Genomic DNA, 109,705 nt, shown 5'->3' with positions numbered 1-109,705 from the left:
ATCAATCTGAACATCTATCTGCGCGACGTGAAGACCGGCAACGTGATCACGGTCGCCAGCGCCGACATGCGCGGCAACAGCGACGAAGCCTGGACGCGCACGATGAGCTATCTGATCCGCAACCGGTTGCTGGCACCGAATTACGGCAAGCCGGAGTAGGGGCTCTTACCCTCCCCTGGGAGGGGAGGGTCGATCGCGCGGAGCGCGAGCGGGGTGGGGTGACAGTCTCTCCCTTGAGGCGGTGCCCGAGTGGAGAGATCACCCCACCCCGCTTCACCTCTCGCTTCGCTCGACGCGAGGCGACCCTCCCCTCCAGGGGAGGGCAAGAAGGATCACGCCGTCAATCTTTCCGCGTGCCAGTGCAGATGATCGCTCATGAAGGTCGAGATGAAATAATAGCTGTGGTCATAGCCTGCCTGACGCCGCAGCGTCAGCGGGATACTCGCCTTGGTGCAGGCGGCTTCGAGCAGTTCCGGCTTGAGCTGTTCTTTCAGGAAATTGTCGGCCTCGCCGATATCGACCAGAAAGCCCGAAAACTTCGCGCCGTCCTCGATCAGCGCAACCGTGTCGTGGCTGCGCCAGGCGTCCTTGTTCAGCCCGAGATAACCGGTCAACGCCTTGATGCCCCAGGGCACGAGCGAGGGCGCCACGATCGGGGCGAAAGCGCTTGCCGCGCGAAAACGGTGCGGATTGCGCAGGGCCACCGTCAGCGCACCGTGGCCGCCCATCGAATGGCCCATCACCGATTGTCGCTTGGCGTCGACCGGAAAATTCGCCGCCACCAGCTTCGGCAGCTCGTCCGTCACGTAGCTCCACATGCGATAGTTGCGGGAGAACGGCTCTTGCGTCGCGTCGACGTAGAAGCCGGCGCCCAGGCCGAAATCGTAGGCGTTGTTGGCATCACCCGGCACGTCGGTCCCGCGCGGACTGGTATCGGGCGCGACGAAGATCAGGCCGAGCTCGGCGCAGGCTTTGCGGAATTCGCCCTTTTCGGTGACGTTGGCATGCGTGCAGGTGAGCCCGGAGAGATACCAGACCACGGGCAGCTTGGCGCCGTCCGCGTGCGGTGGAATATAGACCGAGAACGTCATGTCCGTTCCGGTCGTCTGGCTCGCGTGTCGATAGACACCCTGGACGCCGCCATAGGATTTGTTCGTCGAGACAGTCTGAATCGTCATGCCCAAAGCTCCGTGGCATCTCGCCACATCAAGATTGCAACGCTTGTGTGACCGAAATTTGTGGCGATGTCAGGCAACGCCGCTGTCGATCGCCAGCCGCACCAGCTCGACCGAGGTCTTCACGCCCAGCTTCTGGCGCATGATCGAGGACGTATTGGCCACCGTCTTGTAGGACGATTGCACCAGCCAGGCGATCTCGGACAGACTTTTTCCGGCGCTGAGCAGCCGCAGGATCTCCATCTCGCGTGCGTTCAGCTTCGACAGCGGGCTTTGCGCCAGCGCCGGTCCCGCAAAGGCAATGCTGCGCGCGATCGCGCTCGGGAGGTACGTGCCGCCGCTCCCGACGGCGCGGATCGCCTCGACGAGGTCGTCGGGGTCGCCGGTTTTGGAGACGTAGCCCTTGGCGCCGCATTCGATCGCGCGCGCCGCAAAGGCGGGATCGTCGTTCATGCTGAACATGATGATGCGGGCCTCAGGCGCGCGCTCGAGGATGCGGCGCGCGAGCTCGAAGCCGGAGACGGTCGGCAGGTTGATGTCGATGATGCAGAGGTCGGGGCGTTCGACGATGAACACGCACTCGCCGTCTTCGGCGTCGGCAGCCTCCAAAATCTCGATCTCGCCCGCGTCGGCCAGCACGGCACGGCAGCCGGAGGCGACGATGGGATGATCGTCGACGATCAGAATGCGCATAGGCGTTCCCCGCGACAGCGCGTTCTCCCTGATAGAAACTGCCTGTTCTGCGCCGCATGAGGCCGACCAGGCTAGACGCGCGCGTCTCATGTCGCCTCATGCAACCCGGCCGGGATTGCTGTACGCTTCCGATTAGATATCCGCCGCTTCGCCTCTGTCAACGTCATCGGAGAGGCGGGGCAGAACCTTCGCGGGGCACGAGCGATACCAATGTGGCAAAATCTTTCCTTGCGCGGGCGCATCAACCTGTTGCTGGCGCTGCTGCTGGCGCTGGGGCTGGCCGTCAATATCGGCCGCCAGGTCGCGGAGGCGGGGCCGCGCGTGCAGGCCGAGGACCAGAGCGTGATCCGGCTCGCACGCGAGTTCATCGAGATGATCGTGGCGGACCTGAACGAGGCGCCCGATCCGGACGCCCGGCTGAACCAGATTGCGCGTGATCTCAGTCGCCTGCGCCATGTCAGCATCGCGCTCCATGACGCCGGCGGAAATCCGCTGACGCCGCCCCGGGCCGATGCCGACGCCGACACGCGCGGGCCGCCGGCTTGGTTCGTCAGCCTGGTTCATCCCGAGCAGACCGCCGTCAGCGTGCCCGTCTCGATCCATGGCAAGCCCGGCTCGCTCGTGATCACCTCGCATCCGAACGACGAAATTGCCGAGATCTGGGACAGCATCGTGACCCAGCTCGAGGTCGGCTCGGTCATCGCGGTGGTGGTGTTCCTGGTGATGATGAATGTGGTCGGCCGGGCTCTGGCGCCGCTCCAGTCGTTGGCCGAGACGATGTCCGAGATCGAGGGCGGGCATTATGACGCGCGGGTCACCCCAGGCGGTGCGCCCGAGCTCGGCGCCATCTGCGGCAAGCTCAATCATCTCGCAGCAGCGCTCGGCGAGGCGGTCGAGGACAAGCGGCGCCTTGCCGAGCGTGCGGTGTCGCTCCAGGACGTCGAGCGCAAGGAGATCGCGCGCGAGCTGCATGACGAGTTCGGACCGTATCTGTTCTCGCTGCGCGCTCATGCCAGCGCGCTGGCGAAGCTGGCGGACGGACGGGCGCCGAGTGCGGAGGCGGTGCGAAAGCACGGCAGCGCCTTGCTGGAGCAGATCAACGCGCTCCAGCAGTTCACCCGCCGCGTGCTGGAGCGCCTCCGGCCCGTCGGCCTCGCCGAGCTTGGCCTGCGCCAGGCGCTCGAATCGCTATCGCGGCTATGGCGGGAGTCGCATCCCGAGGTCACCATCGAGACCTCGATCTCGCCGGCGCTGGGCGCGACCGGCGAGACTGCCGACCTCACCATCTACCGCATCGTGCAAGAGGCGCTCACCAACGTGTTCCGCCATGCCGGCGCGACCGCGGTCAACGTTGTCATCGAGCCGGCCGGGCAGCACGGGCGCGACGGCCGCGTCTGCGCCCGGGTACGGGTCAGCGATAATGGCCGCGGCATGGAGCCGGGTCAGAAGCTCGGCTTCGGTCTCGTGGGCATGCGCGAGCGGATCCTGGCACTGGGCGGTACCCTCAATGTCGTCTCTGGCGAGAACGGTTTGACCGTGGAAGCGCTGGTTCCGACGGCGGCGGCCTGATCGTGCCCGAAACGATCGGGAAAAATTCCCGATTTTATCGGGAAAACGAGCGCGGATATCGCCCGATCTTTTGTGGCTGGCGCGCTCATTGCGGCCGAATACACTCATCTCGACCGAACGGCGGAAAATCACAACAGCCGGTCGTCACGGATGGGAAGGCGGGATGGGCAAGGGTCTCTGGTTCAAGCGTCGTTTATTGATGGCTTCGATCTCGACGGGGCTGGTGTCCGGGTTGTTCGCGCACCCTGCCGCGGCCGCGCAGGATGAGGAGACCAACGTTCAGAACCTGCCACCGGTCGAAGTGACCGCGCCACCGTCGGCGACGAGGCGCACGACGCCGTCGCGACCGGTCGCACGCGTCGGAACGCCGGGGTCCGCCAGCCCCAGGACGCGCATTTACGTCTATCCGACCGCGCCGGGCACCGGCAGAGGTCTTGATGTTGACAAGGTCCCGTCGGCGATCAACGCCGTTGATGCCAGCCAGATCAAGCGCACCGGCTCCCTGAACGTCACCGACGCGCTGCGCGACAACATCGCCGGCGTCAACATCAGCGAAGTCACCGGCAATCCGTTTCAGCCCGACGTCGAATTCCGCGGCTTCGTCGCTTCGCCCGTGACCGGCACGCCGCAAGGCCTTGCGGTGTACCAGAACGGCGTCCGCATCAACGAAGCCTTCTCCGACGCCGTCAATTGGGACCTGATCCCCACCGCCGCGATCAGGTCGGTGACGCTGGTGACCAACAATCCCGCCTTCGGTCTCAATGCGCTGGGCGGTGCCATCAACCTGCAAATGAAGGACGGCTTCACCTATCAGGGTGCGGAGCTCGATGTCATGGGAGGCTCGTTCGGTCGCATCCAGGGCTCGGCGCAATGGGGCAAGCAGGTCGACAAGAATTACGCCGTCTACGGCGCGCTCGAAGGGCTGCACGACAACGGCTTTCGCAACTTCTCCCGATCGGACGTGCGGCGCTTCTACGGCGATGTCGGCTACAAGGCGGGCGACAGCGAATTCCACGCCAACATGGGAGTGGCCAAAAACGATTTCGGCGCCAGCGCCACCGTTCCCGCCGAGCTGCTCGAAAAATATTGGGGCGCGACCTACACCACACCGCAGATCACCTCGAACCGCGTTGGCTATCTCAACCTGACCGGAAAGGTCGATGCGACGCCGACCTGGACGCTCGAAGGCACCGCGCATGTGCGCCGCTACGAGCAGAAGATCGTCGACGGAAACCCGACCGATGCGCAGGCGTGCGGTGCAGATCCGACGCTGCTGTGCTTCGGCGATGACACCACGCCCGCAAACGGCGTGAACGGCGTGCAGCTTGCCAATCCGTTTGCGCCGGGAACGATCCTCGGCGAGATCGACCGGGGCACGATCCGTTCGACCACCTTCGGCGTTTCGGGACAGGCCACCAACACCGATCAGCTGTTCGGGCACGACAACCGCTTCGTGATGGGCGCAACCTATGACACCGGTGTCACGCGCTACAACGCCACCGCCGAGATCGGCTCGATTGCAGAAAACTACGTCGTCAGCGGCAGCGGTGTCTTCCTGGGGCCGACCGGCTTACCAGATCCCGTTGCCGGTCCTGTCTCGCTGCGGACCGTCAACCAATATAACGGCCTCTACGCGATGGACACGTTCAACGTCACGGATGCCTTCGCCATCACCGGCGGCGGTCGCTTCAACGTGGCGCGCATCACGCTGGAAGATCAGCTCGGCACTGCGCTCAACGGCGATCACACCTTCGCCCGCTTCAACCCGGTGATCGGCGGCACCTACAAGATCACTCCCGAGCTGACCGCCTACGCCGGCTATTCCGAAGCCAACCGCGTGCCGACGCCGCTCGAGCTCGGCTGCTCCGATCCAGCCCGTCCCTGCCTGATCGCAGCGTTTCTCGTCTCCGATCCGCCGCTGAAGCAGGTCGTGTCGAAGACCGTGGAAGCGGGCCTGCGCGGCACCAAGGAGCTGAACATCGGCACGCTCGGATGGAAGATCGGCGGCTTCCGCGCCACCAATCACGACGACATCCTTGCGGTACCCGCCGTCGGGCGCACAGGCTTCGGTTATTTTTCCAATGTCGGCCGGACGCGGCGGCAGGGGCTCGAAGCCGAAGTCAACATCAAGTCTCCGGCGCTCCAGTTCCAGGCGAGCTACGCCTTCGTCGACGCGCGCTTCCTTGACCCGCTCGAACTCGGCTCGGAAAGCCCGTTTGCCGATCCGGCCACCGAGACCATCCGGGTTTTGCCCGGCAACCAGATCCCCGCGGTCCCGCGCCATCGCGTCAAGGTCGGCGTCGATTACTCTGTGACCGACGTCTGGAAGGTCGGCGGCAACGCGCTGTTCGTCTCCAACCAGTATCTGGTCGGCGATGAGTCCAACCAATACGCGAAGCTGCCGTCCTATACGGTCTTTAACCTCCACACCTCCTATCAGGTCGCAAAGAACGTCCAGCTCTACGGCCGCATCGACAACGTCTTCGACAAGCGTTACGCGACCTACGGACAGTTCTTCGACCGCGAGGCCGTGCCCAATTTCACCAATGGCGGCGCAGAATTCACCGACCCGCGCTCGCTCAGCCCGGCAAGGCCCCGGGCGTTCTATGCGGGCATGCGGGTGACGTTCTAGGCGTGCTCGATGCACTGCCTTCCGCTACGGCCTGAGGCGGACTCGCACCTGCATTGCGGGAATTGGCGGAGGAGTACCGGCGCTGTGCGGACAGCCAAGAGGAGAGAGGCCAAGCTCTGCAGCCTGAAAAAGGCGAGCGGACAAACTAAATCGGACGCGTTCCGATATCGGTGCTAGACACGGGGATGATAAAATTCATTATGATTGCGCTGGTCACCACAGTTCCGGTCCTTGCTCAAGTCAGTTCCACTCAAAACCCGCCCTTTACCGATCGCGAACAGGTTAAGCATGACCGCGCGAAAGCGGCCGAGGCCGAAAAGAGTGCACCCACAGCGCGGCCCTGGGATCGAGACGCGGACGGCAAGCGCCCGTGGGATCAAAAGCCCTCGAAGCCCTGACAGAACGATGTCGCGTCCGGCGCCATGCGCTCGAACTCCGTTCGATGCTTCTGGAGATAGCTGATGGCCTGCTTCCGCGTGTTGAATGTCGTCGCGAGCCGGCACATCTGCCGATTTGCGCCGGAAGCGAGAAAGAAAGTGATGGTTCCGTGATCTGGCGGGATTCTAGGCACGACCTGCACTTTCCGGCATGTGATCGGCCCCTTTAAGTTTCGGCGGTGGCGTTGAAGGCGACTATCGCGCCGGCTTCCTCGAACGCTTCTTGGGTGCCGGCAAAGCTATTCGAACAGCTTCATCGGCCGCTTCCTTGGCCTCGCGCACCTCGCGGAGCCGCGCCATGTTCTTGCGAATCTCGATAGCCTGTCTTTCGGCATCCGCCAATGCGCGCGCTCCCTCTTCGGCGGCCAGCTGCTTACGATTTAGACGCGCGATGCCTTCGGGTGACAGGTCTGCCGATTTCTTGGGGCTCATTGCTCACCCGGCCTGGCAACAGACAAAACCCGCTCAATCCGAAGATCGAGCGGGCAGGGGGGCCGTTTCAGTACATCCGTGAAACGGCGCCACGATATCAAGCCAGCGAGAGGTTCTCAGCGCTGACTTTGCCTCGCATCTTGTCGGTCTTGACCTCGAAATTGACCTTTTGGCCTTCTCCGAGGCCCGCCAGACCGGCGCGTTCGACGGCGCTGATGTGAACGAACACATCGTTGCTACCATCGTTCGGCTGAATGAAACCGAAGCCCTTTTGGCCGTTGAACCACTTCACAGTACCTGTCGTCATTTTCTTCTCCAAAGCGCGCGAACGCGTTCCGCGCGACAATCACGCGGTTATCTTCAACTTCGTCGATGTCTTTGGAAAAGGAGCCCGCGGGGCGCATTCAACAAGGCACAGCGGCTAATCGAACAAGGTCAATATACATCACATTCGCGATTTCGCAAGGACGCAAGCCAATTTGTTTCTGCGAGGCTCCTCGGGTGTTCCGATCGCAGCACTTCGCGTCTGTCTGCCGGCCTGCAAGCAAGACGTTAGCGATTGACAGCACAGCACGACAGTGGTCACGTTGGTGTCACCAAGCTGCATCGCTGTGACAAGCAGATCGGCTCGTCCGAAGCCGCGATGAATGTCGCCGCCGCTATCCTCAAAAATCGCAATGAAGCTCCTGCGCAATTGGCTGCCCTGCAGGACGTGTCGCATTCGCAGCCCCCAGCGAGGATGATCAATTGCACGTACTTGTCAGAGACAACAACGTCGACCAGGCGCTCCGCGTTCTCAAGAAGAAGATGCAACGCGAGGGCGTCTTCCGGGAAATGAAACAGCGGCGTTCCTACGAAAAGCCGTCGGAGCGAAAGACCCGCGAGAAATCCGAGGCCATCCGCCGGGCCCGCAAGCTCGCTCGCAAGCAGGCGATCAGGGAGGGCTTGCTGCCCGCGCCGCCCAAGAAGAAGCCCTTCGAGCGCAAGGCGCCACTGCCGGAGATCAAGGCGCGCGCGGAGTAGAAAGAATCCTCGTTCCGGAGACTCCGCAGCAACGGCATGTCGGTCTCATAACATGATGGTGGCGTCACTTGTGACGCCGCAAGAAGGCCGGTCGCGGTGCTGTCGTTGCTTATGACCTGAAATCGATGCCTCGCAGCACAATGCCTGGCGGCGTGCCCTCGAACTCCGTCGCACGATATTTGCTCGCAGCGCATGCTTCGATGCGATCCCGCAATCGGCTGAACTGGGCCTCCCGCTGCTCGGGTTTGACTTGCGGGCCGCGCTCGAGGTCGTCCATCGCAGAGGTCGAGATCGCGCAAGGAATCTCCCGGGCACCGTCATGCATCGAGAACCGGACGATCATTCGGTCGTATTCGTGGCCGATAAAGCGGCCGCTGGTCAATGTCATGGCTTGCTCCGTTAACCTAATTGCGGCATGTCGAGAATGCGGGGCGGCCGTCGTTCGCCTCAGACCTCGCCCGACAGCCGGGCGAAATCGTCGAACAGTGCTGCCACTAGCGCGCGATGGCGCGTATCCTCGGAAGGCAGACTCGCAGCATAGAGGTTGAGCAGATGGCGCGCCTTCACTGCCGCCTCCGGCCAGGACGCGGCTGGCACCGTCATCATGCGGTTTTCGAGATCGGCTTCACGCTCGCGGAGCTCGCGGAGATGCGCCTCCACGTCAGCCAACGCACGGCGCAGGTCGGTTGCCTTCTGCGCGGCCATGCCGCGACGCTTGTCGAGATCGACCGGCCGGTCAGTCATTGGTGATGCTCGCGTCCGCGGCTTGTGCGTTCGCAAGATCGATCGAGCCGATCGACAGCATCTCCGTGGCGCCGCAAGCGCCTTCGGCGGGCACCGTGATCATTGTGGCAATGCGGCGATAGGCCGAGAAGGTCAGGCCCTCGATCGTCTCCTCGTCTGTGACGACCTCATAGGCGCCGGCCGGCAAGGTTCGCTCGATGCCGCGGATGCGGAACGGATGCTTGAACTTGACGGTTTCTCGCCGCGAACGGATGGTCATGCACGCCTGCCTTTCGCAAGTGAAGGCTGTCGCGACCATGCGCCCTTCGCATGGCAATAGCCAGCATTATCGTGACTAGCCGGCAAATGAAGATGTCGCGGCGGAGCCGTCGCCCGCGCGGCATTTAACGCTCGCTATTGGCTCGGCGCGGGCGTAGCCTCGCCACCATCACCGCACATCTCAACGGCTTCGACCGGTGACTGAGGGTCACGTGTGCTCCCGCCGAAGGCCTCGCAGGAGCATTCGATGTCGCGTGTTCGCATCTCGGAATGGATCGTGCCGCCGGTGATCGTTCCGTTGTTTTTGCTGCTTCTCGTATGCGGAGCCCCCGTCCTCAATGGCTAGGACAACCCGCGTGCCATATCTGGTCAGCGGAACCAACGAATACGGCAGCTCCAATCTCGGCCGCGGCAGTGCAACGGTCGCGCTGCGGCTTGCGCGAAGACTGCTGCGCGAAGGCTACATGGACGTTAGGGTCTGCACTCCGCGCGGACGGGTGCTGCAGTCGAACGAACTCGACGAACTCAAACCACCAAAGGAGAGCGACATGGCGAAGGGCCAGCAACGCGGCAATCGCGAAGCCAAGAAGCCGAAGAAGGAAAAGGCCAAGGTGATCGCTGCGGCGCCGAACCGCAAGGAAGCCGCTTGGCAGCCGGATTTCGGGACGGTGAAAAAGAAGTAGCGAGGAACGAGGCCGAAGGGACGGGCGAGCTCGAGGCGCCGCTCGAATTGACTCTCCTAATTAACTCGCAACTTCTGATGTCGCCTGTTCGTCCGTAGCGGGCGGCGCGTCGGGGTTCCCATGTCCGCTTTTCCCAAGCGACCTGGCTTGAACAAGATCGGCACCCTGAATTCCTCGCCGCGTATTGTCTTTAACCAAACAGAAACCATCGCGAATGATCCGAAAATTTTAACGAAACTCCCCGGCCGGTTCTGCGTCGGTTTGTCGGAGGGCCCGGCTGATGACAGAGCACCAGTTGCGAGAGCAGGAATTCAAGATCGCACGCTATCGGCGCCTGGAGCGGGAAGTGACAGATCCGCTCGCCGCATGTCTGCTTCACAGCATCATCGAGGAGCTCGAGGCCGAGCTGCGGAGGGACCAACCGGATTGGCACGGGCCGCGCGATTAACGCTTTCTTAGCACTGATGCTGCGGACTATCCGCTCAGGAGTACCAGGCGGAGATGGCTCCCATGCTGAAGGACGGCACCTACGCGGCTTGGTACAAGACGCCGCTCGACCAGGGCACCGGGATCGTCCATGTCGCAGACGGACAAATCTGGGGCCGCGACAGCCTGATGACGTATCATGGCTCCTGTCACGTCGATGGCGATCGCTTCACCGCCACGGTATCGACCAAGCGCCATACCGACGGCCGCGCAACGGTGTTCGGCAACGACGATGAGCTCACGCTGCACATCGAAGGAAGCTGCCCCGGCAAGATCGCGAGTTACACGGCGACAGCGATACAAGTCCCGGGAATGATCCTCCAGGGCACGCTCATCCTGACTGAACAGCAGCCACCGGCACCTGAACGAGCCGGGCAGATGCCGGAGTTCAATCCCGACAAGCTGCCGAAGTTGCCGAAGCGCTCGCGCTGAGCGCGTGCGCCATCGCGACGAAACCGCTCGTCGAAGCCTTGCCACCTAACGCCCTGCAAACTTCAGGCATGGCGACGCAGAATCCCCCCGCGCGCGCCAACCAGCAGGGGGACGTTTCACGCGGAATACGGCGACGTTCTGAGTCAGTTGGCTGCTCCAGCGAGGCGAGGGAGATCATTTTTCCTCCCTCCAACCCCGGGCGAGTATCGCCGCTTGTTGCAAGGTGATGCTTCGGACCAGCGGATCCGCATGACGGTGCACGAGTTGCCAATCCGTGCCATCCTTGCGGTAGACTTCAGTCACGCGCAGCGACCAGTCTTGAGCCGCCAACCCGCCCACCTCGGCCCGCTGGTGTTCGACCATAACGAGAACGACGAGCTCGCTCGATGCATAGGTTTGCAAAACCTCGAGTTCGGTTTCGCCTTCCCTGAAATATCGCGATAGGTCAGCCAAGCGCTTCGGGCTGGCGTCGAATCCGCGACTTGCAGGACCGCCGAAGGGCTGCATCAGCGTGAAATCCGGCGCAATGCGGACAAGCTGGAACCAGCGATCCATGTCGCCACGCATGAAGGCGGCATTCTTCTCGCGGGCGCGTTCGATGAGGCTGGCTATCACGTCGTTCCCGGCGGCCGCATCGGCCGAAAGCTGGGCGGACAGAGGAAGCGCAGCCGTAGCGGCAATCATCGAGCGCCGCGACATCGCCTCCGGCGAGCCTGGCGATTTGTTCACCCCGGGCGGTCTCTTGGTCATTTCAGGACTCCTGATCAAACGGCGAGCGAGCCCGATCCATGCGGCCTTGATCTTGATGAATCCAGCGATATGATTTCAGCAATATGCTGAAGAAAATTGATCTATCCAGGATTGATCTGAATCTGCTCGTGCTCTTCCGCGTCGTTCTGGAAGAACGTCATGTCGCGCGCGCAGCCGCTCGGCTGAGCCTGACGCCGTCGGCTGTCAGCCATGCGCTTGGCCGGCTCCGGCTTCTGCTGAACGATCCGCTGTTCCTGCGGACACCGAAGGGCGTCGTTCCAACGGCGCGGGCGTTGGAGCTTGGGGAGCCGGTGGCCGAGATCATCGCGCGTGTCGAACAGCTGATCGGGTCGGCTGCGCCGTTCGACCCTGTGAAAAGCAGCCGTCGGTTCACGATTGGCGCCCCCGACGCCGTCCTGGTCTCCACAACCGTTCCGCTCTTGCGTTCGATCGCGACTGCGGCACCTCACATTGACATCGGGCTGATCCATCTGATGCCTGCGCCGCGCGGCGGCGCGATCGGAGAGCCCTGGCACCAAAGTCTCGACATGCTCGAAACACGCGAGCTCGATATCGCAATGCTGCCGCTGCCGGCGGTATCATCGCGTTTCGAGGCACGCAGGCTCTATGAGGAGGAGTTCGTGCTGGCCATGCGCAGGGGACATCCCTTGGCAACAGCGCCACCCCGTGCTGCATTCTCGCAATCACAGCACCTGCTGGTGTCTCTCAGCGGTGAACCGCGTGGTTTCGTCGACGAGATGTTGGCAAAGCGTGGCCTCGAACGCCGCATCGCCCTAACGGTCCCGAATTTCATGATGGCGCTTGTCCAGCTTTCTGGGTCTGATCTGATCGCAGCGTTGCCGCGCCGACTGGTGGAGCACCATGCCGGCCGCTTCGGCTTGGTGTTTGTCGAGCTGCCTTTCGCCCGCAAACCGGATACGATCCGGGCCATCGCAACCAAGGCAGCGATGAGAGACGCCGGCATCGCCTGGCTGATGCAGGTTGTGGTCGGTTCAGTCGGAACAACCCGGCCCTAAGATCGCCGGCCCTGAAAACACGAGAGGTGTTCAGCCGACGCAGGAAAATGGACGACATCGTGCCTGCTGCGTCACCAACGCTTGCCGGATCTGGGTCCTCCTGCATGCGCTTCTCAAACGGCCCGGAACTGTTCATTGTGCCGGGCCCAAATGAAGAAAGCGGAGCAGCATCAATGTCGGACCCCGTCTCGCGTCGCCAGTTTGCCAAGCTGGCGGGATTGTCCGCAGCCGGAGTTGCGAGTCCGCTTCAAGCCCTCGAGGTCAAGCCGGTATCGCCGCCGCGCAGCGGAAACGGCTTCCCCGCAGGCTTCCTCTGGGGCACGGCGACCTCGTCCTATCAGGTCGAGGGTGCGGTCAACGAGGATGGGCGAGGGGCCTCGATCTGGGACAAGTTTGTCCGCATCCCCGGCAAGATTGAGGACGGCACCAATGGCGACCGCGCCAACGAGCATTATCAACGCTACAAGGAGGATGTCGCGCTCATCAAGGAGCTCGGCTGCAAGGCCTATCGCTTCTCGGTGGCCTGGCCGCGGGTGTTTCCGGACGGCGACGGCAAGCCCAATCTGAAGGGGCTCGACTTCTACAACCGCCTGATCGACGAGCTCCTCAAGAACGGCATCGAGCCGTGGCTGACACTGTATCATTGGGACCTGCCGCAATCGCTCCAGGACCGTTTTGGCGGCTGGCGCTCGACCGAGACTTGCAAGATCTTCGGCGACTATGCGGCCTATGTCGCCAAGCATCTGACCGACCGGGTCAAGAACGTGTTCACGCTGAACGAGAGCGGCCGCTTCGTCTATTTTGGCTATGGCATCGGCATCGACGCGCCGGGCTTGACGCTGCCGCAGGCCGAGGTCAACCAGATCAGGCACAACAGTGCGCTCGCGCACGGGCTCGCCGTGCAGGCGGTGCGCGCCCATGGCCGCCGCGGCACCCGCGTAGGGCCGGCCGAGAACATCGACGCCTGTGCGCCCGCGATCGACACGCCGGAGAACGTCCGCGCCGCGGGAATCGCGCTGCGCGAGATGAATGCCGGCTATCTCAACGTCATCATGACGGGCAAGTATACCGACGCCTTCCTGAAATTCGCCGGGCCCAACGCGCCGAAATATACCGATGCGGAGCTGAAGATCATCTCCTCGCCGGTCGATTTCCTCGGCCTCAACATCTACGCGCCGCAGAACTATGTGGTGGCTTCCGACCAGGGTGCCGGCTTCATGCCGCTGCCGATCCCGAAATCGTTCCCGCACATGAACTCGGACTGGTTGCGCGTCGGTCCCGAGACGATCTACTGGGTCCCGAAGCTGGCTGCGAAGATCTGGAAGACCGACGCGATCTATATCAGCGAGAACGGCACCTCCAGCGATGACGTCGTCACGGCCGACGGCAAGATCTACGACACCGATCGCATCATGTATCTGCGCAACTATCTCGCCCAGCTCCAGCGCGCCACCACTGAGGGTGTGCCGGTGCGCGGCTACTTCCTCTGGAGCCTGATGGATAATTTCGAATGGGTGTACGGGCTGAACAAGCGCTTCGGCCTCTACCACGTCAATTTCGACACCCAGGTCCGCACCCCAAAGCTCAGCGCCAGCTTCTACCGCAACGTGATCGCGAACAACGCGGCGGGTGTGTGAGCGCCTTCTTCCCGTGTAGATCCATGACGTCGCTGAGGCTTTCGCGCCCGATCGCTCAGATCGCATGCCCCTAGCCCGATTTTACGCGTAGCGGAAAATCCGGGTGAGGGGTGCACACGCCACGCATTGACTCACCTGTCTCCCTAATTCACAACGCCTCTCAACACCCATAAACAAGAGGACAACGCCAATGGTTGACGCGCTCATCATCGATGCCTGCCGCACCCCGCGGGGCGTCGGCAAGGCCGGCAAGGGAGCACTCTCGGGCATTCATCCGCAGCAACTGGGTGCAACCGTGCTGCGCGCGCTTGCCGACCGCACCGGCATCGATACCGCCGATGTCGACGACATCGTCTGGGGCTGCAGCGCGCAGGTCGCGACGCAAGGCGGCGATCTCGGGCGGATGTCGGCGCTGGATGCCGGCTATGACGTGCGCGCGAGCGCGGTGACGCTCGACCGCTTCTGCGGCTCCGGCATCACCAGCGTCAACATGGCCGCCAGTTCGATCATGGCGGGCGCCGAAGACCTCGTCATCGCCGGCGGCTGCGAGATGATGTCGATGGAGGGGCGGCGCGGCTCTGGTCCGATGATGATGGACAGCGGCAATCTTCGCCTGCGCGCGCGGCACCCGCAGTCGCACCAGGGCGTCTGCGCCGATGCCATCGCGACGCTGGAGGGTATCACGCGGCAGGACGTCGACGCGCTCGGGCTGGAGAGCCAGAAACGGGCAGCGCATGCGATCGCGAACGGCCACTTCAAGAAGAGCCTCGTGCCCGTCCACCGCGAGGACGGCAGCCTTGCGCTCGACCATGAAGAATATCCGCGCCCGCAGACCACGATGGAGGGGCTGAGCAGCCTGAAGCCCGCGTTCTCCGCCGTCGCCGACTATGCGCTCGACGATAAGGGCACGACCTATCGCGGCTTGATCCTGCAAAAGTATCCCGACCTCGAGATCGACTTCGTGCACCACGCCGGCAACTCGTCTGGCGTCGTCGACGGCGCCGCCGCAATCCTGCTGGCCTCGCCGGCCTACGCCAAGGCACATGGCCTCAAACCGCGCGCCCGCGTCGTGGCGATGGCCAACATGGGGGACTCGCCGACCCTGATGCTGAACGCGCCGGTCCCGGCGACGCGCAAGGTGCTGGCGAAGGCGGGGCTGACCGTTGATGACATTGACCTGTTCGAGATCAACGAGGCCTTTGCGGTGGTTGCGGAAAAATACATCCGCGATCTCAGGCTCGATCGCGCCAAGGTCAACGTCAATGGCGGCTCGATCGCGCTCGGCCATCCCATCGGCGCGACGGGCTCCATCCTGATCGGCACCGTACTCGACGAGCTCGAACGGCGCGACCTGAAGCGCGGTCTCGTCACCATGTGCGCCGCCGGCGGCATGGCGCCCGCGGTCATCATCGAGCGCGTCTAGCCCTTATATTTCAGGGTGAATCGCGACCGGCCTCCGGCAAAGAGGCCGGTCGTCGCTTGTCGAAAGCATCGAATCAGCTTTAGCAAGGTGGCTTGCGGGCCTTTGAAACAAGGCAAAAAGCGCTGCCTGAGGCTCCTTTCGCTCCGGAAGCAGCTAAAATGCAGGGTTTTTTGTCACAGAGGGCCAAAAAAGCCCGTAAAAACCGCGACAAAACTGTGCAGAAGGCTATAGGCCTTCGCCGGTTGGTCTAATATGCAACCGGCAACGAATCAGAGGAGACACGATGCCAACCCAAATGTCGAAATCGCAGCTGATCGAAAAGATTGCGACCGCCACCGAGCTTTCCAAGCGTGACGTCAAGAGCGTGATGGAGACGCTGACCGACGTCGGTCACAAGGAGCTCAAAAAGAACGGCCTGTTCCTGGTGCCGGGCTTCGCCAAGTTCGTGGTCATCAAGAAGCCCGCGACCAAGGCGCGCAAGGGTACCAACCCGTTCACGGGTGAAGAGATGATGTTCAAGGCCAAGCCGGCCCGAAAGATCGTCCGCGCCCGCCCGGTCAAGGCTGCCAAGGACGCCGTGGCCTGACAACGCAAAGGCCCCCTCGATCGGAGGGGGCCTTTTATTTGGGGCTGCCGCGAGGGCTTGAGACGGAGGGCTCAACCCTTGCGGCGCTTCACCCGTACCGGGACTGGCTCAAGCCGCGGTCCTGGCGCCACCAGCGCATCGCGCACCCGGTCGATGGCGCGATCGAGCAGCTGGCGCAGCCGCTGCGTTTTCTGCGATCGCTTCGCTCTTTCCAGCAATCCGCTCATCACCGTTACTCCGCAGCTTCGACCTTGGCGTCAGCCGGCTCGAGCGCCGCGGCGATGGCTTCGTCCACGCGCTCCAGCCAGATGAATTCGAGGTTGTCCCGCGCGCTCTTTGGGATCTCGTCGTAGTCCCGTTTGTTGCGCGCCGGTAGCATCACCAGCTTCAATCCGGCAGCGGCGGCGGCCACCACCTTCTCCTTGATGCCGCCGACAGGCAGCACCAGGCCGCGCAGCGAGATCTCGCCGGTCATCGCGGTGTCGCTGCGCACCGTGCGATTGGTGAGCAGGGACGTTAGCGCCGTGAACATCGCAACGCCCGCGCTCGGTCCGTCCTTCGGGGTCGCGCCCGCGGGAACGTGAACATGGATGTCGCTCTTCTCGAACAGCTGCGGATCGATGCCGAGCTGGGTGGCTTTGCTCTTCACCAGCGTCAGCGCAGCCTGCACGCTCTCGCGCATGACGTCGCCGAGCTGACCGGTCAGGATCAGGCCGCCCTTGCCGGGCACGCGCGTCGCCTCGATGAACAGGATGTCACCGCCGACCGGCGTCCACGCAAGGCCGGTGGCGACGCCCGGAACGCTGGTGCGCAGCGCGATCTCGCCTTCGAAGCGCGGCTGGCCGAGTACGATGGCGATGTCCTTCGGGCCCACCACGACCTTTGCGGCCGTGCCCTCGGCGACCTGCACCGCGGCATGCCGGAACACCTTGCCGATCTCGCGCTCGAGGTTACGCACGCCGGCCTCGCGGGTGTAGCCCTTGACGATCAGCTTCAGCGCCTCCGGCTCGATCTCGGCCTGTTCGGCCGAGAGGCCGTTGGCCTCCAGCTGTCGCCGCACCAGGTAGCGCCGCGCGATCTCCAGCTTCTCGTCCTCGGTGTAGCCGGCGAGGCTGATCAACTCCATGCGGTCCAGGAGCGGACCCGGGATCTGATCCAGCATGTTGGCGGTCGCGATGAACACCACGCGCGACAGGTCGAAGGGCACGCCCAGGTAATTGTCCCGGAACGTCCCGTTCTGCTCGGGGTCGAGCACCTCCAGCATGGCGGCGGAAGGATCGCCCTGCACACCGCGGCCCATCTTGTCGATCTCGTCGAGCATCATCACGCAGTTGCGGGCGCCCGCCTTCTTGATGCCCTGGATGATGTTGCCGGGCAGCGCGCCGATATAGGTGCGCCGGTGGCCGCGGATCTCCGCCTCGTCATGCACGCCGCCTAAGCTGACGCGCACGAAGGGGCGATCCATCGCGCGTGCGATGGATTGGCCGAGCGAGGTCTTGCCGACGCCGGGCGGGCCGACGAAGCACAGGATCGGGGCCTTGCCCTGCGGGGCGAGCTTGCGCACCGCCAGATATTCGATGATCCGGCTCTTGATCTTCTCCAGGCCGAAATGATCGGCATCGAGGATGCGGCGCGCCTCCTTGATGTCGATCGGCTTCTCCGCGGGCAGGGCCCAGGGCAGCTCGATCAGCCAGTCGAGATAGGTGCGGACCATGCCGGCTTCGCCGGCGGCCTCCGGCATGCGCTCGTAGCGGCGCAGCTCCTTCTTGGCGTGCGCGTCCGCCTCGGGCGGCATGTTAGCCTTGGCGATGGCAGCCGTCAGCTCGGCGACCTCAGCCTGCTTGCCGTCGCCTTCGCCGAGCTGGCGCTGGATGGTCGCCATCTGCTCGCGCAGGATCGCCTCGCGCTGCCGCTCGTCGAAGCTGGCCCGGGTCTTCTGGCCGATCTCGTTGCTGATGCGCAGCACCTCCAGCCGCTCGGCGAGGTGCTTCGACACCTTCTCGACCCGCAAGGCGAGGTCAATGGTCTCCAGCACCTCCTGCTTGTCCTGCGGCTTGATGTCCATGAACGAGGTCGCGAGGTCCGCCAGCGCGCCGGGCGCGCTGGTGCCCTGGAACATCGCGGCCAGCTCGGGCGGGGCCTGCGGCAGCAGCTCGATCGCCTCGATGGCCTGGCGCTGCAGGTTGAGCGCGCGCGCCTCGATCTCAGGCGAGGTCGTGGTCGGCTCGGGGATCTGCTGGATGCGCGCAGCCAGGAAAGGTGTGCCCGGCAGGAAGTCGAGGATGCGGGCGCGCTGCACGCCCTGGCAGACGATGTGGTGGCTGCCGTCGGGCGCGGTGATGTAGCGCACGATATTGGCGATGGTCGCGACCCGGTAGAGGTCGTCCGGGCCGGGCTCGTCGATCTCGGGGCTGCGTTGCAGGACGATGCCGACCGGCCGCTGCTCGCGCAGCGCCTGCTGCGCGGCGGCGATGGACTTTGCGCGGCCGATCGAAATCGGCGCGATGGCACCGGGAAACAGCACCATCTCGCGCACGGGGATGATGATCAATGCGTCCTCGGGAATCTTCACGTCGGAACCGTTTTGCTGGGTATTCATCTGTTCGGGAGCCATGATCAATCTCAGGATTTGGCGAGGCGCAGCGCGACGCAGCCGTCCATCACGAAGCGGCTGATGGCATAGCGGCCAAGCGGAAGCGCGATGCGCCGCTCGAAGCGGCCCTGCGGCAGCTCGAGCCGGTGGATGCGGGCGTTGCGAAGCTCCGGGGGAAGGGTGCGCTGGCCGGAGATCACGAGCACGCCGTCATGGATCGCCGTCTCGACATTGCTCGGATTGACGCCGGGAAGCGCGATCAGGATCAGGAGCTCATGCTCGGTTTCGAGCACGTCGATCGGTGGCTCCCAGCAAACTTCCTGGCGGCCGAACTGCTGCCGCAGCCGTTCGGCGCGGGTCAGCGAGTCCAGGGCTTCGGACAGCATCCAGTCGAGGGGATTTTTGGGTTGCATGATGCGGACTCGGCGATGGGAAAGGCTGCATATGGGACTGGTTCCCCAGAATTCCAGCCCGCCGGCGCGGACGTGCCATGCGGATCCTGCGATCCAGAAAAGGAAAACGCCGCGGCTCGCACCGCGGCGTTCCGTTATCGGCCACGCACGGCGTCAGGCCGCTGCGCGGTACTCCTCTTCCGCTTCGAGGTTGATCACGGAGGTGGCGAGCTCGGTCAGCGCGCGGTCGGTCGCCTCTTCCTCGTCCAAGGTCTCCTGAAGCAGCCTTGCCGCATCCTGCATGCCGAGCTCCTCGGCCCAGGTCCGCAGCGTGCCGTAGCGGGAGATTTCGTAATGTTCGACCGCCTGTGCCGAGGCGAGCAGGCCCGCATCGAGGGCGGGGGCGTTCTTGAACTCTTTCATGATTTCGGCGCCCTCGTCCGCGATGCCGTTGATGGCCTCGCAGGGCTTGCCGCGCGCCGGCTTGCCCAGCATTTTGAAGACTTGGTCGAGACGTTTGACCTGGCCCTGGGTCTCGCGCAGATGCTTGTTGAACGCCGCCGCAAGCTCCTTCGAGTTTGCGGCCTTTGCCATTTTGGGCAGCGTCTTGATGATCTTGTTCTCGGCGAAATAGATGTCCTTCAGCGTCTCCAGGAACAGGTCGCTGAGCATCTTCGGCGCCTGACGCGGTCGCCGCGCCGCGGTCTTCTTGGTTGTGCGTTTCTTCGCTCGTTTAGCCATACGTCCTCCTCTTGAGGTGACACGGGAAGGCGTCGCCTTCCTCAATCCTCAGGCGATCAAAACCCTTTCGAGAACGAAAGTTCCAAACTGGCAACCGGGGTTCGTGGCGATCGCTCAGGTCGGGCGCTTATAGGGGTCTTCCTGGCGCTGTCGCTCTTCGGTCGCGCGATCGAGCCGCGCACGCTCGCTGCGGCGCAGGCGGCCGGCCTTCATCACTCCGTAGACGAGGACGCCGCCGAGCACGAACGCGCCGATGAACCAGAGCCAAAGCATCTGGGCCGAGGCGTGACCCAGCAGCATGCTAACTCCGCTGTCGCTCATAGTTAGTCTCCACCGATGTCCATTGCGGTTATGCTGAGCTAAGTCGGCTGCCGAAACGTCGTTCCATGCGGCCGCGCTCGGGGGATGTCAGACGAGATGCGCCAGAGGCTGCCGCACCGGCGTGCCCTTCGGCTCACTGCCGCGCGCCGTGAAGTCGCCGGCCTCGGTCGAAGTCCGCAGCCATTTCGTCACGTCGGCAATGGCCTCCCGCGGCGAGCGACCGAATTTCCGCAAACTACGGAAATATTCGAGCTGAAGATGCGCCGAAGTGCCGCGCTTCGGGATCATCTTCAAATGCTGGATATCGCCTTCGATGCCGAGATGCGCGATGTCGGGCGCCAGCATGGCAATCACCGCCTCGAGCCAGCTCCTGAATGAGATCGGCTCAAAGGACGCCAGATCGATATATGTGCCGTCGGTTCCATAGCGCTGGGCTCGCCAGCGGTTTTCCTCGATCAGCGCGCGGTGCACAGGCGAATAGGTGGCATTCAGATCGGGATGGTGCACGACACGCCGGACCAGCGCGCGAAACAGGGCTGCGATTGCTACCGAGTCTGCAATTGCCGTGCAACAGTCGGTGATGCGCAGCTCCAGGGTCGGATGCTGAAGCGACGGCCGCAGCGCCCACCAGACATAGGTGGCATTGGGGACGATGCCCGCGTCGACCAATGTCTTCACATAGGTCTCGTATTCGGCGAGGTTGCGAAACATCTCCGGGAAACCGGTCCGGGGCAGGGCATCGTTTGCGGCATTGCGGTAGCCCAGCAGTCCCGTTGGACAGCCGCACCAGAACGGCGACGAGGTCGAGAGCGCCAGCAGCAGCGGCAGGAACGGCACCAGGCGGTGCATGATCTCGACGCGCTGGTCCGGCTCAGGCACCTCGACGTGAACGTGCAGGCCGCTGATAGGATTGCCGAGGCCGACCATTCCGAGATCGTTGATGACCTTGCTGTAGCGGCGCTTGCGCGTCATGCGCTGCTGCTGCGGTTGAGCCAGTGGATGCGTCCCCGCGGCAATGATGCCGACCCCGTGGTCCTTGCCGACCTCGGCGAGAACCGAGCGGTAGCGCGTGAGCTCGGCGATCGCATCGGCCGAAGACGCCAGCGGCGGCGTCGCCACCTCGATCTGCGATTGCAGGATTTCGGTGGTCAGCCGTTCGCCGAGGCGCTTCTGGGCCGCCGCCATATAGGGCTTGGGCAGCTCGGATCTAGGCGCCGCCGATTGCCGATTGACCAGAAAATACTCTTCCTCGATGCCGAAGCGGTAACGGTGCATGGCCTACGCTGCCCCTTGCGGCTTGGCATGCTTGCGAACCGCGTCTCCGAACGCCGAGAGGATGCGGGCCGAGGCATGATCCGTGCTGGCCCAATAGTCCGGATGAAAGAGTGTGCCGAGCGCAAACGCGCTCGCGCCCTTGACGCTGACGGCCTCGATCGAGCCGTCCTCGGCCACCGCTTCCGCGACGAGGCCCGGGGCCAGATCGGCGATCAAGAAACTATGCAGCGAATTCACCGGAATGGCCTCTGCGCTACAGATCTGCTGCAGGACGCCACCCTTACGCAGCGTCACCTTCTGCCGCAACCGATAGCGCGCATCCTCATTGTCCGCCTCGGGCGTGCCATGACGCTGGTCCTCGGGCATATCGTCCGGCTCCTTTGCCAGCGTGCCGCCGAGAGCAACGTTCAGCTCCTGCATTCCGCGGCAGATGAAAAGAGCGGGGATGCCCCGCGCCAATGCACGCGGGATCAGGCGAAGCGCAATCTCGTCGCGGAATTCATCGAACGGACCGTCGCGCGCCTCGTCGGCCATTTGCCCATACCGGGAGGGATGGACGTTGGTCTGTCCGCCGCCGATGAAAATGCCGTCGAGGCCGTCGAGGTAAGCATCGATGTCTGCTTCGGGCGCTGCCGGAAGGATCCGTGGCACCGCGCCCGCGACGAGCCCGACGGCGTTGACGCAGATCAAGGCGACCGAGGCGAGTTGCTCGCCGCGCGTGACCATGGAATCGGAGAGAATACCGACCTGCGGCGCGCCGCTGCGGGCTTGCCAATGGCCACGCGATGCGCTGTGCCTCCATTGCTGAAGACCATAGGCCACCGCATCCGCAGCGCTACCGAATTGATGAATGGCAGCCTTGAGCTCTCTGACGTTTGTCCCTAATCGAAGCGCCCAGTGACTGCAGGCAACGGGATCGTGCGGGTCAATTGTGGAACGGTGCTCGTGCAATTGTCGCGGCTGCTTCTATTCGTGTGTCGATGCTGAGTGAAACGGCAATCGTGCAGAATGGTTGCTGTCCGATCGAGCTGCCCGATCGTTTTACAGAGCACGCGGGTTAACTTTTGTTATGGCTCGGTACTTGAAGAAGCCGGGCTGGAAGAGACGCCAACGATTGACATCTCCCTGTCCGCCTTCGTGATGCTGCGAAGCTCGCGATCATCATCGTGGTCGTGCTCTCGGGCCTGCTTCTGCTGCTGTGCTTCGCCTCCGCTCATCTGATCGCCCGCATCCTCGAGCGCACCGCAGATGCCGTGCGCTCGCGCATGCTCGGCATGCTGCTCGCAGGCCGCCCGGCTCCATTCGCGACGACGGGATTGCAGCAGCCAGCCGGGCGTTCGGTGAGACTGCGACAATCTGCTAATTCTTTGATTTTGCGATGTATTTCCAGACGTTGCGGCCGTGCCGGCAAGACATGGGCCGGTCCGGGTCGCTTTCTCTTGCGCTGCCTTATTGCTTTGACGTACTTCCGGTCTAGCAAACGCCCATCGCCGACAAACCGCCAAGAAGCCGAGAAGAAATCGAGATGTCGATGACAGCGGACGAGCTCGCCAAGAGACAGGCCATCATCGACGCCTGCCGCCGCATGAATGCGCTCGGTATCAACCAGGGCACCTCGGGTAATATCAGCATCCGGCATGTGGATGGGCTTCTGGTCACCCCGACCAGCGTGCCCTATGACGCTATGACGCCGGACCAGATCGTGTTCATGGCGATGGACGGCTCGCATGCTCCTGGGCAGAAGCCGTCCAGCGAGTGGCGCTTCCATCGCGACATCCTGAAGTCCCGGCCCGACGTCAACGCCGTCGTGCACGCCCATCCGACCTATTGCACCATCCTGGCGATCATGGGCATGGAGATCCCGCCGGTGCACTACATGATCGCGGCCGCCGGTGGCGACAGCATCCGCTGCGCGCCCTATGCCACTTTCGGCACCGTGGAGCTGTCCGAACATGCGGTGCGGGCGCTGGAGGGCCGGCTTGCCTGCCTGCTCGACCATCACGGAATGATCGCGATCGGCAAGACGCTGGACAAGGCGATGTGGCTCGCCGTCGAGGTCGAGACACTGGCGCGGCAATATCACGGCTGTCTCCAGATCGGACAACCGCCGCTGCTGCCGAGCGCCGAGATCGAACGGGTCCGCCAGCGCATGGCAGGCTACGGCCTGTCGGAAGGGTAGGGCGGGCAGAAAGTGTTCGTGCGGATCAGACATCTCGTCGATCGCAAGGGGACGAACCGTACCATGGTTCGGCTGCGTGCCCTGCTGCGCAGCAACGAGTTCTACCTGATCCCGCTCGCGCTGGTGATCGGCACGCTCGCGGGCGCGATCGTGACGCTGATGGCCGAGATCGCCCAGATCGCGCACGTCGTGATCTACGGCATCCCTGTCGATGTCCGCCTCTCGTCCAATGCGAGCGTCAGTCCCTGGGCGGCGCTGATCGCGCCTGCACTCGGCGGGTTCGCGCTCGGCATCATGGAATGGTCGCGGCGGCGCATGAAGATCTCGAATGCGGTCGACCCGATCGAGGCAAACGCACTGCGCGGCGGTAATCTGTCGATGCGGGACAGCTTGGTGGTGTCGAGCCAGACCCTGATCTCCAACGGCTGCGGCGCCTCGGTCGGCCTCGAAGCCGGCTATACCCAGATCGGCTCCGGCATCGCCTCGCTGCTCGGCAAGTTCTTCAATCTCCGCCGCAACGATCTGCGCCTGATGGTCGGTTGCGGCGCTGCCGCTGCAATCGCGGCGGCGTTCGGCGCGCCGATCACCGGCGCCTTCTACGCCTGCGAGCTGATCGTCGGCGTGTATTCGGTCGGTAGCGCCGCTCCGATCCTGGCGGCCTCGCTCGCCGGCGCCCTCACCGCGCAATGGCTGGGGGGCGCGCCGTACTCGCTGGAGATACCGAAAGTCAGCGCCGTCGGCGTCGAGCAATACCTCGCCCTGATCGGACTTGCGCTCGTCACCAGCGGCGTCGGCATCGCCGTGATGCGCTCCTCGCCGACGTTCGAGCGCCTGTTCGCCTGGATGCCGGTCTGGCTGCGTCCGGTGATCGGCGGCCTCATCGTCGGCGGCTTCGCGATTGTCACGCCGCAGGTGCTCGCAGCCGGCCACGGCGCCATGGTGCTCGATCTCTTTCATGACATGACGATCGGCCTGATCGCACTGATCATCGCCCTGAAGGTGACGGCCTGCCTGATCTCGCTCGCCTCGGGCTTCCGTGGCGGCCTGTTCTTCGCCTCGCTGTTCGTCGGCAGCTTGATCGGCAAGTTTTTTGCCGCGGTGCTGCTCTTGATCAGTCCGAACTTCGTGATCGATCCGCTGGTCGCGATGCTGACCGGCATGGCGACGCTCGGCGTCGCCATCGTCGGCGGTCCCTTGACGATGTCGTTCCTGGTGCTGGAGATGACCCGCAATGTCGACGTCACCGCCGTGGTGCTGGCCGGCTGCATCGTCACCTCAATCTGCGTCCGCTTCATGTTCGGCCATTCCTTCTCGACCTGGCGCCTGCATCTGCGTGGCGAGACCATCCGCAGCGCCAACGACGTCGGCTGGCTGCGCAACCTCACCGTCGAGCGCTTGATGCGTTCAGACGTCGGCAAGGTGCCGTCGACCACGACGATCGCGGCCGTGCGCCGCGAATTCGCGCTGGGGTCGCGGCCCGGAATCGTCGTCGTCAACAATGCCGACGAATATGTCGGCCTGGTCATGCTGCCAGACCTGTTCTCCAACGACCTCGACACCATCGCCGACGACATCCAGGTGGTCGAGCTGGCGCGCCTGACCGATATCGTGCTGATCCCGGAAATGAACGTGAAGTCGGCGATGGCGGTGTTCGACGAGGCGGAAGCCGAGATGCTGGCGGTGGTTGATTCCACCGACAGCCGCAAGGTGGTCGGCTTCCTCACCGAGACCTTTGCCCGTCGCCGCTATGTCGAGGAAATCGACAAGGCGACGCGCGGGGTTTTGGGGGCGCTGTCGTAGTCTATTGGCCTTGTCGAGGTGGCGAGGCGACGAGGCAGGCTACGATCCGGCGGACCAGTGGCAGCACCACGAGCAGCGTCGGAAACGCGACGAGCCATGACAGCGCCCAGGCGCCGGGCCAGGTTGCCAGGAACGCCGGCGTTGCGCCGAGGCTCCGCAGCGTCGAAATGACCGACACCACCGCGGTCATGAGGACGGACAGCACAAAGGGCATTACGATCGGCGCATAGCGCGCCGGCAGTTTGCGAACCGCAATCATCTGATTTCTTTCAAGGAAAAGGACGCGTCGATCACGTTGAACCCTTAAATGGCATCGATCCCGACGGCGTCGGTTGATGCGTTGGTTCACGTCAAACGCTTACGGCGACCGAAAAACGGCGCGGCTGTTCATTATCCGCTCAGGTTGGATGGTTCAAGCTGGACCTAGTCGTTCGGTTTACAATCGTTCAAAGCGTGGCAGATCGCCGCGATCAGGAAACCATTTCAGTGGTTTGCGCGTTACGTGTCGTTTGCTGATGGGCTCTTTGGGCGAGAACAGAGGAACGTCAAATGAGCATTAGACCCATGATTCCCGCGGCCGGCCGCAGCACGCTCGTCGCCGCGTTCGCAAGTCTCGCCCTGATCGCAGTCTCCGCCTCGCCCTCCGTGGCCGCTTCGCCCGGGACACCATCCGCCAGGGCAGACGTCGCTGGCCAGGCCGTGTCGGGCGCCACCGATTTCAGCGCCGCTCGCCGTCATCGCTATTACCGGCGCGGCCCGAACGCAGCGGGCCTCGCCTTCATGGGCGCCGCGGCAGGCCTGATCGGAGGAGCAATCGCCGAGAGCCAACGCCGCGAATACTATGAGAACCGCTATTATTATGGCCCGCGTCCTTACTACGGCGGCCCGGGTTATTACGGCGGCGGTCCTTATTACGGTCCGCGCTACTATTCCCAGCCATATTAAGCGATCGTTTTCGCCGTAGGCCGCGGGTGCGATCCGGCACGTCGTCGGTCAAACTGCGGCAACCTCCGGAATGCGCGAAGAAGGGGGCGGTGCTTTGCACCGCCCTTGCTGTTTCCGGTTTCGGCTCTCCCTGCCGTCTCATGTGTGTCGCCTGCCTGTCAATCCTCCTGTGCGAAAATTCTGCTTTACCGAAATTCGGAAATGACGTATGTGTCGGCCTCCCGGCTCATCCGAGAGGGGCGATCATGTGTCGTGATGATCGCGGAGCCGGGCTTGCGGTGGACGCGGCAGCGTCGGGCGCGAGAGGCCAAGGGCAGGGCGGATTGCTCTCCGTGAGTCCTTAAGCTTCGCGCAGACGGACGGCGCTGTCAGGTTCGTCGCGCCAGCATGTCGATGGCAAGGTGCACAATGCGAACCCTGTGGCGCAGGCGAGCCGCGCGTACGGCAAAACCGCGTGGTCCTGGCCGTCGTTGCTACGGTCAAGCTCTTGCGGATGCGGCATTGGCGTCAACCGGCGCGGTGTCCGTGACTTCTACGAGGGCGAGGGAGGCCAGAACGAACTCGGCTCCCGGGAGAGCGCGGCATAAGCCGTCAAACCACTGCGCAGGGCTTCGCAAACAAGTCGTTTAACCCTCGAAGGCACTTCCGCGCTTTCAGCAACCACGAAAGGCACCTTAGCGTGACCACTCCTGTCACACAAGACAACACCCCGCGTAAGACCAAATTCACCTTCGAAGAAGCTGTGGACGTTTGGCTCCGTCGTTGGGCCGGTCAGTTCCAGCACGAGATCGCCGCAGCATACGTGATCAACGTGCGTGCGATTAATCACGTGCTGAAGGAAGTCAGCCACGTCGGCAGCAAGGAAGAGGCCGCGCGGCGCATGGGGCGTACTGCATAACTTGCGCTCATTGCATAAACGGACGCGGGGTCACTGGTGCCCCGCGTCGGTCCCCGAGAGATTCCAATGGCACCATGAATTACAAGCTCAACCCACTCCGCCTTTGGTACACATTACTTGATAGTCGCCCACTATCGCACATTTCTTGGTCGTCTATTCGCAGAATTGGTCAGTCACGACTCCTTAGCTTGACTATCATCGTGCCATTTCTGGGCTCAGTCATTCTGTTCAATCAAGCCGTTGTGGACTTGCTGAGCATTTCGCCCGAGGTGGTGCACCGCTGGTTCCATCTTGCGAATGAGCGCTCAGACGAAGCAAAAGTCACAGCGCACACCCTTACCCTGTCGCGATTATACTTCGTGTACTTCGGACTGAGCTTCCTTGGGTTCGGGTCCGCCCTCTTTGCTCTTTTCTGCCCTGAATCGATAAGTGTTTCCGTTCGTTAAAGCGGGAGATATGCGAGGTGATTTGAATTGGGCCGATTTCCTTCGGTGTGCACGAGAATTTGCGCCGCCGCAAATCGACATCGTTAAGCCCTTAATGGTTATCTGCTTGGGACGTTCGACTCCCTTCCGTGCAATCTCCGAAGTAGTGACCGGCCGAATGCTATCTGGCACAGGGGATGATGCCTTGGGGCCTGTTCGATTCAATGGGGGTCGAAATCTACGGCGTCACTCATACCGGTGGTCGCGGAAACGGCTGGCTCAACAGAATAGAGACCGAATGGGGAGGTCTAGCCGAAAGACTGAAGCGATTGATGCCCCCCAATTCGTCCTCCTTGTAAAAAACTCTCGGAAATGTGCAGCCTGGACAGCACAACCGCCAACTAGCCGCCATCCTCGCGCTCTTCCGCATGGTCAATCGCTACGTCGGCAACTTGCAGCCGATGCCCGGCGCATTCCCCGACTATCCAATGCCCGCGCTCAGCAACACGGAAGCCGCGATCGAGACGACGATGATGCGTCGGGACATCAGTTATCACCGCGCGGTAGCTTCGCGACAGCTCGACGTAGCTTGATTTCGATGCACGGAGCGCAGATCACCTCGCCATCCCCGGCCGGTGGCGCAAGAACGGTCAGCTCTTCGGGCGCAAACTCTTCTTCGCAATGATCGCAGCGGCGTGGAATTTCGAGCATCCGCGCATTTGCTCACGTAGTTGTGGTGGAATTCGGCAAAGGGCGCCGGAATGAACTCGCCCAAGAATCGCTGGTCAGTTGGTGTCTGGAGAACACAAAAAGTCGCGCCGACAGGAATGGGCGCGACTTTTCTCGAACAGCCCAAAGATGATCAGGAATGATGCCCTCGACTATTTCTCTTTGATCACAGTCGTGCTGCTGCTGCTACCAACTGTCCCTTCCTCGCAGACTTTGGTTTGCTTGATGCGATCTTCGGCTTCCACGCGGCTCTTGAAAGCCAGCGGACCGATCTGTGTTACGACCTCCTTGTCCGCCGGACGTGTCGTGGTAACGGTGCATTGGCGGTTCGGACCCTGCACGACATAATACTCGTCGGCCAGTGCCGGGGCGGCGCATCCGATGATTAATGCGCCAGCAAGAAGAAGTGGTGCCTTCATTGTCGCCTCTCTCTGTTCAAGTGCTGCCGACCGGCGCGATCGAGAAACCATCACGTGCTATCGCGCACGCGACGGCTCATGCTCGCTTCTGTCGGCGGCTCTGTAACTCATTGCGGACTGCAAGAGTTCCGAAAGGCCACGTCCTCAGAACGAAGCCTTGGAACGACGCGAAGGTGCCGCAACGGCCAGTTGCGGGATGATGTGCTCAGGCTCTGATGGCCATGGCGCGGGCTTTCTTTCGAAAAGCACAAACAAAACGCCGCCCGGAGAGAGCGGCGAGTACGAAACGTTCATGTGAGCGGAACTCATTTCTTCATGGCATCTGCTGCGTCTCTCGCCGGATCCGTCGCGCTCTTCCGCGTGGTTAAGCACTACGTGGAGGGATTTGCCCGGCAAGCGCTGAGCCAGCAAAGGCGCTCTTTCAGGCGGCCGCTCGCTGCATCCGCCGCTCCCATGGCAGGCTGGGCACCTGGGACGGCGAAAGCTCCATCTCCAAGCAGAGCTTGCACAACCAGCATGATTGCCCATGCGAACGGCATTTCCCATCCGCCCTCGACGAACCAGAAACTCTTACGAACCATCCAGAAATGAGTTGCGCCGAGCATCATAGGCAGGGTGTAGAGGCTGATCCATCGAGTATAGATGCCGAGCAGTAGCAAGATTGCGGCCGCGAACTCTGCGCTGAGTGTATAGGCGAGCACCCATTCCGGATACCCCGCCTTAAGAAGCCCGTTCCACCAAAGGCTAATCGGCTTTAGAACGAACTTACCATAGAGTGCCGCAACAAACAGGCCAGCAATCGTAAGTCGCAATATCAACGCCGCGTAAGGCGCAGTTCTCTGGTCAACCATCGAACGCTCCTCAAAGGATCGAAGGCACCGTCAGTGTGACGCCGCGCGGCAATCAATTGCAATCTTTAGCAGGCTCACTCCGGGCCAGTAAAACTACGGAGGAGACCGTATGATGCGCATCTTTGCTCCCGGCCAACCATGCGTCGGTGGTCGCGCTCGCCCGCCTTGGTCAATCGCTAAATCGGCAACTTGCAGCCATGTTCGAATTGTTTGCTGACTCTCCCGCCCACTGACCCGCAACACACGAGTGCGGGTAGCGGATGACGTCACGCCTGCGGGCACTACCATGGCCTCGCGGTCCCACGTCAACTCTTCACCGGAGAAGTTTGCAAACCAAACCTTTGCTTCACCACGCAAAGCTAAGCCACGCGGCTTCTTACTCGGCAGGACGAGAATGGGACTGCGATCTGAACGGCCAAGACCGCTACGGCCGCTCTCTTGCAACGTGCTTCATTGAAGGCGAGGACGTTGCTGGCTGGATGGTGCGCCAAGGCTGGGCTCTCTCATTTACGAAGTACTCACATTCCTATGATTCCAACGAGATGACGGCTCGCGAGGCGCGCTTAGGCTTATGGCAAGGAGCGTTCATTGCGCCTTGGGACTGGCGGCATCGAAACAAAAAAACCGAGGTCTTAGGCGCCGCATCGGTCCCGGTGAACGCTCAATCAATACTGCTGGGCGCAGTTTCGGCTGCTGCCGCTCCCGATCCAAATTGCGTCATTAAGGGAAACGTAAACCGTAAGGGAGAACACATCTTTCACTCGCCTGGTCAGTTGAACTACTCAAAGATCGCCATGGACAAGGGCCTCGGCGAACGCTGGTTCTGCACTGAAGCGGAGGCCGAAGCAGCGGGTTGGCGCAAAGCTGCTCGCTGAAAAAAGAAAAAGGAACCCGACTTTGAAACTAACTTCAATGGTGCTCGCGCTTTTGATCGCGCTTTCAACTCCTGCCATTTCAGTGATTTCCGCTTCGGATGCCGCTGCGTGGGGGCGACGGAGCTATCATAAACATTCATACAAACATCGCGGCGAAACTTGTTGGCGGACCAATCGGCATACCGGGGCGCGTTTCCGGATCTGCTGAGCCTTGGCCCGCGTGAGCTTGTGTTGTCGGTCGTAGTTCAGAATGCGCAGTAACCTGACGTCGCTGGACTGGGTTGAGCTTGGAAGGTCAATTGCCGAGCTCGCAGGCGCTCGTCTTATTTCGACGGCTGTCGCGATTGTGGTTGGAAGTTGGCTTCCGTGCCATGCCGCCGAACTAGCCATCCACCCGCTAGGCGAATTCACCTTCATAGACGTGTCAGGAAACTTCGAGAAGGGTGATGCTAGTCTGTTCGCGGAAAGGACGGCGAATGTACCAAAAGCCATTGTAGCGCTACGAAGCGACGGTGGAAGCCTTTTAGCCGGGATCAGCATCGGTGAAACAATCCGCTCAAGGGGCTTCGCGACGCTAGTGCCTGCAAATAGCCGTTGTGCATCGGCTTGCGCTCTTGCTTGGCTTGGCGGGACTCCACGATATATGGCGGCAAGTGCTCAAGTTGGGTTTCATGCGGCCTATGATAGCTCATCGGGCAATGAGACCGGCGTGGGAAATGCCATCTTGGGAGCTTACGTCAACAAACTTGGCCTGTCGTACTCCGCAGTAATATACATAACGCAAGCATCGCCTGCATCGATGACTTGGTTGAGCGCAGAAGATGCCAAGAAGAACGATATTGAGGTGAAACTCCTTGAACCATTCAAAACGGGTTCAGCCCTAGCCCCCTCGCAGGCAGACCCGTCACATTCACCTTCCTCGCTCCGCGCGAAGGTCAGTGAATTCGTAAGGCTCTTGTTCACCGTATGGTCCGGCCCTAACGATAAAGTCGCGGCAGTTCTTCCGCGTCTGTACAGCGTACATGTCCTCTTCTACGGTCGCGATCTCTCGGATAACGAGGTCGTCGCGGATAAGATGAAATCGATAAATCGGTGGCCTCAGCGCCTGTATAAGATGCGTGAAGGTTCACTTACTGTAGAATGCAACGAGGCGGTCGGCTCGTGTAAAGCAAGTGGCATAGTGGATTGGATGGTTCGTAGTCCTGCACGGAATGCGCAAGGCAGCGGCTCAAGCAGCTTTGAATACACTTTTGAAATGCGCGATGGACCGTTGCGGATTACGGCGGAAGGCGGAAGCGTGATCAGCAGACTGCCCACCACCGCAATCCGCTAAGTCAGAAGTCCTGTTTCATTCCATCCCGACGAAGTCGTTTGCCGAGCCAACTCTTCTCGCGGTTCGGACACATTCCCGTAGATCTACGGCCATTGCCTACGCGCGATGCTTAGCATCTACTTGACATTGATTTCTGTGACGATCTTATTTCTCGGAAAAGCGCGCATGAGCATTAAAGCCATGATGGCGACGATCCTCCAGAACCAATTGGAGTTGCGCGGCGTACACTCACTGACGCCATCCGACTATGAAGCGATCATAGAGCAGTTGGTCGAGCAGCTTAGAGAGCTGGAGCTTAGCTTGGCGGCTCGCGAATTAGCTGGCAAGCACGAGCCGAAGTAACTTCATATCGAAGGCTGGCGCGCGCATTTGGTTGGTCAGGTATGGCGACTCAATGTATCGGTCGCTACCATGAAATACGCTTCTGCTCGCCCCTTGGCCGACCCGGAAAACGCCGCTCGCAAGCTGGTTGAGATCGCCTCCGGCATCCAGCCCGTGCAGGATGGGCGCATCTTCATCGAGCTGATCAATGTCCCCTTCCTGAAGCAAGGCGGGATCGGCGAACAATTCCGCGCTGCAGTCGCGCTGGCGCAGGAGCGAGGCTGGCTAGAGCTGCATGAGAGCGGCACGTATGTGCGGCTAACGGGGCAGACCACAGAAGTTCGGTGAAGAACTAGAACATTCTGCGCAGTTGATCGCGATGGAACGTTCGCAAGAAAAGAGGGCCGAAAGCCCCCTTTTCAAGATCAGTACCGACGATAACCCCGATGGTAGCCGTAGCCGCGACGCACATAGGGGCGGCGGACGACGTAGGCCCCACGCCGATACACGGGCCTTGTGCGGACGCAACCGCGCGGACCGCAGACCACTGCAACACTCTCGACGTTCGAAGACTGGAACTGTCCCACAGGGGCGAGCGGCAACGCTGAAGCGGCTCCGGTCGAAATTGCAGCGCCACCTAAAGTGGCCAATGCGAGAAGTGCGAATTTAATTCTCATCTCGTTTCTCCCGTTGGGTGTAGTCGCCCCAGGCAGCGTAGGGGTCCTTCTGAATGGAGTGTGAGCGCGAAGTAAGATTGAATCGCCGTAATAAAGCGGCGACTAAGGAGTCCGCTCTTGCTTCGACCGCGAACATCTATCTCTGCGACAATTGGTCTTTAGTTCTTCGTCAGCGGCTTCTTTGGCTCCTCGGCGACTGCCTCAACATCAACCGGGGGAAGCTCGCCCGTGCGGTCCTTTAGGTCGGCCGCTCGCTGGATCAATCCCGACGCAACCTGCGGGTCCTTTGTCGTTTTTGCCATTCGCAGCAGCGTTGCTGCGGCCTCTCGGGCGAAGGAGGTGTAACGCGGCACGTCTTTTTTATCCCATCGAAGTGTCCCCGTGGGATGAGTCAGAAACCCGGACTGCGTTCCGGTGCTTTGTACAAAATGTACACAGGCGACAAAAAGGCCTCAGCTCCGGGGCTGGTGCCAAGCTGAGGCCTCGTGTCGGCATCACGTTATTACGGCGTGATTTGGAAGGACCAACTAAGTTCTTGCCATTTGGTTCCCGCTGCTTGGTCAGCTGGATCGGTGGCTGAACCAACCCGCTGTGGCACCTTGACTTGCAGCGGCGTCAGCGCCCAGAGCGTCGCAGCGCGAGCAAAAGAGGATGCCATCGCCGCGAGCTGCCGCGAACGCCTCAGCATGACCGATCCCCCAGCACATGCCTTCAGACCCACGGACGGGGTCAGGCTCGCCTTCGGGGCTGCCGCAGCGAGCAAGCCCTCCACCAGCACTGCAAACCAATCGCCACATTGACGCAGGCGATAGAACAACGCCACGCTACTGAGGTCGGCAAGGCCAACAGAAGCGGCCCACGCGGCTGTCGATCTCAACCCTCTTTCACCCAGACAATAGGCCAGCATCAGCCGAAGTAACGACACCGCATCTGGAATTTGGCGCCGCCGCACGAAAGCCTTCGTCTGGCGCGCACTTATCTCAAGCTGCGCAGCCCCGCCGAGTTGCGTAAGCACTCTCGTCCAGTCCTCGTTCAGAAGCGATTCGTCTGCCATCCCGGCTAGGAATCACGTGTGATTCCAACACTCAAGAATAAACTTAACGCCTATGCGGCCTTCCCTGCGCCCTCTCGGCTTTGAGGGTGGAGCGACGAAGCAAAGCTCGGGCGAAACGCGCCGCGAGGACGCGAAGGCGTGTGTGCGCATTCGGCTAAATATTCCGCAATCGCACCCGCGGCGCCGGTGGACTTGCCCGCCGCAATCCGGTTCAATGGTCGCGTTGAGTTTTCAGAGCGACAACGATGTCGAGATATCTGCTGGTTCTGCTGCTGATCGCCTCGCCGGCGGCTGCGCAAGTCAAGATGAAGCCGCAGACCACGGCGGCGCATCCGGACCCCTGTGCCCCGATCGGGCGTACGGCGGATGGCAAGCTGGTCTACTCCATGACATGCGAGACCCTGCCGGCGCCGCCCCCGTCGCCGCACACGGAACTGAAGGAGGCGCCGCTGCCTGCCGCGGAGCCGGAGGTCCGGCGGAGCGGCATTTTCGGCTGGTCCTACGACCGCCGGTGATGCGGCTACGCCCCTTGCGCGAGGCCCGACGGAATGCTCTTTGCCGAGGAGTCCACGGTGGGCTACGCCCCCGACCCAGAGAGATGAGATGAGCAAACTCGTTATCCGCGCCGGCGATTTCACCTTCGATGCCCGCTTCGAGGAGCAGCTGGCACCCAAGACTGTCGCCGCCTTCCGCAAGGCGCTGCCGTTCGAAAGTCACATCATCCATGTGCGCTGGAGTGGCGAAGGGGTGTGGATGCCGCTCGGCGATTTCGATTTCGGCGTCGGCTACGAGAACCATACGAGCTATCCCGCGCCCGGCCAGATCATCCTCTATCCCGGCGGTATCAGCGAGACCGAGATCCTGCTCGCCTATGGTGGCGTGCATTTCGCGAGCAAGATGGGCCAGCTCGCCGGCAACCATTTCATCACGCTGACTTCGGGCCTGGAGAATCTGGCGACGCTCGGCAAGAGCGTGCTGTGGAAGGGCGCTCTACCGATCCGCTTCGAGGAAGTCTGAGTGACCGACGCAAGCTACCCGCGCGATCTTCGCGGTTACGGCCGCAATCCGCCGCATCCCGAGTGGCCCGGCAACGCGCGGGTCGCGGTGCAGTTCGTCGTCAATTTCGAGGAAGGCGGCGAGAACAATATTCTGCACGGCGACCGCGCCTCGGAAGCCTTTCTGTCCGACGTGCTCGGGGCCCAGCCCTGGCCGGGCCAGCGCCACGCCAACATCGAATCGATGTTCGAATATGGCTCGCGCGCAGGCTTCTGGCGGCTGTGGCGGATGTTCGGCGAACGCAACTGGCCGGCCACCGTGTTCGGAGTCGCGACCGCGCTGAAACGCAATCCGGAAATCGTAGCTGCCATGAAGGAGGCGGGCTGGGACATCGCCAGCCACAGCCTGAAGTGGATCGAGCACAAGGACATGACCGAGGCGCAGGAGCGCGCCGAGATCGCCGAAGCCATCCGCGTCCACATCGAGGCGACCGGATCGCGGCCGCTCGGCTGGTACACCGGGCGCTCCTCCATCAATACCAACCGTCTCCTGATGGAGGAGGGCGGCTTCCTCTATCTCTGCGACTCCTATGCCGACGATCTGCCCTATTGGGTCAAGCGCGCAGGCGGCAAGCAGCTCATCATTCCCTACACGTTAGATGCCAACGACATGCGCTTCATCAACCCGCAAGGGTTTGCCGACGGCGAGCAGTTCTTCACCTATCTGAAAGATGCCTTCGACGTGCTCTATGCGGAAGGGCTGACCGCGCCGAAGATGATGTCGGTCGGTCTGCACTGCCGCCTTGCCGGCCGGCCTGGCCGCGCTGCGGGGCTGATGCGCTTCCTGGACTATATCGGCAGGCACGAGCGCGTCTGGGTGCCGACGCGATTGCAGATCGCGCAGCACTGGCACGACAAGCACGCGCACTTTGCGGCCGACGCATTCGAGATCGAGTGAGAGGATGATGTCGCAGATCTCGCTGGCCGACGTCAACGCCGCAAGCAAAGCCGATTTCGTCGCGGCACTCGCCAACGTCGTCGAATATTCGCCATGGATCGCCGAACAGCTCGCCGGCAAGCGGCCGTTCGCGGGCATCAACCAATTGCACGCCGCGCTGCTGGCGGCGATCCAGAGCGCTGAACCGGACGTGCAATTGGCGCTGATCCGGGCGCATCCCGATCTCGCCAACAAGACGCAGCGCGCCGCCGGTCTCACGGCGGAATCAATCGACGAGCAAAACAGCGCCGGCCTCGACCGGCTGTCGGACGCCGAATTCGCGGCATTCGAGCGTGTCAACAACGCCTATCGGGAGAAGTTCGGCTTCCCCTATATCGTCTGTGTGCGCCGTTACACCAGGGATTCCATCCTGCGTGACTTCGAGATGCGGCTGCTCAACATCGTCAAGACCGAGACAAGGCGTGCGATCGAGGAGATCGGCCGCATCTCCGCGTTGCGGCTGGATCAGCTCATCGTCGCCGACGACAAGCTGAAGGTGCACGGCCGGCTGTCGACGCATGTGCTCGACAATCACACGGGCAAGCCCGCGCCCGGCATCCCGGTCGAGCTGGTCGAGCTTGCGAGCCTCGGCGACAGCCGTGTCATTGCGCGCACAGTAACCAACTCGGACGGCCGCACGGATCAGCCGCTGATCGGCGGTCGCCCCGTGCCGATCGGCCGCTACGAGCTCAGGTTCAGCGTTGCCAGATATTACGCCGAACGTAACGTGCCGTTGTCCGACCCGCCATTCCTCGACGAGATTCCGCTGCGCTTTGCTCTCAGCGAGCCGGAGGGGCACTATCACGTGCCGCTCCTGGTCACGCCGTGGAGCTATTCGACCTATCGCGGCAGTTAAAGCATGTAATTTCGACGGGCTGTCGGTGGTTCACCTCTCCCCGACGGGGAGAGGTCGGATTGCGCAGCAATCCGGGTGAGGGGCGGTGGGACTCAGTGAGACCCCTCACCCGGATCGCATCTTCGATGCCCTCCGACCTCTCCCTACGGGAGAGGTGAAGCGAACCATCCCGCTCTGGCCGCCAAACTTCTCGAGCAGCGCCGGAAACAGCCGGTCCGGCTTGAAAGGCGGCGCGGTGAAGCGGATGCCGGTGGCATCGGCAATCGCGTTGCCGAGCGCGGCCGCAACCGGATTGTACGGACTCTCGCTCATCGACTTCGCGCCCAGCGGTCCGATCGTGTCGGACGTCTCGGCGAAGAACACCTCGGTGCGCGGCACGTCGGCGAAGGAGGGCAGGTGGTAGTCGCGGAACTTCGGGTTGGTGACGCGGCCGCCTGCGTCGATCACCATCTCCTCGTAGAGCGCGGCGCCGAGCGCCTGCGCAACACCGCCTTCGACCTGCCCGCGGCATTGCATGGGATTGGCGACGACGCCGGCGTCGGCCGCGTGCACACTCCTGAGAATCTTGAGCTCGCCGGTGCCCTTGTTCACGGCGACGCGAAAACCCTGCACGTTGAAGCCGACCGAGCGGGGCGTGCCGTCCGAATTGCCGACGCCTGCCAATCGCTGTCCCCGTTCGCGCGCGAGCTTCGCCAGCTCCGTAAAAGGCATGCGCCGGACGCCGCTAACGACGCCGTCAGCTTCGAGCGCGCAGCTCCCGGCATCGCACAGCCAGGCGTCTGCGGCCGTCGCCTTCAGCTCGGTTGCAAGCTGGATGGCCGCCGCATGCGTCGCCTTGCCGGCAACGAACATGCCCGCGCTGCCATAGGCGCCGGTGTCGTGCCCGCCATGGGCGGTGTCGGACTGGCGCAGGCGGATCCTGTCGGCGGTGGTCGCAAGCGTCGTTGCCGCGATCTGCCGGTGCACGGTGCTGGTGCCGTTGCCGAACTCGGCAGTGCCGACGGTCAGGTCGAAACCGCCGTCGTCGTTGAGCGCGATCATGGCGTCGGCGATATGGCCCGCCGGGGGCACCGTGTCGATCATGGTCAGCGCGACGCCGTCGCCGATCAGCCATTCCGGCGACAGGTCCGGTTGCGGGCCATCGGCCTGCATCGCGCGCTCGACGAGGTCGAGGCACTGGTCGAGCCCGTAGGAGCCATAGACGACGTCGTGATATTCGGACGGCGGCGGCGACAGCATGGGGTCGCCGGGCCTGACGATGTTGCGCCGGCGCATCTCGTAGGGACTGATGCCGAGCTGCTTCGCCAACTCGTCGATCGCTGCCTCCACCGCGATCAATGTCTGCGGCAGGCCGTAGCCACGAAACGCGCCCGCCGGCACCGTGTTGGTGTAGACGGCGGCGCCGTCGACGCGCTTGTTCGGGCAATTATAGACGCTGATGGACTCGGCCAGCGCGTGGAACATCACGGGGCCGGCGTGATTGCCATAGGCGCCCGTGTTGGAGAGCACGTCGAGCTGGAGCGCGGTGAGCTTGCCGCCGGCATCTGCGCCGGCCTTGATGTGGACCCGCATCGGGTGGCGCGTCGAGGTCGCGATGAACTGCTCCTCGCGGGTCAGCTCGAGTTTCACCGGCCGCCCGGTCTTGAGCGTAGCGAGCGCCAGGACGTCCTCGACGAACATCTCCTGCTTGCCGCCAAAACCGCCGCCGACGCGCTCGCAGAACACGCGGACCTTGTCCATGGGAAGCTTGAAGATATCGGCCAACGCACGCCGGGTCAGGAACGGGACCTGCGTCGAGGTGCGGACGTTGAGCACGCCCGCGTCGTCGAGCCAGGCCAGGCCCCCATGGGTCTCCAATGCGGCGTGCTGCACACGATGACTGTGAAAGGTGCCCTCGAAGGTGACGGCGGAGGTCGCGAGCGCAGCGGCGACGTCGCCGAATTCGCCATGCGTCTCCGCGACGAGATTGCGCTGGGCGTCAGCGACGCGGTTCGCGATGGCGCGGGCAGGATGAATGACGGGCGCGCCCGGCGCCATCGCCTGCTCCGGATCGATCAGCGCGGGCAGGATCTCGTAATCGACCTTCAGCCGACGGCACGCCTCCTCGGCGGCCGCTTCGCTCTCGGCAACGACGGCGGCAACCTTCTGGCCGACGAAGCGGACGACGTCGTCGAGAATGCGGGTGTCCTCGGGATCCATCCACTCCTTCTCATGCCGCGCGGTCGAAATCAGGACAGGCGGCGCATCCTCATGCGTCAGCACGGCGTGGACGCCGGGGACGCCAAGGGCGTCCGACTTGTCGATCGCAACGATCCTGGCGTGGGCATGAGGCGCGCGCAGCAGCTTGATGTGCAGCAGTCCGTCGATGGCGCTGTCGAAGGTGTAGCGCGCCTTGCCGCGCACGATGTCGGGACCTGCAGGGGCCGGCAGGCTGCGGCCGAATGCGGCGCCGGCCTCGACGCTCGCCTCGACATTGGTCTTGCCGAGGATCGCATCCTCGATCGAACGATAACCGGTGCAGCGGCAGATATTGCCCTTCAACGCTATGCCGAGATCGGTGCGCTGCGCCTGGTTCAGCGAGGCGCAGGTCAGGATCATGCCGGCGGTGCAGAAGCCGCATTGAAACCCTTGCGCATCGAGGAACGCCTGCTGCATCGGATGGACGCCGTGGTCCCCGCCAAGACCTTCGATCGTGGTGACGGTGCGCCCCTGGACGCGGAACGCCGGGATCAGGCAGCTATGTACCGGCTCGCCATCCAGCAGCACCGTGCAGGCTCCGCAATCACCGGCATCGCAGCCCTTTTTCACGCCGAAATGGCCAAGCTCGCGCAGGAACGTGCGCAAGCACTGGCCGGCGCGCGGCTCCTGCGCAAACGCCTTGCCGTTGACTTCGAAGCTCATGATTGCGCTCCCCCCAGGAGCTCGCCGCGGATCTCCTCTGCGAGCCGCAGCGTCATGTGCTTGCGCCAGAGCGGCTTGCCATGGATGTCGGTATGGTACAGGTCGTCCGTGATCTGCTGCGCGATCACATCGCGAAGCGCACTCGGGTTTGGGGCCTTGCGAAAGGTCAGCTGGATCGGCCGCACCGTCGATGCGGTAACCGTCAAAGTCAGCGTGCCGTCCGGATCGAGGCTGCCGATCAGAAGCGCCGCTGAGCGGCCGACAGGCGCCAGCGAGATCTGGCGAAAGGCGGTACGGCGCCTCAACGCGGCAATCGGGATATCGATCTGCCGGACCAGGTCGCCTGACGTCAGGCGGTTGCGCTGGTTGCCGGTGACGAAGTCGGCGACGGAGATCCTCTGTTCGCCGCCGTGAGCCTTCCAGATGGTGCAGACGCCCTCGAGCGCTGATGTGAGCGAGATCATCGGTCCCGCAGGCAGCGACATGCAGAGATTGCCGCCGACCGTTGCCGTCTTCCAGATCTTGAACGAAGCAAGGAAAGCCCGACAGCACTGGCCGATCAGCGGCGCCGCGAGCCAGTCGGAGGGGCAGGCGAGACCATCGAGCTCTGCGATGGTGCAGGTGGCGGCGATGCTGAGATGGCTCTCAGTGATCGTCAGCGCCGGCCATTTCAGGTCGGTGAGATCGATCAGCCGCGTCAGGTGGACCTGCGGCTCCGAGAACAGCCAGGTGCCGCCTGCGAGCCACGCGTCGCCCGCCGTCCAAACCGGCAGCTGCGCCCGCGTTTGCGGATGGACGACGGCTGTGATGGTATTCAAATCCATGGCTGCGCCAACGCTTCCGCCGGGTGAATCGGACAAGAGAAAGTCTTGCAAGACCGGAGCCAAGTCGCAACAACAAGTCGCAGCCGGAACGCAATCGGGCTGGCTCGCCTTGCAGGCCTGCCATCAGCGGATGTGAGGAGAAGCGGCAATCATGACCGACGCAAGTGCGATCTGGATCAGGGACCCCCTGGCCGTCCTCGCCGACGGGGCGGAGCGCGGGATCGTCGTGAAGGATGGCCGGATTGTCGAACTGGTGCCGGCCGGCGGGACGCCTGCGACCGCGGATGTCGCGGTGTTCGATGCCGGTGAACACGTCGTGCTGCCCGGTCTCATCAATACCCATCACCATTTCTACCAGACGCTGACGCGGGCGCTGCCGGCGGCGATGGATCGCGAGCTGTTTCCCTGGCTCCAGGCGCTTTATCCCGTGTGGGCGAAGTTGACGCCGGAGGCGCTGGAGCTCGGCGTCACCGTCGCGATGTCGGAACTGCTGTTGTCGGGCTGCACGACGACGACCGATCACCATTACGTATTCCCGGCAGGGCTCGAAGACGCTGTCGATATCGAGGTGGCGGTGGCGAAGCGGCTCGGTGTGCGCGTGTTGCTCACGCGCGGCTCGATGAACCTGTCGCAACGCGACGGCGGCCTGCCGCCCGACAGCATCGTGCAGGACGAGGACACCATCCTCGCCGACAGCGCGCGCGTGGTCGCCAAGCATCACCAGCGCGGCGCGGATGCGATGGTGCAGATCGCGCTCGCGCCGTGCTCGCCATTCTCGGTGACGACATCCTTGATGCGCGCCACTGCCGAGCTCGCCGACAAGCTCGATGTGCGCCTGCACACCCATCTCGCCGAGACCGAGGACGAGAACAAGTTCTGCGAGCAGATGTATGGCTGCCGCCCGCTCGACTATCTCGAACAATGCGGCTGGCTCCATGCGCGGACCTGGCTCGCTCACGGAATCTTCTTCAACCCCGACGAGATCAAGCGGCTCGGTAAGGCCAGGACGACCATCAGCCATTGCGCGTGCAGCAACCAGCTGCTGGCGTCCGGCTGCTGTCCCGTCTGCGAGATGGAGGAGGCCGGCGTCGGCATCGGCATCGGCGTCGACGGCTCGGCCTCCAACGACGGGTCGAACCTGATGCAGGAAGTGCGCGCCGCATTCCTGCTGCAACGGGCCCGCTACGGGGTGACAAAGGTCAGCCACAAGGACGCGCTGCGCTGGGCCACCAGGGGCTCGGCGGCTTGCGTGGGCCGTCCGGAACTCGGCGAGATCGCGGTCGGCAAGGCCGCCGATCTCGCGCTGTTCAAGCTCAACGAGCTGCGCTTCTCCGGCCATGGCGATCCGCTGGCGGCATTGGTGCTGTGCGGGGCGCATCGGGCCGATCGGGTGATGGTTGCGGGACAATGGGCCGTGGTTGATGGCGCCATCCCGGGCCTCGACGTGGCGGACCTCATCCGCCGCCACAGTTCGGCAGCGCGGAGCATGCAGCGGGGATAAAAGAGGGGGCGACCACAAGTGCCGGGTGCTTCTGGCCACCCCCTCCCGAACCTCCTCCGGGAGGAGCAGGTGATCTGGTCAAAGCAAGAAGCGTGCTACTTGCCCGGAAGCTTGTCGTCGATGCCCTTCACGTAGAAATTCATGCCGAGAATCTGGCCGTCATCGAGGTGATCGCCGCCCTTGCACTCGACCGGCTTGCCGTCCTGCCCAATGATAGGGCATTTGAACGGGTGCAGCTTGCCGGCTGTGATCGCGGCCTGGGCATCCTCGGCCATTTTCTTCACGTCATCAGGCATGTTGGTATAGGGCGCCATCGCGAACATGTGGCTGTCGAGGCCGCCCCAGGTGTCCTCGGATTTCCAGGTGCCGGCGAGCTCGGCCTTGACGCGCTCGATGTAGTAGGGGCCCCAGGTGTCGAGGATTGAGGTCAGCTGAGTCTTGGGTCCGAACTTGATCATCTCGGAATCCTGGCCGAAGGCGAGCTTGCCGCGCTCGCTCGCGATCTGCATCGCGGCCGGGGAATCCGTGTGCTGCATGATGACGTCGGCGCCCTGATCGATCAACGCCTTGGCGGCGTCGGCCTCCTTGCCCGGATCGAACCAGGTGTTGGCCCAGATGATCTTGACCTTGATGTTCGGGTTGATGGTCTGCGCCGCCAGCATCGTCGCGTTGATGCCGGAGACGACCTCCGGAATCGGGAACGAGCCGATATAGCCCAGCACGCCGGACTTCGACATCTTGGCCGCGATCAGGCCTTGAATGTAGCGGCCCTGATACCATTTGGCCGAATAGGTCGACATGTTCGGGTTGCGCTTGTAGCCGGTGGCGTGCTCGAAATGCACGTTCGGATATTTCTTGGCGACCTTCAGCGTCGGATCCATGTAGCCGAACGACGTGGTGAAGATCAGCTTGTTGCCGGCGCGGACGAGCTGCTCGATGGAGCGCTCGGCATCGGGACCTTCGGGCACGTTCTCGAGATAGGTGGTCTCGATCTTGTCGCCCAATTCCTTCACCAGCGCCTGGCGGGCGAGATCATGCTGATAGGTCCAGCCGAGGTCTCCGATCGGACCCAGATAGATGAAGCCGACCTTCAGCTTGTCGGCGGCGGAGGTTGCACCGACGCTCCCGGCAAGCAAAAGCCCGGCAGCCAGCGCAAGAAGTGATTTCCTCATCATCAGTCTCCAAACATCAGGGGAAAGCCACGATCCGCAACGCGCGCGCCCCATCGCGCACGCTGCGGAAATGAAAACTCAGCGGTCAGGCACGAACACGGTGCCGAGCGCGGCCGGTGCGCTCGAGCCGCCGGTGCGCGCGCGGGAGAGCAGGACCAGGACGATAACGGTTGCGAGGTAGGGCAGCGCGGACATGAACTGCGAGGGAATGCCGACGCCCCAGCCTTGGGCGTGCAATTGCAGGATCGTCACGGCGCCGAAGAGATAAGCACCAACGACGAGCCGGCCCGGCCGCCAGGACGAGAATACGACCAGCGCCAGTGCGATCCAGCCGCGGCCTGCTGTCATGCCGGGAATGAAGAACGGAGTATAGGCCAGCGGCAGATAAGCGCCCGCAAGCCCTGCGCAGGCGCCACCGAACATGACGGCAAAGGTGCGGATGCGCAGCACGGGATAGCCGAGCGCATGCGCGGAGACATGATTGTCGCCACAAGCGCGCAGGATCAATCCCGCTCGCGTGCGGTGCAAGAACCACCAGACGCCGACTATCAGTGCGACCGAGAAGTAGACGAAACCGTCCTCGCCGAACAGCACGCGCCCGATCAGCGGGATCTCGGTGAGGCCGGGAATGGCGAGGTGCACTGCCGGCGTGATGCGCTCTCCGACGAAGCCGGCGCCGATCAGGCCGGAGAGCCCGATGCCGAGGATGGTCAGCGCGAGACCCGTTGCAACTTGGTTGACGGCGAGCCCGAGCGTCATCAGCGCGAAGATCAGTGACACCAACGTGCCCGCGACGATGCCGAACAGCGCACCAATGAAGGTGGACCCGGTGAGCCACGCGCCGGCAAAGCCGCAGGCCGCACCGACGATCATCATGCCCTCAACACCGAGATTGAGCACGCCGGAGCGCTCGGTCACGAGCTCACCGGTCGCAGCAATCAGCAGCGGCGTCGACGCCGCGAGCACCGCGAGGATGATGGCCTCAACCAGCTCCACGGGTCACCTGTCGGTTCGGGAAGACCAGCTTGAAACGGTAGAGAATGAGGGAATCGCAGGCGAGCACGTAGAACAGCAGAATGCCCTGGAAAACCTTGGTGACATCCAACGGAATCTTCATCGCGATCTGCGCCTGCTCGCCGCCGATAAAGGTCAATGCGACGAACAGGCCTGCAATTAATATTCCAAGCGGGTTCAGGCGGCCGAGGAAGGCCACGATGATCGCAGTAAAGCCGTAACCAGGCGAAATGCCGGGCTGGAGATGCCCGACGGGGCCCGCGACCTCGATGATGCCGGCGAAGCCCGCCAGCGCACCGGAGATGGCGAAGGTGAGGATGACGAGCTGGTTGGCATTGAAGCCGCCGAACCGCGCGGCACGCGGCGCTGCGCCAACCACGCGGATCTCAAAGCCCTTGATGGTGCGCCCCAGCAGGATCGCCACGGCTGCGACGACGAGCAGGGCAATCATCGCGCCGAGATGCAGCCTGCCGCCTTCGATCAGCAGCGGCACCGTCGCTATCGGATCGAACTCGGCCGTGGTCGGGAAGTTGAAGCCGTGCGGATCGCGCCAGGGCCCGCGCACGAGATAGTCGAGGAAGAGGTCGGCGACATAGACCAGCATCAGGCTGGTCAGGATTTCGCTGGCGCCGAACTTCACCTTGCAGATCGCCGGAATCAGCGCATAGAGCGCGCCCGCGGCGGCGGCGAGCACGAGCATGGCCGGCAAAACCCAAGGGCCGACGTCAGTACCTTGCGTCTTCACCGCGATCCAGCTTCCGGCGACGGCGCCGATCAGGAATTGTCCCTCGGCGCCGATATTCCAGGCATTGGCGAGATAGCAGAGCGAGAGCCCGATCGCGATCATCACCAACGGTGTCGCCTTCACGGCGATCTCCTGGAGCGAATAGCCGTCGGTCAGGGGCGCGATAAAATAGGCATGCAAGGCGAGCAGCGGATTCTTGCCGAGGATCGCGAACAGGATGACCATCGTCACGATCGTCAGGCCGATCGCGATCAGCGGCGAGATCAGCGCGATCGTGTTGGAGCGCTCGGCGCGCTTCTCAAGCACCAACTGCATGCGTGGCTTCCTTCGGCTCCAGGCTGCTGCCTCCCATCAGAAGGCCGAGCTTTTCGCGGCTCGCCTCGCTGGCGGCGAGTGGGGCCGACAGCCGGCCGTGAAACATCACGGCGATGCGGTCGGCGATCTCCGCGAGCTCGTCGAGGTCCTGGCTGGTTACGAGCACCGCTGCGCCTGCGGTTGCGAGATCGAGCAGCGCCTGGCGGATGATCGCGGCGGCGCCGGCGTCGACGCCCCAGGTCGGCTGGCTCACCACCAGCACCGCGGGGTTGCGCAGGATCTCGCGTCCGACGATGAATTTCTGCAGATTGCCGCCGGAAAGCGATGCTGCTTCCGGATCGCGCTTGGCCTTGCGCACGTCAAACGTTTCGGTCGCGCGGTCGACGGTCTTGAGCGTGGCCGCCGTATCGATGAAGCCGTGACGAACCATGCCGCTGGCGGCATGCCCGGTGAGCAGCGCATTCTCGGACAGCTTCATGCGCGGTGCAGTGCCGTGACCGAGCCGCTCCTCGGGAACGAAGGCGGCGCCAAGCTTGCGCCGCTGCGTGATCGAGAGGTGGCCGGCGGCGATACCCTCGATCACGACGGTGCCGGAGTGCTTCGACAGGCGCTCGCCGGAGAGTGCGGCGAACAGCTCATCCTGGCCGTTGCCGGCGACGCCGGCGATGCCTAGGATCTCGCCGCCCTTCAACTCGAAGGAAATGTGCTCGAGCCGCACGCCATGCGCCTCGGCAGGGGCCAGCGAGAGATCGTTGACGACGAGCCGCGGCACAGTGGTCTTGCGACCGGATGCGGCCCTCACTTGCTTGATCTCGCCGCCGACCATCATGCGCGCGAGCGAGGCGGCGGTCTCGCGCTGGGGATTGCAGGTCTCGATCTTCCTGCCGCCGCGCAGGATCGTTGCGGTGTCGCACAGCCGCTTCACTTCGTCTAACTTGTGGCTGATATAGAGGATGGCGCGGCCTTCGGCCTTGAGCCGCTCCAGCACGATGAAGAGCTGGTCGGCCTCCTGCGGCGTCAGCACCGCGGTGGGCTCGTCCAGGATCAGAAATTTCGGATCCTGCATCAGCGCGCGGACGATCTCGATACGTTGGCGCTCGCCGACCGACAATTGCCAGACCTCTCGCCGGGGATCGAGCGGCAGTCCGTAGGTCTTCGACACCTGCTCCAGCCGCGCCGACATGTCCTTGAAGGGTTCCTTGCCATCGAGGCCGAGCGCGACGTTCTCGGCGACGGTGAGATTGTCGAACAGCGAGAAATGCTGGAACACCATGCCGATGCCGCGGCTGCGCGCGTCGGAGGGACCGGACAGCACGATTGGTTCGCCGTGCCAGCGGATCTCGCCCGCGCTCGGCTGGATCAATCCGTAGATTGCCTTGACCAGCGTCGACTTGCCGGCGCCGTTCTCGCCGAGCAACGCGTGGATTTCCCTCGGCCGGATCTCGATGTCGATGGAATCGTTGGCGATGAAGTCCCCATAGCGTTTGGTGAGCTCAACCGTTTGAAGCAGCGGGGGCTCGCTGGAGTGCAGGCGTTGAGGCGTCGGATCGAACATTCGCTGATGCATCGGCATGGATGAAGTGCTTCAATACTGAGCTAGTTTGGCCCGCCGCGTAAGATGCGAAAAAGCGTCATGCCTTGCTCAACGCCGCGGCAGGCGTGGCAGTGCCGGTGTGCCGGTCCATGGGTGTGACGATCGCTGGGTGCCTGTTGCAAATTTGTGACGGTTCAAGCCAAATCGGAACCCTGTGGGCTGGCTTGACGCCATGTTGAGCAATCGTAGGTCCGTCCATCCATCGCTCAGAGCACAGCGCTCGCGACGTCTGCTTCAACTCGGCTTCGCATCGGGGCGCGATCAGAAAATCCGAATAAAAACAATCGGGAATGTTCGGCAATAGCGATCCTCGCCGCTCGTGCTCACCGCGTCCGGCCACTTTGCAATCTCCTCCTTGATACGTCGCGTGCTGCCGCAACAAGCGGCACGCCATGTGAAAAGTTGAGGCTTCGCACTCCGGGAGATCGGCGCAAGTGTCGCACCCAGGGACGTTCATTTTTGAACGTCCAAACTTGGGGGTATTCAGGATGTCGTTTCGTTACACGGCAATGGCAGCAGCGGCGCTGTCACTTGCTACGCTGGCCACCGGTGGTCTAGCTCAGGCGGCGGATCTGCCAGTGAAGGCGGCCAAGAAGGCGCCGGACCTTCCATTCTTCCTGGTCATCGATAACCGCGTCACCTTCTCGTACATCTTCAACGCTTCGCAGCCGGGCGCGTGGTCGTTCCGGCCGGATGGGTCGATCAACAGCAAGACCACAAAGCAGGTCTACTCGTTCACCCATTTCGACGCCTGGGCGTACGGCACGAACTTCTTCACCATCTCGATGTACAAGTCGGATCACAATGACCCGGCGGGGCCCTGCACCAATGCGGGCACGATCTTCGGCACGCCGGCATCCTGCGCCGGTGCGACCGAAATCTATGGCCTGTTCCGTTCGACCTTCGGCTGGAACGAGCTCTTCGACACCAAGGCTTTCAGCGCGGGGCCGCTGCACAACATCTCGTTCGAAGTCGGCATGGACGCCAATACCGAGAACAGGTATTTCGGCGCTGCCAAGCGCGACGTCGTTGGCGGTCTGCAGTTTGCGTTCGACCTGCCCTACAAGGGCTACATCAACGTCGCGCCGCTGGTCTATTGGGAGTTCGCCAACCACAATTCCTTCAGCCAGTGTGGCCTGTTCGGTCCGGGCGTTCCCGGAGTCACGTGTCTGGCGGACGGCAACACGTCATTCAAGCCAACCTGGGCTGTCGAAGTCAATTACTACATGGACCTCGGCTTCCTGCCGCCGAACATGCAGTACTTCTCGATCAGCGGCCGTGCCGGCTGGTACGGCAAGAAGGGCACCGACACCGAGCCGCTGCCCTACAGCCCAGCGAATGGCGTCTACAACACCGCTGTTGAGCTTAACTCGGAACCGATCCGTCTAACCTTCGATGCCTCGAAGGCAGCCTGGGGTGACAAGTACTCCCACTTCGTGGATGTCTGGGTGGCTTACCGCTATTGGCAGAACAAATTCGGCCTCGATCACAATCTTGCCGTCGGCTGTACCACGGCCGTCGGTGGCCGGACGGTGAGCACCGGCTCCTGCACCGAGTCCTCGCTTTACTCCGGTATCACCGTAAAGTTCTAGTCATCTGACGCTCTCCAGGTGAAAAACGATGGCGCCGCGTCAAACCTCCGCGGCGTCATTCCCTTTTGGATGTGCTGCTACTTCGTCCACACCCCCTCGTGCAGCGCCTCGGCCTCATCCTCCAGCAAAGGCCCGACCACCTCGGTCGGGCGCTGTCCGCTGGCAAAGACCTCGCGGCAGGGCAGGTCGAGCGTCGGATTCTCCGGACGGTTGCCGGTAAGGCCGCGCAGGCGGTGCTCGCTGAGACCGTAGACCACGCGGCCGATGCTGGCCCAGTAGATCGCGCCTGAACACATCGCGCAGGGTTCTGCGGAGGAATAGAGCGTCGCCATCGCCAACACCTCCCGACTGAGCGTGCGGCAGGCCTGCGTCGCCGCCAGGCGCTCGGCATGCGCGGTGCCGTCATGATCCGGTAGGTAGCCGTTCTCGGCCTCGATCAGCACGTTGCCGTCGGCATCGACGACGATGCAGCCGAAGGGATGATTGCCATGGGTGAGGGAACGGCGGGCGACCGCGAAGGCTAGACGCAGAAAGTGCTCGTCCCGCTCGGATGCGCCGCTCATCGCTACTCCCTGGTCAGTGTCCCGCCATGTGCCGGCCGATCACGGTGAGTTCGGCCTCGCTGGTCCGTGCTTCATACACGAATTCGCCGCGGAACATCACCACCAGCCGGTCGGACAGTTCGAGCAGCTCATCAAGGTCCTCGCTGACGAGCAGCACGGCGGCGCCGCGGTTGCGCGCGGCCATGATCTCGGCGTGGATCTGCGCCACCGCGGCGAAGTCCAGGCCGAAACAGGGATTGGCCGCGATCAGCACCTCGACGTCGCCGCCTAGCTCGCGGGCGAGCACGGCGCGTTGCACGTTGCCGCCCGACAGGGCCGAGATCGGCGTGTCCGGCGTGCGGGTCTTGATCTTGTACTGCGCGATCTTCGTCCTTGCCTCCTCGCGAAAGGCGCCGCGATTGAGCCACCAGCCGCCACGGGCGAAGGGCGCACGGTCGAATTCGCGGAAGGCGATGTTGTCGGCGACGCTCATGCCGCCGACGCAGGCGTTCTTCAGCGGCTCCTCGGGCAGAAGCGACATCTTGTGCCGCCGCATCTCCTCACGGCTGGCGCGGTACAGATCGCCGGCAACACGGATATCGCCGCTTTCGGCCTCGCGCTGGCCCGCCAGCACCTCGACCAGCTGGCGTTGGCCGTTGCCGGAAACACCTGCAATGCCGACGATCTCGCCGGCGCGGACGGTGAGCGAGACGTCATGCACGGCGACTGCGCCGGCATCGTCGAGTGCGCGAAGCTTTTGCAGTTCGAGCCTGGTTTGGCCAGCCGCGCCGGTGCGCGCCGGCTGCACCGCCAATTGCTCGGCGCCGATCATGGCGCGTGCCATCGCGTCCGGCGTGAGCTCGGCGACCTTGCCGGCTCCGGCGAGCTTTCCGCGGCGCAGGATCGTGACGTCATCGGCGAAGGCCATGACCTCGCGGAACTTGTGCGTGATCATCAGGATGGTCAGCTCGCCCCTGACGACCATATCGCGGAGCATGCCGAGCACCTCGTCGGCCTCTGCCGGCGTCAGCACCGAGGTCGGCTCGTCCAGGATCAGGAAGCGACGCTTGAGGTAGAGCTGCTTGAGGATCTCGCACTTCTGCCGTTCGCCGGCAGAGATGTCCGCGACTTTCGCGCCGAGCGGCACCTTGAAGGGCATGCGGCTCAAGAACGCTTCGAGCTCCTTCATCTCCTTCGGCCAGTTCACCACGGCCGGCACGTCGTCGCGGGCCAGCACGAGGTTTTCCGCGACGGTCATGGCGGGCACCAGCGTAAAATGCTGATAGACCATGCCGAGCCCGAGCGCGTGGGCGTCCTTCGGATTGCCGATCGCCTGCTCGCGCCCGCCGACGAGGATGTCGCCTTCGGTCGCGTGGTAATAGCCCATGATGCATTTGACGAGGGTCGATTTGCCGGCGCCGTTTTCGCCGAGCAGCGCGTGGAAGGAGCCCGGCCGCACTTTCAGCTCGACATTGTCCAGCGCCAGGAAATCGCCGAAGCGCATCGTCATGGCGACGGCGTCGACGCCGAAGGCGCCGGAGGGCGGCGGCGTTTCGCCGATGATCACGAAATCGCTCCGATGACGGCGTCGGAGGTTGAGACCGCGCCGAACACGCCGCCCTGCATCTTGATCATCTTCAGCGCGTGGTCATGGTTGCTCTTGTCGGTCGCGCCGCAACAATCGTGCAGCAGCACGCATTCGAAGCCGCGATCGTTGGCCTCGCGCATCGTAGTGTGAACGCAGACGTCGGTCGTGATCCCGGTCAGCACGATATTATCGATGCCGCGCACGCGCAGGATCAGCTCCAAGTCGGTGGCGCAGAACGAGCCCTTGCCCGGCTTGTCGATGATCGGCTCGCCCGGCAGCGGTGCCAACTCCGGGATAATGTCCCAGCCGGGCTCGCCACGCACCAGGATGCGGCCGCAGGGGCCGGGATCGCCGATGCCGGCGCCGATCTGGCGCGAGCGCCAGCGCTTGTTAACGGGAAGATCGGAGAGATCGGGGCGGTGGCCTTCACGGGTGTGGATGATATGGAAGCCTTGGCTGCGCATCACTGCGAGCAGCTTCCTGATCGGCTCGATCGGTGCCCGCGTCAGCGAGAGGTCGTAGCCCATCTTGTCGACATAGCCGCCGACGCCGCAGAAATCGGTCTGCATGTCGATGATGATGAGCGCCGTGTTCTCGGGACGAAGATCGCCGTTGTAGGGCCAGGCATAGGGTTCGGATTTGATGTGGCGCTCGGGCATAATCTTGCTCTCTAGCGGGTGATCGACAATTCGGCCGGGGCGCCGGTCAGTGTGCGTTTGGGCGAGCAGGTGACGATCATGATCGCCAGCGTCAGGATGTAGGGCGCGGCATTGAAGAGGTGATAGCCGGAGGTGACGCCGACAGATTGCAGCGCCGGCCCCAGCGCCGCGGCGCCGCCGAAGGCGAGCGAGGCCCATAGGCACAGCAGGGGATCCCAGCGTGCGAAGATCACGAGCGCGACCGCTGTGATGCCCTGGCCCGAGGAGAGACCCTCGTTCCAGCTGCCGGGATAGAACAGCGAGAGGAACGAGCCGCCGATGCCGGCGAGGAAGCCGCCGACCATGGTGGCGCGCAGGCGGATCAGCTGCACGGAGTGGCCCATCGCGCGGGCGGCGTCCGAACTCTCGCCGGCGGTGCGGATGAGCAAGCCCCAGCGCGTGGTGCGGAAGGCCCAGTACAGGATCGGCGCAAGCGCGAGGCCGATCAGGAAAAGGACGTTGACCCGCAGCGCAGCGCGGACCTGCGGGACGTCGCTCCACCAGCCGAAATCGATCGCGGGCAGCCGCGGCGCGGTGGGCTCGATGAGCGGCTTTCCAAGGTAGAAGGCAAGCCCGGTGCCGAACAGCATCAGCGCAATGCCGACCGCAACGTCGTTGACGCGCGGCAGCGAGCAGATGCCGGCGTGCAGCGCGCCCAAAAGCGCGCCGGTGATGCCGGCGGCAAGCACGCCAAGCCACGGTGAGCCCGTGACATAGGAGATGCCATAGGCGCTCATCGCGCCCATCACCAGCGTGCCTTCAAGGCCGAGATTGATGCGGCCGGAGCGCTCGGTGATGCATTCCCCTAAGCTCACGAACAGGAACGGCGTGGAGACGCGAATGGCGCCGCCGAGCACGGCAAGCGGGACGGTCCAGAGTCCGATCGATCCGTCTGCCATCTCAGGATTTTCCCTTCAGCAACCCGATGCGGCCGTAGAGCGCATCGCTGGCTAGCACGAAGACGAAGATGATGCCCTGGAGCACCAGCACGGACGCATCGGGCAGTCCCAGGCGCCGTTGCAGCAGGCCGCCGCTGGCGCTGATGCCGCCGAGCAGGATGGCGACGGGGATGATGGCGAGCGGATTTTGCCGCGCGAGGAAGGCGACGAGAATGCCGGTGAAGCCGTAGCCGGCCGCGAGGTTGGCATTGGTGCGTCCCTGCACGGCGGCCACCTCGACCATGCCGGCAAGGCCAGCGGCGCCGCCGGCAAGGAAGCAAACGGTCAGTATCAGCTTGTCGACGCCGAGGCCGACGATCTTCGCGGCGCGGATGTTGCCGCCAGCAATCCGCGCGGCGAAGCCGAACACCGTGTGATAGACCAGGATGTAGGCGGCGATCGCGGCGATGAGGCCGAACACCAGGCCCCAATGTACATCCGTGCCGGGAATGGTTCCGATCATGTTGGCGGCGCCGATCTCGCGCGTCGAGGGCTTGTTGAGGCTCGCGGGATCGCGCATCGCGCCTTCGACGAGATGGTTGAGGATTGCGAGCGCGATGTAGACGAGCAGCAGGCTCGATATGGTCTCGTTGACGCCGCGATACTGTCGCAAGCCGCCCGACAACATGATCCACGAGCCTCCGCCGATTACGCCGGCGACGACCATGGCGATCTGGACGACAAGCGGCGGCAGGCCCTGGAGCGCCAATGCGACGCTGGTTGCCGACAATGCGCCGATCAGGAGCGCGCCTTCGCCGCCGATGATGACCATGCCGAGCTGCGCGGGCAGCGCCGTGCAGAGTGCTGTTAGGATCAAGGGAGCAGCGCGCGTGAGCGTGTTCTGCCAGGAGAACCAGGTGCCGAACGCGCCGTAATACATGTAGAAATAAAGGTCGAGCGGATTCTTGCCGAACATCGCGACGAAGATGCCGAAGACCACGAGCGCGCCGACGAGCGCCGCGCCCGGGATCAGGACATATTCGATCGTGCCGCCGTGTCGTCGGAGAAAGCCGGGATCGGCGGCCGGGGCTATTGTCCCGACCGCCTCGGCAGAATCCGCAGCTTCCGTTGTCACGAAGTTGCTCCGATCACACCCTCGACGAGATAGTCCATCTTCTCGAGCTCGGGATCCTTCTGACCGCGATCGGTGCCGGCCGCTATCACGGTCTTGCCCCTGTTGTCGACCAGCCCTCCTTTGAAGATGGCGTAGCCTTCAGCCGACAGGAATTTGGCTTTTACGTCGTCGGCGTGCTTACGGGCCTCTGCGGAAACCGCTTCGCCATAGGGCGATGTCTTGACGATCTCTTCCTTGAGGCCGCCGCGGTAGAAGTTCGGGATGCTCTCGCCGGCGGCAATCATCTTCACGAACTTCGGATAGAGCGCTTCCCAATTCCACTCCGCGCCGGTGAGATACGCCTTCGGCGCGAGCGGCGACTGGTTGGTGTGATAGCCGCTGACGAAGGCGCCGCGTCGTGCCGCGTTCTCGACCATGGTCTTGGGACCGTCGACATGGCAGGTGAGCACGTCAACGCCCTGGTCGATCAGGCTGTTGGTGGCTTCGGCTTCCTTGACCGGCATGGACCAGTCACCGGTGAAGATGACCTGCGTGGTCGCCTTCGGATTGGCGAGCCTGGCCCCGAGCGTGAAAGCATTGATATTGCGCAGCACCTGCGGGATGGGCTTGGCCGCAACGAAGCCGAGCTTGCCGCTCTTCGAGGTGTAGCCGGCGACGATCCCGCAGATGTATTGAGCTTCGTCGATATAGCCGAAATAGCTGCCGGCGTTCTTCGGATCCTTGTCGCTCCACAGGCCGCCGCAATGCTCGAAGCGGAGCTTCGGGTACTTGTTAGCCATCTTGATCATGTGCGGATTGTAGTAGCCGAACGAGGTCGGGAAGAGCAGGCTGGCGCCGTCGAGATTGATCATGGACTCGATCGTCTTCTCGACCGCGTCGGTCTCCGGCACCTTCTCTTCCTCGACGACCTTGAGGCCGGGAATCTTCTTCAGCGCCGCTGCCCCCTGCGCGTGCGCCTGGTTGTAGCCGTAGTCGTCACGCGAGCCGACATAGATGAAGCCGATGGTCGTCTCCGCTGCGAAGGCCGGGCGGAGGCCAGCCGCGGCGCCGAGGGTCAGGGCCGTACCGCCTTGCAACAAATGCCGTCGTGAAATCCTGCCAAAATCCATTGCTTGCTCCCCTTGGCGGATGCCCCGCCTCGATCTCGCGGCTGCCGCCGGTCTGGCGGAGCTCGGGACAAGTGTCGCAAGCTTCGTGCCACAGGCTGCGGAGCGTTCAATTAGCGATAAGGTCTTGAAAATATGGAATTCTCTATGCTGCCCGAATCCTGATCAGGAAATCGACAGATTAATTTATGGGCAGTAACTCCCAATTGTATGCAATGGAGTTAAGCAGCTTTAACCTGTCCGAGCGTGTGCATGCCGGGAGACCGTCGGCGAGCTGCTCGCGTTCATGCTAACGATACCCGGATCGGGACATCGCCAGTGCGCGATTTTCGCTCGCATTCAACTTGTATCGATTGTGATCAGGACCGCCGCTGCTGCGGTCCCCGAAAGATGGAAAGCCCGCCGAGATGGTTGCTGGGAACGCCGTTCAGACGACATCGCTCGGCGAAGAAATCGTGCGTCGCATCAACCTGCTCGGTGCGATCTCGGAAGAGGCCGGCAAGCTCACCCGCATCTATCTGAGCAAGGAGTTGCGCGAAGCCGCGGACCTCATCCTGGGCTGGATGCGCGAGGCCGGCATGAGCGCGCATCTCGATGCGATCGGCAATGTCTGTGGCCGCTACGAAGGCGAGGGGCCGGGTGCGCCCTGCCTGATGCTCGGCTCGCACTACGACACCGTGCGCGATGCCGGCAAATGGGACGGGCCGCTCGGCGTGATCACCGCGATCGCCTGTGTCGCAGATCTCAACCGCCGCGGCAGGCGCTTGCCGTTCGCGATCGAGGTCGTCGGCTTTGCCGATGAAGAGGGGGTACGTTTCGCCTCGACCCTGCTGGGCAGCCGTGCGTTGGCCGGCACATTCGACAAGAGCGTCCTGAACACGCGCGACCGTGACGGCGTGTCGATGCGCGATGCGCTCATCACGTTCGGCCTTGACCCCGATCATATCGGCGCGGCTGCACGGACGCGGCGCGAGCTAATTGCCTACCTTGAATTGCACATCGAGCAGGGTCCGGTGCTGGAAACACAGAACCTGCCTGTCGGCGTCGTCACCGCGATTGCCGGCGCGACGCGACTTGCCGCGCGGCTGACCGGCATGGCCGGGCACGCCGGCACGGTGCCGATGGCGCTTCGGCGTGATGCGCTCGCCGGCGCGGCCGAATGCATTGGCGCGATCGAGCAGTTTTGCCGGACCGATGAGGGCGGGCTGGTCGGGACCGTCGGATACATCCAGGCAAAGCCCGGCGCGACCAACGTCATCCCGGGCGAGGTGTCTTTCACCATCGACATGCGCGCGCCAATCGACATGCATCGCAAGCGTGCAGTCGCCGAAATCGTCCCCCAGATCGAGGCGATCGCGGAGCGCCGGCAATTGGTGCTTCAGCTCGACGTCACGCACGAGAACGGCACGGCACCCTGTGCGCCCTGGCTCAAGGAGCAGATCGCTCAGGCGATCGGAGTGGAAGGCTTTTCAGTATTCGAGCTGCCGAGCGGAGCAGGCCACGACGGCATGGCGATGATCGACATTGCCGATGTCGGCATGATCTTCGTGCGCTGCCGCGGCGGCATCAGCCATCACCCGGACGAGCATGTCGAGCTGGCGGATGCCGAAGCTGGCGCCCGCGTGCTGCTGCGGGTGATCGAGAATTTCAGGCCCTGGGAAGGTAAGTCGAGCCCGCAAGTCACCGGATAGAGATACGAATCAGACAGCTCTAGAAAGTGGCGGCGTATTGCCGGGACCACGAGACACAATCGACGACACCTATGAACAGCGGCACCTCTTTTCCATCACGTCGTGAGAACCGGTTTTATCAGGGCCCGACAGCGACCTTCGTTGCCAACGCGCTTCAGGCGGTGAATTTTCTCGGCGATCGATTTCTGAGGCAGTCACCTCATCCACTCTCGGCTATCGCGGAGCTTTACCGGCACTCGATGGACAGCGCCTTCTCGGCGACCGAGACTTTCCTCGTCACGGGGGCGCCGCACGCCTGCGCGTACTATCCGCGCGACTTCGCCTGGTTCTATCCCGACATTCTCGATCCTGAAACCATCATGGATTCGCATGACGCGGTGCGACGGGCCAATCGGCTCGAAAAGAGCGTGCATCTGTTGCTGGAGGCGGTTCGCGCCGACGTCGTCACCACGACCATCGTGCCGGCGGGACGCGGCCGGCATCTCGGCGTGAACTATTTCTCGCGTCCTTCGGATACGCTGCTCGGTATCCTGGCCGGTCTCCGGCAGATGATTTCCGCGGAGGACAGGGCGTCGTCCTATGTGGCGATGTCGCAATGCGCGCATGCCGGCCGTCTGCTGCTAGCCGAATACGGAGCCGACCTGAAGCGGGCTATCCTGCAGCTCGCAAGCGAGCTCGAGTCATTCGACGATGGCGGCACCAGATATTTGTTGTGCGATGCCCGCGCCCCGCGCTCTGCAGCCACCGACACCCGCGCCGAGCGCCGGCGGTTCGTCACAAATGCCTGCGTGTACACGACCTTCCTGTGGGGTGTTCAGCTTGGAGTCGTCGACGAGAACGAGCTAAAGCGGCTGCTGGGACGTCACCTCGGGCAGTATAAGAAGGACCTGCTCCGGCTGTTCGGCAAGGACGGCTATATCAGACATTCGCTGGACGGCCCGGCGGCTCCGCCGGCGTCCTCGGTTGCGCTGGATTTCGTCAGCGTGCATCGCGGCTTCTGGGACCTGAACGAGGACTGCGAGCGCGCGCTGTTCGCGGCGACGGCGGATCTAATCATTGCGGAGCCGCGCTTCCGCGTCCCTAACACGTTCCACTTCCTGGTGTCGGCGGATAATCCGCACACCAAGATGATTCACAAGATCGCGGCTCCCGCCTACCAGGGACGCTCATCCTGGCCGACATTCAACGTCGAGTTTGCGGATCGCATGCTGGACTACGACGAATTCTCGGGGGGCGACACCTACCGAGCCTGCGCCCAGGGAATATTGAAGGACATTCGGACCGCAACCGAGGTCCATGGCGGCTATCAGGAATTGCTGTCCGAGCAAGGCCTCAAATATCGCACCTGGCCTACAAGGGTGCTGTGGCGCACTCCTGGTTCCCACGTTTCCTGTCGGTCTGGAGGAGGGCGTATGGAACGCCGCTCCTCCAATGGGAATGACCGATCCGCAACGTCGGTTAAGCAGTCGGCGGGGCCACCCTCGAGCACTCTTGCTGCCAAGGTCATCTGATCCGATTTCGGCGAGAATTGATGTTCGGGTGAGGGCGGCCAACCGTCGTTCGCACTACGCTGCGAGATCCAGCAGCCGGCATGATCCGCGGACCAGCACCTTGCGTCCGGTGGGCGTCATCTCAGGCACGCCGCCATTCACGACAACAAGGCCGAGCTTGATGAGGCTTTCGACCAGATAGGCCTTCGAGAGGCGACCGTTCGATGCCGGATTGCGAAGCGTGCGTAGCGCTTCCCATTGATCCGGCGAAAGATCGAAGTCGACGTCGTTGCTCATGCTGCCTCAAGCGATAGGGACGTTTGCGCGCCTCTGTTAGCGGCGCTGCATGAACACCATGCGACGACAATGAGTCGGGAATTCGGTGAGTTGTTTAGAACGTCTCTTCACAAATGGTCGCACTTCATTGCGTCTTAGGAGTTAAGATCGTTTGAGCGCAAATATTGTCCGAGAGCTCGATCACATATTGATGATTAGGCTTGTGTTGCGGCGCGAACTGCCGCGCTGCACGGGAACAGTTACTGTCCCATTCTGCGTCGCAATATGCACAGAAATGATGAGACGGAGCGTTCGGGACCCTGTTAGGTTAATTCGCGGGGAATGGCTTCACAGGCAGGAGTGGAGTGCGTGAACAGGCTGGTGGAAATTCGCAGTCAGGAATCTCTGTGCCGCGAGCGTGCCGCGCTCGATTTTGAGCGGCGGGTTTTCTGGCTCGTGCAAGCCCGGGAATGGGAGCAGCGCGCCCTCGACGAAATTGCCTATCACTTCCGGGAGTGCAATATCGCCCGGGCCGAGTTGACCGCCGCCTGACCTCAGAGAGGGGTGTGATCGGCCTTCATTGATAAGTGGCCACGATATCGGACACCGCGCGCTCGAGCTGCTGCGCGGTGGCGCATTGGCGCACGACACTGCAAAAGGTCGCATAGCGCGGCATCTCGGAATCGCCAAAGCCCCAGGCGAGCCGGCCTTCGGGATTGAGCCAGACCAGCCGCTTTGAGCGTTCGGAGATACGGCGCAGGATGTCGGCGCGCGGGTCGAGGTTATTGCTGCGGGCGTCGCCGAGCACGATCACCGTGGTCTGCGGCGTCAGCGTGCTCATGAAGTCCTTCTCGAAATCGACCAGCGAGGAGCCGTAGTCGGACGAGCCGAAACCGACCTTGGACATGATCTCGGCCATGGCTTCTTCCGGGGAGTTGTTCTCCAGGATCTCGCTGACCTCGATCAGATGCGAGGAGAAGGCAAAGGAGCGGACGTCGTCGACCACCTCATGCAGCGAGTGGATCAACAGCAGGAAGAAGTCGGAGACCTGGGCGACCGAGCCGGAGACGTCGCAGAGCGCCACGATCTTGGGCCGGTCGCGATGTTTGCGTTTCCAGGCGGTGAGGAACGGCACCCCGCCCCAGGCCGCGTTGCGGCGGAGCGTACGGCGAACGTCGAGATGGCCGCGGCGCTGGCGCTTGCGCGGCTTCGAGGAGCGCTCGCGCAGCCGGCGCGCGATCTGGCGAATGAGGGCGCGCATCTCGGCGACCTGGCGCCGCTCGATGCGCGCGAGCGGCGCGTTGCGCAGGATCTCGTTGCGGAGGCTTTCGGCCTCCTCGCGGGCGTAGAGCGCAAGCCCCTGCGAAACCGTGTCGCGCACCGCTTCGCGCAAGGCATCGAGCGCAGCGCGCAGACGCTCGGCCAGTGACGGGTTGGTCGAGGTCAGTTGGTCCAGATCGTCCCGCAGGCGCTGGAGGCCCATGGCATCGAGGATGCGGCTGGAGAAGATGCCGCGCTGGGTGGAATAGCGGATATCGGACAGCGAGGCGGCACCGGAGGCACTGGCGATCGCCGCCGCGATCGCATTGCGATCCTGCGACAGCAGCATCTGCGCAAGAGCGCCCAGTTCCTGGGGACGCTGACCTTCACCGGCTTCGCTGGCCGCGTCCGATGAGGGCGACTGATCTAGGTCCTGCGAAGCGTCATCGCTGCTGGCTTCAGGCTGATCCTGCCGCGGTTCCGGCTGACTGAAGAAGAGATCAAAACAATCGCCGAGTGCGAGCTTCTCGTCCTGCGACTTGGCGAGCGTCAGCAGCAGGGCGTCGCGCAAGATGGCGCGGTCCGAGAAACCGACCTGCTTGACCGCGCGCATCGCATCGATGCTTTCGGCGGGCGAGACATGAACGCCGGCGCCGCGCGCCGCCCGAAAAAAACGATGGAGGTTCTCGCGCATCGGTCTCAACCGAAGACGTTGGACCGCGCCGCTTTGGCAATGAAGGTCGTAACTTGCGGCGCCGCGGCTTCAATATCGGATTCGTATTTCAGGAGCACGTTGAGCGTGTCCTTGACGATCTCGGTATCGAGTTCGGTGGCCTGAAGCAGCACCAGCACGCGCGCCCAATCGATGGTCTCGCTGACCGAGGGCAGCTTCTTCAGATCGAGTGAGCGGGTCTCGTGGATGAAACCGACCATCTGCCGGCGCAGCGTCTGCGAGATGCCGGGCACGCGGCTCTCGACGATGCGCTCTTCCAGTCTCTGCTCGGGAAAGCCGATGTGCAGATGCAGGCAGCGTCGCTTCAAGGCATCGCCGAGGTCGCGCTCGCTGTTGGAGGTGAGGATCACGGTCGGCGGCGTGATCGCCGAGACGGTGCCGAGCTCGGGGATGGTGACCTGGAAGTCGGACAGGATCTCCAGCAGCAGCGATTCGAACTCCGCATCTGACTTGTCGATCTCGTCGATCAGGAGCACGCAGCCGCCCGGCTGCTCCAGCGCCTGGAGCAGCGGTCGCGGCTCGACGAATTCCTTCGAGAAGAACACGTCGCCGAAATCGTGGAGCTGGTCGAGCGCCGCATGCAGTGTCTGCGCGCCCCCCAGGACTTCGCCGAGCTTGTCCTTCAGGATCTGGGTATAGAGAAGCTGCTTGGCGTATTTCCATTCGTAGAGCGCCTTGGCCTCGTCCAGGCCCTCATAGCATTGCAGGCGGATCATCTTCATGCCGCGCCAAGCGGCAATCGCCTTGGCAAGCTCGGTCTTGCCGACGCCGGCGGGGCCCTCGACCAGGATCGGCTTCTCGATGTGTTGCGACAGATAGACGGCGGTCGCGATCTGCCGGCTCGCGATATAGCCTTGCGCGGCGAGGCCGCTCTCCACTGCCTCGATCGAGGTCGAGGCCTTCTGATCAGCCACGAAAGGGCGCTCCCAAAGGTCTTGCTTGAGGCTTGTTCTGCCTGCGTTCCGGGCAAAGAACAAGCCTCGTTTGGGAGCGACCAGACCCGCGGGAGCGGCGTTTTTTCCGCTTAGCGCAAATAGTTGAACCGTGCGCCGGCGCGCGATCAGTGCCGCAGCAGCTCCGGTTTGCGGATGGTCTGTCTGACCTCGGCGCCGCAATCGGCGCATTCATAGACAAGGTCGATCTTGGCAAGGCTCCAATGCGGTTCGACCTCGCGGACATACATCGGCAGGAACCCCATGCAGGTGGGGCAAGTCACTGGCGCGATCTCGACATCCTGATGATGCTGAACATAAGCTGGCATCTCGGCTCTCCTTCGCAGGCGACCACCAAACCCCGCGTGAAGGCTACTGCCACTCGCCCCCGCGCCCGTCATCAACTCTTCCGAACAGAGACGGAACGGCGGACATTTGTCGGCCGCTGTGACATTCTTGTTACGCGTCGGTACTGTAACGGCCGGACCAAATGCCTACTTCCCAGTGCGATCAGGTTCTCTAAACTTCACTGTAACGATAAGGGAGTAACGCCCATGACGCATGCCATTCGCTTTCACAAGACCGGCGGCCCCGAAGTCCTGGTCTGGGAGGAGGTCAGCGTCGGCAAGCCCGGACCGGGCGAGGCACGCATCCGCCACACCGCCGTTGGTCTCAATTTCGTCGACATCTACAACCGCTCGGGCCTGTATCCGGCGCAGCTGCCGAGCGGGCTCGGCAGCGAGGCGGCCGGCGTCATCGAGGAAGTCGGCCCAGGCGTCACCGATCTGAAGCCAGGCGATCGTGTTGCCTACGGCGCCTCGCCGCTCGGCGCCTATTCCGAGGCCCGGCTGATCCCCGCCGACCGCTTGTTGAAGCTGCCTGACGGTGTCGAGGACAAGACTGCGGCGGCGATGATGCTCAAGGGGCTGACGACGCAGTATCTGATCCGGCAGACCTATCGGGTGAAGTCCGGCGACACCATCCTGCTCCACGCCGCAGCCGGCGGCGTCGGTCTGATCCTGAGCCAGTGGGCCAAGCACCTCGGCGCAACCGTGATTGGCACCGTCAGCAACGACGAGAAGGCGAAGCTCGCCAAGGCGCATGGCTGCGACCATGTCATCGTCTACACGCGGGAGGATTTCGTGAAGCGCGTCGACGAAATCACCGGCGGCAAGAAGGTGCCTGTCGTCTATGATTCCGTCGGCAAGGACACGTTCCTGAAATCGCTGGACTGCCTCGCGCCGCTCGGCGTTGCCGCGCTGTTCGGTCAGTCCTCCGGCGCCGTCGATCCGCTCAATCTCGGCCTGCTGGCCCAGAAGGGCTCGCTCTACGTCACGCGGCCGACGCTGTTCACTTATGCCGCCAAGCGTGAAAGTTTGGTCGCGATGGCAGGCGAGCTGTTCGAGGTCGTCAAGTCCGGTGCAGTCAAGATTGAGGTGCACCAAACCTATCCGCTTAAGGACGCCGCCAGGGCGCATGCCGATCTCGCCGCGCGCAAGACCACGGGATCGACCGTGCTTACCGTGTGACGTTCATTCGAGACGGCGCGATGCAGGCTGCCGGCTTCCGTCACGTCCGCTCGTGCTTGCGCAGATCGCGGGCGTGATCGAGGCGGCATGCCTGGAGGTCGATATCTTCGCGGGATCTGGGGCAGGGCGGCCTCGGACAGGATGGCCTCGGTCACGTCCTCGACCGAATTGTCGGCGATTCGTGGATGAACGAGACGTTCCGGTATTCGCCCGAAAGGATGCGGGAGATGATCTCACGCCTCGTGATTTCGGGGTCGACGACCGCCTCGCGGCCGCGCCGCCCATAGTCGATCATCACGACGAAATATTGCACAGAAGAACCTGCCGCACCCGGAGTCGAGAGTGCGGCAGAGTTATTTCCGGAAATCAGAAATAAACGTCAAGAGCGACTTCCAAAAAATGGAAATCGGCGGCTACCTGCCCTTCTTGCGGGGGCGGGCCGACTTGGCGCGCAGCCGCTCGAGCTGTCCCTTGGGCATGGACAGGCAGATCTCTCCGACCCATTCGAGCTTCACGCCGACGATCGGCTTGGCGTTGAAGCTGGTGAGGTTGACCACGGAGGGGCTTTTGCCACGCTCGATGGTCTTCAAATAGCGCTCGCCGGTCTTGAGCCGGACCACGGCCTCCTCGCCATAGAAGCTCGACAGCGGATGACGCTGGTCCTTGTAGACCACGATCACGTCGCCGCTCTCGTACTTGGGCAGCATCGAATCGCCCACGATCTCGAAGGCGACCGTCTCTTCCATGATCGGGAAGGGCAGCGTGATGTCACCGAGTCCCTCCGGCGGAACTTGTTCATAATCGGGCTCGATCACGGCGCCGGCGCCGACGCGGCCCATGATCGGCGCGAGGTTGAGTTCGAGATATTCCATGATCGGAATGATCTCCGAAGCCTTCACTAGGCGCTCGCCGCCGAGAATCTCCGAGACCGCGCCGGGTCGCACGCCCATGGCCGCCGCCAGGCCACCCTTGCTCTTGCCGGTCTTTTCCAGGCCCCGCTCGATCATTGCAACGTCCAACATGGTGATTCCCTCGATTGCGCATGGTCTTGCCTCTTATAATGCGAAATTCGGAATTGATGCAATTATGAATATCAGAATTGTCGCTTGACTTTCGATTCGGAATACCGGAATGTATCTTCCGCCTCGCGATCGTGCGGTCGGAGGGGCGCATCACAGGACAGCAGCATGGAACCGGGCCATTGGCCGTCGGAGCACTCCGACGCGCTTCGCGACTATTTTCTGAAGGGGATGTCTTATGCGGCCATCGGCCGAGAGATTAATGCAAGGTTTGGAACGGCTTACACACGTAGCGCGGTGGTCGGCCGCGCCAAGCGGCTCGGTCTCGTCATGCCGGCTTGGATAACGAGTCCATCGGTCGTGCCGTCGCTGCCCGGGGAGGCTTGCCCGCCGTCGCCGCGCCGGTCGGCGTTGCCGAACCTGAATGTGCCGCCGAAATCCGCCATGAAGCCTGCTGCGCGCGCCAAATTGCGCTGCGTCGGCATCCAGCCGCGGTTGGTCCCACTGGTCGACCTTGCCGACGACGACTGCCGCTATCCCTATGGCGGCGACAAGGACGGGGAGGAAATCACTTTCTGTGGCCATCCGCGCCAGCCGGGTTCCAGCTATTGCACGCCGCATGCGCGTCTGACGCGCCGTTCTGCAGCTGAGTCCGCCCGTGCCACCCGTCCTGTCGTGCTCAGGCTGATCTGCGCTGCCTGAACCGGCGGCCAGCCGTTCATCGTCGATTTTGCAAAGGAGTATCCGAGTGGCACGTGCCCGACGCAACAAATCTTACAAATTGGCTGGAATCTACGATCGGCGCTCCCGCGACGTGCCGTTCAATGCTGAAGTGGCAGAAGTCGAGGTCGACAATCCGCTGGCGGTCGACCCCGGCGAGAAGATCGTGGCCATCCGGTCGGTTCGGAGCGATCCGCTCGGCCGGCTGCACGCGCATCATCAGATCGACGAGGCACAATACCGCGGCGGGCGCGCCTTCCAGAGCGATTGGGAGAGGGCAGAGCGGGGGCCCCAGGCCATGGACCCGACCCGGGAATATGTCGATGGCGCTCGCACGCGCGAGCCAATTACCGAGAGCCAGCGCCAGGCGGTGCTGCGGCTGAATCAGGTCGAGCGCGAACTCGGCACCGACGGCGCAGCGCTGGTGCACGACGTGCTCGTGGTGGGCTTGACCATGGATCAGATCGGGCAGCGCCGCGCCGTTCGTACGCAGCGCTGGAACGACTATTTTGCGCGGCGTTTCCGTGAATGCCTGGACCGGCTGGCGCAGATCTACGGCTTCGTCACGACAACGGGGGCACCACGAGCAGGGCAGCGCAAATGACGATCGCATGCCCGCGGCTTCGCCCGCGGGCGATGCGATCGGCTGCTCATAGATGCGGTACGGGCCACTGGCTTTCCTATCGCCAACGATACAACCGGTGAGACGCGACTCAACAATTGCGTGTATATGCTGCCGAAGCGCCAGTTCGTGTCAGCCCATCTCTGTTCAAGTCGAAATGCAGGGCCGATTGACAGCGATCTCGGCTGTGTGCGTGAGCGATGCCGCTTCTTGACGCAGGTAGGTGACGGCGGTCGATATTCGTGTTATCCGGAATTGCCGTGGCGCGATCCGGGCGCATTGCTACAGCGGCTCTTGGGCTTGCCGGATGAGTTGTTCCTTGGCATAATTGCAACCTGTTCGGTTGGGCCACGCTAGACCGCCGGCCCTGCGGCCGAGAGCTGATCCCCATAGAATCGGGTTGTGGCGTTCGGTCCCTCGCGTGCGACTTCGACGCAAGAACGTGAAGGCCGATGCTTGTCATAGGTGCGAGATGAAGAACCTTAATTTCGCGGCTGAACTGCACCTCAAGCTCGGCGCGCCCGCGGGCGGCACCGTCGAAAGCCTGCGCCTGCTCCGTGCGTTCCTGAAGCTCGAGCCTCGGCAGCGTTTCGAGGTAATCAAGCTCGTCGAAGACCTCGCCACCGAAGAAGCTCTTCCCGAACATCCCCTGTCCTGAGGAAGACCGCACCGGCCTTACGCCTTCTCCTTCGTTTCCTGCCAGATTCGGCCCACCAGGCAGCTCTCGTCAGGGGCCGCCCCGCTGGAAGGCGATCCGGCAAGTGTGGTATTCAGTCAGGAAAAGGGAGGAGTGCGACCATGATCGAACCGAAGCTTGAAGTTCCGGCCGAACTGCGCGACCTGGCTGAGAAGACGATTGACCAGGCGGAAAAGGCATTCGGCATGTTTTTCGAAGCCGCGACCAAATCGATGACGACCGTTCCGGGCGCGGGGACGGAGGTGTCGAAGCAGGCGCTCGCTTTCACCGAACAGAACATGAAGTCGGCGTTCGAGCATGCGCGCAAGCTCGTTCACGCCACAGACCTTCAGGAAGCGATGCGAATTCAGTCCGACTTCCTGCGCAGTCAGTTCACCAACGCAGGTGACCACATGCGCCAGATGACCGGCAGCTTCATGCAACCGGGCAAGGACAAGTCCTGATTCTGTTGGTGCGGCGCTGCATGCCCACAAATTGATTTTGCGCGGCGGCGAGATGCTCATTCTAATGCCGGTGCAGGTGGTCCACCGAATGGATTCGTTCGATCTGCTTGCCGGCATAACGCTGCCGGCGCACACCTCGACGGTAGCGCATGTGGCAGGCACGGTTTGGCTCGGCGACGAAAGGGGCCGTGAGTAGCGATCACGTAATCCGTCGACACCCTCTGCGCGAAAACGCTTGGCCCATTTGGCCAACGTCCTTGCTGAAACATTTGAACCGGAGCGCGGCTGCGGCCTTGGTCGGGCCCGCCTCAATCACGCTCCGCACCATGGCCTCTCGACCGTTCGGCGTCAGAGGCGCATTCTTGTGGGTGTCCATTCTGTCCTCCGGGGATTGGCTAAAGCTTCGACAACTTCAGCTTCCTCGTTCAGGACCGGATGGACAACCTCCTGAAAGCTCAAATCTAGCGCCGACGCGCAATCGCGACGCCGAACAGAAAAGCAACGAACAGGCTGGCGAGCGGCGCTTCGCGCGTGATCGCCGCAACCGTCGAGAGCGGCCGGCCCGGCTTTCGCGCTTCCTCGATCGCAGAGGTAAGACGATCGACCGCTGCATGCAGGCCTCCCGCGACTTCACCGATCGTGCGGGATACATCCGTCGCTGCATCGATGGCGCGTTCGGCCATGCCGGGCTGGGGATTGGACTGCGGTATCTCCGTGCTCAAGCGCAACCTCCAGGCCCGATGATGGAGGCCGGCACCTTTGGCTATCCGCGCGAGCGCTCGTTTTGAACAGCGGGTCTGACGACCTTTGGCTATCCGCGACAGGCGCCGTGGTTTTACGGCGGGTGCCGGCCTTAGAATGGGCAATTCAGCGTGCGGGATTTTGTTCCGGGACAATACGCCCGCGGCGGACCTCCCCGGGAAACGACGGGTGCGAATCTCTGTTAGGCTGGCGGTAGCCATGCTGATATCAGGAGATTGCCGTGACCGATCGGACCGTGGCGGATCGAACCCGGCGCATCGCCTTGCTCGGCGCTCCCATCGACATGGGAGCTTCGCAGCGCGGCACCTTGATGGGCCCTGCTGCGCTGCGCACCGCAGGCCTTGCGACACTGCTCGATAGCCTCGATTTTGAGGTCGTCGACTACGGCGATCTTTCCGTGGCCGAGGTGCGTGACCTCGCCGACAGGCCGCCCGCGAAAGCCAATCATTACCGCGAAATCCAGCGCTGGACGCGCGTGCTGAGTCGCAGAGGCTATGAGATCGCGAAAAGCGGCGCAGTGCCGATCTTCCTCGGCGGCGATCACACGCTGTCGATGGGCTCGGTCAATGCGATGGCGCGTCATTGGAAGGAGCGCGGCCGCGACCTGTTCGTGCTCTGGCTCGATGCCCATGCCGACTACAACACGCCGGAAACGACGATCACGGCCAATATGCACGGTATGTCGGCCGCGTTCCTGTGCGGGGAGCCCGGCCTCGATGGATTGTTGGGTGACGATCCGCGCGCTTCGATCACCCCTGACAGGCTAGACCTGTTCGGCGCGCGTTCGATCGACAAGCTCGAGAAGGAGTTGATGCGCGCGCGCCGGATCAGGGTTGTCGACATGCGGCAGATCGACGAATTCGGTGTCGCTGTCTTGATCCGGCGCGTCATCGAGCGGGTCAAGGCAAGCAATGGCGTGTTGCATGTCAGCTTCGATGTCGATTTTCTCGACCCTTGCGTGGCGCCAGGCGTCGGCACCACCGTGCCCGGTGGCGCCACCTATCGCGAGGCGCATCTCATCATGGAGCTGCTGCACGATTCCGGCGTGGTCGGATCGGTCGACATCGTCGAACTCAACCCCTTCTTGGACGAGCGTGGCCGGACGGCACGTACAGCGGTCGAGCTGATCGGCAGTCTGTTCGGTCAGCAGATCACGGACCGGCCTACGCCGAGCAATGCCATCGCGCCGGGCGAGTGAATCGGTAAACCATGAAGAGGGGTGTTCCCGCGCTGGCCGGGAACTTACCGGCGCCAGAGCGGGAACCCCGGGGGCGCAATAGAATTAACCTGCGACAGGATAATTGCGGACCCTTCTGATGACGGCTGATCGTTTCGCGAATTCCATCTCTGCGGCGCTGCGTCATCCCGGCGTGATCGCGCTGATCGTGGCGGGCGTGACCATTGCAGCGATGCTGATCGTCGACCACGGACCTTGGAACCGAGCCAAGACCCAGCCGGCCCACGTCGCGATGTATGCGACTACCGGGGAAGCTGCGCGCGCCGCGGGCGCTGCCGTGCTTCCGACCGAACCGAAGTCGCCGGTCGAGCCGGCACGGCCAGGGCCGAAGACGTCGCCGACCGTCAATCCCGTCATACCGTAGCCTTATCGACGTTATCTCCGGCGCGGGTGGGCGGCGGGGAGCGCTCTTCCGGCTCGCCTTCGTTTCTCATCAGCCGATCACGGACGAGCCGAGCAGAGCGAGGACGGCGAGTGCCATCAGTGCAGTGCCGAGCCAGCCCAGCGCGATCAGCCATGAGCGGGCCCTGAAGTGGCCCATGATCGCGCGGCTCGAGACGATCAGCATCATCATCGTCATAATGGGGACGGCGACGATACCGTTGAGCACCGCGCTCCACACCAGCATGTGTATCGAGTCGATCCCCGTGAAGCCGAGGCCGAAGCCGATGATGGTTGCGGCCGCAATGATCGTATAGAAGCCGACCGCTTTTTCGGGCTTCGCCTCCAGCGTGGCGTGCCAGCCGAAGATCTCGGCGACGCCGTAAGCCGCCGAGCCCGCCAGCACCGGGATGGCCAACAGACCCGTGCCGATGATGCCGAGCGCGAACAGCGCGAACGTGAAGTCGCCGGCGAGCGGCCGCAGCGCTTCGGCGGCCTCCGTCGCCGAATTGATCTTGGTCACGCCGTTCGCATTCAGCACCGATGCGGTGGTCAGGATGATGAAGAAGGCGATCCCGTTGGACAGCAACATGCCGGAGATGGTATCGGCCCTGATGCGTGCGAGCTCCGGATTGCCGCCGCTCGGAACATCGCGCAGCGGCTTGTCGCGCTTGCCCTGGTTCATCTCTTCGACCTCCTGCGAGGCCTGCCAGAAGAACAGGTAAGGGCTGATGGTGGTGCCGAGCACGGCGACGACCATCAGGAAATAGTCGGCGCTGACATTCGCCTTGGGCCACACTGCGGCGAGCAGCGCCGTGCTCCACGGAATCTGCACGGTGAAGGCGGTGGCGACATAGGCGAACAGCGCAAGAGTGAGGAATTTCAGCACCGGCGAATAGCGGCGATAGGGCAGGAAGATCTGGAGCAGGGTCGAGCCGGCGGCGAAGATCAGCGCATGTTCGTGCTGGAGCCCGCCGATCACGAGCCCAAGCGCCTCCGCCATCGCGGCAATGTCGGCCGCGATGTTGAACGTGTTCGCGACGACGAGCATGGACACGAGCGCGAGCACCGCCCAGCGAGGCGCGAGCCGCATGACGTTGGCGGCGAGCCCCTTGCCGGTGACCCGGCCGATCCGGGCGCTGACGAGTTGAATCGCGATCATGAACGGGGTGGTCAGAAAGACCGTCCAGAGCAGCGCGAAACCGAATTGCGCGCCGGCTTGCGAGTAGGTGGCGATGCCCGACGGATCGTCGTCGGCCGCGCCGGTGATCAGACCGGGCCCCAGCCTTTTCAAAAGCGACGGCGCGGACGTCTTGGAAGCGTGAGCGCTGTCGCGCATGAAGGAAGGCCCTTGCTATGAGAACTTCATAGCAAATGCTAATGGGGGAACAGAAGTTCCCCAGTGAGCTTCCGGCCGCACTTCGGATGGGGCGAATTTTGATTGATCGTCGGGCAAAACAGTGTTAGAAACGGACCATCGCAAGAGCCGTCGATCTAGATCCTCGCCGGCTGCAAGATCGTCTTTCGGCCGGCGCGATGCTACTTGACGCTAACGAACATGCCCCAGGCGGCAGCGAGCGCTGCGCCCGTGAAGAGGACCACCGGATTGTCGCAGAACGCGCCGCCATAGCGGCACACGTCTGCTCCGAACTGGCCGAGCTCATGACGGCCGGCGGAGTAGAACAGTCCCGACAGCCCCAGCAATGCAGCGGCGACGAAGTACATCGGTGGTCTCTCCAAAGCGGTCCCGTTTGCGTTCTTTCGCAACGAGAGCAAATCGACATGCCCAGCATGGCGTGAAAAGCTTTCATTTCGCCGAAACCGATTCGGCGCCTTTTAGATAAAGTTTGACACGTGGTTCCTGTTTTTCCCGACGCGGCTTCGGCAAGGCAGACCCGCTCCACCATCCAAAAAAAGGCCCCACCAGCGCGGGGCCTTTGTCTTGTCGGGTCGGCCGGGACCTATCGCCGCGCGCCCATGCCGTAAAGCTCGCGCTCGCGGCGGATGTCGTCGGGAGCGAGAGGCGGGCTTGCGGCATCGAAGTCGGTCCAGCCGGCTTTCTGCCAGGCAGAGCTGCGCTCCTGAAGGTTGACGGATCTGTCATTGAGAAGCGCATCGAGCCGTGCGCGATCCTGGTCAGGGACCCTCGCCGAGACGAGCGTGCCGCCGCGGCGGACGCCTTCAGCGTAGCGCGAGGCGTCTTCCTTGGAGATGCCTGCTTGGGTCAGTGCGCCGACGATGCCGCCCGTGGCCGCGCCCGCGGCTGCGCCGGCAGCCGTGGAGGCGAGCCATCCCGCAGCCACGACCGGTCCGAGACCGGGAATGGCGAGCAGGCCGAGACCGGCGAGAAGGCCTGCTGCGCCGCCGAGGCCGGCGCCGATGCCGGCACCCGTGCCGGCGCCTTCGGCGCGATCGTCGACGCCGTCGCGGTCACGATCGATCTTGCCGCGCGATGAGCCGTACCAATTGTCGGAATTGTTGGCGACGATGCTGATGTCGGAGTGCGGCACGCCGGCGCTCTGGAGCCGGGTGACGGCCTGCTCGGCATCGGAATAATTGTCGTAGAGACGAGAAATGGTGATCGTCATGCTGTTTCCTCCTTACTTCGCGGGATTGACGTTGCCTTGGAAGTCAACGCTGACATCGGTCTTGGTGCCGGCCTTGTCGGCCTTGCCTCGCCAGACGCCTTCGTTGTCCTTCTGCAGGCCGGAGACGTTGGAATATCCCGCGTTCTCGATCCGCGACTTCGCCTGTCCCTCGGTGAAGCTGTTGCGGCCGGCGACCGGCGCGTTCGAGTTGTTCTGGTCGGAGCTGTTGACGGCATTGTTGCCCGGTCCGCTTTGCGCGGGCTGGGCGCCCGCGGGCGCAGATGCGAGCAGCAACAAGGTTGCGGCCAGCAAAGTCAGACGTGACATGTTTTGTCTCCTGCAAGGGATTGTGCCGGCGACAACGAGTGAGATTCGAATTGGTTGCCTGCGATCGAAGGCAGGGAGTGCCGCAGCACGATCTTGCTGCGACCGAGCTTGGGAAGGCGCTGAAGTAGGAACTTCTGCCGCTTTGTCCCGTTGGCCGACCTTCGATCCAACCGCCACTTCAACACGCGACCGCTGTCCAACTGCGCCCCATGGCGGCGTGCACTTTTGGACATTCCCTTGAAGCCCTCTGTGCTCTGTTGAATCAAGGCCAGCATGGACCGAGACAGAGACAAGCGGATTCTTCAGGAACGGCTGGAGCGCTGCCGGAAGCTCTCGCGTGATTTTCCGAGCGGGCCCACGGCCGAGCATATCCGTGAGCTGGAGGCCGAGCTGCTGGACGACCTGCGTGCACTCGAACGGAGTGATGTAGGAACTTGGGTAGGGAGGCCTTGTTGCCCTTCTCGAACGCTTCGACTCTCCAAGGCCACCTATGCAATCCCGCTATCCGTTGTTGAAGAATGGACACTGGAGGAGCATGAGCGATTAAAGGCCATGGCTGAAGCGGGCCGGCAACCGGACGAGATTGCGAAAGAGCTCAATCGCAGTGAAGCGGCCGTCAGGATACGCGCCTGGCAGCACGGCATTGCGCTGCGCCTCGTCACATCGAAGCGCGGCAAGTGAGCGCAGCTAGACATCTACTCACAAATCATGCGTTGAGCTTGAGCGCTCCAGATGATGTCCGCTCATCCCTCGACAGCGGCACAAACGGCCGACATCGTTGAACGCCGCCGATGGGCCACACCGGACATAAGGCTTTGCCCGAAGCGGAGTTGGTGAATGGGGCGCGCCTCGCTGGGCCTTGCGGTTCTGCGGGCTCAGGTGTGAGATGATGCCAGGCACCCGGCCAGGCGGTCAGGTGCCGTGGCAGCTTTCATCAGGGAGGGCCTAACAATGGCACCAACGGCACCAGGTGGTATCAAAAAGAAGAAGGGTGGCGGAGAGATGACGGTCCCGGAATTTGCGATGCCGGCAAGTGCTGTTCCCGGCATTGCGCAAGTGATCGTCAATGCATGGCAAGGCGACCCAAGCCTCGACAAGATACTAGACCGTACCACTGCCGGACCGAACAAAGGAATGGCCACGGCAGATGCCGTCGCACAAGCCACAGCGGCAATCAATGCAGCGGCACCGGGATACGGTTTAATGCGGGCCGTAATAATCACGGAAGACGAGCACGATAGTGGATACACGATGGAAACTGACGAAGATGTGGTCTTCGTGCTTCCAAAAGCTTCACGCGTGAACGGAACAAATCTTCTTGAGACGGCCAAGTTGCTAATGGCCTGTACACCAAACGGGATTTAGAAACTCCGCAGCGTTGACGTGGGGCCGCGCTACATCGGCGCGGCCCCTCTATTTAGCGCTTGCAGAGCGCATCGGCGAGATCATCGGAATGGCGCGAGGGCTGACGGAGGCGAAGGATCGCATGGCGACGGCGATCACTTACTCAGGAGCCGACGGTGCTTTCATGAGTACGGCCTTAGTTCGAAGGACCGCAAACGTGCGAGGCGATCTGCCCATGCGCGTTGAAGCTCAGGCTTGCGCTGACGACGCCGCCGCTCGCGATATATGAAATGACCGTCGTATCTCCCGACGGCTTGAGGTCGTTCAGGCTTGTGGCGGGATAGTCCCGGAGACGATCGCGCCAATAGGCGCGTCGGCCATCCTTGCCGGAGCGCGTCTTCATGCCGCCGCAGCCGCAGTGAATCACCGCGTCATCGGCATACATTCCCAGGATGGTCTCGATATCGCCGGCGCGGTAGGCATCAAGCCAGTCGACCGCAGCGGCCATCGGGTCAAAGGACATCGTCCTACCTACGTGCCGTTTCGTCGGCCGGCGGTTTAGGACAGGGACAATGAATGCGACGTGAAAGTCGTGGCGGGTGGCCGTTCACCTATCTGTCGGAAGGGTGAACAGGAGCTTGCCGCATTAGTCGATGCCGGGTGCAGACGGCGCCCGGCGGCTTCGCGCATTGCGGTGTTCAATTGTGCACACAAGTCGCGTGGCCAGGCGGCGCCCCCGACGAAACGCGCCTGAAACAATGCTGAAACCCGATTGTCCTGAACTCCACAGCCGTCGCCTCCGACCAACCCTGCGAAAAGGAGACAATCATGATCCAGGTCGGTTCGAAGGAAGAAGTCGCGTTGCTGCTGGCGCTGTTCGGCACCCACACCCAGCCCATCAGGACGCCGAGGCCGAAATCCTCCCGCGGATGAGGCGCGTCCCATGCCCGGTTTGGCCGATTGCCAGAGCTTCCTGCGTCTCTTGATTGCGAGGGGAGATCCCCAGGCGATCCCACTGGCCGAAAATGCGATCGATCAGTATCTGGCCATCACGCCGGCCGCCGCCCGCGGACGCGGCCTGTGCGAGCTCCAGCGCGACGCACGCGACCAGCACGGGGCCGCGGTCGGGGTGCAGCGCTCGTTCGCGGAGACAGTGGACGCCTATATCGCACGTAAGCTGACGGAGGAGCGCGCGGAGATCGGGGGGTGACGGGCCTCGCGACCGGAACAATCCGGTGATGCCAAGGCAACTTTTTCGCCCCCCATAGAAACCTTTGCCGGCTTCGCGCCTATTAGGGCAAAGGATGCCGAAATGCCCCGATATTATTTCGACCTGCGCGACGAGAACGGCACCGCGCTTGACGAGGAGGGGCTGGAACTGTCCAGTCCTCGCGCCGTTCAGGCGGAGGCGGCCAAATCGCTGGGCGACATGGCACGCGACGCCATCCTCTCCGCGTCGCTAAGCGGCAGCAGGCAGACGATGGCGATCGAGGTTCGCGATGGCAACGGTCCCGTGATGCAGGTGACGTTCTCCTTCGCCATCGAGAGTTACGAGACGCGGCCGCGCGGGCGCGATCATTGACGCGTGAGCTGGTGCGCCGGCGATTGCTCGGGCTCCAGCACGGCGATCTTGCGGCCGAGCTGCCAGACCTCGACCTTGCCGTGGCGCGTGAACTGCCGCGCGAAGGTGAGGGCGGAGGCGTCGGAGGCCGCCTCGAACGCCTCGGCGGAGCGGAACACGCCGTTCTCGCCGACCAGATAGGCGCGATATTGATTTGTCATGTGGGCGCCCTCAGGCCGGGCGAATGCAGCCAGGCATCGATCTGCATGGCGGTCTCGTCCTGCCGCGCCCGGCGCAGCAGCATCTCGCGACGGCGCCCCGGGGTCAGCGTGCGCGCTTCCTCGCGCAGGCGTGCGGCATCGTCTGCGAGCCGTTCGGTGAGTGTCTTAGTCTGCTTGAAGCGACGACGCGTCTGCATGGCGCATCTCCCTTGTTCGAGATAGGACGGGAGCGCAATCCGGCGTTCTCATCACCGATCTCATGCCACGGGCCTTGCGGTGATGTATGAACCGTACGCCTGCGGCTACGCAGAGTCAGTATCTTTTGATATGTAGCGAAGAACTATTTTCGAGAGCAAGTTGAGCCACTTACTCAACTGAGTGCAGCGACGCTGTGTTCAATTTTGAACAGAGCCGCCCTCGGCCGACCCGGCGCCCACGAGCTCGTGAACCGGTCGTGACCGGGACGGCGTAACGGACCGGGCGCCGCCTGCGTACCACCGGCAGCCCGCAACAAGCGCCCGAGCAGCCAGGGGAAGACCACGTCCAATGAAAGCAGAATTCAACGTCGCCGAAGCCGGCAACGGATCCTATCGCCTTCTCGCGATCCTGCGCTGGGTCATGGTGATCATCTTCGTCTCGTTCGGCATGCAGAAATTCACGCCGCAATCGGCGCAAGGCATCGCGCAGTTCATCAGCAACAGCCCGTTCATCTCCTGGCTTTCGCTGTTTGGCCTGCGCGGCGAAGCCTATGTGCTGGGTGTCACCGAATTCGCGATCGGCGCGCTGCTGATCGCCGGCGCGTTCAATCCGCTGATGTCGGCGCTCGGCGCCTTCATGGGCGTCGTCACCTTCGCCGTCACCTTCTCGTTCTTCTTCACCACGCCGGGCGTGGTGACATGGAGCCTCTCGACCGATCCGATGGCCTGGAATCTCACCGGCGAGTTTCTGTTCAAGGACATCGTGCTGCTGTGCGTCTGCGTCGTGTTGCTGCTGGCGTCACTGCCGGAGGCGATGGGTCGGGTGCGGGAGTGAGGAGCTGAGGGGTGGAAGAGGGGCGCGACTTAGCTCAACCACCTTCGCTCATGCTCGAATTAATTGGCACCGATCTTCTTGCTCAGCGACACGCGCCAAGGAAGGTCTGTGGACATTGTTGTTTGTTCTAGACTGAAGTTTCAACCTTTGGGGAAGGAGCGAATCTCGTCCTAAATTTTCTGCGGGGTGGTCGATGAGTAATTCGCTTCTCGCTTTGGTCTTGTTGGACTTCCGGCAACGCCCGACATGTTCGGCGTTGCCAAGATCCTGCGCTCGCGACATCCGAATTTGGCAACATAGCCGGGTGACGATCCGCAACAGTCTCTGGCAAATTCGCCGCTCATTCGCTGCGGCAAAGAGCTTATCGCGGTCATTCGATGGCGGCTCGGGCCGGTGGGCGCACGCTACCACGTACTTGGCCGGGGAGTAAGGTGGTAGCGACGCGGCATCGAGGTCACCTGATCGTCTCCATGCTGGGAAAGAACGAGCGACTGCTCGTTGCCGCATAACCACCGCAGTCATGGGCGCGTTGATCGCCGCAAGCCGGAATGCTGCCGCGTGGTGTCGGCTAGCAAAGTCGCGCGGCCTTCTAGTCTCTGGCTGGACATGTCCAGCCGATCGTTCGGCCGTTCGTGACCAGCCCTTCACCCTGTGGGTCGACATTCTTCCCTTCCAGTCGGATGGGAAGATTGGCACAATCACGGTGAGATTGTCCGCTTTCGTCGGGCGCGAGATCGAGTTCTGGACTGGTAAACACTGGCAGAATAGCATCATCGAAAGAGTTCGGATCAGCCCGCGGGGTGTCGCGGCTGTGACGTTCGTGCGCTACGCAGCAGCCGGTCCGAACCAGGTTGTCAGCGCATCCGCCAGTCCGCGTTGACTCTCGTCTCCCACCCAGGCCACATGGCCGTCGGGTCGCACCAGCACTGCGCTCGGCGGGGCGACCCATCCGATAGCCGGAAGCTCCCATGGGCCATCGTAATCGGCGACAATGTAACTGACGCGATCCGCCCAGGCCGTAACGTCGATGCCGTCGGGCTTGCCAAAATTGAGCAGCACGCCGCGCGCGCTGTGCAGTAGCGTGAACAGTTTGAGCTTCTGGCCTTCGACCGACAGACCGAGATCCGGCATGCGGTGTCCGAGCAGCGCGTGGCCATCGCCGAGATCGTAGCGGATGTCGAGCCCGCTCATCATTGCGCCAACGCGCTGGCGCGGCTGGTCCATGGCGAGCACCTCGGAGACGACGTCGCGCGCGGCCTTGAGGCCGTCATCGCCGCGGCGGAGCAGCGCGATCTGCGCCATGGTGTTGCGCAAGACGCGCGCGGCAACGGGGTGACGTTCGGAATGGTAGGTGTCGAGCAGCCTGTCGGGCGAGATGCCCCTGACCACCTGCGCCAGCTTCCAGCCGAGATTGACGGCGTCCTGCACACCTAGGTTGAGGCCTTGCCCGCCGACGGAGTGATGGATATGCGCGGCATCGCCGGCGAGCAGCACGCGTCCGCTGCGATAGGATACCGCCTGCCGTGCCGCATCGGTGAAACGGGAGATCCAGGCGGGGCTGTGGAGGCCGAAATCGGTGTCGTAGACCGCGACGAGGGCCTCGCTGAGGTCGCGCAAGGTGGGCTCGCCGGTGCGCTCGAGCGTTGCTTCCGTCACGACGACCAGCACGCGGCCGCTCTCGGTCTCGCTGAGGCCGTGAAACCCGAGCGCGTCGTGACGCAGGCCAAGGGCTGGCGCCTCGCGCATTTCGACCTCGGCCATGAGATTGCTGAGCGTCGGATCGAAGCCGGCGAAGTCGATGCCTGCAGTCTTGCGCACGGTGCTGCGGCCGCCATCGCAGCCGACGAGATAATTTGCGCGCAGCTTCTTTCCGCCCGACAGTGCGACGTCGATGCCGGTCTCATCCTGCGCAAATCCCGTCACCTCGGCGTGGCGATAGACCGGCACTGCGAGCTCTTCGACCCAGCCGGCCAGGATGCGTTCGATGTGGCTCTGCCGCAGCGCGAGGCCGTAAGCGTGCCGGGTCGGGAGGTCGCTGATGTCGAGCCGCGTCCAGGCGAAGCCGGCGAGCTGGGTGATCTGGCCCTCGCGCAGAAAGCGGTCGGCGACGCCGCGCTGATCGAGGATCTCGATGGTGCGGGCGTGCAATCCGCCGGCGCGCGTCTCGGCCAGCTCCTGGTTCGCACGCCGCTCGACCACTGCGACGTCGACATTGGCGAGAGCGAGCTCCGCAGCCAGCATCAGGCCGGTCGGGCCACCGCCGGCGATCACCACGGCATGATCGGTCGTCGCTGCGCTGCCCGCGCCGGCGCGACGAGCCTCGTGGCGCGAACGGGACGTCGGAAGCAATACAGGCATGTCGTGACCCCTCGATGTGTTGGCCGGGCCACGGGTTCTACGGCAGGAGCAGGGACTTGAAGCAAGCCCCTGGCCCACCACATATCTAGCTGGGAGGAAGGCTTCCTCTTGCGTGCGACGGTGTTTGACACGTCGGGCAAAACACTGGCAGAATGGCATCGTCCAAAGAGTTTGGTTCAGCCCGCGCGGAGCATTCCGCTGCGGGCCTTTCTTTTGGGTGTGACGGTCAGCAAATGCCGGTGGTTCGCTGCATGATGTCGGCGAGTTCCTCGAACGAGAACGGTTTCCTGATCATCGGCAGGCCGCCGCGCCGGGGTTCGCGACCGGATAGTTGAAGCATCTTCAACTCGGGGCGGATTCGCTTGGCCAGCTCGGCCAGTTCATGACCATCCATGCCCGGCATATTGATGTCCGTGATCAGGACGGAGATGTCCTGGTTCTCCTTGAGCTGATCGAGCGCATCCCGACCGTTTTGGGCGCTGACCACTTGGCAGCCGAGATCCTCCAGCATGCCGACGATCACCTCGAGGACGGCGGGGTCGTCGTCAACAACCAGGACAGTGTGACTCATCGAACGAACGTTCCTTCCAACGAGAGTAAACGCGCCTCTCGTCAGGTAGGTTCCGCCTAATCGTCCTTCGATAAATCGCCGGGTCTGGTGGGAAGGTCGATGGCGCCGCCCTCGCCATGCGCGAGGTCGCGGTCCCTGTCCTCGGTCTCGCCGACGTCTTCGCTGATCGCTTGTTGCGTCTCTCGCGCCTTGTCGATGCGCGGCTTGTCATCGCTGCGCGGCTTGTTGTCGCTGCGCTGCCTGGCTCCCGGCAGGTTTCGCAATGTCTGTTGTGACGTCGCCTTGGGTGTCATCGGCCGATCCTCCTGATCGGCTAACTTTTGCCAGACCCGCAAGTTCGTTTGAACGTTGGGTAAAAGTGCTTGGTCTTGAATCTACGGACGCTCTCGCAGGATTTGCGGCTGTCACAGCCAATCTCGTCGCCACATTCTACTTCGCCAAGCGCGGCTTCGAGAATGTTGCAAGGATCATCAGGCGGTGAAGATGCCGGACGACGAAATCAAGGCCATCGTTGCCGAGACGCTGGCCGCGCAACACAGACTGCGGCAGGAGAGCATCGATGCGATCGCATTGAAAGCAATGGCGTCGGTGGTGGCCTCTTTTGGAATTGAGGATGACGATCGGAAAGAGCTCAGGGCGGACTTCCAGCATCTGCGGCGATGGCGGAAGAGCGTGGAGCAGGCGCAGAGCTATGCATTCAAGGTCGTAATCACGGTGATCGCCACCGGTCTGATGGGGGCCATCTGGGTCGGCGTCAAGGTCGTGCTGACCAAGTGAGGCTTCCACTGCGGCGACATCGCCGCACGACGGATCGAGGTCACTTCTCACCAATGGGTATGCCAGGTACAGAATTTGTGTGGCCGATGCGTCTGATGATGACGTTGCCGGCAGCTTAGCCGATCTGCACCAGCTGACGTTTTCGACGCCGCGGCGATGCCCCGGTTCGACATTGGAACCTGGTGCCTGGTCTATCTGGCGATGACGCAGTCGCCTTTTGCCGATGTTGTATCGTCCACACCCGTGCGACATTGCGGCTATTTCTCAAGGTTCGGGGTCTTGCGGCGGCATTGAGGCGCAGGCTCCAAATCAGGTTGATGGGAGCCATCGAGGCAAGGGGGCGCCGTATCGGCTGGGACAGCGTCGTTTGGGATACGATGGACAATCCCGTGTCCGCCAATACTTCATCCAGACGGGCTGTCGGCCTCTATCAGCCCGAGGTGCGCTGGGCCTGGTCTCATACGCTTTGCTGGCGAAAGTGGCTGCGCTGAGTGGTGGCGCTGAGCTTCCCGTGATGCGGAACGCGACTACCAACCTCGCTGACGAGATGTGGCGCAGCCCAAATGCGCAGAGTGTCAAGAGGCCCGGCAGCTGGATGGCTGCCGGGCCCTTTTGCGTTTCAGGCGAGCCGGGTGAAACACTTGCGAATTCGGTAGCGTCGGGCTTTAAGTTCGGTCTTGCAGGAAATTCGGCGGCCATAAGCCGATGTAAAGGAGCGCCATCAATGCCTACCAAGCCTCAATTGCCGGAACGTTCGTCGCGGACGACGGAAGGGCCAACTGCGCTCAATGGTCTGCTGATTGTCGATTTTACGCGTGTCGTTGCCGGCCCGGCCTGCACACAGACGCTTGCTGATTTCGGCGCGCAAGTCATCAAGATTGAGAATCCCGACGGCGGCGACGATACACGTGCCTACGAACACGCCGAAATCGGCGGAGAGAGTGCCGCCTATCTTAGCCTGAACCGCAACAAGCGTGGCATCGTGCTCGATCTTGCCGTGGCGGAGGCTCGCGAAATCGCGCTCGACCTGATCCGCAAAGCCGACGTCGTCGTCGAGAATTTTTCCAGTGGGGTCATGAAGAGGTTCGGCCTCGATTACGAAGCTGTCGCTTCGCTCAATCCGCGGCTGGTCTATTGCTCGATCTCCGCCTACGGACGCACAGGACCGTTCGCTTCGCGCCCGGGCTTCGATCCCATCACGCAGGCGGAGAGCGGCTTCATGTCGCTCAACGGGTTTGCCGACGGCCCGGCGGTTCGTACCGGCCCGCCGATCGTGGATATGGCAACGGGAATGTCTGCCTGCAACGCAATCCTGCTGGCATTACTGGCGCGGGACCGGCTCGGCCGCGGGCAGCATGTCGAGGTGGCGCTGTTCGATGTCGCGATGGGGATGACGGGTTTCTACGGCATGGCCTATCTGATCAACGGCGAGAATCCTGGCCGGTTTGGCAATTCGCCGAGCGGCTCTCCCACCGTCGGCGTCTACGAGGCCTCCGATGGACCGCTCTACATGGCTTGTGCCAATGACCGGCTCTATCGCCGGCTCGCGGTCGAGGTGCTCAACCGGCCCGATCTGATCACCGATCCGCGATTTGCAACGCGGAAGGCCCGCTCCGAGAACAAGGAGCTCCTGCGGGCAGCCATTGCGGAGGTCTTTGCAAGCGATACCCTCGAGAACTGGATGGCAAAGATGAAGCTGGCAAATATCCCGGTCGGCTATCTTCGAACGGTTGAGGAGGGGTTCAATGCGCCGGAAGCGCGCGAGCGCCACCGCTTGAGCCGGATTCCGCATCGTACAGCAGAATGGGTCCCCAACATCGAGCCGCCGATTACGATGAGCCTGACCGGGGCCATTGATCCCGTGGCTGCTCCGCTGCTGGGCGAGCATACGAGACAAGTCTTGCACGATACGCTCGGCTACGACGAACGTCGCATCGCGGAGTTCGCCGAAAAGGGCGCCTTTGGATCAGTCAAGCCTTCGACCGATTTGAGCTAGGCAGTTGATCGCCACGGGGCAAGTATGGCGATGCCCGCGGATCACCGCTTTGCTATGCTCGCGCGAGCGATCCTGCTTCATTGTCCGGCCGAGGTGCCCCGCGACCGCACCTGCTAGCCCTCCCTTGACTTGATTTGGTGAAGGGCCCGCCGCATAAATATGTGAAAGTGAGGGATACGGCATGGCGCCTGGTCGAGAGCCGAGCATGAGCGGGCCCGCCGGGCTGGAAGCCGGTGAGCGCGCCTATGCGGCAATGATCGCGAAGGCCCGGGCGCTCCTACCTCGGCTGCGAGAGCGGGCAGCGCGGACGGAGGAGCTGCGGCATCTTCCGCCGGAGACTGAAAGGGATCTCCACGATGCCGGTCTGTTCCGGATGCTCCAGCCGAGGCGGATTGGCGGCGCCGAGCTTGATTACGTCGCCCTGGTCGACTGCGCCGAACTGCTCGGATCGGCGGATGCCTCCGTGGCTTGGAACCTCGCCAACCTGGCGAGTCATCATTGGATGCTCGGCATGTTCGAGCAGAAGGCTCAGGATCTGGTCTGGGACCGCGATCCGGACGTGTTGATTGCGTCCTCCTTCATTTTTCCGGCCGGCCGCGCCACCAGGGTCGCGGGTGGATATCGGCTGCATGGTAGCTGGCCGTTCTCCTCCGGCGTTGCCTCCTGCGAATGGAATATGCTTGCAAGCGTCGTTTACTCCGATGACGAGGCCGACGGCATCGCGTATCGAATCTTCTTGCTGCCCAAAGGCGACTACAAAGTCCTCGATACCTGGAATGTCGCGGGATTACGCGGGACGGGATCATGCGACGTGGAGGTCAAGGACGTCTTCGTGGCTGACCATATGACGGTCGCCGTCGGCGAACTCGCCGGAGGCCCAACGCCGGGCAGCAAGGTCAATCCGAATCCGCTGTATGCACTCCCTGTCTTCTCGCTTTTTCCTTACGTCCTGTCCGGTGTTGCGCTTGGAAACGCGCAGGCCTGCCTCGACGATTACGCTGAGATCGCGCGTCATCGCATTTCGACTTACAACCGCGCCAAGCTGAGCGACTTTCAAAGCACGCAAATCAAGATCGCTGAAGCCTCGGCCAAGATCGACGCTGCACGCCTGATCATGCGCGCGGCCTGCATTAATGCGATGGAGGACGCTCGGTGCGGTCGTATTCCTGATATGGCGACCAAGACCAGATATCGGCGCGATGGAGCCTTTTCGGTGAATCTGTGCACCGAGGCGGTCTCCATGCTGTTTGCCGCGAGCGGAGCGCGCGGCCTGTTCACGACGGGCGTTCTGCAGCGGCAGTTCCGCGATGCGCACGCGATCAACTCGCATCTCGCGTTCAACTTCGACGCGGCCGGGACCAATTACGGACGCGTGGCGCTGGGCCTGCCGTCCGAGAATCTCACGCTGTGAGGCCGGCCGATGAATGATCTGCCGAAGAAGCCGGCCGCTTCCGATCCAGCCAACGAATTCGCGAGCGACAACTCGCCAATCGATCCCCGCGATTTTCGCAACGCGCTCGGCACCTACGCGACGGGTGTGACGATCATCACGGCCGCGGCCGCTGATGGGAAGCCCTATGGCCTGACCTGCAATTCGTTCGCCTCGGTCTCGCTGAATCCTCCGCTGGTTCTGTGGAGCCTTGTCGTTTATTCCTCGAGTCTGACCGTATTCCAAAACGCCAGTCATTTTACGGTCAACGTGCTTGGCGCTTCGCAACAGGCGCTCGCGAACAAATTCGCCAAGTCGTCGGACGACAAGTTCACTGGCGTGAATTGGTCGCCGGGCCTCGGCAATGCGCCCGTGCTCGCTGAGAGCGTCGCCAATTTTCAATGCCGCTCGGTGAATCGTTACTATGGCGGCGACCATGTGATCTTTCTCGGCGCGGTCGAGGCCTATACTTACAACGCGAAAGAGCCGCTGCTCTTCGCGCGTGGGACATTTGGTCGGTTCCTGTCCGACGATGAGCGCAAGAAAGCGCCGTAGCGTACTTAGGTCGCGTTCAACGATGCAAGGCTCTGCCCTGAAAGCTTGTAGATCTCAAGCGCATCCGCTTGCGCGCCGCGCGCCGCCTTGGCCAACCTGAAAAGTTGCCCTGCAAGCGAGGCCATCGGCACCGGCGTCGACGTCGCCTGTGCGACGTCCGCGACCGTATCGAGGTCCTTGAGCATCGTTGCAATGTGACCGAGCGGTGGGATGTGAATGCCCTGAACCATTCGCGGCACGAAGAGCTGGAGTGGGATGGAATCCGCAAAGCCGCCGGCGAGCGCTTCGGGCAATCGGTTGGCGTCAATTCCAGCGTTCACGGCAAGGCGCGTTGCCTCCGCGAGGACCGCCATCGCGCATCCGACGATCACCTGATTGCACAGCTTCGTGGTCTGGCCGGCGCCGATCGAGCCCATGTGGGTGAACCTGCGCGCCATGGCGAGCACATAGGGTCGCACCCTCTCGATGTCGCCCGCTTCTCCGCCAGCCATGATCGCAAGGGTGCCTTCCTCGGCGCCCTTCGTACCCCCGGACACAGGCGCATCGATCCAACCGGTACCGTTCGCGTCTTTCAGACGCGCTGCAAGATCGCGTGCGGCGTCAGGATGGATGGACGAGAAGTCGACCACGAGCTTGCCGGCGCCGGGAGCCGATGAAAGACCTTCGCGCCCGAAGATCACCTCTTGGACGGCGGCGGCGTCTGTCACGCACATGAAAACGATGTCCGATTTCGCCATCACGTCGCGGGGCGTGGCTGCGCGAACTGCGCCGGCCTCGACCAGCGGAGTCGTTTTGTCCTGCGAACGGTTCCAGATGGTGACCTGATGGCCAGCCTTGAGCAGGCGCCTGGTCATGGGTGCCCCCATGAGCCCAAGGCCGATATAGCCGAGCCTCTCCACATCTTGCGGGTTTGTTCTGCTCGCATCAGCCATAGGTTGCCTCCTCTGCCGCAGCGCAACGCGGCGCGACTGCCGCCTTACCTTACATCGCGTATCGTTCGGTGACACCGGTCGGCATGCATGGCTTGCCTGATTGTTTGAACCATGAAACATTTGGACAGGTCGGGTTCGGTGGCGCCCGTCGGCGCCGGAGCAGCGGAGTGGCATGATGCGAACCGTTTCGAGGTGGATCCTGGCAATGAGCGCGGTTGCGGCCCTGATCGCGGACTCAGGCCCGTCGCAGGCGCAGCAGACCATCCGCGTCGGCTGGACCATCCCTGCCGAAGAATCCAAGTATTGGATGATGCGGCGCCCGGCCGAGTTTCCCAGCATCGGCAAGACCTACAACATCGAATGGACTCAATTTCAGGGCACCGCTCCGATGACGCAGGCACTCGCAGCCGGGGCGCTGGATTGCGCGACGCAGGCGCCACTCTCGCTCTCCAATGGCGTGGTCGGAGGCAACCTCAAAGCCTACATCGTGGCACAGCACGTCTTCGAGAAGCCCGGCGGCTTTTCGGTCTATTGGGCTGTCATGGATGACTCGCCGATCAAGACGATTGCCGATCTCAAGGGCAAGACGGTCGGAATTTCTGTGATCGGCGGCGGCACGCAGGGGCCATTCAATCTGCTCCTGAAGCAGAATGGTCTCGATCCTGCCAAGGACATCAAGCTGGTCGAGGTTGGCTTTGCCGTCTCTGAGGACGCGCTCCGGCAGGGCCGTGTCGATGCGGTCAACATGAACCAGCCCTTTGCCGCGCGTGCGGAGGCGAAGGGCGGCACAAGGAAATTGTTCACGTTGTCACAGGCCATGCCGAACATCGTGCATATCCTGGAAGCCTGCCGTGCCGATTTCGTCGATAAGAACCCCGAACTGGTCAAGACCTATGTCCGCGACATCACGTCGGGCATGAAGAAAGCGTTGGCAAACCGCGAAGAGACCCTCAAGGTGGTCAATGAAGTTCTGAAGGCGCCGATTCCGGTGCTTGAGACTTACCTGCTCAAGGACAACGATTTCGGCCGCGATCCGGGTGCGGCACCGAATTTCGCCGCGATCCAGAAGATGCTGGACATCTATGCAGAGACTGGAATGCTGCCGAAGCTGGATGTCGCACAGTTCAAGCATCCGACGATCGTCGCTCCGCTGCAATAAGCGAGCAGGCGAATTATCCAGGCTAGGGGATCGTGGCGTCCCGGATCATCCGGAACGCAGCATGAAGAAGATGCACGTATGAAGAAGCTGCGATCACGGGTCACCACAGACGGTCTCGACCGAGCCCCGCATCGTGCGTTCATGCGCGCAATGGGTCTCGACGACGCCGCGATCGCCAGGCCGATGGTCGGCGTCGTCAGCATGAAGGGCGAGCAGACGCCCTGCAATATGACCCATGAGTTTCAGGTCGCCGCGGCCAAGACCGGAATCGAGGAGGCCGGTGGCACACCGCGGGAGTTCTCCACCGTGTCGGTTTCCGACGGCATCAGCATGAATCATGAGGGGATGAAGTTCTCCCTGTTTTCGCGCGAGCTGATCGCCGACTCGATCGAAGCGGTCGTCCATGGTCTGGCTTACGACGCCCTGATCGGATACGGCGGATGCGACAAGACGCTTCCGGGCGTGATGATGGGCATGGTTCGCTGCAACGTGCCGTCCATTTTCATCTACGGCGGCAGCTCGCTGCCGGGCCGCGTGGACGGGCGGACCCTGACGGTGCTCGACTCCTATGAAGCCGTCGGCAGCTTTATGACCGGCGAGATCGACGGCGCCACGCTCGAGCGGATCGAGCGCGCCTGCCTGCCGACCATCGGTGCGTGCGCCGGCCAGTTCACTGCGAATACCATGGGTATGGTGTCGGAGGCGCTGGGCCTCACCATCCCCAACGTCTCGATGATCCCCGGTGTCTACGCTGAGCGAGCGCAGATCTCGCGCCGGGCCGGGCGCCTGATCATGGAGATGTTGGACCGCGGCGGTCCGCTGCCGCGTGACATCGTGACGCGGAAGTCCCTGGAGAATGGTGCGGCGATCGTCGCAGCGACGGGCGGTTCGACCAATGCCGCTCTGCATCTTCCGGCGATCGCGAACGAGGCGGGCATCGCGTTCACGATCGATGACGTCGGCGAGGTCTTTGCCAGGACACCACTGATCGGCAATCTGCGGCCTGGAGGCAAATATACGGCGAAGGACGTCTACGACATCGGCGGCGCCGCCGTGGTGGTCCGCGAACTGATCCAGAGCGGGCATATCGATGGCAGCTGCATCAGCATCACAGGCCGCACGCTTGCCGAAGAATATCGTGCGGCTAATGCGCCCGATGGTGAGGTCGTTTACGCGGCCCGCGCGCCGATCATGCCCGATGGCGGCGTGGCGGTGCTGAAGGGCAATCTTTGCCCCGACGGCGCGGTGATCAAGGTTGCGGGATTGAAGAGCCAGTTCTTCGAGGGCGTCGCACGCGTTTTTGAAGACGAGGAGGCTTGCGTCGCGGCGGTTCGCAACCGCAGCTACAAGGCAGGCGATGTGCTGGTGATCCGCAATGAAGGGCCGGTCGGCGGCCCCGGCATGCGCGAGATGCTCGGCGTCACCGCGCTGATCTACGGGCAGGGCATGGGCGAGAAGGTGGCCCTGATCACCGACGGACGGTTTTCTGGCGCGACCCGCGGCATGTGTATCGGCTACGTGTCTCCAGAAGCCTTTGTTGGCGGTCCCCTGGCGCTTGTTCGTGACGGCGACAGGATCCGGATTGATGCCGCAAACCGGCGGATGGATTTGCTGGCCGATGAGCAGGAACTTGCGGCACGTCGGTGCCATTGGAAGCCGCGGTCACCGCGCCATCGCGCCGGCGCGCTCGCAAAGTATGCGCGACTTGTCGGGCAGGCGCCGGGCGGAGCCGTTACGCACGAGGGCCCGGCGGAATGGCCTTGGTTCGAATGACGAACTGCACCCGTGCGAACACGACCGTCAGTCTGGCAAGTTTCTTGCTAAGGTCTTGCCGCTGATGGAGGACATTCAGCGGGGCATGTCGCGCGATATCCGCGCGCGAGCAAGGCGAGAGACGCGATGAAGGTAGTGCCTTCAAGATCAAGCGAATGGGTGAAACCGGTGACGCGACAAGAGCCGGCTCCTGCGATCATCGAGATCGACCACGTGTCGCAGGTCTTTCAGACCTCGGCGCGCAGAGCTCATGTGGCGCTGTCGGACATCTCGCTGACGATCGAGGAACGCGCTTTTGTTTCCATCCTCGGCCCATCCGGTTGTGGCAAGTCGACCCTGCTCTACATAGTCGGCGGCTTCGTCAGTCCGACCAGCGGCGCGGCGAAGATGAAGGGAAACGCGATCACGGGGCCGGGTCCGGATCGCGGACCGGTGTTCCAGGAATTCGCGCTGTTTCCCTGGAAGACCGTGCTCGGCAATGTGATGTACGGCCCGCGTCAGCAAGGCGTGCGCGCCACCGACGCCGAAGCGCAGAGCCGGACCTTGATCGAGATGGTCGGCCTCAAGGGCTACGAGAACTTCTACCCCAAGGAGCTGTCGGGCGGAATGAAGCAGCGCGTCGCGCTGGCGCGAACGCTCGCCTACCATCCCGAAGTCCTGTTGATGGACGAACCATTCGGCGCGCTCGACGCGTATACCCGGACGCGCTTGCAGAACGATCTCTTGAACATCTGGGAGCGTGATCGCAAGACGGTGCTATTCGTCACCCATTCGGTCGACGAGGCCGTCTTCCTTTCCGACAAGGTCGTGATGATGTCGAAATCACCAGGCCGCATCCGGCAGGTTATCGACATCGATCTGCCGCGGCCGCGCCGCCGCAGCGAGCTGTTGCTTGATCCGCGGTACCAGAAGTACGTCGTCGACATCGAGCGCATGTTCGATGAGAGCGACGAAGCCGGCTCGCTCGCATGATGTCGTCGGCCGGCATAGTCAAACGCTCTGCCCCGGTGCTCGCCTGCATCGGACTGCTGGCGGTGTGGCAGGTCGCGTCACTCGCGCTGAAGAATGACAGCTTTCCCACGGCGATCGAAGCAATCCGCGCGATTCCGGACATCCTTGGCGACAAGGAAGCGCTGGTCAATATCCTGGCCTCGCTCCGCCGCATGGCAATCGGGTTTGGCGTGGCCGTGCTTGTTTCGATTCCACTTGGGCTGTTAATGGGACGTAGCGCTGCGGTCGCGGCCTTCTTCAATCCGCTCCTGATGGTGATCTATCCGGTGCCGAAGGCGGCCTTGATGCCGATCATCATGCTGTGGCTGGGCGTTGGCGACATTACGAAGTCATTGGTGATCTTCCTTGGCGTCAGCCTACCCGTGATCTATCACAGTTTTGAGGGCGCCAAAGCGGTTGAGGAAAAGATGCTGTGGTCAGGCGCCGCGATGGGGCTTTCTCCGGCGCAGCGCCTGGTGCGCATCGTGTTGCCCGCGGCCCTGCCGGAAATTCTGACCGGCTGCCGCACGGGATTGGTGCTGGCGCTGATCACGATGATCACCAGCGAGATGATCGCCCGTCAGTCCGGCGCCGGGAACATCCTGTTCAATGCGCTAGACATGGGCCAGTACGACACCGTCTTTGCGATGATCATCATCGTGGGGGCAATGGGAATCGGCCTCGACGCGATTTTCGAAAGGGTTCGTGCCCGCCTTGTCCGCTGGTCCGAGCCTCAATTCGACCTGCCGCTGAGCTTCTCGTGATGTCGCGCCTTCTCTCCCCAAATCTCGCTCTCGGGCTCGCGCCAATCGTACTGGTGATCGCAGTGTGGCAAGGCCTCGTGTCAACAGGCCTTGCGCCTGTGGCTCTGCTGCCGCCGCCGGGATATGTGTTCAGTCGGCTGCTCCAGCAACTCGTAACGTGGACGTTTCAGCAGGAGATCGCGGCGACCCTGATCCGGTTGTTTGCTGGGTTCGCGATTGCCGTCGTGCTGGGTGTCAGTATCGGCATCGCCGCCGCCGCCAGTCCCGCGATCAATGCCGTGGTTCGCCCAATCGTGCGCGTATTGGCGCCGTTGCCCAAGGTCGCTCTCTATCCGGCATTGCTGTTGCTGCTCGGCTTCGGCCACGGATCCAAGATCACATTGGTGGCCGCGGACGCACTCTTTCCCATTCTGCTCTCGACCTATTACGGCGCGTCGACCGTGGAGCAGAAGCTGATCTGGTCGGCAATGGCGGCAGGAACGCCGCGCTGTGAAATCCTCTTCAAGGTCGTGCTGCCGGCGGCGATGCCTTCGATCCTGACCGGCTGCCGGATCGGCCTTGTCATTTCCTGCATCGTGGTGTTTCTGGCCGAGATGATCACGTCAACGGATGGACTAGGCCATGCGCTCGTGACGGCGGCTCGAACTTTCCAGGCTGTGGACATGTTCGTTCCGTTGATCACGATCTCGCTGCTGGGTTTGATCCTGAACGGTCTGCTCGGCGCCGTGCGATCGTATCTGCTCCGGGGCTTCCCCGAAGCGTAACAGACAAATAGAGAATCTTCACGACCGGGAGTGGACCATGCTGGCTGATCGCATTGAGGCAAAATGGATCGACGCATTTTGCGAAATCTTTGACCGATGCGCCGTCAGGGCGGGCGATACCGCGGCGATCCTTTCGGAAACCCAGTCGCGCGCGTTGAACGTGCATCTGGCGGAGCTCGCGCTGCTGCGGATGGGAGCACGGCCGTTTCACGTGGTAATGCCGACACCGCGTAACCGTCATGTCGTTCCGGTTCGCTCGACCGGGGCGAGCGAGGCGATCCAGCGCCTGGGGCCGGTGATCAGCGCGCTTCAGCAGGCCGGCTTTGTGGTGGATTGCACCATCGAAGGCCTGATGCACGCGGTGGAGACACCCGAAATTCTCAAGGCTGGCGCGCGCATTCTGGTGATTTCGAACGAGCATCCCGAGGCGCTGGAACGGATGGTGCCGGATCCCGCGCTCGAGAAGCGCGTTCGTGCCGCGGTGAAGATGCTGCGCGGAACGAAGCGGATGCGGGTCACTTCAAAGGCCGGAACGGCGCTTGACGTCGACATGGTCGGAGCCTCCACGGTCGGCGTGTGGGGCTGGACCGACAAACCCGGCACACTCGCGCATTGGCCGGGTGGCATCGTCGTCAGCTTCCCCAAGAGTGGGACCATCAACGGCACGCTGGTGATGGCGCCCGGCGACATCAACCTGACCTTCAAACGTTATCTGACGTCACCGGTGAAGATGACGCTGAAGGACGATTACGTCGTCGAGCTGGAAGGCGAAGGTACGGATGCCGCGATGATGCGCAGCTATCTCGCCGCCTGGGGTGATCGCGAAGCCTATGCGGTCTCGCATGTCGGTTTTGGCATGAACCCCGGCGCGCGGTACGAGGCGCTCTCGATGTACGACCAGCGCGATACCAACGGTACCGAGCTTCGCGCTGTGTCGGGCAATTTCCTGTTCTCGACTGGTGCGAATGAATTCGCGGGCCGCTACACGGCGGGTCATTTCGACCTGCCAATGATGGGAACGACGATCGAGCTCGACGGTGTTGCCGTCGTCCGCGAAGGTGTGCTCCAGGACGTCTTCGGCTAGCCGCGATCGAGCACGGGCGGTCGCGCCAGGCCAAAGTGGCGGAGCAGGTCGACCATGGCCCTGAGTCGCTCGACACGATAGGCATCGACATCGAGGCCGGAGTAGTCGAGGAAGCCCGCGCCCGTCCGCAGGCCGATCCGGCCCTCGCTCATGTTGCGCGAAATCACCTCTGGCGCCCGATAGCGATCGCTCCCCAGTGCACCTTCGAGATAGCGGCTCGCATAGTACAGGATGTCGCCGCCACCCCAGTCGATGAATTCGAGCAGGCCGAGCACGGCGTAGCGGAAGCCGAAGCCGTAGCGGATCGCCTTGTCGATTTCCTCCGCGCTGGCGACACCCTCCTCAACCATCCGAGCGGCCTCGTTCATCGCCAGCGCCTGGATGCGCGGGACGATGAATCCGGGCGTCGCCGCACAGACCACCGGTATCTTGCCGATGCCTTCGAGCAGCACCTTGACCTCGTCGATGATGGCGGGGTCGGTGGCCTTGCCAGGCGAAACTTCGACCAGGGGGATCAGATAGGCCGGGTTGAGCCAATGCACGTTGAGGAAGCGGCGAGGGTTCACGATCGCGCCGGACAGATCGTCGACGAGGATCGTCGACGTCGTCGATGCAATGATCGTGTCCGGGCCGACTTGCCTCGAGGCGGCCGCCAGTACCTCCCGCTTGAGCTCGACGACCTCAGGGACGCCCTCGAAGACCATACCGGCCTCGGACAGCGTTGCGCCGCTGTCGCCGGCCGCCACCACCGAGACCCGCGCGATCAGCGGATCGACGTCCATCTCCGTCAGTAGCCCCAGCTTCGACAGGCTGGCAAAGGTCTTCCTGATTTCGCCGAGCGCGTCCGCCTCCAGCTTGGCGAAATCGTCCGCGGAGCGCGCCTTGATGTCGATCATCGTGACCCTGTGCCCCGCATAGGCGAACGCGACGGCGATGCCGCGTCCCATGCGGCCAGCCCCGAGACAGGCGATATTGACGCGATTGGTCATCGATCAGAATCCATTGCGAAGCAGCGTCTGCAATTCAGCCTTGTTGAGATTGCCGAGCCTCAGCGTCTCGAGCGTTCGGCCCTCTCGCGCAAAATCCTCGCCGCAGATCGCACCGCCGATCGCGAGGAACGCTTTGGCCAGCGGTGTGGCCACGCTAGCCAAGGCGGCGACGGAGACCAGCAACGACAGCCCGAGCCGCAGATCCTCTCGCATGTAGCGGTGCTCGGTCAGCACGATCCGTTCGCGCCAGTCGCCGGAATCGGTCAGCCGGTCGTGCGAGCCGCGGCCATACATCCAAATCTCGCCTTCCATCGCATAGTGATGAGCCAGCGGGAAATGCGGCGCGCCGTAACCGAGCACCTCGCGCACCGCGATGCGTTCCGCGTCGAGCGCGTCGGTGACCCGGCGGATCGCGGCTTGCGTGCCTTCCTTGTGAATGTCCCAGCGCTCGAAATGTTCGATCGGGCCGGCGTTCATCACGATCAACGGCGGATGGATGATAGGCCCTGCATTCATCAGCGCGCCGGACAGCGCATCTCCGCACGGTTCGATCACGCCCGGAAAAGCGCGTCCAATGACTTCGAGCGCATGTGCGGCCTGATCGAGCGGGAATACGCCGACGGGCAGTCGCTTGGCACGGATCGTGATTGCGACCTCGAATGGTCCATGCTTGCGGGTCAGCCAGGGCAACGTCCCGGTCTCGGCAAAGCTCACCTCGGCATGGATACCGGCATCTCGGGCGGCTTGGGCGAATATCATCGAGCCGAATGTCGCCGGCGGCAGAAAAATAACCTGGCCGTCCTGCAGATGCGGGGCGAGCTGACGGGCAATATCCGGCTGCGCGAAGGCGGGCGCGGGGCAGAGGATCAGCTCGACGCCGTTGACGGCTTCGGCGATGTCGGCCGTGACCAGCGCGAGCTCCACGTCGTGGCGGCCGTTATGATCCTTGACCAGAATGCGCGAGCCGACGGCGCGATGCGCTGCGACCTGATCGGCATCGCGGCGCCAGAGCCGGACCTCGTTCCCCGCCAGCGCAAAATCGCCCGCGGCCGCAAAAGAGCCGTTTCCCCCACCCAGAACCGCAATCTTCAAGATCCTTCTCCTTGCGCGCGCGATTGCGAATCGAGCTGCTTCAGCAAGAAATGCTGCACCTTGCCGAGTGCCGTGCGCGGCAGGTCGGTGACGAAGACGATATCGCGTGGAACTTTGAATCGCGCGAGCTGTGCCTGGATGTACGCTCTGAGCTCATCCGCTTCGAGATGCGAGCCGGATCGCCGGATGACATAAGCGATGGGGACTTCGTCCCAGCGCGGGTCCGGCCGGCCGATCACGGCGCATTCGCTGACATCGGGATGTTCGAGCAGGACGCGCTCGACCTCAGCTGGATAGACATTCTCGCCGCCGGAAATGATCAGGTTCTTCTTGCGGTCGCGCACCCAGAAATAGCCGTCCGCATCGCAGAAGCCGATATCTCCGGTGCGATACCAGCCGTCGTGCAGCGCATCACGTGTGGCGTCCGCATTGCCCCAATATTCGAAGAACACGTTGGCGCCGCGCACCGCGATTTCGCCCGGTGTGCCGGCCGGCACCTCGACTCCGGCCTGATCGACCATCTTTGCCTCGCAGCACAGGCCGGCCAGTCCGGTCGATCCCACTCTCGAGAGGTCACCGCCGAGGCGGGTGTAGATGGCGATGGGGCAGGTTTCCGTCGAGCCGTAGACCTGAAGCACGGGAACGCCCCGCGCGACGAAACGGTCGATCAAGTGCGGCGGCACGATCGTCGAGCCCGTGGCGACGGCCTTGAGTGACGAGAGATCGGCCGTCGTCCAGGCGGGATGCTCGCTCACGGCCTGGATGATCGCCGGCACCATCACGGTCAGCGTCGGCCGCTCGCGTTCGATCGCCACGAGCGCTGTATCCGGCGTGAAGCGGGCGTGGATCGTGACGGTTGCGCCCAACTGCAGCGCCGGCGTTGTCTGGATATTGAGGCCGCCGACGTGGAAGAACGGCAGCACGGTCAGCACGTGGTCGTCCGACGTCATGTTGTGCATGTGTTGGCTCATGACGCCGTTCCAGAACAGCGCCTCTTGTCGCAGCACCGCGCCCTTCGGGCGTCCGGTCGTTCCTGACGTGTAGACGATGAGGAGCGGGCAGGAGAGATCGGCGTTCGGATTGCGGCCGCTGCCCGGGCTGCGAGCCAGCAGATCTTCGAATGTCGTGCCGCGAGGCGGCGTGAAGTCGAGGCCGACCACCGATGTCCCTGGCGCAGTCCGCCCAAGTTCGCCAAGCACTCCCTCAAATGCCTGCTCGAGCACCAGGACCTTGGCGCCGGCATCGCTCAGAATGAACAGCTGCTCGGCGACCGCCAGCCGCCAGTTCAGCGGCACCAGCATCGCCCCGAGCCGCGCACAAGCGTAGAGCAGAACCAGGTAGTCCGGCCGGTTCAGGCTCAGGATCGCGACGCGGTCGCCGCGGCCGACGCCGAGTTCCCGCTTCAAAGCAGTTGCGGTCCGTTCGATGCGCGCGGCGAATGCGGCATAGCTCAGCCGTTCCCCTTCGAAGGCAATGGCCGTCTTGTCTGGCGCGAACGCCGCGTTGCGGTCGATCAGACTACAGAGGTCCACCGTCAGTCGTCCGTCTCGCCGGCCTCGTACAGCGCCTCGCGTCCGATCCGGTCGAGGCAGAGCTCGGCGGTCCAGGGCAGCATCAGCGAACCGCAGCGGCTGTCGCGGTAGATCCGCTCCAGCGGCAGCGACCGCAGCATGGCCTGACCGCCGCAGGTGCGGATTGCGAGCGCGGCGAGCTCATTTGCGCCCTCCATCACCGAATATTGTGCGGCGTAGGCGCGCAGCACCTGTTCCTTGCTTGGATTGGCGCGGGCTTCGGTCACGGCCTGGAACCAGATTGCCTTGATCTGCTCTAGCTTGATCTGCATCTGAGCGACGGCGATCTGCTTGGTCGGGTACATCCGGCGTTTGACCGGCGGCATGCCCGGCACCGCGCCGCGTAGATAACGTACGGTGAAATCATAAGCGGCTTGCGCCAGGCCCATGTAGGTCGGAGACAGCGTCAGGAACATGTGCGGCCAGCGCATTGCGGCCTGAAAATAGACGCCGCGCGGCATCAGCGCAGAATCCTCCGGCACGAACACGTCCGTGAACAGAAGCGTCCGCGAGACGGTGCCACGCATGCCAAGCGGATCCCAGTCACCAACGACCGAGACGCCTTCCGATTTGGCAGAAATAGCCAGATAAAGCGTATTGCGGCGCGATGCCTTCCCGCCTTCCTCGATCTCGGTGCAGAGCACGCCGTAATAATCGGCATGACCGGAGAGCGATGCAAAGATCTTCTTGCCGTTGACGATCCAGCCGCCCTCGACCGGCCTTGCTTCCGTGCCGAAAGCGACACCGCCCGCCGCCGCCGCACCACCTTCCGAGAACGGCTGCGAGTAGATCGCGCCGTCCTCGACGATGCGCTTGTAATGGACCGCGCGCCGCCGCTCGTGCGCGGCGCGGGTGTCCGCGTCCATGTCGAGATCGTCGGCCAGCGGGCCCGACCACAGCGTCGAGCACACATGCATGTTCCAGGTCAGCGCGGTCGCGCCGCAGTACCGGCCGATCTCGGCCGCCGCCAAGGCATAAGTCTGGTAGTTCGCGCCGAGGCCGCCGTGCTTCTTGGGGATGGCAATACCGAGCAGGCCGATGCGATGCAGATCGCGATAATTCTCAGTCGGGAAGGTCGCCTCGCGATCGTAGGTCGCAGCGCGGCCGGCGAACACGCTCTGGCCGATCTCGCGGGCGCGCGCGATGATGCCGGCCTGCTCGTCACTGAGGCGGTATGCGACAGGATCGAAGATTGGAGCATCGAGCACGGCCTTGTCGCTTGCGCCGATATTCTTGCCGACTTGCATGGTCATGGCGCAATCACCTTAGGCTTTGGTCGCGAGAGACTTCAGGAATCGGCCGAGCGCTTCGTTGAAGATATCGGGGCGTTCGAGATTGGCGAGATGGCCCACGCCAGCGAGCTCGACATATTCAGCTCCAGGAATAAAGGTCGCCGTCTTCGCCATCATCGGCGCCGGCGCGTTGTTGTCCTTTGAGCCGGAGAGCAGCAGCGTCGGGACCGAAATATCCCTGAGCGTGCTGCGCTGATCGAAACCGATTAGAGCCAGCATCATGGCGCGATAACTGGCTTCAGGCACGTTTGCCATGCATTCGCGGGCGAGCTCCATTCCCTTTGGATCGGGATCGTCGCCGACAAGCTCATTCACCAACGAAGGCGCCAGCGACATCATGGTCTCCCCACGATCGAGCGGCCCGAGCCGCGCTGCGATAAAGGATCTCTGCCAATCGCCGTCAGCCTTGCCGAAGGCCGGGCTGGTCTGCGCCAGGACCACCGCGCGCGCCAGTTTCGGCGACTGCACCAGCCACTTCTGGACGATCATGCCGCCGATCGAATGGCCGACCAGAATGGGCCTGCTTGCGCCGAGCTGCTCGATGAATTGCTTGAGTGCATCCGCCAGGGCAGCGATGCTGACGCTGGCGAGCGGCGCCGATCCGCCATAGCCCGGCATGTCCCATGCGATCGCGTGGAAGCGGTTGCCGAATGTGGCGAGCTGGTGCCGCCAGGCTCTCGCCGCGCCGCCAATGCCATGCAGGAAAATCAAAGGTGTCGCGACCGGATCGCCCGCGGCTTCGTAGGCGAAGCGTCCGTCCTTTGTTATCATTGGCACTGGCCGCGACACGCGACATCCTTTTGCTTGGCTCTATGATGCTAACAGGCTCGCGGGCGATGGAAAGGGATAATTTTATACTTAAAGCAATTTTCGGGCCGATCGCCGTGCGGCCGTTCCCGATCGTCAATCGGCGCTTTCGTTGCAAAAATTTGAAGGTTAAAATATATCCAGGGAACGATCAGCATCTCAGGGAGCCAGCGCATGTCCGGATTGCCGCATTCGCCGCACGCGCTGGTGACCGGCGGCGGTCGCGGCATCGGCCGTGCCATCGCGGTCTCGCTCGTCAGTGCCGGCGCGACCGTGACCGTGCTCGGTCGGAATGCCGCGACTCTTGCAGAGGCCGTCAACGCAGGCGCCGCGCATTTCGCGGCTGTTGCCGACGTCTCTGATGAAGCCTCATTGAAGACCGCCATCCTTGAGGCGAGTACGCGCAAGCCGATCGACATCCTGGTTGCCAACGCAGGCAGTGCTGAATCCGCGCCATTCGCGAAGTCGGACAGCGCTCTGTTCAGCCGCATGATGGATGTCAATTTCATGGGCGTGGTCCATGCCATCCGCGGTGTATTACCGGGCATGAAAGACCGTCCCTATGGCCGCATTGTCGCAGTTGCGTCCACGGCCGGGCTCAAGGGCTATGCCTATGTCAGCGCCTACGCCGCGGCCAAGCACGCCGTGGTCGGTCTCGTGCGTTCGCTCGCTCTCGAGATGGCCGGAAGCAATGTGACCGTGAATGCAGTGTGTCCCGGCTTCACCGACACCGATCTCGTCGCCGGCAGTATCGAAAACATCATGGCGAAGACCGGCAGAACCCGCGAGCAGGCGATTGCCGAGCTCGCCAAACATAATCCGCAAGGAAGGCTGATCACGCCTCAAGAGGTGGCCGATGCCGTGCTGTGGCTGTGTGGCGAGGGTGCCGGCGCGATCACCGGGCAGGCGATCGCGGTTGCGGGCGGTGAAATCTAGCGTGTGTGGCGCAGGCGCGGAACAAGGAAGCTGAGGAGATCGCATGAGCAGACCAGCCAATCCCGTCACCATACCGCTTGCAGATTACTCGCCGCAGCATTTCCTGCTGGCGGTGGTCGACGGTGTTGCGACGGTTACGCTCAATCGCCCCGAACGAAAGAATCCGCTCACCTTCGAAAGCTATCGGGAACTGACCGATTTCTTTCGCGCCTGCGCGTTCGACGACGCGGTCAAGGCCATCGTCGTCACCGGCGCTGGCGGTAATTTCTCGTCTGGTGGCGACGTGTTCGAGATCATCGGCCCGCTCGTGAAGATGGACACCAAGGGGCTGACGGCCTTCACGCGCATGACCGGCGACCTCGTCAAGGCGATGCGCGCCTGCCCGCAGCCGATCGTGGCTGCCGTCGAGGGCATCTGCGCCGGCGCTGGGGCGATCATCGCCATGGCGTCGGACATGCGCCTCGCGGCGAGTGGCACAAAGGTCGCGTTCCTGTTTAATAAGGTTGGCCTTGCCGGCTGCGACATGGGCGCCTGCGCGATCCTGCCGCGGATCATCGGTCAGTCACGCGCCTCCGAACTGCTCTACACCGGCCGGTTCATGACCGCGGAGGAGGGCGAGCGCTGGGGCTTTTTCAGCCGCCTCGTTACGCCCGAGCAGGTGCTGCCCCAGGCGCAATTGCTGGCCAAGCAGGTCGCGGAAGGGCCGACCTTCGCCAACACCATGACCAAGCGGATGCTGGCGATGGAATGGGCGATGTCGGTGGAAGAGGCGATCGAGGCGGAAGCCGTCGCGCAGGCGTTGTGCATGACGACGGCCGATTTCGAGCGCGCCTTCGAGGCTTTCGCCAACAAGGTGAAGCCGGTCTTCAGGGGCGACTAGGATAACCGTCTGTACGGGGGCCAGACCAGCGACGGGGGCTTGCGCGAAATTATTTTAGGCTTAAAATAGTTTGCAGGTGAATTGGCGAGGCTCCCATGAAAATCGCGATCATCGGTGGCGGACCTGCGGGTCTCTACGCTGCGATCCTGCTCAAGAAGCAGCGCCCAGGCGCCGAAGTCACGGTGTATGAGCGCAATCGAGCCGATGACACTTTCGGCTTTGGCGTCGTGTTCTCCGACGCCACGCTGGACAATTTCGAGAAGCACGATCTTCCGAGCTACCGCCGCATCACTCAGGAATTCGCCTATTGGGACGACATTGCCGTGCATTTCCGCGGCACGGTGCACCGGGTCGGCGGCAACGGCTTTTGCGGCTGCTCACGGCAGAAGCTGCTGCTGATTCTTCAGGAGCGGGCACGCGAGCTCGGCGTCTCCCTGCATTTCGAAGTGGATATCGACGACGAATCCCGTTTCGCCGATGTCGATCTCATCCTGCTCGCGGACGGCATCAACAGCCGCTTCCGCGAGAAATACGTCGATCACTTCCAGCCCGAGGTCGACGTCCGCTCCAACAAGTTCGCCTGGATGGGCTCGACAAGGCCGCTCGATGCCTTCACCTTTATCTTCCAGGAAACCGAGTGGGGGCCATTCATCGCCCATGCCTATCAGTATGAGGCCGGGCATTCGACCTGGATTTTTGAGACTGATCCGCAGACGTTTGCGCGCGCCGGGCTGATGGGGCTGGACGAGGCTCAGTCCGCCGCGCGGATGGCGGAGATCTTCGGCTGGTTCCTCGATGGGCACAAGCTGCTGACCAACCGCTCGATGTGGCGCAACTTCCCGATGATCCGCAGCAAGCGCTGGGTCAAGGACAACATGGTCCTGCTCGGCGACGCCAAGGCGAGCGCCCATTTCTCCATCGGCTCGGGCACCAAGCTCGCGATGGAAGACGCCATCGCGCTGGCCGAAGCGATGGAGAAGGCGCCCAGCATCGAGGCGGCGCTGGCGGAGTATGAGAACGGCCGCCGCGAGGAGGTCGAAAAGACGCAGCATGCCGCGGACGTCTCCTTGGTCTGGTTCGAGCACGTCGACCGCTTCTGGGATTTTGATCCCGTGCAATTCGCCTTCGGCGTCATGACTCGCTCGAAGGCAATCACCTACGACAACCTCAAGCTCCGCGCGCCGGATTTCGTGGCCGAGGTCGAAAAAACGTTCGCCAGGCAGGTGCGCAGCAGCGGCTTCGATGTCGACATCGACAACCCGAGCGTGCCGCTGTTCCAACCCTTCCGCTTGCGCGAGATGGAGGTTGCCAATCGCGCCGTGGTATCGCCGATGTGCATGTATTCGGCCAAGGAAGGCGTGCCGACCGACTTCCACCTGGTGCATTACGGCTCGCGTGCGATCGGCGGCGCCGGGCTGATCTTCACCGAGATGACCTGTGTGGGCCGCGATGCCCGGATTACGCCCGGCTGCGCCGGCCTCTGGAATGACGAGCAGGAAGCCGCGTGGCGGCGCATCGTGGATTTCGTCCACGGCAATTCGGCCGCGAAAATTTGCCTGCAAGTGGGCCACGCCGGCCGCAAGGGCGCGACCAAATTGATGTGGGACGGCATGGACCGGCCGCTGGAGCAGGGCGGTTGGGAGGTCTGTTCGGCATCGCCGCTGCCCTATTTCCCCGACAGTCAGGTGCCGCGCGAGCTCGATCGTGCCGGCATGAATGCGGTGAGGGACGCTTTCGTCGTGGCGGCCGAGCGCGGCGAGCGCTGCGGCTTCGACATGCTCGAATTGCACTGTGCCCACGGCTATCTGCTCGCGAGCTTCATCTCGCCGCTCACGAACACCCGCTCGGACGACTATGGCGGCTCGCTCGCCAACCGTCTGCGTTTCCCGCTCGAGATCTTCGAGGCGCTACGCGCGACATGGCCGTCGCACAAGCCGATGTCGGTGCGCATCTCCGCAACCGACTGGGCTGATGGCGGCATCACTGGCGATGATGCCGTCGCCATCGCGCGCGCCTTTGCGGAGGCTGGTGTCGATCTCGTCGACGTCTCGACCGGCCAGACCGTGCGCGACGCACAGCCGGTCTACGGGCGCATGTTCCAGACGCCCTTTTCGGACCAGGTCCGCAACGAGGCGCGCGTGGCCACCATGTGCGTCGGCAACATTACGACGGCGGATCAGGCCAACACCATTTTGGCCGCCGGCCGGGCGGATCTCGTCGCGCTCGGCCGTCCGCATCTTGTCGACCCGTTCTTCACCATGAAGGCGGCAGCCTGGTACGGGGCAAACGACGTGTTCTGCCCGCCGCAATATCTGCCCGGAAAAGATCAGATTTTCCGCAACAGCGTTCGCGACCGGGAGGACCTCGAGGAGCTGAGAATTAAGGCTAAGCCCAAGACCCGGGCCGAGCTCAAGGCGGAGGCGACAAAGCCGCTTGCGGCGGAGTGACCGCCCGTGCGACCTTGACCCATTGCCTGTGTTTCGAGTGGAGTGAGGGCGATGAAGGCGATTATCGTCGGTGGCGGTATCGGCGGTCTCACCACGGCATTGATGCTGCGCTCGCGAGGCCTGGATTGTGAGATCTTCGAGCAGGCCGACACCATTCGCGAGCTCGGCGTCGGGATCAACACGCTGCCGCATGCCATGCGCGAGTTGGCGGGGCTCGGCCTGTTGCAGAAGCTCGACGAGGTGGCGATCCGCACCGATCAGCTCTATTATCTCAATCGCCACGGCCAGGAGGTCTGGCGCGAAGCCCGCGGCATCGACGCCGGCCACGACGTGCCGCAATTCTCGATCCATCGCGGCCGCCTTCAGGGCGTCATTCATCGCGCCGTCGAGGAGCGGCTCGGGCAGCAAGCGATTCACACCGGCCGCCGGCTCGGCGCTTTCACGCAGGACGAGGGCGGCGTCACCGCTTATTTCTTCGATCGGGTCGGCGCCCATGTCCACACCGCGCGCGGCGATATCCTGATCGGTGCCGACGGCATCCATTCGCGCGTCCGCGACACGCTGTTCCCGAATGAGGGGCCGCCGTGCTGGAACGGCCTGATGCTGTGGCGCGGCGCCCGCGACTGGCCGCTGTTCCTCACCGGCAAATCCATGATCGTGGCCGGCGGTCTCAACGCCAAGGTGGTGATCTATCCGATAGCGGAAGGATCAAGCCCGGCGAGCCGGCTCACCAACTGGGCGGTGCTGGTCAAGGTGGGCGAAGGCAATGCACCCCCACCGCGGAAAGAAGACTGGTCGCGGCCGGGCCGCCGCGAGGAGCTGATGCCGCATGTCGCGCGCTTCTCGGTCCCCTACATCGACGTGAAGAGCCTGATCTCGGCGACGCCCGAATTCTACGAATATCCGACCTGCGACCGCGATCCCTTGCCCTATTGGTCGTCCGGGCGCGTCACGCTGCTCGGCGACGCCGCGCATCCGATGTATCCGGTTGGCTCGAACGGCGCCTCGCAGGCGATCCTCGATGCGCGTTGCCTTGCCGATGCACTGGTGCGCGCCGAGCATCCGCGCCAGGCGCTGGTCGAGTACGAGAAGAAGCGTCTGCCGATGACGGCGGAGATCGTCCGCTCCAACCGGCGCGGCGGTCCCGAAGGCGTCATCGACGCCGTCGAGCAGCTTGCGCCTGATGGTTTCGACAATGTCGAGAACGTCCTGAGCTATTCCCAGCGCGAAGCGATCGTGCGTGGCTACGCCACCAAGGCAGGCTTCGCCGCAGTGCCGGGACTTGCGGCGGTGCGCGCTTAAAAGACCCGGCTAGCCGCCGGGCGGCGGCGGCAGGAAGTGGATGTTGAACTCGGCGGCCATCGCCACCACGTCCTCGGGCTTCTGCTCCTTCATGTTGTGAAGCCCCCAGAACAGATCGAACAGCTTGCGGCTCGGCGACACCCAGAACAGCACCTTTGCGGTCTGCTCCGACTTGTTGAAGATGCCGTGCGGCACGCCCATGCCGAGGCGGATCAGGTCGCCCGCGGTCGCCTGCGCCTCCGAATTGCCGAGCATGAAATCGAGCTTGCCCTCCAGCATGTACAGATACTCATCCTGATCGGGGTGAATGTGCGGCGGCACGAACGTGCCCGGCGGCAATGTCGCATGCCAGGAGAAGCTGTTTTCGGCGTAGCTCTTCGGCACATAGGTCTGGCCAAGGATGTTCCAGGAAATGCCCTGGATGCCCTCATTGGCCCGAGTGATGCCGGTGATTTCGCTCTTCATTGCAGTCCTCCCGTAACGCGATACGGTTTTAGGTTATGGTTGAGCATGATCTTTTCGGAAAACCGCTGCGCACTTTTCCGGATCATGCCTTAGTTCGCCGCCTTGCAGTCCTTGGCGTAGCGGTCGCCGTAATTCTCGAAGACCTTCTGCACGATTTCGGTCTGGAACTTGCCGTCCGGACGCTTGGCGACCTTGGTCAGGTAGAAATCCTGGATCGGATAGCCGTTGGTGTTGAATTTGAAGGCGCCGCGGAGCGAGGTAAAATCGGCTTTCTTCAAGGCGGCGGCGACTGCCTCCTTGTTGGAGAGGTCGCCCTTCACGGCCTTGATCGCGCTGTTGATCAGCATGGCGGCGTCATAGGCCTGGAAGGCGTAGGTGCCGGGCACGCTGTTGTAGGCGGCCTCATAGGCGGCAACGAACTTCCTGTTCTGCGGATTGTCGAGATTGGGCGCCCAGTTCGCGCCGCCGAACATGCCGACGGCCGCGTCCTGCTGCGCCGGCAAGGTGGATTCATCCACCGTAAAGGCCGAGAGCACCGGGATGGTATCGGCCAGCCCTGCCTGCCGGTACTGCTTGACGAGGTTGACGCCGAGACCGCCCGGCATGAACGTGAACAGCGCGTCGGGCTTGTGCGAGGAAATCTTGGAAAGCTCCGGCTGAAAGTCCAGCGTGTTCAGCGGCATGTAGGATTCCTCGACGATCTCGCCCTTGTAATCGAGCTTGAAGCCCGCCACCGAATCCTTGCCGGCCTGATAGTTCGGGACCATCAGGTACATGCGCTTATAGCCGCGATCCTGCGCGACCTTGCCAAGGATCTCGTGGACCTGATCGTTCTGATAGGACGTCACATAGAAGAACGGATTGCAGTCCTTGCCGGCAAACGTCGACGGACCGGCATTGGGGCTGATCAGGAAGGTTTTCGATTCTGTAATGGGCCGGTGGATCGCCTGGAGGATGTTGGAGAAGATCGGGCCGACCACAAAGTCGACCTTGTCGCGCTCGAGCAGGCCTTTCACCTTGGTCACCGCCGCATCCGGCTTCAATTCGTCGTCTGCGACGATCACCTCGACATCGCGGCCGCCCATCTTGCCGCCGAGATCCTTGATCGCGAGCGCAAAGCCGTCACGGACTTGCTGGCCCAGCGCAGCGGCAGGTCCCGACAGAGTTACGACCACGCCGAGCTTGATTTTCTCCTGGGCGAGGGCAGGGCTCATCGCGGTGCCGAGCAGCATGGCGGCTGCGGCCAAGGTCATTTGCGTCTTCATGATCTGTCCTTCATGACCATCGGCTTGCGCTGCAAGCCGCGTACTCCAATCCAAGCTTATGCCGATGATGGCCGCCGCGGCAAGCCGAGCTCAAGACTTCGCATCCTGCGGGCAGCAGCGCATGCAAGCGGCGCGCCAGTTATTTGAAGCCTAAAGAAATTGACCTGCGGTCGATTGTTGCAGCTTTGGACTTGCGGCCGGCTCCGATTTATTTGAAGCTCAAAACGTTGGGGAATCTGTGCCGGCGCCAATGCCGGCCGTGAGTGACTGCATCAACATGCTCGATTCCGAAACCAAGGCCGTGGAAACGCCGGAGGACCATGCCGAAGAGCTTCGGCTGTGGCTGCGGCTCTTGACCTGCACGACCCTGATCGAAGGGGAAGTCCGCGGCCGGTTGCGGCAGCGGTTCGACGTCACGCTGCCTCGGTTTGACCTTATGGCGCAGCTCGACAAGGCGCCGGACGGCATGACGCTGTCCGACGTCTCCAAGCGCATGATGGTGTCGAACGGCAACGTCACCGGCCTTGTCGAGCGTCTGGTTGAGTCCGGTCACCTCGATCGGCGTACCTCGGAGACGGACCGCCGCGTCCAAGTGATCCGCCTCACAAAACTCGGGCGCGCCGAGTTTCGCAGGATGGCTGCGGAACACGAAGCCTGGATCGCCGACCTCTTCGCCGATCTGACGCCGAAGGATGTGCGGGAATTGATGCGGCTCCTGGCCAAGACCAAGGCGTCGGCGCAGAAATCGGCCGCGCGCAGCCGGCCGTAAGTAGGCGGCGGGACGGGACGCAGACCCTATTTGCCGCAGGAAAAAGCAAGGAATGCGCAAAATCCGCTATTGCACCAAATTGTTTTAAGCCTAAAATGTTTTCCAGATCGTGCTGCCGGGTGCAATCCATGCTGAAAGGAGCGTGCGATGGCCAACGCTGCCAAGGTTCAAGTGTCGGGTTCGTGTGACGGCAATGCTGCGACGGCCCATGTCGATACGTTCGCGCGGCAACATCTGCCGCCGCGCGAGCTCTGGCCCGAATTCATCTTCACGCGACCGGAGCTGCGCTATCCCGCGCGATTGAACTGCGTCAGCTATTTCCTCGATCGCTGGGTCGAGCAAGGCCACGGCGATGCGCCTTGCGTCATCAGTCCTGCGGTCAGCTACACCTATCGCGAGCTGCAAGCGCTCGTGAACCGCATCGCCAATGTGCTGGTCGGCAAGCTGGGTCTCGTGACCGGCGGACGCGTGCTGCTGCGCTCGGCCAACAATCCGATGATGGTCGCGACCTATCTCGCGGTCATCAAGGCCGGCGGCGTCGTCGTGGCGACCATGCCGCTCTTGCGGGCCAAGGAGCTGTCATATCCGATCCAGAAGGCGGAGATCGGGCTCGCGCTATGTGACGGAAAGCTCTCCGAGGAGATGGAGAAGGCGAAGGCCGCGGCGCCCGGCCTCAAGCACGTGGTCTATTGGGGCAATGGCGCGGCCGATTCGCTCGAAGCGCTGATCGCGGATGCGAGCCCCGAGTTCAGGGCTGTCGATACCTCGTCCGACGACGTCTGCCTGATCGCCTTCACCTCGGGCACGACAGGCGATCCCAAGGGCACCATGCATTTCCACCGGGACATGCTCGCGGTCTGCGACGGCTATGCGCGCAACATCTTGCGCGCCGAGCAGAAGGATCGCTTCGTCGGCTCGGCACCGCTCGCCTTCACCTTCGGCTTCGGCGGCGTGTTGTTTCCGATGCATATTGGCGCCTCCTTCGTGGTGCTGGAGAAGACGACGCCGGACGACATTCTGAATGCGATCGAGCAGTACAAGATCACGGTCTGCTTCACTGCGCCGACCGCATATCGGGCCATGCTCGGCAAGCTCGCGGGCCGTGACATCTCCTCGCTTCGCAAATGCGTCTCCGCGGGCGAGACGCTGCCCAAGCCAACATTCGAAGCCTGGCTGAAGGCCACCGGCATCAAGCTGATGGACGGCATCGGTTCGACGGAATTGCTGCACATCTTCATCAGCGCGACCGAGGACGAGATTCGCCCAGGCGCGACCGGCAAGCCGGTGCCGGGCTATGAGGCCAAGATCGTCGACGATGAAGGCCGTGACGTGCCGCCGGGGACGATGGGTCGTCTCGCCGTGCGTGGCCCGACCGGCTGTCGCTATCTTGCCGATGAGCGACAACGGAAATACGTCCAGAATGGCTGGAACATCACCGGCGATACCTATGTGATGGATGGCGACGGTTATTTCTGGTACCAGTCGCGCTCCGACGACATGATCGTGTCGGCGGGCTACAACATCGCAGGAACCGATGTCGAGGCGGCGCTGCTCACGCATCCGGCGGTCGCCGAATGCGGGGTGGTCGGCGCGCCGGACGAGGCGCGCGGCATGATCGTGAAAGCCTATGTCGTCGTCGCGCCGGGCGTGACGCCGGACGCGCAGCTCGTGACCGAATTGCAGGAGCATGTCAAACGCGAGATCGCGCCATATAAGTATCCGCGCGCGATCGAATTCGTTGCGCAACTGCCAAAAACCGAGACCGGCAAGTTGAAGCGCTTTGCCCTGCGTCAGCTGGCGCAGGCTGCAGCGACGTCCTCCGGCGTCGCTGCGGAATGAGAGAAGGATAGAGAATTGTCCGTGACGACGCCAAAAGGCCCGCAGCTCGCGGTGCTGCCGACAGCAGCCGAGCAGGAAATCCGTTCCCGGGCGCAGATCCTTCAGCCGTCTGGCTGGCCAATGCCGAAGGGGTATGCCAACGGCATGGCTGCCGAGGGACGCATCGTCGTCACCGGCGGGGTGATCGGCTGGGATGCCGAAGAGCGTCTCGCGGACGGCTTCGTCGCGCAGGTGCGCCAGACCCTGAGCAACATCGCTGCGATCCTGGCCGAAGCCGGAGCACGGCCCGAGCACCTCGTGCGCCTGACCTGGTATGTCGTCGATATGGACGAATACCTGGCCAATCTGAAGGAGTTGGGCAGGGCCTACCGCGACGTCTTCGGAGCGCACTATCCTGCGATGGCCCTGGTTCAGGTGGTCCGTCTCGTCGAGAAGGCGGCGCGCGTCGAAATTGAGGCCACCGCCGTCGTTCCTCGCTGAGCTCGGCCGTCCGGCGGCGCCCGCGCCTGCGTCCGGTGCTGATTTCGCTACGACGGATGAAAATCTCCTTCCGAGACGACGCCGACCAGCTTGCCGGTATCGACGACGACCATAAGGCCGCTGACATGCCGCTTCAGCATGATGTTCGCGGTCTCGACGATGCTGATCTTGGGGGTAACCGAGATGACCGACTGCGTCACACCTAATTCTCAGGCTCTGCGTTCGGCGCGAGGTCGGAGGAGCGGAAGGGCTTGGCTCTGTCCAGTTTGCGGTAGGCCGCCGCGGCGGTTCGCAACAGCTTCTTTTCCCGTTTGCGGTCGAGGAAGCGAGTGCCGGCCTCGAAGCCGACATCATTCAGCGACGCCGCCAGCGTTTGCCCTCGCGCATCATCATTCAGTTGCCCGAGAGATCTTTGCGCCTTGCGCAATTGCTTGAGGATGGACTTCTGCTTCGTCGCCGCCCCGTCGGTGAACAGATCCGCCAGCGATTCGACCGAATAGGTCATCCGCTTATTGAGCAGCCGCAGCTTGTGCCGCTTCTCGACGTCGAGCTTGCCCAGCTTTCGCGCTTTCTTGAGCAGCGTCGTCTCCCACTCGGTCAATCGCGCTGTCGCATGGTCGGCGAGCGAGCAGCGACGCAATCTGATGGCTTCCTTGCTGCGCCGCGTCGACCACGGGCCGCTCTCGATCCAGGCCGAGGTCTGCTCGACCAGGCGGCGATAGCGTGCGGATTGCAGCGCGCGCGCCAGCAGGCGGTGGCTCTCGGCGCGCTTCTCGTCCCAGTGCTGGAGCTCGGCGATCACGGCGAGCTCGTCGCCACTTTCGGCGACGACCCGCTCGATCGCCACGTCGAGGTCACGCACCATGCCGAGCTGCCTGTTGAGCCATTTCAGCTCGGCCCAGACAGTCGGCCGCAGCGCGTCGTCGAGCATCGGCGAGAAGAAGCGGATGGCGGTGCGCAGATGTGTCAGCGCGATCCGGATCTGGTGCAGGGCATCAGGATCGCCGCGGCAGGTGCCGTCGTGCTGGGCGAGGACGGCATCAAGGTGACGGCGTGCGATGATCCGAAACGCCGTGTCGCAGGCCATGCCGGAGCTGAGGCGGCCGGGCAGGGCATTGCGCCGTGTTGCCGGCATTGCGCGGGCGGCCGTCGAGGTCGTGCTGGGTCGCGCCATCCTTGCCCGCGTCAATCAGATTGCCTTTATTTGCCCTCAGCGATTGCGTCCCGGCAGCTCTGGAGCGTTTGCTCCTGTGTACCGGATGCATCGATGGTTGCCCAACCGACATGACCGATATTATAGCGCTCTTGCTGCGCGGCAACCTCTTGCGTGGCGTCGGATGCATCTCCCCGGCGGCTTCCGATGCGCGCCTGCCGGGTCGCGAGGTCGGCGACGAGGAAAAAACCGTTCAGCGGCACGTTGCGCTCGCGCGCCAGTGCGGCGATCGCGTCTCGTTCGCCCTCGGCGGCGAATACGCCGTCGATGATCGCCGAATGGCCTTGCGCCAGCACGCGCCGGGCGTACTGAGCCAAGGTGTCGTAGACGCGGGCCGTGACCTCTGGCGTGTATGCGAATGGTGGCAGTCGCTGCGTGTCCTTGACTCCGAACATCTGCTTGCGGACGATGTCGCTGCGCAGCACGATCGCCCCCGGCTGTGGCGCGACGACCGGTGCGAGCGCGCGCGCCATAACCGTCTTTCCGGTGCCGGACAGTCCCCCGACGGCAATCAGCCGCGGAGCTGGGGGGTGGATCACCGCCCGGGCGAGGCCGAAATAGCGCCGTGCATCGTCAAGGATGCCGGCATCATCAGAACGCGGCAGCTTCAGCCGTGCCAGCGCCACCTGAGCGCGGATCGCCGCCCGGATCGACATGAACAGCGGCAAGACGGAGAGCGCGTCGAGATTGTCGTTTGGCGTCGCAGCGAGATATCGGTTCAAGACAACGTTGGCCGCGCGTGCTTGATCATGGTGCAACAGGTCCATCAGCGTGAATGCGAGATCGTAGAGCACGTCGACTGTTGCCATCTGCGCATCGAACTCGATGGCGTCGAACAGGACCGGCTGTTCGCCGATCAAGACGATGTTCGCAAGATGCAGGTCGCCGTGGCAACGCCGCACGAAGCCGCGGTGGCTGCGCGCTTCAAGCAAGGTGCGGAGGCGCAGGAACATCGCGTGCGAGGCTCTGCCGAGCTGCGCGATTTCTTCGGCGTCAAAACGATTATCTTTTCCCAGGCCATTGCTGTTGCCATCGATCAGACCAGGGATGGAGGAAATCCACGCCCTGCCATCGGAGTGGCCTGCCGCCGCATGCGAAGCCACGATCGCGTCGGCGGCGGCCGAGGCTAGATCGTTGTCCAGCGGGCCGGCCTTGGCCAGATGATCCAGCGTTTGGCTTTCGTCGAAGCGCGACATGTCGACCGCATACTCGATCGGCCGGCCGGGGCCGCCGATCTGCACCGACCCATCCGGGTCCTGCGTGATCGCCACGACGCGATGATAGATCTGCGGCGCCAGCGGCCGGTTGATCCTGATCTCCTCCTCGCAGGCCGCCTTGCGCTTGTCGAGAGTCGAATAGTCGAGGAACGGAAACTGCACGGCCCGCTTGATCTTCAGCGCGCGGTCGCCGTCGAGAAACACCGAAGCTGCGTGCGTATCGATCCGCCTCACACCCGGATGCGTGGCGGAATTGGTGAGAGCCGCAAAGATCCGGTCCTGGGTCGCGGACTCGTCTGTCATTCCTGCTGGCACATCCAGATGCGTCGGACGGCAGTCCGGCCGCAATCAGGTTACCCTCTGGAACGAGATGGTGGCCAGTCCTTGACTTTGGTCAACATCCCTCCAAGCTGCCGGTACCGCGCTTGACGGAGATCAAGCGTCGCGACGAAAGCCGGACTACTCTGGCGGTCAAGGAAAAGCGATCTGTCATCATTCGCGTCTGAACGAGATCGTTAGGGGCGGTGTGATAAAGGCCGTCATTGGCCAGCCACCCTGCTGGGTTATGATCTCGCACTAAGCTGAACAGTTTGCGGCCCGATCTTCCACCATCGGAACCGCCAGCGACCGGGCGCATTTGCTTTCATGTCGACCTACCGCCTCAAGAATCTGCTGTCGCCGCGTTCCCTCGCGCTGGTCGGCGCGAGTCCCCGCCCAGTCTCCGTGGGACGCGCCGTCCTGGAGAACATCCGCTGCGCAGAATTCAAAGGGGAATTCGGCCTGGTCAATCCACGTCACGCCGAGATCGGCGGCATAGCCGCGGTGAAGAATCTGGACAGGTTGGAC

116 protein-coding genes and 6 pseudogenes (2 of these 122 cut by a window edge) are annotated in these 109,705 nt (G+C 63.0%); 61 read left to right on the top strand and 61 right to left on the bottom strand.

What is annotated here, in order from left to right:
- On the top strand, positions 1 to 159 hold the 3' end of the coding sequence (locus IVB01_RS20960; protein WP_247280507.1) for a DUF3280 domain-containing protein. 414 nt of this gene lie to the left of the window's left edge; the window shows 159 of its 573 coding nt (coding positions 415–573); the start codon falls outside the window, past its left edge; the stop codon is at positions 157 to 159.
- 173 nt (positions 160 to 332) lie between these two features.
- Here the strand turns inward: IVB01_RS20960 and fghA are convergent, their stop codons facing one another.
- Both fghA and IVB01_RS20950 read right to left on the bottom strand, forming a co-directional pair.
- A complete protein-coding gene (gene fghA, locus IVB01_RS20955; protein ID WP_247280508.1) occupies positions 333 to 1,178 on the bottom strand; it encodes an S-formylglutathione hydrolase in 846 nt (281 codons plus the stop codon).
- Between the two features lie 69 nt (positions 1,179 to 1,247).
- Positions 1,248 to 1,868 carry a response regulator transcription factor gene (locus tag IVB01_RS20950; protein ID WP_247280509.1) on the bottom strand — a complete coding sequence of 207 codons (621 nt, stop codon included), beginning with the start codon at positions 1,866 to 1,868 and terminating at the stop codon, positions 1,248 to 1,250.
- Positions 1,869 to 2,078: 210 nt separating this feature from the next.
- On the opposite strand from IVB01_RS20950, the gene IVB01_RS20945 reads away from it, so the two are divergent.
- The 3 genes from IVB01_RS20945 (at position 2,079) to IVB01_RS20935 (ending at position 6,467) form a co-directional block, all read left to right on the top strand.
- Positions 2,079 to 3,437, top strand: a complete 1,359-nt coding sequence (locus IVB01_RS20945) for a histidine kinase (RefSeq protein ID WP_247280510.1) — start codon at positions 2,079 to 2,081, stop codon at positions 3,435 to 3,437.
- 163 nt (positions 3,438 to 3,600) lie between these two features.
- Positions 3,601 to 6,069, top strand: coding sequence for a TonB-dependent receptor (locus tag IVB01_RS20940; protein ID WP_247280511.1), 2,469 nt, complete (start codon positions 3,601 to 3,603; stop codon positions 6,067 to 6,069).
- A gap of 185 nt (positions 6,070 to 6,254) precedes the next feature.
- A complete protein-coding gene (locus IVB01_RS20935; protein ID WP_247280512.1) occupies positions 6,255 to 6,467 on the top strand; it encodes a hypothetical protein in 213 nt (70 codons plus the stop codon).
- Here the strand turns inward: IVB01_RS20935 and IVB01_RS20930 are convergent.
- The 3 genes from IVB01_RS20930 to IVB01_RS20920 all read right to left on the bottom strand — a co-directional run bounded on the left by IVB01_RS20930 (position 6,446) and on the right by IVB01_RS20920 (position 7,245).
- Positions 6,446 to 6,649, bottom strand: coding sequence for a hypothetical protein (locus IVB01_RS20930; protein ID WP_247280513.1), 204 nt, complete (start codon positions 6,647 to 6,649; stop codon positions 6,446 to 6,448). The genes IVB01_RS20935 and IVB01_RS20930 overlap by 22 nt on opposite strands.
- Positions 6,650 to 6,701: 52 nt before the next feature.
- Entirely contained in the window at positions 6,702 to 6,938 is a 237-nt protein-coding gene (locus tag IVB01_RS20925; protein WP_247280514.1) for a transcriptional regulator, read from the bottom strand.
- Positions 6,939 to 7,035: 97 nt separating this feature from the next.
- Entirely contained in the window at positions 7,036 to 7,245 is a 210-nt protein-coding gene (locus IVB01_RS20920; protein WP_247280515.1) for a cold-shock protein, read from the bottom strand.
- A gap of 440 nt (positions 7,246 to 7,685) precedes the next feature.
- Between IVB01_RS20920 and rpsU the strand changes: the two genes are divergently transcribed.
- The gene (rpsU, locus tag IVB01_RS20915) at positions 7,686 to 7,961 is read left to right on the top strand and encodes a 30S ribosomal protein S21 (protein WP_247280516.1); all 276 of its coding nucleotides are present in this window, start codon (positions 7,686 to 7,688) and stop codon (positions 7,959 to 7,961) included.
- 109 nt (positions 7,962 to 8,070) lie between these two features.
- Here rpsU and IVB01_RS20910 read toward each other — a convergent pair whose 3' ends face one another.
- The 3 genes from IVB01_RS20910 to IVB01_RS20900 are packed head-to-tail and all read right to left on the bottom strand — an operon-like array spanning position 8,071 to position 8,964.
- Positions 8,071 to 8,349 (bottom strand): DUF1488 domain-containing protein, encoded by a 279-nt coding sequence (locus tag IVB01_RS20910; RefSeq protein WP_247280517.1) that lies wholly within the window; start codon positions 8,347 to 8,349, stop codon positions 8,071 to 8,073.
- Between the two features lie 59 nt (positions 8,350 to 8,408).
- The gene (locus IVB01_RS20905) at positions 8,409 to 8,705 is read right to left on the bottom strand and encodes a hypothetical protein (RefSeq protein WP_247280518.1); all 297 of its coding nucleotides are present in this window, start codon (positions 8,703 to 8,705) and stop codon (positions 8,409 to 8,411) included.
- The gene (locus tag IVB01_RS20900; protein ID WP_247280519.1) at positions 8,698 to 8,964 is read right to left on the bottom strand and encodes a hypothetical protein; all 267 of its coding nucleotides are present in this window, start codon (positions 8,962 to 8,964) and stop codon (positions 8,698 to 8,700) included. The genes IVB01_RS20905 and IVB01_RS20900 overlap by 8 nt, the downstream gene beginning before the upstream one ends.
- Before the next feature lie 337 nt (positions 8,965 to 9,301).
- Here IVB01_RS20900 and IVB01_RS20895 point away from each other — a divergent pair, with 337 nt between their 5' ends.
- Together IVB01_RS20895 and IVB01_RS20890 are read left to right on the top strand one after the other, a co-directional pair.
- Entirely contained in the window at positions 9,302 to 9,646 is a 345-nt protein-coding gene (locus IVB01_RS20895; RefSeq protein WP_247280520.1) for a hypothetical protein, read from the top strand.
- Between the two features lie 510 nt (positions 9,647 to 10,156).
- On the top strand, positions 10,157 to 10,564 hold the full coding sequence (locus IVB01_RS20890; RefSeq protein ID WP_247280629.1) for a hypothetical protein: 408 nt from the start codon (positions 10,157 to 10,159) through the stop codon (positions 10,562 to 10,564).
- Between the two features lie 174 nt (positions 10,565 to 10,738).
- Here IVB01_RS20890 and IVB01_RS20885 read toward each other — a convergent pair whose 3' ends face one another.
- Entirely contained in the window at positions 10,739 to 11,314 is a 576-nt protein-coding gene (locus IVB01_RS20885) for a nuclear transport factor 2 family protein (RefSeq protein ID WP_247280521.1), read from the bottom strand.
- 83 nt (positions 11,315 to 11,397) lie between these two features.
- Here IVB01_RS20885 and IVB01_RS20880 point away from each other — a divergent pair, with 83 nt between their 5' ends.
- The 4 genes from IVB01_RS20880 (at position 11,398) to IVB01_RS20865 (ending at position 15,997) form a co-directional block, all read left to right on the top strand.
- Positions 11,398 to 12,351: a LysR family transcriptional regulator gene (locus IVB01_RS20880; RefSeq protein ID WP_247280522.1), complete on the top strand. Its 954-nt coding sequence runs from the start codon at positions 11,398 to 11,400 to the stop codon at positions 12,349 to 12,351.
- 173 nt (positions 12,352 to 12,524) lie between these two features.
- Entirely contained in the window at positions 12,525 to 13,988 is a 1,464-nt protein-coding gene (locus IVB01_RS20875; protein WP_247280523.1) for a GH1 family beta-glucosidase, read from the top strand.
- Positions 13,989 to 14,178: 190 nt separating this feature from the next.
- On the top strand, positions 14,179 to 15,411 hold the full coding sequence (locus IVB01_RS20870) for an acetyl-CoA C-acetyltransferase (protein WP_247280524.1): 1,233 nt from the start codon (positions 14,179 to 14,181) through the stop codon (positions 15,409 to 15,411).
- A 283-nt stretch (positions 15,412 to 15,694) separates the two neighbouring features.
- Positions 15,695 to 15,997, top strand: coding sequence for an HU family DNA-binding protein (locus IVB01_RS20865; protein WP_084805933.1), 303 nt, complete (start codon positions 15,695 to 15,697; stop codon positions 15,995 to 15,997).
- 71 nt (positions 15,998 to 16,068) lie between these two features.
- Here the strand turns inward: IVB01_RS20865 and IVB01_RS20860 are convergent, their stop codons facing one another.
- From IVB01_RS20860 to IVB01_RS20830, 7 genes are all read right to left on the bottom strand, one after another.
- Positions 16,069 to 16,224: a hypothetical protein gene (locus tag IVB01_RS20860; protein ID WP_247280525.1), complete on the bottom strand. Its 156-nt coding sequence runs from the start codon at positions 16,222 to 16,224 to the stop codon at positions 16,069 to 16,071.
- A gap of 5 nt (positions 16,225 to 16,229) precedes the next feature.
- Complete coding sequence (gene lon, locus IVB01_RS20855; RefSeq protein WP_247280526.1) at positions 16,230 to 18,611, bottom strand: endopeptidase La; 2,382 nt, start codon at positions 18,609 to 18,611, stop codon at positions 16,230 to 16,232.
- Between the two features lie 8 nt (positions 18,612 to 18,619).
- Positions 18,620 to 19,003 carry an Hsp20/alpha crystallin family protein gene (locus tag IVB01_RS20850; RefSeq protein ID WP_247280527.1) on the bottom strand — a complete coding sequence of 128 codons (384 nt, stop codon included), beginning with the start codon at positions 19,001 to 19,003 and terminating at the stop codon, positions 18,620 to 18,622.
- Positions 19,004 to 19,156: 153 nt separating this feature from the next.
- Positions 19,157 to 19,723, bottom strand: coding sequence for a ferritin-like domain-containing protein (locus IVB01_RS20845; RefSeq protein WP_247280528.1), 567 nt, complete (start codon positions 19,721 to 19,723; stop codon positions 19,157 to 19,159).
- A 114-nt stretch (positions 19,724 to 19,837) separates the two neighbouring features.
- A complete protein-coding gene (locus tag IVB01_RS20840; RefSeq protein ID WP_247280529.1) occupies positions 19,838 to 20,044 on the bottom strand; it encodes a hypothetical protein in 207 nt (68 codons plus the stop codon).
- Positions 20,045 to 20,131: 87 nt separating this feature from the next.
- Positions 20,132 to 21,319, bottom strand: coding sequence for a carboxylate-amine ligase (locus tag IVB01_RS20835; protein ID WP_247460505.1), 1,188 nt, complete (start codon positions 21,317 to 21,319; stop codon positions 20,132 to 20,134).
- A 3-nt stretch (positions 21,320 to 21,322) separates the two neighbouring features.
- Positions 21,323 to 22,141 carry a gamma-glutamyl-gamma-aminobutyrate hydrolase family protein gene (locus IVB01_RS20830; protein ID WP_247280531.1) on the bottom strand — a complete coding sequence of 273 codons (819 nt, stop codon included), beginning with the start codon at positions 22,139 to 22,141 and terminating at the stop codon, positions 21,323 to 21,325.
- Positions 22,142 to 22,464: 323 nt separating this feature from the next.
- Here IVB01_RS20830 and IVB01_RS20825 point away from each other — a divergent pair.
- From IVB01_RS20825 to IVB01_RS20815, 3 genes and pseudogenes are all read left to right on the top strand, one after another.
- Positions 22,465 to 22,605: pseudogene (locus IVB01_RS20825) on the top strand (MarC family protein); the annotation flags it as partial.
- A gap of 239 nt (positions 22,606 to 22,844) precedes the next feature.
- A complete protein-coding gene (locus tag IVB01_RS20820; protein ID WP_247280532.1) occupies positions 22,845 to 23,498 on the top strand; it encodes an L-fuculose-phosphate aldolase in 654 nt (217 codons plus the stop codon).
- 12 nt (positions 23,499 to 23,510) lie between these two features.
- Entirely contained in the window at positions 23,511 to 25,298 is a 1,788-nt protein-coding gene (locus IVB01_RS20815; RefSeq protein WP_247280533.1) for a chloride channel protein, read from the top strand.
- Between the two features lies 1 nt (position 25,299).
- On the opposite strand, the gene IVB01_RS20810 is transcribed toward IVB01_RS20815, so the two are convergent.
- Positions 25,300 to 25,557 carry a DUF2798 domain-containing protein gene (locus IVB01_RS20810; protein WP_247280534.1) on the bottom strand — a complete coding sequence of 86 codons (258 nt, stop codon included), beginning with the start codon at positions 25,555 to 25,557 and terminating at the stop codon, positions 25,300 to 25,302.
- A 290-nt stretch (positions 25,558 to 25,847) separates the two neighbouring features.
- Here IVB01_RS20810 and IVB01_RS20805 point away from each other — a divergent pair, with 290 nt between their 5' ends.
- The 3 genes and pseudogenes from IVB01_RS20805 to IVB01_RS20795 all read left to right on the top strand — a co-directional run.
- Positions 25,848 to 26,243: a hypothetical protein gene (locus IVB01_RS20805; RefSeq protein WP_247280535.1), complete on the top strand. Its 396-nt coding sequence runs from the start codon at positions 25,848 to 25,850 to the stop codon at positions 26,241 to 26,243.
- 679 nt (positions 26,244 to 26,922) lie between these two features.
- Entirely contained in the window at positions 26,923 to 27,141 is a 219-nt protein-coding gene (locus IVB01_RS20800; RefSeq protein WP_247280536.1) for a hypothetical protein, read from the top strand.
- 797 nt (positions 27,142 to 27,938) lie between these two features.
- Positions 27,939 to 28,051 (top strand): annotated as a pseudogene (locus IVB01_RS20795) (SOS response-associated peptidase); the annotation flags it as partial.
- A 396-nt stretch (positions 28,052 to 28,447) separates the two neighbouring features.
- Here IVB01_RS20795 and IVB01_RS20790 read toward each other — a convergent pair.
- Both IVB01_RS20790 and IVB01_RS20785 read right to left on the bottom strand, forming a co-directional pair.
- Entirely contained in the window at positions 28,448 to 28,714 is a 267-nt protein-coding gene (locus IVB01_RS20790; protein ID WP_247280537.1) for a hypothetical protein, read from the bottom strand.
- A gap of 371 nt (positions 28,715 to 29,085) precedes the next feature.
- Entirely contained in the window at positions 29,086 to 29,565 is a 480-nt protein-coding gene (locus IVB01_RS20785; protein ID WP_247280538.1) for a DoxX family protein, read from the bottom strand.
- Between the two features lie 326 nt (positions 29,566 to 29,891).
- On the opposite strand from IVB01_RS20785, the gene IVB01_RS20780 reads away from it, so the two are divergent.
- The 4 genes from IVB01_RS20780 to IVB01_RS20765 all read left to right on the top strand — a co-directional run bounded on the left by IVB01_RS20780 (position 29,892) and on the right by IVB01_RS20765 (position 32,442).
- Positions 29,892 to 30,440 (top strand): thermonuclease family protein, encoded by a 549-nt coding sequence (locus IVB01_RS20780; RefSeq protein ID WP_247280539.1) that lies wholly within the window; start codon positions 29,892 to 29,894, stop codon positions 30,438 to 30,440.
- Positions 30,441 to 30,690: 250 nt separating this feature from the next.
- Complete coding sequence (locus IVB01_RS20775; RefSeq protein WP_247494829.1) at positions 30,691 to 31,773, top strand: hypothetical protein; 1,083 nt, start codon at positions 30,691 to 30,693, stop codon at positions 31,771 to 31,773.
- A 165-nt stretch (positions 31,774 to 31,938) separates the two neighbouring features.
- Complete coding sequence (locus tag IVB01_RS20770; RefSeq protein ID WP_247280541.1) at positions 31,939 to 32,115, top strand: hypothetical protein; 177 nt, start codon at positions 31,939 to 31,941, stop codon at positions 32,113 to 32,115.
- Positions 32,116 to 32,208: 93 nt separating this feature from the next.
- Entirely contained in the window at positions 32,209 to 32,442 is a 234-nt protein-coding gene (locus tag IVB01_RS20765; RefSeq protein ID WP_346015601.1) for a hypothetical protein, read from the top strand.
- A 487-nt stretch (positions 32,443 to 32,929) separates the two neighbouring features.
- Here IVB01_RS20765 and IVB01_RS20760 read toward each other — a convergent pair whose 3' ends face one another.
- Together IVB01_RS20760 and IVB01_RS20755 are read right to left on the bottom strand one after the other, a co-directional pair.
- Complete coding sequence (locus tag IVB01_RS20760) at positions 32,930 to 33,124, bottom strand: hypothetical protein (RefSeq protein ID WP_128956029.1); 195 nt, start codon at positions 33,122 to 33,124, stop codon at positions 32,930 to 32,932.
- 149 nt (positions 33,125 to 33,273) lie between these two features.
- A complete protein-coding gene (locus tag IVB01_RS20755) occupies positions 33,274 to 33,825 on the bottom strand; it encodes a hypothetical protein (protein WP_247280542.1) in 552 nt (183 codons plus the stop codon).
- 245 nt (positions 33,826 to 34,070) lie between these two features.
- On the opposite strand from IVB01_RS20755, the gene IVB01_RS20750 reads away from it, so the two are divergent.
- The 4 genes from IVB01_RS20750 to uraD all read left to right on the top strand — a co-directional run bounded on the left by IVB01_RS20750 (position 34,071) and on the right by uraD (position 36,673).
- Positions 34,071 to 34,340, top strand: coding sequence for a hypothetical protein (locus IVB01_RS20750; protein ID WP_247280543.1), 270 nt, complete (start codon positions 34,071 to 34,073; stop codon positions 34,338 to 34,340).
- 88 nt (positions 34,341 to 34,428) lie between these two features.
- Positions 34,429 to 34,842, top strand: coding sequence for a DUF3830 family protein (locus IVB01_RS20745; protein ID WP_247280544.1), 414 nt, complete (start codon positions 34,429 to 34,431; stop codon positions 34,840 to 34,842).
- Complete coding sequence (puuE, locus tag IVB01_RS20740; RefSeq protein WP_247280545.1) at positions 34,843 to 35,778, top strand: allantoinase PuuE; 936 nt, start codon at positions 34,843 to 34,845, stop codon at positions 35,776 to 35,778.
- Positions 35,779 to 35,785: 7 nt separating this feature from the next.
- Positions 35,786 to 36,673, top strand: coding sequence for a 2-oxo-4-hydroxy-4-carboxy-5-ureidoimidazoline decarboxylase (gene uraD, locus IVB01_RS20735; protein ID WP_247280631.1), 888 nt, complete (start codon positions 35,786 to 35,788; stop codon positions 36,671 to 36,673).
- Between the two features lie 105 nt (positions 36,674 to 36,778).
- Here the strand turns inward: uraD and IVB01_RS20730 are convergent, their stop codons facing one another.
- A complete protein-coding gene (locus IVB01_RS20730; RefSeq protein ID WP_247280546.1) occupies positions 36,779 to 39,574 on the bottom strand; it encodes a molybdopterin cofactor-binding domain-containing protein in 2,796 nt (931 codons plus the stop codon).
- Positions 39,571 to 40,398 (bottom strand): FAD binding domain-containing protein, encoded by an 828-nt coding sequence (locus IVB01_RS20725; RefSeq protein WP_247280547.1) that lies wholly within the window; start codon positions 40,396 to 40,398, stop codon positions 39,571 to 39,573. The genes IVB01_RS20730 and IVB01_RS20725 overlap by 4 nt, the downstream gene beginning before the upstream one ends.
- Before the next feature lie 151 nt (positions 40,399 to 40,549).
- On the opposite strand from IVB01_RS20725, the gene IVB01_RS20720 reads away from it, so the two are divergent.
- Positions 40,550 to 41,899, top strand: a complete 1,350-nt coding sequence (locus IVB01_RS20720; protein ID WP_247280548.1) for an 8-oxoguanine deaminase — start codon at positions 40,550 to 40,552, stop codon at positions 41,897 to 41,899.
- Between the two features lie 95 nt (positions 41,900 to 41,994).
- Here IVB01_RS20720 and IVB01_RS20715 read toward each other — a convergent pair whose 3' ends face one another.
- The 4 genes from IVB01_RS20715 to IVB01_RS20700 form a co-directional block, all read right to left on the bottom strand.
- Positions 41,995 to 43,071, bottom strand: a complete 1,077-nt coding sequence (locus IVB01_RS20715) for a BMP family ABC transporter substrate-binding protein (protein WP_247280632.1) — start codon at positions 43,069 to 43,071, stop codon at positions 41,995 to 41,997.
- Positions 43,072 to 43,149: 78 nt separating this feature from the next.
- On the bottom strand, positions 43,150 to 44,067 hold the full coding sequence (locus IVB01_RS20710; protein WP_247280549.1) for an ABC transporter permease: 918 nt from the start codon (positions 44,065 to 44,067) through the stop codon (positions 43,150 to 43,152).
- Positions 44,054 to 45,145 (bottom strand): ABC transporter permease, encoded by a 1,092-nt coding sequence (locus tag IVB01_RS20705; protein ID WP_247280550.1) that lies wholly within the window; start codon positions 45,143 to 45,145, stop codon positions 44,054 to 44,056. Before IVB01_RS20705 ends, IVB01_RS20710 begins: the two co-directional genes overlap by 14 nt.
- Complete coding sequence (locus tag IVB01_RS20700; protein ID WP_247280551.1) at positions 45,129 to 46,718, bottom strand: ABC transporter ATP-binding protein; 1,590 nt, start codon at positions 46,716 to 46,718, stop codon at positions 45,129 to 45,131. Before IVB01_RS20700 ends, IVB01_RS20705 begins: the two co-directional genes overlap by 17 nt.
- Before the next feature lie 509 nt (positions 46,719 to 47,227).
- Here IVB01_RS20700 and IVB01_RS20695 point away from each other — a divergent pair.
- Positions 47,228 to 48,331: a hypothetical protein gene (locus tag IVB01_RS20695; RefSeq protein WP_247280552.1), complete on the top strand. Its 1,104-nt coding sequence runs from the start codon at positions 47,228 to 47,230 to the stop codon at positions 48,329 to 48,331.
- A 77-nt stretch (positions 48,332 to 48,408) separates the two neighbouring features.
- On the opposite strand, the gene IVB01_RS20690 is transcribed toward IVB01_RS20695, so the two are convergent.
- Genes IVB01_RS20690 through IVB01_RS20665 form a run of 6 tightly spaced genes read right to left on the bottom strand, consistent with a single transcriptional unit; the run spans position 48,409 to position 54,281 of the window.
- The gene (locus IVB01_RS20690) at positions 48,409 to 48,894 is read right to left on the bottom strand and encodes a nucleoside deaminase (protein WP_247280553.1); all 486 of its coding nucleotides are present in this window, start codon (positions 48,892 to 48,894) and stop codon (positions 48,409 to 48,411) included.
- Between the two features lie 13 nt (positions 48,895 to 48,907).
- Positions 48,908 to 50,440 (bottom strand): ABC transporter ATP-binding protein, encoded by a 1,533-nt coding sequence (locus IVB01_RS20685; protein WP_247280554.1) that lies wholly within the window; start codon positions 50,438 to 50,440, stop codon positions 48,908 to 48,910.
- Complete coding sequence (locus tag IVB01_RS20680; RefSeq protein WP_247280555.1) at positions 50,437 to 51,120, bottom strand: isochorismatase family cysteine hydrolase; 684 nt, start codon at positions 51,118 to 51,120, stop codon at positions 50,437 to 50,439. The genes IVB01_RS20685 and IVB01_RS20680 overlap by 4 nt, the downstream gene beginning before the upstream one ends.
- 11 nt (positions 51,121 to 51,131) lie before the next feature.
- Complete coding sequence (locus IVB01_RS20675; protein WP_247280556.1) at positions 51,132 to 52,058, bottom strand: ABC transporter permease; 927 nt, start codon at positions 52,056 to 52,058, stop codon at positions 51,132 to 51,134.
- A gap of 1 nt (position 52,059) precedes the next feature.
- Positions 52,060 to 53,172, bottom strand: a complete 1,113-nt coding sequence (locus tag IVB01_RS20670; protein WP_247280557.1) for an ABC transporter permease — start codon at positions 53,170 to 53,172, stop codon at positions 52,060 to 52,062.
- Complete coding sequence (locus IVB01_RS20665) at positions 53,169 to 54,281, bottom strand: BMP family ABC transporter substrate-binding protein (protein WP_247280558.1); 1,113 nt, start codon at positions 54,279 to 54,281, stop codon at positions 53,169 to 53,171. The genes IVB01_RS20670 and IVB01_RS20665 overlap by 4 nt, the downstream gene beginning before the upstream one ends.
- A gap of 404 nt (positions 54,282 to 54,685) precedes the next feature.
- On the opposite strand from IVB01_RS20665, the gene IVB01_RS20660 reads away from it, so the two are divergent.
- Entirely contained in the window at positions 54,686 to 55,969 is a 1,284-nt protein-coding gene (locus tag IVB01_RS20660) for an allantoate amidohydrolase (protein WP_247280559.1), read from the top strand.
- 71 nt (positions 55,970 to 56,040) lie between these two features.
- Positions 56,041 to 57,410, top strand: a pseudogene (locus tag IVB01_RS20655) (hypothetical protein).
- A gap of 124 nt (positions 57,411 to 57,534) precedes the next feature.
- Here the strand turns inward: IVB01_RS20655 and IVB01_RS20650 are convergent.
- Positions 57,535 to 57,756 carry a hypothetical protein gene (locus tag IVB01_RS20650; protein WP_247280561.1) on the bottom strand — a complete coding sequence of 74 codons (222 nt, stop codon included), beginning with the start codon at positions 57,754 to 57,756 and terminating at the stop codon, positions 57,535 to 57,537.
- A 348-nt stretch (positions 57,757 to 58,104) separates the two neighbouring features.
- Here IVB01_RS20650 and IVB01_RS20645 point away from each other — a divergent pair, with 348 nt between their 5' ends.
- Positions 58,105 to 58,287, top strand: coding sequence for a hypothetical protein (locus tag IVB01_RS20645; protein ID WP_247280562.1), 183 nt, complete (start codon positions 58,105 to 58,107; stop codon positions 58,285 to 58,287).
- A 25-nt stretch (positions 58,288 to 58,312) separates the two neighbouring features.
- Here the strand turns inward: IVB01_RS20645 and IVB01_RS20640 are convergent, their stop codons facing one another.
- The 3 genes from IVB01_RS20640 to IVB01_RS20630 form a co-directional block, all read right to left on the bottom strand.
- Positions 58,313 to 59,689: a VWA domain-containing protein gene (locus tag IVB01_RS20640; RefSeq protein ID WP_247494828.1), complete on the bottom strand. Its 1,377-nt coding sequence runs from the start codon at positions 59,687 to 59,689 to the stop codon at positions 58,313 to 58,315.
- 5 nt (positions 59,690 to 59,694) lie between these two features.
- Positions 59,695 to 60,642 carry a MoxR family ATPase gene (locus tag IVB01_RS20635; RefSeq protein ID WP_247280564.1) on the bottom strand — a complete coding sequence of 316 codons (948 nt, stop codon included), beginning with the start codon at positions 60,640 to 60,642 and terminating at the stop codon, positions 59,695 to 59,697.
- A 146-nt stretch (positions 60,643 to 60,788) separates the two neighbouring features.
- Positions 60,789 to 60,989: a hypothetical protein gene (locus IVB01_RS20630; protein WP_247280565.1), complete on the bottom strand. Its 201-nt coding sequence runs from the start codon at positions 60,987 to 60,989 to the stop codon at positions 60,789 to 60,791.
- Between the two features lie 225 nt (positions 60,990 to 61,214).
- On the opposite strand from IVB01_RS20630, the gene IVB01_RS20625 reads away from it, so the two are divergent.
- Positions 61,215 to 62,189 carry a quinone oxidoreductase gene (locus IVB01_RS20625; protein ID WP_247280566.1) on the top strand — a complete coding sequence of 325 codons (975 nt, stop codon included), beginning with the start codon at positions 61,215 to 61,217 and terminating at the stop codon, positions 62,187 to 62,189.
- A gap of 40 nt (positions 62,190 to 62,229) precedes the next feature.
- Here IVB01_RS20625 and IVB01_RS20620 read toward each other — a convergent pair.
- Positions 62,230 to 62,502, bottom strand: a pseudogene (locus tag IVB01_RS20620) (hypothetical protein).
- Between the two features lie 100 nt (positions 62,503 to 62,602).
- The gene (locus tag IVB01_RS20615; RefSeq protein ID WP_247280567.1) at positions 62,603 to 63,211 is read right to left on the bottom strand and encodes a S24 family peptidase; all 609 of its coding nucleotides are present in this window, start codon (positions 63,209 to 63,211) and stop codon (positions 62,603 to 62,605) included.
- A gap of 165 nt (positions 63,212 to 63,376) precedes the next feature.
- On the opposite strand from IVB01_RS20615, the gene IVB01_RS20610 reads away from it, so the two are divergent.
- From IVB01_RS20610 to IVB01_RS20595, 4 genes are all read left to right on the top strand, one after another.
- On the top strand, positions 63,377 to 63,910 hold the full coding sequence (locus IVB01_RS20610; protein ID WP_247494827.1) for a GcrA family cell cycle regulator: 534 nt from the start codon (positions 63,377 to 63,379) through the stop codon (positions 63,908 to 63,910).
- A 46-nt stretch (positions 63,911 to 63,956) separates the two neighbouring features.
- Complete coding sequence (locus IVB01_RS20605) at positions 63,957 to 64,532, top strand: hypothetical protein (RefSeq protein ID WP_247494826.1); 576 nt, start codon at positions 63,957 to 63,959, stop codon at positions 64,530 to 64,532.
- A gap of 490 nt (positions 64,533 to 65,022) precedes the next feature.
- Positions 65,023 to 65,208 (top strand): hypothetical protein, encoded by a 186-nt coding sequence (locus tag IVB01_RS20600; RefSeq protein WP_247280633.1) that lies wholly within the window; start codon positions 65,023 to 65,025, stop codon positions 65,206 to 65,208.
- Positions 65,209 to 65,348: 140 nt separating this feature from the next.
- A complete protein-coding gene (locus IVB01_RS20595) occupies positions 65,349 to 65,690 on the top strand; it encodes a phasin (RefSeq protein WP_247280570.1) in 342 nt (113 codons plus the stop codon).
- 461 nt (positions 65,691 to 66,151) lie between these two features.
- Here IVB01_RS20595 and IVB01_RS20590 read toward each other — a convergent pair whose 3' ends face one another.
- A complete protein-coding gene (locus IVB01_RS20590) occupies positions 66,152 to 66,412 on the bottom strand; it encodes a hypothetical protein (protein ID WP_247280571.1) in 261 nt (86 codons plus the stop codon).
- A gap of 260 nt (positions 66,413 to 66,672) precedes the next feature.
- On the opposite strand from IVB01_RS20590, the gene rocF reads away from it, so the two are divergent.
- Both rocF and IVB01_RS20580 read left to right on the top strand, forming a co-directional pair.
- Positions 66,673 to 67,650: an arginase gene (gene rocF, locus IVB01_RS20585; protein WP_247280572.1), complete on the top strand. Its 978-nt coding sequence runs from the start codon at positions 66,673 to 66,675 to the stop codon at positions 67,648 to 67,650.
- Between the two features lie 118 nt (positions 67,651 to 67,768).
- Positions 67,769 to 68,053: a hypothetical protein gene (locus IVB01_RS20580; RefSeq protein WP_247280573.1), complete on the top strand. Its 285-nt coding sequence runs from the start codon at positions 67,769 to 67,771 to the stop codon at positions 68,051 to 68,053.
- A 69-nt stretch (positions 68,054 to 68,122) separates the two neighbouring features.
- Here IVB01_RS20580 and IVB01_RS20575 read toward each other — a convergent pair whose 3' ends face one another.
- From IVB01_RS20575 to IVB01_RS20560, 4 genes are all read right to left on the bottom strand, one after another.
- Positions 68,123 to 69,409: a divalent metal cation transporter gene (locus tag IVB01_RS20575; protein WP_247280574.1), complete on the bottom strand. Its 1,287-nt coding sequence runs from the start codon at positions 69,407 to 69,409 to the stop codon at positions 68,123 to 68,125.
- Positions 69,410 to 69,609: 200 nt separating this feature from the next.
- Positions 69,610 to 69,795: a hypothetical protein gene (locus IVB01_RS20570; protein WP_247280575.1), complete on the bottom strand. Its 186-nt coding sequence runs from the start codon at positions 69,793 to 69,795 to the stop codon at positions 69,610 to 69,612.
- Between the two features lie 236 nt (positions 69,796 to 70,031).
- The gene (locus IVB01_RS20565) at positions 70,032 to 70,658 is read right to left on the bottom strand and encodes a hypothetical protein (RefSeq protein ID WP_247280576.1); all 627 of its coding nucleotides are present in this window, start codon (positions 70,656 to 70,658) and stop codon (positions 70,032 to 70,034) included.
- A gap of 12 nt (positions 70,659 to 70,670) precedes the next feature.
- Positions 70,671 to 70,985, bottom strand: coding sequence for a hypothetical protein (locus tag IVB01_RS20560; protein WP_247280577.1), 315 nt, complete (start codon positions 70,983 to 70,985; stop codon positions 70,671 to 70,673).
- Positions 70,986 to 71,258: 273 nt separating this feature from the next.
- On the opposite strand from IVB01_RS20560, the gene IVB01_RS20555 reads away from it, so the two are divergent.
- Together IVB01_RS20555 and IVB01_RS20550 are read left to right on the top strand one after the other, a co-directional pair.
- Positions 71,259 to 71,666, top strand: a complete 408-nt coding sequence (locus tag IVB01_RS20555; protein WP_247280578.1) for a hypothetical protein — start codon at positions 71,259 to 71,261, stop codon at positions 71,664 to 71,666.
- Positions 71,667 to 71,936: 270 nt separating this feature from the next.
- Positions 71,937 to 72,350, top strand: coding sequence for a hypothetical protein (locus tag IVB01_RS20550; protein ID WP_247280579.1), 414 nt, complete (start codon positions 71,937 to 71,939; stop codon positions 72,348 to 72,350).
- Positions 72,351 to 72,525: 175 nt separating this feature from the next.
- Here the strand turns inward: IVB01_RS20550 and IVB01_RS20545 are convergent, their stop codons facing one another.
- Positions 72,526 to 72,852, bottom strand: coding sequence for a nuclear transport factor 2 family protein (locus IVB01_RS20545; protein WP_247280580.1), 327 nt, complete (start codon positions 72,850 to 72,852; stop codon positions 72,526 to 72,528).
- Positions 72,853 to 73,272: 420 nt separating this feature from the next.
- On the opposite strand from IVB01_RS20545, the gene IVB01_RS20540 reads away from it, so the two are divergent.
- Positions 73,273 to 73,539 carry a hypothetical protein gene (locus IVB01_RS20540; protein WP_247280581.1) on the top strand — a complete coding sequence of 89 codons (267 nt, stop codon included), beginning with the start codon at positions 73,273 to 73,275 and terminating at the stop codon, positions 73,537 to 73,539.
- Between the two features lie 102 nt (positions 73,540 to 73,641).
- The gene (locus tag IVB01_RS20535) at positions 73,642 to 73,911 is read left to right on the top strand and encodes a hypothetical protein (RefSeq protein ID WP_247280582.1); all 270 of its coding nucleotides are present in this window, start codon (positions 73,642 to 73,644) and stop codon (positions 73,909 to 73,911) included.
- Here the strand turns inward: IVB01_RS20535 and IVB01_RS20530 are convergent.
- A complete protein-coding gene (locus IVB01_RS20530; protein ID WP_247280583.1) occupies positions 73,905 to 74,111 on the bottom strand; it encodes a hypothetical protein in 207 nt (68 codons plus the stop codon). The genes IVB01_RS20535 and IVB01_RS20530 overlap by 7 nt on opposite strands.
- Positions 74,108 to 74,308, bottom strand: coding sequence for a hypothetical protein (locus tag IVB01_RS20525; protein WP_247280584.1), 201 nt, complete (start codon positions 74,306 to 74,308; stop codon positions 74,108 to 74,110). The genes IVB01_RS20530 and IVB01_RS20525 overlap by 4 nt, the downstream gene beginning before the upstream one ends.
- 349 nt (positions 74,309 to 74,657) lie before the next feature.
- On the opposite strand from IVB01_RS20525, the gene IVB01_RS20520 reads away from it, so the two are divergent.
- Positions 74,658 to 75,143, top strand: a complete 486-nt coding sequence (locus IVB01_RS20520) for a DUF417 family protein (protein ID WP_247280585.1) — start codon at positions 74,658 to 74,660, stop codon at positions 75,141 to 75,143.
- An 825-nt stretch (positions 75,144 to 75,968) separates the two neighbouring features.
- Here IVB01_RS20520 and IVB01_RS20515 read toward each other — a convergent pair.
- From IVB01_RS20515 to IVB01_RS20505, 3 genes are all read right to left on the bottom strand, one after another.
- On the bottom strand, positions 75,969 to 77,501 hold the full coding sequence (locus IVB01_RS20515) for an FAD-dependent monooxygenase (RefSeq protein WP_247280586.1): 1,533 nt from the start codon (positions 77,499 to 77,501) through the stop codon (positions 75,969 to 75,971).
- A gap of 226 nt (positions 77,502 to 77,727) precedes the next feature.
- Positions 77,728 to 78,072: a response regulator gene (locus IVB01_RS20510; RefSeq protein WP_256464850.1), complete on the bottom strand. Its 345-nt coding sequence runs from the start codon at positions 78,070 to 78,072 to the stop codon at positions 77,728 to 77,730.
- A 56-nt stretch (positions 78,073 to 78,128) separates the two neighbouring features.
- Positions 78,129 to 78,365: a hypothetical protein gene (locus IVB01_RS20505; protein WP_247280588.1), complete on the bottom strand. Its 237-nt coding sequence runs from the start codon at positions 78,363 to 78,365 to the stop codon at positions 78,129 to 78,131.
- Between the two features lie 184 nt (positions 78,366 to 78,549).
- Between IVB01_RS20505 and IVB01_RS20500 the strand changes: the two genes are divergently transcribed.
- The 4 genes from IVB01_RS20500 (at position 78,550) to IVB01_RS20480 (ending at position 82,829) form a co-directional block, all read left to right on the top strand.
- Entirely contained in the window at positions 78,550 to 78,849 is a 300-nt protein-coding gene (locus tag IVB01_RS20500) for a hypothetical protein (RefSeq protein WP_247280589.1), read from the top strand.
- A 724-nt stretch (positions 78,850 to 79,573) separates the two neighbouring features.
- Positions 79,574 to 80,845 (top strand): CoA transferase, encoded by a 1,272-nt coding sequence (locus IVB01_RS20490; protein ID WP_247280634.1) that lies wholly within the window; start codon positions 79,574 to 79,576, stop codon positions 80,843 to 80,845.
- Positions 80,846 to 81,026: 181 nt separating this feature from the next.
- Complete coding sequence (locus IVB01_RS20485; protein ID WP_247280590.1) at positions 81,027 to 82,256, top strand: acyl-CoA dehydrogenase family protein; 1,230 nt, start codon at positions 81,027 to 81,029, stop codon at positions 82,254 to 82,256.
- A 9-nt stretch (positions 82,257 to 82,265) separates the two neighbouring features.
- On the top strand, positions 82,266 to 82,829 hold the full coding sequence (locus IVB01_RS20480; protein ID WP_247280591.1) for a flavin reductase family protein: 564 nt from the start codon (positions 82,266 to 82,268) through the stop codon (positions 82,827 to 82,829).
- Positions 82,830 to 82,834: 5 nt separating this feature from the next.
- On the opposite strand, the gene IVB01_RS20475 is transcribed toward IVB01_RS20480, so the two are convergent.
- A complete protein-coding gene (locus tag IVB01_RS20475) occupies positions 82,835 to 83,761 on the bottom strand; it encodes an NAD(P)-dependent oxidoreductase (RefSeq protein ID WP_247280592.1) in 927 nt (308 codons plus the stop codon).
- 175 nt (positions 83,762 to 83,936) lie between these two features.
- On the opposite strand from IVB01_RS20475, the gene IVB01_RS20470 reads away from it, so the two are divergent.
- The 6 genes from IVB01_RS20470 (at position 83,937) to IVB01_RS20445 (ending at position 90,295) form a co-directional block, all read left to right on the top strand.
- A complete protein-coding gene (locus IVB01_RS20470) occupies positions 83,937 to 84,920 on the top strand; it encodes an ABC transporter substrate-binding protein (protein WP_247280635.1) in 984 nt (327 codons plus the stop codon).
- A gap of 78 nt (positions 84,921 to 84,998) precedes the next feature.
- Complete coding sequence (gene ilvD / locus IVB01_RS20465; protein ID WP_247494825.1) at positions 84,999 to 86,693, top strand: dihydroxy-acid dehydratase; 1,695 nt, start codon at positions 84,999 to 85,001, stop codon at positions 86,691 to 86,693.
- Between the two features lie 126 nt (positions 86,694 to 86,819).
- Entirely contained in the window at positions 86,820 to 87,665 is an 846-nt protein-coding gene (locus tag IVB01_RS20460; RefSeq protein ID WP_247280594.1) for an ABC transporter ATP-binding protein, read from the top strand.
- Positions 87,662 to 88,447: an ABC transporter permease gene (locus IVB01_RS20455; protein WP_247280595.1), complete on the top strand. Its 786-nt coding sequence runs from the start codon at positions 87,662 to 87,664 to the stop codon at positions 88,445 to 88,447. Before IVB01_RS20460 ends, IVB01_RS20455 begins: the two co-directional genes overlap by 4 nt.
- The gene (locus tag IVB01_RS20450) at positions 88,444 to 89,211 is read left to right on the top strand and encodes an ABC transporter permease subunit (protein ID WP_247280596.1); all 768 of its coding nucleotides are present in this window, start codon (positions 88,444 to 88,446) and stop codon (positions 89,209 to 89,211) included. Before IVB01_RS20455 ends, IVB01_RS20450 begins: the two co-directional genes overlap by 4 nt.
- Before the next feature lie 37 nt (positions 89,212 to 89,248).
- Positions 89,249 to 90,295: a peptidase M29 gene (locus IVB01_RS20445; RefSeq protein ID WP_247280597.1), complete on the top strand. Its 1,047-nt coding sequence runs from the start codon at positions 89,249 to 89,251 to the stop codon at positions 90,293 to 90,295.
- Here IVB01_RS20445 and IVB01_RS20440 read toward each other — a convergent pair.
- From IVB01_RS20440 to IVB01_RS20420, 5 genes are read right to left on the bottom strand one after another with little or no spacing between them, the layout of a single operon-like run.
- The gene (locus IVB01_RS20440) at positions 90,292 to 91,284 is read right to left on the bottom strand and encodes a 3-hydroxybutyryl-CoA dehydrogenase (RefSeq protein WP_247280598.1); all 993 of its coding nucleotides are present in this window, start codon (positions 91,282 to 91,284) and stop codon (positions 90,292 to 90,294) included. The two genes, IVB01_RS20445 and IVB01_RS20440, sit on opposite strands and share 4 nt — an antisense overlap.
- A 3-nt stretch (positions 91,285 to 91,287) precedes the next feature.
- Complete coding sequence (locus tag IVB01_RS20435; RefSeq protein ID WP_247494824.1) at positions 91,288 to 92,376, bottom strand: NAD/NADP-dependent octopine/nopaline dehydrogenase family protein; 1,089 nt, start codon at positions 92,374 to 92,376, stop codon at positions 91,288 to 91,290.
- The gene (locus IVB01_RS20430) at positions 92,373 to 93,908 is read right to left on the bottom strand and encodes a long-chain-fatty-acid--CoA ligase (RefSeq protein WP_247280600.1); all 1,536 of its coding nucleotides are present in this window, start codon (positions 93,906 to 93,908) and stop codon (positions 92,373 to 92,375) included. The genes IVB01_RS20435 and IVB01_RS20430 overlap by 4 nt, the downstream gene beginning before the upstream one ends.
- A gap of 2 nt (positions 93,909 to 93,910) precedes the next feature.
- Complete coding sequence (locus tag IVB01_RS20425; protein ID WP_247280601.1) at positions 93,911 to 95,200, bottom strand: acyl-CoA dehydrogenase family protein; 1,290 nt, start codon at positions 95,198 to 95,200, stop codon at positions 93,911 to 93,913.
- Positions 95,201 to 95,212: 12 nt separating this feature from the next.
- On the bottom strand, positions 95,213 to 96,010 hold the full coding sequence (locus tag IVB01_RS20420) for an alpha/beta fold hydrolase (RefSeq protein ID WP_247280602.1): 798 nt from the start codon (positions 96,008 to 96,010) through the stop codon (positions 95,213 to 95,215).
- A gap of 210 nt (positions 96,011 to 96,220) precedes the next feature.
- On the opposite strand from IVB01_RS20420, the gene IVB01_RS20415 reads away from it, so the two are divergent.
- The 4 genes from IVB01_RS20415 to IVB01_RS20400 all read left to right on the top strand — a co-directional run bounded on the left by IVB01_RS20415 (position 96,221) and on the right by IVB01_RS20400 (position 101,611).
- Positions 96,221 to 96,982, top strand: a complete 762-nt coding sequence (locus IVB01_RS20415) for an SDR family oxidoreductase (protein WP_247280603.1) — start codon at positions 96,221 to 96,223, stop codon at positions 96,980 to 96,982.
- Positions 96,983 to 97,025: 43 nt separating this feature from the next.
- Positions 97,026 to 97,862, top strand: coding sequence for an enoyl-CoA hydratase family protein (locus IVB01_RS20410; RefSeq protein WP_247280604.1), 837 nt, complete (start codon positions 97,026 to 97,028; stop codon positions 97,860 to 97,862).
- 95 nt (positions 97,863 to 97,957) lie between these two features.
- On the top strand, positions 97,958 to 100,309 hold the full coding sequence (locus tag IVB01_RS20405) for a bifunctional salicylyl-CoA 5-hydroxylase/oxidoreductase (protein ID WP_247280605.1): 2,352 nt from the start codon (positions 97,958 to 97,960) through the stop codon (positions 100,307 to 100,309).
- Positions 100,310 to 100,360: 51 nt separating this feature from the next.
- On the top strand, positions 100,361 to 101,611 hold the full coding sequence (locus IVB01_RS20400; protein ID WP_247280606.1) for a flavin-dependent oxidoreductase: 1,251 nt from the start codon (positions 100,361 to 100,363) through the stop codon (positions 101,609 to 101,611).
- 9 nt (positions 101,612 to 101,620) lie between these two features.
- On the opposite strand, the gene IVB01_RS20395 is transcribed toward IVB01_RS20400, so the two are convergent.
- Positions 101,621 to 102,076, bottom strand: coding sequence for a cupin domain-containing protein (locus tag IVB01_RS20395; RefSeq protein WP_080136282.1), 456 nt, complete (start codon positions 102,074 to 102,076; stop codon positions 101,621 to 101,623).
- Positions 102,077 to 102,165: 89 nt separating this feature from the next.
- Positions 102,166 to 103,341, bottom strand: coding sequence for an ABC transporter substrate-binding protein (locus IVB01_RS20390; protein ID WP_247280607.1), 1,176 nt, complete (start codon positions 103,339 to 103,341; stop codon positions 102,166 to 102,168).
- A gap of 250 nt (positions 103,342 to 103,591) precedes the next feature.
- On the opposite strand from IVB01_RS20390, the gene IVB01_RS20385 reads away from it, so the two are divergent.
- From IVB01_RS20385 to IVB01_RS20375, 3 genes are all read left to right on the top strand, one after another.
- Entirely contained in the window at positions 103,592 to 104,110 is a 519-nt protein-coding gene (locus IVB01_RS20385; RefSeq protein WP_247280608.1) for a MarR family transcriptional regulator, read from the top strand.
- 147 nt (positions 104,111 to 104,257) lie between these two features.
- A complete protein-coding gene (locus IVB01_RS20380; protein ID WP_247280609.1) occupies positions 104,258 to 105,949 on the top strand; it encodes a benzoate-CoA ligase family protein in 1,692 nt (563 codons plus the stop codon).
- 15 nt (positions 105,950 to 105,964) lie between these two features.
- Entirely contained in the window at positions 105,965 to 106,429 is a 465-nt protein-coding gene (locus IVB01_RS20375) for a RidA family protein (RefSeq protein ID WP_247280610.1), read from the top strand.
- Positions 106,430 to 106,448: 19 nt separating this feature from the next.
- Here the strand turns inward: IVB01_RS20375 and IVB01_RS35730 are convergent.
- The 3 genes and pseudogenes from IVB01_RS35730 to IVB01_RS20360 all read right to left on the bottom strand — a co-directional run.
- A pseudogene (locus IVB01_RS35730) lies at positions 106,449 to 106,629 on the bottom strand (CBS domain-containing protein); the annotation flags it as partial.
- 2 nt (positions 106,630 to 106,631) lie between these two features.
- The gene (locus tag IVB01_RS20365; RefSeq protein ID WP_247494823.1) at positions 106,632 to 107,603 is read right to left on the bottom strand and encodes a CHAD domain-containing protein; all 972 of its coding nucleotides are present in this window, start codon (positions 107,601 to 107,603) and stop codon (positions 106,632 to 106,634) included.
- Between the two features lie 26 nt (positions 107,604 to 107,629).
- Positions 107,630 to 109,162, bottom strand: a complete 1,533-nt coding sequence (locus IVB01_RS20360) for a bifunctional aminoglycoside phosphotransferase/ATP-binding protein (RefSeq protein ID WP_247280636.1) — start codon at positions 109,160 to 109,162, stop codon at positions 107,630 to 107,632.
- Positions 109,163 to 109,349: 187 nt separating this feature from the next.
- On the opposite strand from IVB01_RS20360, the pseudogene IVB01_RS20355 reads away from it, so the two are divergent.
- A pseudogene (locus tag IVB01_RS20355) lies at positions 109,350 to 109,439 on the top strand (universal stress protein); the annotation flags it as partial.
- A gap of 65 nt (positions 109,440 to 109,504) precedes the next feature.
- Positions 109,505 to 109,705, top strand: partial view of a bifunctional acetate--CoA ligase family protein/GNAT family N-acetyltransferase gene (locus tag IVB01_RS20350; RefSeq protein WP_247280612.1) — the beginning only. Its footprint extends 2,493 nt past the window's final position; only the first 201 of its 2,694 coding nucleotides appear in the window; its start codon is at positions 109,505 to 109,507; its stop codon lies beyond the right edge, outside the window.

This window comes from Bradyrhizobium sp. 164 (genome assembly GCF_023073715.1).
In the GTDB taxonomy this organism is placed as follows: domain Bacteria; phylum Pseudomonadota; class Alphaproteobacteria; order Rhizobiales; family Xanthobacteraceae; genus Bradyrhizobium.
The sequence above is the reverse complement of the archived record's forward strand: the minus strand, read 5'-3'. Positions and strand labels throughout refer to the sequence as shown.

Bases quoted from the DNA above. Each gene is read 5' to 3' on its own strand.
- fghA (WP_247280508.1), bottom strand. From the start codon at position 1,178: ATGACGATTCAGACTGTCTCGACGAACAAATCCTATGGCGGCGTCCAG.
- IVB01_RS20950 (WP_247280509.1), bottom strand. From the start codon at position 1,868: ATGCGCATTCTGATCGTCGACGATCATCCCATCGTCGCCTCCGGCTGC.
- IVB01_RS20945 (WP_247280510.1), top strand. From the start codon at position 2,079: ATGTGGCAAAATCTTTCCTTGCGCGGGCGCATCAACCTGTTGCTGGCG.
- IVB01_RS20940 (WP_247280511.1), top strand. From the start codon at position 3,601: ATGGGCAAGGGTCTCTGGTTCAAGCGTCGTTTATTGATGGCTTCGATC.
- IVB01_RS20935 (WP_247280512.1), top strand. From the start codon at position 6,255: ATGATAAAATTCATTATGATTGCGCTGGTCACCACAGTTCCGGTCCTT.
- IVB01_RS20925 (WP_247280514.1), bottom strand. From the start codon at position 6,938: ATGAGCCCCAAGAAATCGGCAGACCTGTCACCCGAAGGCATCGCGCGT.
- IVB01_RS20920 (WP_247280515.1), bottom strand. From the start codon at position 7,245: ATGACGACAGGTACTGTGAAGTGGTTCAACGGCCAAAAGGGCTTCGGT.
- IVB01_RS20910 (WP_247280517.1), bottom strand. From the start codon at position 8,349: ATGACATTGACCAGCGGCCGCTTTATCGGCCACGAATACGACCGAATG.
- IVB01_RS20905 (WP_247280518.1), bottom strand. From the start codon at position 8,705: ATGACTGACCGGCCGGTCGATCTCGACAAGCGTCGCGGCATGGCCGCG.
- IVB01_RS20900 (WP_247280519.1), bottom strand. From the start codon at position 8,964: ATGACCATCCGTTCGCGGCGAGAAACCGTCAAGTTCAAGCATCCGTTC.
- IVB01_RS20895 (WP_247280520.1), top strand. From the start codon at position 9,302: ATGGCTAGGACAACCCGCGTGCCATATCTGGTCAGCGGAACCAACGAA.
- IVB01_RS20890 (WP_247280629.1), top strand. From the start codon at position 10,157: ATGCTGAAGGACGGCACCTACGCGGCTTGGTACAAGACGCCGCTCGAC.
- IVB01_RS20885 (WP_247280521.1), bottom strand. From the start codon at position 11,314: ATGACCAAGAGACCGCCCGGGGTGAACAAATCGCCAGGCTCGCCGGAG.
- IVB01_RS20880 (WP_247280522.1), top strand. From the start codon at position 11,398: ATGCTGAAGAAAATTGATCTATCCAGGATTGATCTGAATCTGCTCGTG.
- IVB01_RS20875 (WP_247280523.1), top strand. From the start codon at position 12,525: ATGTCGGACCCCGTCTCGCGTCGCCAGTTTGCCAAGCTGGCGGGATTG.
- IVB01_RS20870 (WP_247280524.1), top strand. From the start codon at position 14,179: ATGGTTGACGCGCTCATCATCGATGCCTGCCGCACCCCGCGGGGCGTC.
- IVB01_RS20865 (WP_084805933.1), top strand. From the start codon at position 15,695: ATGCCAACCCAAATGTCGAAATCGCAGCTGATCGAAAAGATTGCGACC.
- IVB01_RS20860 (WP_247280525.1), bottom strand. From the start codon at position 16,224: ATGAGCGGATTGCTGGAAAGAGCGAAGCGATCGCAGAAAACGCAGCGG.
- lon (WP_247280526.1), bottom strand. From the start codon at position 18,611: ATGGCTCCCGAACAGATGAATACCCAGCAAAACGGTTCCGACGTGAAG.
- IVB01_RS20850 (WP_247280527.1), bottom strand. From the start codon at position 19,003: ATGCAACCCAAAAATCCCCTCGACTGGATGCTGTCCGAAGCCCTGGAC.
- IVB01_RS20845 (WP_247280528.1), bottom strand. From the start codon at position 19,723: ATGGCTAAACGAGCGAAGAAACGCACAACCAAGAAGACCGCGGCGCGG.
- IVB01_RS20840 (WP_247280529.1), bottom strand. From the start codon at position 20,044: ATGAGCGACAGCGGAGTTAGCATGCTGCTGGGTCACGCCTCGGCCCAG.
- IVB01_RS20835 (WP_247460505.1), bottom strand. From the start codon at position 21,319: ATGCACCGTTACCGCTTCGGCATCGAGGAAGAGTATTTTCTGGTCAAT.
- IVB01_RS20820 (WP_247280532.1), top strand. From the start codon at position 22,845: ATGTCGATGACAGCGGACGAGCTCGCCAAGAGACAGGCCATCATCGAC.
- IVB01_RS20810 (WP_247280534.1), bottom strand. From the start codon at position 25,557: ATGATTGCGGTTCGCAAACTGCCGGCGCGCTATGCGCCGATCGTAATG.
- IVB01_RS20805 (WP_247280535.1), top strand. From the start codon at position 25,848: ATGAGCATTAGACCCATGATTCCCGCGGCCGGCCGCAGCACGCTCGTC.
- IVB01_RS20790 (WP_247280537.1), bottom strand. From the start codon at position 28,714: ATGAAGGCACCACTTCTTCTTGCTGGCGCATTAATCATCGGATGCGCC.
- IVB01_RS20785 (WP_247280538.1), bottom strand. From the start codon at position 29,565: ATGGTTGACCAGAGAACTGCGCCTTACGCGGCGTTGATATTGCGACTT.
- IVB01_RS20775 (WP_247494829.1), top strand. From the start codon at position 30,691: ATGCGCAGTAACCTGACGTCGCTGGACTGGGTTGAGCTTGGAAGGTCA.
- IVB01_RS20770 (WP_247280541.1), top strand. From the start codon at position 31,939: ATGAGCATTAAAGCCATGATGGCGACGATCCTCCAGAACCAATTGGAG.
- IVB01_RS20755 (WP_247280542.1), bottom strand. From the start codon at position 33,825: ATGGCAGACGAATCGCTTCTGAACGAGGACTGGACGAGAGTGCTTACG.
- IVB01_RS20750 (WP_247280543.1), top strand. From the start codon at position 34,071: ATGTCGAGATATCTGCTGGTTCTGCTGCTGATCGCCTCGCCGGCGGCT.
- IVB01_RS20745 (WP_247280544.1), top strand. From the start codon at position 34,429: ATGAGCAAACTCGTTATCCGCGCCGGCGATTTCACCTTCGATGCCCGC.
- uraD (WP_247280631.1), top strand. From the start codon at position 35,786: ATGTCGCAGATCTCGCTGGCCGACGTCAACGCCGCAAGCAAAGCCGAT.
- IVB01_RS20730 (WP_247280546.1), bottom strand. From the start codon at position 39,574: ATGAGCTTCGAAGTCAACGGCAAGGCGTTTGCGCAGGAGCCGCGCGCC.
- IVB01_RS20725 (WP_247280547.1), bottom strand. From the start codon at position 40,398: ATGGATTTGAATACCATCACAGCCGTCGTCCATCCGCAAACGCGGGCG.
- IVB01_RS20720 (WP_247280548.1), top strand. From the start codon at position 40,550: ATGACCGACGCAAGTGCGATCTGGATCAGGGACCCCCTGGCCGTCCTC.
- IVB01_RS20715 (WP_247280632.1), bottom strand. From the start codon at position 43,071: ATGAGGAAATCACTTCTTGCGCTGGCTGCCGGGCTTTTGCTTGCCGGG.
- IVB01_RS20705 (WP_247280550.1), bottom strand. From the start codon at position 45,145: ATGCAGTTGGTGCTTGAGAAGCGCGCCGAGCGCTCCAACACGATCGCG.
- IVB01_RS20700 (WP_247280551.1), bottom strand. From the start codon at position 46,718: ATGCCGATGCATCAGCGAATGTTCGATCCGACGCCTCAACGCCTGCAC.
- IVB01_RS20695 (WP_247280552.1), top strand. From the start codon at position 47,228: ATGTCGTTTCGTTACACGGCAATGGCAGCAGCGGCGCTGTCACTTGCT.
- IVB01_RS20690 (WP_247280553.1), bottom strand. From the start codon at position 48,894: ATGAGCGGCGCATCCGAGCGGGACGAGCACTTTCTGCGTCTAGCCTTC.
- IVB01_RS20680 (WP_247280555.1), bottom strand. From the start codon at position 51,120: ATGCCCGAGCGCCACATCAAATCCGAACCCTATGCCTGGCCCTACAAC.
- IVB01_RS20675 (WP_247280556.1), bottom strand. From the start codon at position 52,058: ATGGCAGACGGATCGATCGGACTCTGGACCGTCCCGCTTGCCGTGCTC.
- IVB01_RS20665 (WP_247280558.1), bottom strand. From the start codon at position 54,281: ATGGATTTTGGCAGGATTTCACGACGGCATTTGTTGCAAGGCGGTACG.
- IVB01_RS20660 (WP_247280559.1), top strand. From the start codon at position 54,686: ATGGTTGCTGGGAACGCCGTTCAGACGACATCGCTCGGCGAAGAAATC.
- IVB01_RS20650 (WP_247280561.1), bottom strand. From the start codon at position 57,756: ATGAGCAACGACGTCGACTTCGATCTTTCGCCGGATCAATGGGAAGCG.
- IVB01_RS20640 (WP_247494828.1), bottom strand. From the start codon at position 59,689: ATGCGCGAGAACCTCCATCGTTTTTTTCGGGCGGCGCGCGGCGCCGGC.
- IVB01_RS20630 (WP_247280565.1), bottom strand. From the start codon at position 60,989: ATGCCAGCTTATGTTCAGCATCATCAGGATGTCGAGATCGCGCCAGTG.
- IVB01_RS20625 (WP_247280566.1), top strand. From the start codon at position 61,215: ATGACGCATGCCATTCGCTTTCACAAGACCGGCGGCCCCGAAGTCCTG.
- IVB01_RS20615 (WP_247280567.1), bottom strand. From the start codon at position 63,211: ATGTTGGACGTTGCAATGATCGAGCGGGGCCTGGAAAAGACCGGCAAG.
- IVB01_RS20610 (WP_247494827.1), top strand. From the start codon at position 63,377: ATGGAACCGGGCCATTGGCCGTCGGAGCACTCCGACGCGCTTCGCGAC.
- IVB01_RS20600 (WP_247280633.1), top strand. From the start codon at position 65,023: ATGAAGAACCTTAATTTCGCGGCTGAACTGCACCTCAAGCTCGGCGCG.
- IVB01_RS20595 (WP_247280570.1), top strand. From the start codon at position 65,349: ATGATCGAACCGAAGCTTGAAGTTCCGGCCGAACTGCGCGACCTGGCT.
- IVB01_RS20580 (WP_247280573.1), top strand. From the start codon at position 67,769: ATGACGGCTGATCGTTTCGCGAATTCCATCTCTGCGGCGCTGCGTCAT.
- IVB01_RS20575 (WP_247280574.1), bottom strand. From the start codon at position 69,409: ATGCGCGACAGCGCTCACGCTTCCAAGACGTCCGCGCCGTCGCTTTTG.
- IVB01_RS20570 (WP_247280575.1), bottom strand. From the start codon at position 69,795: ATGTACTTCGTCGCCGCTGCATTGCTGGGGCTGTCGGGACTGTTCTAC.
- IVB01_RS20565 (WP_247280576.1), bottom strand. From the start codon at position 70,658: ATGACGATCACCATTTCTCGTCTCTACGACAATTATTCCGATGCCGAG.
- IVB01_RS20560 (WP_247280577.1), bottom strand. From the start codon at position 70,985: ATGTCACGTCTGACTTTGCTGGCCGCAACCTTGTTGCTGCTCGCATCT.
- IVB01_RS20555 (WP_247280578.1), top strand. From the start codon at position 71,259: ATGGACCGAGACAGAGACAAGCGGATTCTTCAGGAACGGCTGGAGCGC.
- IVB01_RS20550 (WP_247280579.1), top strand. From the start codon at position 71,937: ATGGCACCAACGGCACCAGGTGGTATCAAAAAGAAGAAGGGTGGCGGA.
- IVB01_RS20545 (WP_247280580.1), bottom strand. From the start codon at position 72,852: ATGTCCTTTGACCCGATGGCCGCTGCGGTCGACTGGCTTGATGCCTAC.
- IVB01_RS20540 (WP_247280581.1), top strand. From the start codon at position 73,273: ATGCCCGGTTTGGCCGATTGCCAGAGCTTCCTGCGTCTCTTGATTGCG.
- IVB01_RS20535 (WP_247280582.1), top strand. From the start codon at position 73,642: ATGCCCCGATATTATTTCGACCTGCGCGACGAGAACGGCACCGCGCTT.
- IVB01_RS20530 (WP_247280583.1), bottom strand. From the start codon at position 74,111: ATGACAAATCAATATCGCGCCTATCTGGTCGGCGAGAACGGCGTGTTC.
- IVB01_RS20525 (WP_247280584.1), bottom strand. From the start codon at position 74,308: ATGCAGACGCGTCGTCGCTTCAAGCAGACTAAGACACTCACCGAACGG.
- IVB01_RS20520 (WP_247280585.1), top strand. From the start codon at position 74,658: ATGAAAGCAGAATTCAACGTCGCCGAAGCCGGCAACGGATCCTATCGC.
- IVB01_RS20515 (WP_247280586.1), bottom strand. From the start codon at position 77,501: ATGCCTGTATTGCTTCCGACGTCCCGTTCGCGCCACGAGGCTCGTCGC.
- IVB01_RS20510 (WP_256464850.1), bottom strand. From the start codon at position 78,072: ATGAGTCACACTGTCCTGGTTGTTGACGACGACCCCGCCGTCCTCGAG.
- IVB01_RS20505 (WP_247280588.1), bottom strand. From the start codon at position 78,365: ATGACACCCAAGGCGACGTCACAACAGACATTGCGAAACCTGCCGGGA.
- IVB01_RS20490 (WP_247280634.1), top strand. From the start codon at position 79,574: ATGCCTACCAAGCCTCAATTGCCGGAACGTTCGTCGCGGACGACGGAA.
- IVB01_RS20485 (WP_247280590.1), top strand. From the start codon at position 81,027: ATGGCGCCTGGTCGAGAGCCGAGCATGAGCGGGCCCGCCGGGCTGGAA.
- IVB01_RS20480 (WP_247280591.1), top strand. From the start codon at position 82,266: ATGAATGATCTGCCGAAGAAGCCGGCCGCTTCCGATCCAGCCAACGAA.
- IVB01_RS20475 (WP_247280592.1), bottom strand. From the start codon at position 83,761: ATGGCTGATGCGAGCAGAACAAACCCGCAAGATGTGGAGAGGCTCGGC.
- IVB01_RS20470 (WP_247280635.1), top strand. From the start codon at position 83,937: ATGCGAACCGTTTCGAGGTGGATCCTGGCAATGAGCGCGGTTGCGGCC.
- ilvD (WP_247494825.1), top strand. From the start codon at position 84,999: ATGAAGAAGCTGCGATCACGGGTCACCACAGACGGTCTCGACCGAGCC.
- IVB01_RS20460 (WP_247280594.1), top strand. From the start codon at position 86,820: ATGAAGGTAGTGCCTTCAAGATCAAGCGAATGGGTGAAACCGGTGACG.
- IVB01_RS20455 (WP_247280595.1), top strand. From the start codon at position 87,662: ATGATGTCGTCGGCCGGCATAGTCAAACGCTCTGCCCCGGTGCTCGCC.
- IVB01_RS20445 (WP_247280597.1), top strand. From the start codon at position 89,249: ATGCTGGCTGATCGCATTGAGGCAAAATGGATCGACGCATTTTGCGAA.
- IVB01_RS20440 (WP_247280598.1), bottom strand. From the start codon at position 91,284: ATGACCAATCGCGTCAATATCGCCTGTCTCGGGGCTGGCCGCATGGGA.
- IVB01_RS20425 (WP_247280601.1), bottom strand. From the start codon at position 95,200: ATGACCATGCAAGTCGGCAAGAATATCGGCGCAAGCGACAAGGCCGTG.
- IVB01_RS20420 (WP_247280602.1), bottom strand. From the start codon at position 96,010: ATGATAACAAAGGACGGACGCTTCGCCTACGAAGCCGCGGGCGATCCG.
- IVB01_RS20415 (WP_247280603.1), top strand. From the start codon at position 96,221: ATGTCCGGATTGCCGCATTCGCCGCACGCGCTGGTGACCGGCGGCGGT.
- IVB01_RS20410 (WP_247280604.1), top strand. From the start codon at position 97,026: ATGAGCAGACCAGCCAATCCCGTCACCATACCGCTTGCAGATTACTCG.
- IVB01_RS20405 (WP_247280605.1), top strand. From the start codon at position 97,958: ATGAAAATCGCGATCATCGGTGGCGGACCTGCGGGTCTCTACGCTGCG.
- IVB01_RS20400 (WP_247280606.1), top strand. From the start codon at position 100,361: ATGAAGGCGATTATCGTCGGTGGCGGTATCGGCGGTCTCACCACGGCA.
- IVB01_RS20395 (WP_080136282.1), bottom strand. From the start codon at position 102,076: ATGAAGAGCGAAATCACCGGCATCACTCGGGCCAATGAGGGCATCCAG.
- IVB01_RS20390 (WP_247280607.1), bottom strand. From the start codon at position 103,341: ATGAAGACGCAAATGACCTTGGCCGCAGCCGCCATGCTGCTCGGCACC.
- IVB01_RS20385 (WP_247280608.1), top strand. From the start codon at position 103,592: ATGCCGGCCGTGAGTGACTGCATCAACATGCTCGATTCCGAAACCAAG.
- IVB01_RS20380 (WP_247280609.1), top strand. From the start codon at position 104,258: ATGGCCAACGCTGCCAAGGTTCAAGTGTCGGGTTCGTGTGACGGCAAT.
- IVB01_RS20365 (WP_247494823.1), bottom strand. From the start codon at position 107,603: ATGGCGCGACCCAGCACGACCTCGACGGCCGCCCGCGCAATGCCGGCA.
- IVB01_RS20360 (WP_247280636.1), bottom strand. From the start codon at position 109,162: ATGACAGACGAGTCCGCGACCCAGGACCGGATCTTTGCGGCTCTCACC.